Consider the following 115343-nt stretch of genomic DNA (forward strand, 5'->3'; position numbering starts at 1 on the left):
AGGCAAGTGCAGGTCCGTTTACACCTTATTCAGGTGCCTATATCGGCGGTGTCCACCTCTTCCCATTCCGAACAGAGAAGTTAAGCCCGCCAGAGCCGATGGTACTGCAGTAAAATGTGGGAGAGTAGGTCGGTGCCAAATTTTATAATCAGCCCGGTAGTTTCAGTACTACCGGGCTTTTTTGTGTGCCTATATCTGGCACTTTTTGTATTTTTGAACTATGGAGGAGAGCGTTGTGAAGTGGGAACTGCAGGGGCAGCATCTTTTACTTCTTCCGGAGAAGGCTATATTTTGGACAGAGCAGCATGCACTCATTGTATCTGATCTGCACATCGGAAAGGTGGGACATTTCAGAAAAGCCGGAATTGCCATTCCACGGCTGATGGAGCAGGAAGAACTGGCTGTGTTATCCGACTTAATAGACCGGTATCAACCCTCTCAGCTCATCTTTCTCGGGGACCTTTTTCATAGCGAGCATAATAACGACTGGAATTGGCTGTCTCTCTGGGCAGAACTCTTTCCTAACATCACCATGATCCTGGTAAAAGGGAACCACGATATACTTCATCCCGATTATTATATAAACGCAGGTTTCCGGGTATATAACGAACTCGTAATGGCACCATTCAAGTTCACTCATGAACCGCAAGACGCCGATTGCAAGGGGGAGCTCTACTGTATCAGCGGCCATATACATCCCGCTGTTAAGCTCCGCGGTGCGGGACGACAGTCGACCGTGCTCTCTTGTTTCTATTTTAAGCGCGATCAGGCCATTCTGCCCGCCTTTGGGAAGTTCACCGGTAAATACTGCCTGCAGGCGGACGACAGCGTGGATATATTCGGAGTGCTCGGAAACAAAGTCCTTCAGTTAAGTACTTAGATTGTTTCTAAATTAGGCAAATAGGCCCTTTATTAACTAAATACGTTATATTATTGTTCTAGTATTAAATACTTTTGCACTTCTATATACAAATTCAAGAAAGGAAAATGGGCAGTTTAAGTAAAGGTTTCTCCTCGACCCTGGGGCGGAAGTTAATAATGGGATTGACAGGTTTATTTCTTAGCCTGTTTCTCGTGATCCACCTGATTGGTAATCTCCAGCTTTTTAATGATGATGGAGGAAAGGCGTTCAATGAATATTCGTATTTCATGACTCACTTCCTGCCAATCAAGATCGTGTCGTATGTCTTGTATCTTTCAATCATACTACACGCCGTATATGCGCTCATTATTACTGCGCGGAATAAGAAAGCAAGACCTGTTGGGTATGCTCAATATAACGGAGCTGCTAACAGCACCTGGAGTTCAAGGAACATGGGAATCTTAGGTACGGTTATCCTGGTTTTCATTGTGATCCACATGAAGACATTTTGGTGGGAGTACCATAATGGAGAACTTCCTTATGTTCAGTATGAGACAAACCTGCAGAACCCAGACGTAGTTCGTGTGACGCAGCTGCCTTTTGAAGGCCATGACTTAGCACATACGAAATTTGTTGATGTACAGAATCAGACAGAAGTCGTAGTGGCTAAAGATCTTTATCTGGTGGTACAGGAAGCTTTTCAGCAGGAGTGGTACGTAATCCTTTACGTTATCTCCATGATTGTTCTTGGATTCCATCTTTACCATGGCTTTCAGAGTGGTTTCCAGACACTCGGCTTTGATCACGTGAAGTATAAGCCTATCATCGATTTTGTGGGACTATGGGTGTTTAGTGTCATTATTCCTGCGGTGTTTGCTCTAATGCCGATTTACATGTATTTCACTCATTAAGATGAATCCTTCCCTACCGGGATAAATATAATTTTGAAATGATATTAGATTCAAAAATACCTCAGGGTCCATTAGCTGAAAAGTGGACCAAGCATAAATTCAACCTGAAGCTGGTTAACCCGGCAAATAAAAGAAAGTACACAGTTATCGTAGTAGGTACAGGTCTGGCGGGTGCGTCAGCTGCTGCTACTTTAGCCGAACTGGGATATAACGTAAAAGCGTTTTGTTTCCAGGATAGCCCCCGTCGTGCACACTCTATTGCTGCACAGGGCGGGATCAACGCTGCTAAAAACTATCAGAATGATGGTGACAGCGTTTATCGTTTATTTTATGATACCATTAAAGGTGGGGACTACAGAGCACGTGAGGCGAACGTTCATCGTTTAGCAGAAGAATCTGTCAACATCATCGATCAGTGCGTTGCACAGGGCGTGCCTTTTGCACGTGAGTACGGTGGTTTGCTGGATAACCGTTCTTTCGGTGGTGCGCAGGTATCCCGGACATTCTATGCGAGGGGACAAACGGGACAGCAGCTGCTATTGGGTGCGTTCTCTGCTTTAAACCGTCAGATCAATGCTGGGAAAGTGGAGATGTATAACCGTCATGAGATGCTTGATCTGGTAACTGTTGATGGCAAAGCCAAGGGTATCATCACCCGTGATCTCTTAACCGGAAAGATCGAGTCTTTCGCAGGTCATGCAGTATTGCTTTGTACAGGTGGTTACGGTAACGTATTTTATCTTTCAACCAACGCGATGGGAAGTAATACCACCGCGATCTGGAGAGCATATAAGAAGGGAGCTTTATTCGCTAACCCATGCTATACGCAGATTCACCCTACCTGTATTCCGGTGACCGGCGATCATCAGTCGAAATTGACGCTGATGTCTGAGTCGCTCCGTAATGACGGACGTGTATGGGTTCCGAAGACGCAGGAAATGGCGGAGCGTGTTCGTAAAGGACAGCTGAAGCCACAGGATATAAAAGAAGAGGATCGCGATTACTTCCTGGAGAGAAAGTATCCATCTTTCGGAAACCTGGTTCCACGCGATGTGGCATCACGTAATGCTAAAGAGGCGTGTGATGACGGCCGTGGTGTAGGGTCAACAGGTAAGTCTGTTTATCTTGATTTCGGTGAAGCTATACAGCGTTTGGGTAAACAGGCGGTCGAGGCCAAATACGGTAACCTCTTCGATATGTATTACCAGATCACTAACGAGAACCCTTATGAGATGCCGATGCGTATTTATCCGGCTGTGCATTATACAATGGGTGGTCTATGGGTCGATTATAATCTGATGACTACTATCCCTGGTCTTTATGCACTGGGTGAGTGTAACTTCTCAGACCATGGCGCGAACAGATTGGGAGCCTCTGCACTGATGCAGGGACTTGCCGACGGTTATTTCGTTATTCCTTACACTTTAGGTGATTATCTGGCTACTACAGGACCGGCTCCTGTAGATACATCGCATCCTGCGTTTGCAGAGGCGAAGAAAAAAGTTGAAGAACAGATCAATACGTTCTTGTCAATGAAGGGTACCAAGACTCTCGATGAGTATCACCGGGATTTAGGTCTGATCATGTGGGAGTACTGCGGTATGGCTCGTAACGAAGAAGGACTGAAGAAAGCTAAGGCTTTAATTCAGGAACTGAAAGCTGACTTCTGGAAGAACGCAATTGTATTGGGAGAGAATGAAGAGATGAATATGTCTCTTGAGAAAGCGGGAAGAGTTGCCGACTTTATCGAACTGGGTGAGCTTATGGTTGATGACGCTTTAAACCGTAAAGAGTCTTGCGGTGGCCACTTCAGAGAAGAGAGTCAGACAGAAGAAGGAGAGGCAAAACGTGATGACGAAAACTTTGCGTACGTAGGCGCCTGGGAATTCAGAGGTGATAATGTCCCTGCTGAATTACACAAAGAGGAGCTTGTATTTGAAAACGTAAAGCTGACCCAACGTAGTTATAAATAGTTTAAAGAAATCTAGAGAAGCCATGAGCGGAAACATGAATTTAACCCTTAAGGTCTGGAGACAGAAAAGTGCTACAGAGAAGGGCAAATTTGTAACATATAAAGCAGATGATATATCCCCGGATATGTCGTTCCTGGAAATGCTCGACGTTGTAAATGAGCGTTTAGTTAAAAAGAAAGAGGATCCTATTCATTTTGATCACGATTGCCGCGAAGGTATCTGCGGAATGTGTTCACTGTATATTAACGGAAGACCTCACGGGCCTAAGCGGGCCATCACAACATGCCAGTTGCACATGCGTAGCTTTCATGATGGCGAGACGATTACGATTGAACCGTGGAGAGCTACTGCGTTTCCTGTGATTAAGGATCTTGCAGTTGATAGATCTGCATTTGACCGCATTCAACAAGCTGGTGGATACGTTTCAGTAAACACCGGCGGTGTACCTGATGCAAACGAGATCGCTATTCCCAAGGTTGTTGCTGATGAGGCCTTCAATTCGGCAACTTGTATTCAGTGCGGAGCTTGTGTAGCGGCGTGTAAAAATGCATCGGCTTCATTGTTCGTGTCGGCAAAAATTTCACAGCTCGCTTTATTGCCGCAGGGACAACCTGAGCGTTATCGCAGGGTTCAGGCGATGGTTGCCCAGATGGATGCAGAAGGTTTTGGTAACTGTACAAATACAGGAGCCTGCGAGATTGAATGTCCGAAGGAGATTTCTTTAACGAATATCAACAGAATGCGTCGCGATTTTTATAACGCTAAGTTTTTTAAAGAAGAAGAAATTAATTAATTATTTTTGTGCCACGAGGCAAGGAGATATTGTGAAAAAAGCCCAGTTGCGAAAGCACTGGGCTTTTTTATTTTATGGCAGACAGAAACTTAAGTTGAAACGTGTTGTTGTTTGTGAAATTTCAGATCACATACATGACCATAACATTTCACGGAGCTGCAGGTACTGTCACCGGTAGCAAACATCTAATAGAGCTCAATAATGGCACCCAGATACTTCTTGATTGTGGAATGTTCCAGGGCCTGGGCGAAGAAACAGAAGAACTAAACGGACATTTCGGTTTTAATCCTGCTAAGATTGACTACCTGATCCTATCCCACGCGCATATTGATCATTGCGGATTGATTCCCCGTATGGTTGCTGAAGGCTTTAAAGGGACCATCTTTTCTACTGCACCGACTATGGACCTGGCGCGGGTGCTTCTCAACGACTCTGCAGGAATTCAGGAAAGTGATGTTGCATATATCAACCGTAAAAGAGAGAAGAGGGGGCAAGCCCCTGTCAAGCCTCTTTATACAGAGGATGACGTGATGGAAGCTATGCGACTTTTTAAAATTGTTGAATACAATGAGGATTTTGAAATTGATCCAAGGATAACCTTGTGCTTCACCGATGCGGGGCACATTATCGGAAGCGCTGCAGTGCATCTTTCTATCCTGGAGGACGGGAAGTACAAGCAGGTGTCTTTCAGTGGCGACGTTGGTAGCTATGGTGACATGTTGCTTAAAAATCCACAGACATTCCCGCAGGCCGATTATATCATTCTGGAATCAACTTATGGAGATTCTTATCATAAAGATCTGGAGCCTATAGAACGTCAGCTCCAAGAGATTATTCATCAGACCTGTATTCTCAAGAACGGCAAAGTGATCATTCCGGCTTTTAGTGTCGGTAGAACACAGGAGTTGCTGTTTGCTCTGAATGCGCTCGAACTCAAAGGGATTTTGCCGGATGTAGCGTATTATGTGGACAGTCCTCTCTCTGAGAAGGCGACTATGGTTTTGAAAGATCATACAGAGGTATATAATAATCGTGTTCAGCAGATATTGAAATACGATGACGACGTGTTTCAATTCAAGGGATTGAAGTTTATCCAGTCTGTTGAAGAATCTGTATCCCTCAACGACGATCCTCGTCCCTGCGTTATCATATCCTCGTCGGGAATGGCAGAGGCCGGACGGGTGAAGCATCATATTAAGAACAGTCTTTCCAATGAGAAGAACACCATTTTGCTCGTGGGATATTGTGAGCCCAGATCGCTGGGAGGACAATTGATGGCGGGAAAGAAAGTCGTGCATATATTCGGTGATGAATATGATGTAAGATCAGAGGTAAAGGTGATCAGGTCAATGAGTGCCCATGGTGATGCGGATGACCTGCTGAAGTTTCTGTCCTGTCAGGATCCTGAACAGGTAAAGAAGATCTTCCTGGTACACGGCGAAGAGCATGTGCAGAAGATATTCAGAGGAAAGCTACAGGATGCAGGATTCGCGGACATTATGATCCCCGAGCAGCATCAAACTGTGGATATCTGAGTTACCAGAATCTGCAGTTGAAGCCTCCTTCTACAAGCCCCTTGAAAGCAGGTACGCTTAAAAAGCTAAAGGCTTTTGGCTGTTGAGGTTCGCTCTGCTTTGTCTGACTGAGTGCAAATAGCATTGCAAGAAGAGCGGGCACCAGTAGCATAATAAAAGGAGAGATAGTGTTTGATTTAGTTTTCATGTCTTTAATGCTTAACCAAATCAACACTATCTTTTTTACTAAGGGAAATTAATTAGACTAATGCCCTGAATTAATAGATGAACGGGCTATACGCCGTTTGAATTCCCCAGACTATTTACGATAAGTTCCGTTTGCAGGATACGTGTCTGGAATTCAGTAACCGGCTTCTTGCTCTCGATTAACTCGATGAGAAGTTGCATCGCCGCCTGACCCATCTCAAATGCGGGTTGCCTTACAGCTGTTATAGGCGGGTTAAAAAGATCGACGACGTTGGAATTGGTAAAGCCTGCAATCTTGATCTCCGAAAAATAATCAGGTGCCAGCTTTTTAATCGCGTGAAGGCATCCGGTGCTTAGCTTGTCTTGAGCAATGAAGATTGAATCAGGACGCTGATCCAGGGCCAATACTTCGTTCGTTGCCTCATCTATTTCTTCCTGATTAATCCCTCCGTGCCCACAAAACTTAACATATTTTTCGTCGAACGGGATGTTATTATCTATTAAAGCAGCCTTGTATCCCTCTAACCGCTCTCCGGTAACGGAGAGGTGTGCAGAACTGGTGAAGTGTGCGATGCGCTTATGACCAAGTTTGATAAGATAGTCCGTAGCATCGTAAGCACCCTTGAAGTTATCAGCGATCACCTTGTGTGTGTCGATTTCAGAAGTGATCCGATCGAAAAGAACGATGGGAAGACCTTTCTGATGAAGCTCTTTCAGATAGGAGACATCAGCACTCTCCGACGAAAGCGAGATCAGCAAACCGTCTACAGACCTGGATGCAAGGTGTTCCACATTCATCACCTCACGGTCAAAGCGCTCGTGACTTTGAGTAATGGTCACATTGTAACCCGCTGTATATGCCACAGACTCCATTCCGTTAATGGCCTGGGAGAAGAAATTGTTAGCGATTTCGCATACGACGATCCCGATGGAATAGCTCCTGCGTTCTTTGAGGCTGAGAGCAATGGGATTGGGGCGGTAGTTGATCTTTTCTGCATACTCAGTGACAATCTTTTTAGTCTCCTCACTGATCTCATAACCTCCGCGCAGTGCCCTCGAAACGGTCGATGTTGACAGTCCCAGTGCTTTAGCTATATCCTTAATTGTTACTGTATTAAATCTCATTTCTTACCCGATTAGGACGAAGATATTGTATGGAGCGAAGATACTTAATTAAATCGCTTCTTTGAGCTTGCAACAAAGATGATAATGAAGAGCTGCTTGGTCTATCTCTGGAGGATGACCGGGAACGTTTGCACAAAAATATGAGAAGCATGCCGGATTTTTGAAGTGGAGTGTTCTTATATTGCGCACAAATCCAATAAACTTAAAAATCAGACAGGCGTCACAGCTGCAGATCAGGTTCACATTTATTTATTCGAGTGTATCCACCTGCGTTTTGTTCCTGTCTTCTAGCCCAATAACCAACTTAAATTATGAAGAATAGCATTTTATGGATCCTTAGACTGCTGTGTGCAGGGGTGTTTTCCGTAGCAGATAGCTATGGTCAGAGCATCGCATTTCCGGGTGCCGAAGGCTTTGGTAAATTCACTACAGGCGGACGGGGAGGTAGAATTATTAAAGTTACGAATCTGCAAGATTCCGGAGAAGGATCACTGAGAAAAGCCATACAGGCGAAGGGTCCGAGGATCATATTGTTTGATGTATCAGGAAACATCTCGCTGGAGTCGCCGCTTGATGTCAACAACGGAGATGTCACCATCGCTGGCCAGTCTGCACCAGGCGAGGGTATTTGCATAAAGAACTACCCGGTAACTATCAAGAGTGATAATGTGATTGTCCGCTATCTGCGCTTCAGAATGGGAGACGAGAGGAACGTACAAGGTGATGCCCTTGGAGGAACAAAAGGGAATAATAACGTCATCATCGATCATTGTTCAATCAGCTGGGCTACTGACGAGTGCGCATCGTTTTATAACAATTCTGCTTTTACCCTTCAGTGGTGTATCATATCAGAAAGCTTGAACGCTTCTGTGCATGAGAAGGGACAACATGGCTATGGAGGGATCTGGGGTGGCAGAGGTGCATCGTTTCATCATAACCTGATAGCAAGTCACCATAGCCGAATGCCTCGCTTCAGCGGCTCCTCAACCACTCCGAATACGGAGATGGAGCTCGTTGATTTCAGGAATAACGTCATCTATAACTGGGAGATCAACAATATTTACGGAGGAGAGAAAGGGAAATACAACGTGGTAGGCAACTACTTCAAACCAGGTCCGGCCACACAAGCAAAAGTCAAAAACAGAATTCTAAACCCGTCAGAGCCCTATGGTAAGTTCTATGTTACCGGCAATGTAATGGAGAACAATAAGCAGATCTCTTCAGATAACTGGTCGGGTGGAGTACAGTGTACACAGCCCGACTCGGCTAAGGCGGCTACTGCATTCACTGCTCCTATGATGAAAGCTGTCAGTGCTGATGAAGCCTACGCTGCGGTACTTAGCGATGGGGGAGCCTCCCTATGCAGGGATGCGGTAGACAAACGTCTGATCGAAGAGATAAAACACGGGAAGAAGTATATGGGTAGCCGTAAGAATGGTATTATCGACTCACAAAAGGATGTGGGGGGATGGCCGGAGCTTAAGTCGGGCGCAGTATCCCCGGATTCAGACGGAGATGGTATTCCGGATAGTTGGGAAGTACGCAACAAACTGAATCCGGCAGATTCGAAGGATGGTAATGCCTGTACCTTGTCCAAAGAGTTCAGTAACGTGGAAGTATATTTAAACAGTTTAGTAGCAAAGCAATCATAAGTTCATCATGAGGAATATTTTTAAGTTCAGGTTATGGGTACTCACACTGGCATTCATGTCTTTTACATGGCCTGGCGAAAAAGCGATTACCGTATATCTTGTCGGTGATTCAACCATGTCGCAAAAGGCCATTAAAGCTTATCCCGAGGCGGGTTGGGGTATGCCCTTCTCCTTCTTTTTCAATCCAGAGGTGCGCGTTGATAACCGCGGGCAAAATGGGCGCAGCACCAAGTCTTTCCTGAAGGAGGGCCGCTGGTCTGCTGTAATGGACAGCATGAATGCCGGAGATTACGTGTTGATACAGTTTGGACATAATGATGAGATCCAAACAAAGAAGAATGCGACAACAGAGGTCGAATTCAGAACCAACCTGAAGCGATTCGTGTCTGAGACCAAAAGCAAGAAAGCTTTTCCTGTATTAATCACAGCAGTGGCAAGAAGGAAATTCGATGCTGCTGGAAAGCTGGAAGATACCCATGCAGTTTACTCGGAGATCATCAGGCAGGTTGCCAAAGAAACGAAAGTTCCCTTAATTGATCTTGACCGTAAGAGCCAGGCTCTCTTGACAGCTTTCGGACCTGAACAATCAAAATTCCTTTACAACCATCTGGAACCGGGCGAACATCCCAATTATCCGAATGGAGTTCAGGATGATACCCACTTCAACGAATTTGGAGCCAGGAAGATGGCTCAGCTTGTACTGGCAGAAATACGGGCGCTCAAGCTTGGATTAGCCGATCATATCGTTTCAAAAGATAAGTAGACCAACGTGATGAAGAGGATCATATTTACGCTTTGTTGGATCATTTGCTATCTCGGTGTAAGTGGCGCCGGTAAAAAGGCTGATTTCATTGTGGCCGCAGACGGAAGCGGCGACTTTAAAACCGTCCAGCAAGCGATAGACGCCGTACCGGACTTCCGCAAGAACACTACCGTGATATTCATTAAAAACGGTGTCTACAAGGAGAAACTGGTTCTTCCCGGATCGAAAACTAAGGTCAGGTTTGTTGGGGAGAGTGTCGAAAAGACCATCCTGACCTACGATGATTACAATGCCAAAAAGAACATTTTCGGTGAGGATATAGGTACTTCCGGTTCTTCAAGCTTCTTTATCTACGGGGATGAATTCTTCGCAGAAAACATCACTTTCCAGAATTCATCAGGTCCCGTCGGTCAGGCTGTAGCTGTATGGGTTGCAGGAGATAAGGTTCAGTTCAGAAACTGCCGCTTTCTCGGGTTTCAGGATACGCTATACACTTACGGATACAAGAGCAGGCAGTATTACAAAGACTGCTATATTGAAGGAACGGTCGACTTTATCTTTGGATCATCTACGGCGCTCTTCGAGAACTGTGATATTTTCTGTAAGACCGGAGGGTACATTACGGCTGCTTCAACTCACGACAGTACCAGATACGGGTATGTATTCAAAGATTGCCGCATCAAAGGAAGCGCCTCTGCCGGAAGCTTTTACCTCGGAAGGCCATGGCGGCCATATGCCAAGACGGTATTTATAAATTGCGAGATGAGTGAGGTCATCAAGCCTGCCGGATGGAACAACTGGGGAAAGGAATCAAATGAAAGAACCGCTTACTACGCGGAGTATAAAAATACCGGTAAGGGTTTTAAGCCGGGTCAACGCGTCGCCTGGTCACACCAGCTGACAGATGATGAAGTGAAAGAATACGAGATCGGGAAGATCTTCGATGGCTGGCTGCCTGAAAAGTAAAAAGGTCGGCACTGGCCGACCTTTTGATAAGGGAAAGATGCCCAAATGAACAATTACTCGTTCGCGGCTTTTCCCAGGGATGCAAGTATTCCGCCATCTACATACAGAATATGTCCGCTGACAAAGTCTGATGCTTTAGATGAAAGAAATATAGCGGCTCCCTGCAAATCATCTGTTTCTCCCCAACGAGCTGCCGGAGTACGACTGATGATAAAGTCATTAAAAGGGTGTCCGTCTACGCGGATTGGCGCAGTTTGTGAAGTTGCAAAGTAGCCCGGCCCAATACCATTAACCTGGATATTAAACGAAGCCCATTCAGTTGCCAGGTTTTTAGTAAACATCTTCAGACCACCTTTAGCGGCAGCATACGCACTTACAGTATTTCTGCCAACTTCGCTCATCATGGAGCACATGTTGATGATCTTACCTGAACGACGTTTGATCATGTGCTTTCCGATATGTTTCGCCATGATGAACGGACCAGTGAGATCAATCTTCAGTACCTGCTCCCAGTCTGCCACTTCCATGTCTACTACAGGAATCCGCTTGATGATTCCGGCATTATTGATCAGGATATCGATTGGACCTACCTCTGCTTCGATTTTATCGACATTGGCAATTACTGCAGCTTCGTCAGTTACATCGAAGAGGTATCCTTTAGCATCAATTCCGATCGCTTTATAATCGTTAATGGCCTGATCTAGTTTTTCTTGTGAGATATCATTGATAATGATTTGTGCGCCAGCATTTGCCAGGCCGACAGCCATAGACATGCCTAAGCCATGTGTAGCTCCCGTGACCAGGGCCCTTTTACCTGTAAGATCGAATAAAGAAAGAGACATTATAATTGAATTTATCGTGTGAAATGATATGTTAGCTGAAGTCCTGCAAGGTTGCAAAATATTGCGGTCTAAAAAATGATCTTAGTCATCAGCTGAGCTTTTTTATAGGATGTCGAATTGGCGTTCTTTAAAAATGCTTTTCTTTGTGCGGGTGTACTCATATTTCAAATAAGCCTTGAAGTAGTTAGTTAATTTGTGTATAAACAGTAGTTTTGCAGCACATTTTTATCTAAAAAGTAATGGGCAACAATTATTTATTTGATTTATCAGGCAAGACTGCTTTGGTAACAGGTTGCAACCGTGGCATTGGGAAAGCCATGGCTGAAGCGCTTGCAGAGGCAGGTGCAGATATCATCGGGGTATCGGCGACGCTTGAGCTTAGCGGAAGCGAAACAGAACAAGCTGTACGCGCACTTGGAAGAAATTTCAAGGCATATCAGTGCGATTTCAGCAACCGTAATGCCGTGAAAGACTTCTCTAAAAAGGTGTTAGAGGAGAACCCTGTGATCGACATCCTTGTGAATAATGCGGGCACGATCTTGAGACAACCTGCGGCTGAGCACTCTGATGAGTTCTGGGACAAGGTAATTGAGATAAATCTGAATAGCCAGTTTCTCATCAGCAGGGAAGTAGGCGCAAGAATGATTGAAAACGGATCCGGAAAGATCATTTTCACGGCTTCTTTGCTCACTTTCCAGGGCGGGATCAATGTTCCCGGTTATGCAGCCAGCAAAGGTGCTATAGGAAGCCTGATCAAAGCATTCTCGAATGAATGGGCAGGTAAAGGCATCAACGTAAATGGTATCGCTCCGGGATATATCTCAACCGATAACACAGAGGCGCTGAGGAATGATGAAGAACGGAGCAAATCCATACTCAGCAGAATTCCTGCTGGCAAATGGGGCGAACCGGAAGATTTTAAAGGACCTGTAGTATTCCTGGCGTCACAAGCGGCAGCATACGTACACGGAACAATCCTGACAGTCGACGGTGGCTGGATGGGACGATAAGTTTAAACTAATAATTCTGAATTATGATAATGAATCAACGGTATGCACAAGGACCTAAAGAAGTTGCTACTTTAGGTACTGCTGAACTTCGTGCGAACTTTTTGTTAGAAGACCTCATGCAGGCAGGTCAGTTCAATTTTACTTATTCTCATTATGACCGGGCGATCACCGGAAGTGTGGTTCCTGTGAATGAAGCGATGGAACTCCCGGTATACGAGAACCTGCGCGCCGATTACTTTCTTGAAAGACGTGAGTTAGGAATCATCAACGTTGGTGGAGATGGCAAAGTATCAGTTGACGGAACAGAGTATGAAGTGAACAGACTGGATGCCGTGTATGTTGGTAAGGGCTCTAAGTCTGTTGTTTTCTCCAGTGTTTCTGCAGAAAACCCTGCTAAATTCTTCCTTTACTCAGTTCCTGCTCATAAGGAATATCCGCATCAATTAGTAAAGAAAGAAAATGCGTTCCCAACAACTGTTGGAAGCAAAGACACCGCTAATGAGCGTACTATATACAAATATATCCACCTGGAAGGTGCAAGAAGCTGCCAGATGGTTATGGGACTTACCATCCTGAGTACAGGATCTGTGTGGAATACCATGCCGTCTCACGTACATGACCGCCGGATGGAATCTTATTTTTACTTTGATGTTCCTGAAGATCAGGTTGTATTCCACTTCATGGGTCAGCCTCAGGAAACACGCCACTTAGTGGTTCAGAATCATCAGGCGATCATTTCGCCGCCATGGTCGATCCACTCCGGAGGAGGTACCTCTAACTATGGTTTCATATGGGCAATGGCCGGCGAGAACCTGGTATATTCCGATATGGACGCCGTAGCGATCAAGGATCTCAGATAATAAGTCCATTCAAAATACTCTTAAAAAACGCCATCCGTACGGATGGCTTTTTTTTATTTCCGACAGAATTTACACCTTTCCACAGCGCTCGGCATTTTACCACTCATCATCCGGTAAGGAAACTGAATTTAAGGCCTTTGAGCGCACTAATTCGGCTGCTCCGGGATACCTTCCCCGGTATATAACGAAATGGTTACCTCCGATAACGTTTGCGTAAATTTATATTCCTATTTCATCTTTATTTTAGGCTAAAGTCTGTAATCTTGCTTCAATACTAATAAATCGTTTATACTAACCATATAAAGATTAGATAATTGTAGTAATGACTGAATGAGTTGAGGGATGACCTGATATCGCCGGAACGGAGACTCTATTCAGTACTTAAAAGGAAACATGAACAATACACACAAATTAAAAGCGGCAATTTTTGCCGTGGTTTTACAGTTCACTGGGTTTCAATCGTTTTCCCAGTCTGATTCTCCCTCCTGGCCGATTAGCGTGCTTCCAACTGTTGAAAGGCCCGTTTTTAAAGCAGACACATTTAACATCGTCAAATATGGAGCTGTAAGTGATGGCTTAACCCTGAACACCAGGAGTATTAACCAGGCGATCGATGCATGCAGCAAGAACGGCGGCGGAGTGGTGCTTGTGCCTACAGGACTTTGGTCTACCGGACCAGTTGAACTCAAAAGCAATGTGAACCTCCATCTTCAGGGTGGTGCTGTATTGAGCTTTACCAGAGATATGTCGCAGTACAAACTGGTTGAAACAAACTGGGAAGGTCTGGCTGCCGTAAGGAACCAGTCCCCTATTTCCGGTACCGGCCTGAACAATGTTGCCATTACAGGTAAAGGAGTAGTAGATGGAAACGGCGACGCCTGGAGAATGGTTAAAAAAGAGAAGCTGACAGCCAACCAGTGGGAAAAGTTAGTTGCCTCAGGTGGTGTGGTCGATCAGAAAGGTCGTATCTGGTATCCATCCGAAGGATCGCTGAAAGGATCGCAAGTGAAGAACGCGGGCGTTATAGCTCCAGGTAAGACTGTTAAAGATTATGAGGATATCAAAGACTTTCTGAGACCTAATTTATTGGTGATCAGTCAGAGCAAGAATATACTACTCGAAGGTGTAACCTTTCAAAACTCACCTGCATGGAACGTTCATCCGCTTATGTGTGAGAATATTACCATCAGCAACATCGTGGTACGGAATCCATGGTACGGACAGAATGGAGATGGTCTGGATTTAGAGTCCTGCAAGAATGTCGTGGTTGAAAACAGCGTATTTGATGTGGGCGATGACGGAATTTGTATCAAGTCAGGAAGAGATGAGCAGGGACGTAAACGCGCTATGCCAACAGAGAACGTTCTCGTTAAGAATTGCACCGTTTACCATGCACATGGAGGTTTTGTAGTGGGTAGTGAAATGTCAGGTGGCGCAAAGAACCTCTTTGTAACTGACTGTACATTTATTGGCACCGACATAGGCCTTCGATTCAAAACTACCCGTGGCAGGGGAGGTGTAGTTGAAAAGGTTTACATCAAGAATATCACAATGAAAGATATTCCGGGTGATGCCATCTTGTTTGATATGTACTATGCTGCGGTTGATCCTGTTCCATTGAAGGGCGAAGCACGCGAACTTCCCAAAGTTGTTGTGCTTCCGGTAACTGAAGAAACTCCTCAGTTTAAAGACATACACGTGAAAAACGTTGTGTGTGATGGTGCTGAAAGAGGCATCTTCGTAAGGGGCTTGCCGGAGATGAATATCCATGATATCTACCTGGAAGATGTAACGATTCAGGCAGACAAGGGAATTCAGACACAGGATGCAAAATCTATCTTCTTTAAAAACGTTAATGTAATTGTAAAGGACAGTAAGCCGGTAGTGGACATCGTCAACAGTAGCGCAATGACGTTTGACGGTCTTCGATATAATGAGGGAGCGGAGCTCCTATTTCAGATCAAGGGTGATAAGAGCTCTGGCATTACCGTACAGAATTCAAACCTGAAAAGCGCAAAGAACAGCGTCGAGTTTAGTTATGGAGCTTCTAAGAAAGCCCTTAAGATTAAATAACAACCTGGATGAAAAGATTAGCATCGATAATAGCTTTCGCAGTAGTATTCTGTTTCTTCGGACACGAGGTGAAAGCACAGTCGGCCCCACTCTCTGAACGCATGACGGCGACCGTGATGGACATATGGAGTGATTCATTATGGACAGGCAGACCGTTTAAATGGACCTACGATCAGGGCGTTGTTCTGGAGGGCGTATCAGCAGTATGGCAGCGTACGGCCGACAAACGTTACTTTGAATATATCAAGAAAAGCATGGACTTCTTTGTCGGTGATGATGGCAACATCCGCACCTATGACAAGAATTCGCATAATATCGACAATGTCAAGAACGGCCGGTCCCTGCTTCTGCTGTACAATGTTACCGGTCAGCAGAAGTATCTGAAGGCAGCGCAGCTCTTACGCCATCAGCTGGATCAACATCCCCGCACTAAAGAGGGGGGATTTTGGCATAAGAAGATTTATCCCAACCAAATGTGGCTGGATGGCCTCTATATGGCACAGCCGTTCTATGCTGAGTATTCAGCAATCACCAACGACACGAAAGCCTTTGATGATATCACCAATCAGTTCGTGTATATGGAAAATCATTCCAGAGATGCTAAAACTGGTTTACTCTACCATGGATGGGATGAATCCAAAGAACAAAAGTGGGCAGATAAGACAAGCGGACGCTCGCCTCACGTATGGGCAAGAGCGATGGGTTGGTACGGTATGGCCCTGGTCGATGCTCTCGAGTATTTCCCCGCAGAACATGCCGGTAGAAAGAAGCTGATCGACATTCTGAACCGCTATGCGGAAGCTGTGTCGAAAGTGCAACAGCCATCGGGTCTTTGGTACGACATTATCGATGTGCCCAATGGCAAGGGTAACTACTTTGAATCATCCGCAGCCAGCATGTTTGTCTATTCTCTTGCAAAGGGCGTGAGACAAGGATATCTTCCTCAGCGTTACCTTGCAGTAGCGAAGAAAGCCTTTGAGGGAATGAAGAAGGAGTTTGTAGAGGAAGTCAATGGGGATAAGATCAACCTCAAAGGTACGGTATCTGTATCCGGCCTTGGTGGGAAGCCATACCGCGATGGAAGCTTTGAGTACTACATGAGCGAAAAGGTGATCACGAATGATCCTAAGGGAGTAGGTTCCTTCATCAGCGCGGCCAATGAAATGGAAATAGCTGCTTTGGCAAAGGCAGGCGCTGGAAAGACTGTTACCCTCGACTATTATTTCAATAACGAACGCAAGAAGGATGCCCTGGGTAGGGAAGTCAGACATCATTATACCTGGGAAGATCAGAGTAACGGAGGTTTCTGGTTCTGGAAAAACGCCTTCAACTTTGAAGGAGCTAAAACAGGTCGCCTGGAAGTAGCGCCGTCCGCTACTAATCTGAAGCACTCCTCTGTCTATATCATTGTCGATCCAGACACAGAGAAGGAGGCAGCGTACCCAAATTTCGTATCTGACAAGGATGTTACAGCCATATCGAGCTGGGTTAAAGCAGGTGGTGTGCTTGTCCTGATGTCAAATGACGTGGGCAACTGCGAGTTCAAGAACTTCAACAAGCTGGCTCAGGCCTTCGGTATTACCTTCAATGAAGATCAGAAGAATACGGTTACAGGCAAGCAGTTTGAAATGGCTGCAGTAATGGTCCCCGCCGGGAATCCCATTTTCAGAACCGCGAAAAAGCTTTATATTAAGGAGTTAAGTACACTGAAGTTATCTGGTACTGCCAGGCCTGTCATCACACATAAAGGAGACGTAGTCATTGCCACTGCTAAAGTGGGCAAAGGAACGGTCTTCGCCATTGGTGATCCCTGGCTGTATAATGAATATGTAGATGGCCGTAAGTTGCCGGCTGACTTTGATAACTTTGCCGCGGCGAAGGATTTGTCAAAATGGCTCCTGCAACAAGCAGTAACTAAATAGAACATGCACTCCTTAGGGAGTTTAATATATCGAGAACATGAAACAGTTTTTAGACGAAAATTTTTTATTAACCAATCGTACTGCTGAGCGCCTTTATCATGAATATGCTAAAGAGATGCCTATTATAGATTACCATAATCACCTGATCCCGGAGCAAATTGCTAATGACGTCAGCTTTGAAAACCTTACCCAGGTATGGTTATACGGCGACCATTACAAATGGCGTGCAATGCGCACCAACGGTGTGAATGAAGATTATATTACCGGTGGTAAAAGCGATTTTGAGAAGTTCGAAAAGTGGGCTGAAACGGTTCCTTACACCATGAGAAACCCTCTTTATCACTGGACTCACCTCGAGTTGCGCCGTTATTTCGACGTCAATGATATCTTATCAGGTAGCACTGCAAAAAAGGTTTATGATGCTTGTAACGCGAAGCTTGTCACACCGGAATTTTCGGTACGTGGTCTCCTGAGCAGGATGAACGTAGAGGCTGTCTGCACTACAGACGACCCGATCGATTCTCTTGAGCATCATCAAAAGATTGCAGCTGAAGGCATCGCTCTTCAGGTGAGACCAACTTTCCGCCCTGATAAAGCAATGGCTGCAGATGACGTAGCTGGCTTGAACGACTATATCGCAAAGGTGGAGCAGGTAACTAACCTGAGCATCTCCGACTTCGATACTTATCTGAAAGCGCTGAAGCTTAGACACGACTACTTCGATCAGAATGGTTGCCGCGTTTCAGATCATGGATTGGAGCAGATCTATGCTGAAGATTATACCGATGAGGAGATCAGCAAAATTTTCCTTAAAATAAGAAACAACGAGACAATCACTGAGTCAGAAGTCCTGAAGTTCAAGTCTGCGATGCTGGTACACTTTGCAAAGTGGGATCATGAAAAAGGATGGGTTCAGCAGTTCCACTTAGGTGCACTTAGAAACAACAACCGTCGTATGCTTTCTATCCTCGGACCAGACACCGGATGGGATTCTATTGGCGACTTCAGCCAGGGAAGACAATTGTCTAAATTCCTGAATGGTCTTGATACAAGCGATCAGCTTGCCAAAACAGTGATCTACAACCTGAACCCTGCCGACAATGAACTGATTGCTACCATGATTGGTAACTTCAACGACGGGTCTGTTGCCGGAAAGGTACAGTTTGGCTCTGGATGGTGGTTCCTCGATCAAAAGGATGGCATGATCAAGCAAATGAATGCGCTTTCTAACATGGGACTGATCAGCCGCTTTATCGGAATGCTAACCGATTCAAGAAGCTTCCTTTCTTATCCACGTCACGAGTATTTCAGAAGAATTCTGTGTAATCTGTTTGGCGAGGAAGTAGAGAACGGTGAGTTGCCAAATGACATTGAGTGGATCGGAAAAGTTGTTAAAGATATTTGTTATTACAACGCTAAAAACTATATAAGCTGGTGATAAGTAAGGTATTGTGCTTTGGAGAGTTGTTATTGAGGGTGTCCCCTTCTTCTGGAGAAGAGGCTGATAAACACCCGTTTTTACTGTATGTTGGAGGAGCGGAAGCCAATACGGCTACCGCTTTGGCAGGCTGGAACATTCCAGTCAAGTATTGTACAGTCTTGCCCGACAATTTCATGTCAAAGTACGTGACAGATTATCTCGAGTATAAAGGTATCTATACATCTTCGGTCATCCTGGGTGGAGACCGCATCGGGGTATATTACCTCGACAGAGGAGCCGATCTCAAAAGCAGTGTCGTGTACGATCGCGAACATTCTTCTTTTGCAAATCTAAAGAGAGGTGTAATTGACTGGGATAAAGTCCTTCGGGATGTGTCATGGTTCAATTTCACAGCCATCAGTCCCGCATTAAATGCCAACGTAGCCGATGTATGTCTGGAGGCACTTGAAGCAGCTTCCCGGAAGAACATCCGGATATCAGTAGATCTGAACTACCGTTCACGCTTGTGGAAGTATGGTAAAGAGCCTATAGAAGTGATGCCTCAGTTGGTTGAATATTGTGACGTTGTCATGGGAAATATATGGTCTGCCAACAGTTTGCTTGGCACATCTATTGATGAAAATATCCATGAGAAAGGCACTAAACAAGCCTATCTGGATCATGCAAAAAGCACCTCCCTGGAGATCATGGATCGTTTCCCTAAATGCAAGAGCGTGGCGAATACATTCCGCTTCGACAGTAATAAAAAAGATCTTCTGTACTATACCACGCTCTACACCAATGGAGAGCAGTATAACTCCCCGGAATATAAAACGGTGGGCGTCGTAGACAGATCAGGAAGCGGAGATTGTTTCATGGGCGGTCTGATCTACGGATCTTACCTGCAACATGATCCCCAGGAAACACTAAATTATGCCACTGCGGCAGCCTTCGGCAAGCTTCAGGAACAGGGTGATGCAACAGGTCAGGATATCCTGCGGGTATCAAAAATTAATAAAGAAAGTCAAAAAGATTAGTCATTTTAAAGATAGAACAGAATATGCAATTAAATAAAAAAGTCTACAGCGGGTATGTTAACCGCCCCGAAAAAGTACTTCAGTTTGGAGAAGGTAACTTCCTGCGTTGTTTCGTAGACTGGATGTTTCACGAGTTAAACAAGAAGGCAGATTTCAACGGATCTGTGATCGCTGTTCAGCCTATCGACAAAGGAATGGTGGATATGTTGAACGAGCAGGATGGTCTGTATACTTTATACCTGAGAGGTCTAAAGAACGGAAAGCCTGAAAGCATTCATGAAACTATCGATGTAATCAGCCGTGGTATCAACCCATATACCGATTTCCAGGAATATCTGAAAACAGCTGAACTTCCTGAAATGCGTTATATTATTTCAAACACTACAGAAGCAGGTATTGCGTATGATGAGCAGGACGAAGCTACTTCTACTCCTCCGAACTCATACCCGGCAAAGCTGGCTGTATGGTTGAAACACAGATTTGAGACTTTTGGCGGCGATCAGGAAAAAGGCGTGCATGTTATTCCATGCGAGCTTATTGAAAAGAACGCTGATAACCTGAAACGCATTCTTGTTCAACTGGCACAGAAATGGAACTTCGGTACAGACTTTATCAACTGGTTAGAATCTGCATGTACTTTCAGCAATACGCTGGTTGACCGCATCGTTCCTGGATATCCAAGAGAGCGTATCGCTGAGATCACAGAAGAGCTGGGCTATGAAGACAAACAGGTAGTAGAAGGAGAACACTTCCACCTATGGGTAATTGAAGCACCTGAGTCTCTTCAGAAAGAACTTCCTTTCCCATCAATCGGTCTGGATGTCCTTTATGTAAAAGACATCACTCCATATCGCACACGTAAAGTGAGAATCTTAAACGGTGCTCATACTACCCTTGTTCCTGTTGCTTATCTGTACGGAATTGATACCGTAAGAGAAGCAGTAGAACATCCGGTTGTAGGTAAGTTCATCAAAGAAGCGATTTTCGACGAAATTATCCCTACGCTTGATCTTTCAAAAGAAGAGCTTGAGAAATTTGCCGGCGAGGTAATCGACAGGTTCAGAAATCCTTACATCAAGCATTTGCTGATGAGTATTTCCCTGAACTCCTTCCCTAAATTCGAAACACGCGTACTTCCATCTGTACTGGAATATATCAAGAGAAAAGGCGAAGTTCCACAGAAACTGGCTTTCTCTCTGGCTGCAACCATCGCGTTCTACAGAGGTAAGAGGGGAGAGGAAGAAATTTCTCTTAACGATGACGCTGCTGTTATCGTATTGCTTAAAAATGCTTGGGCTAAATACGACGGAACTGATGAGTCAATCGAAGATGTTGTAAGAGAAGTATTGGGATACGAGAAGAACTGGAAATTAGATTTGAACTCAGTAGAAGGCCTGACTAAATCAGTTACCGCGCATCTGGTGAATATCACTAAGAACGGTATGGAAAAGGCAATAGAAACGGTATAATAAGGTAAGGGCACATTATGAAAGAACTAATTAAGATACATTCCCGCGATAATGTTGTTATCGCTTTAAGGAATTTCAGCAAAGGAGAGACAATAGAGGTAGAAGGCACAACTATCACGCTGCTCAATGACATCGAAAGAGGGCATAAGATAGCGATCGTTGACATTCCTGAAGGAGGAGACGTCTTGAAATACGGCTACCCGATCGGAAAAGCTACAGCTGCTATTCAGACAGGAGAGCACGTTCACGTTCAGAATGTAAGAACAAAGCTGGGTGAGGTATTTGATTATTCCTATAACCCTACACTGCACGAATTAGCTCACCCGCAGCGTAACATGACTTTTGATGGTTACAGACGCAAGAATGGTGATGTTGGGATCCGTAACGAAATCTGGATCGTTCCAACCGTTGGTTGTGTGAACGGTATCGCCGAGCAGATCATCCGCGAATTCAAAGCGGAAGTGAACCCGACAGATATTGAAGGTATCGAAGTGTTTAAACATAGCTACGGCTGTTCCCAGTTAGGCGACGACCACGAGAATACTCGTGCCATCCTGTCTGACATCGCTTTGCACCCAAATGCGGGCGGGGTACTTGTACTCGGCTTAGGCTGCGAGAACAACCGCATTGACGAATTTGAAACAGGTCTTGGAGATTATGACAAGAGCCGCATTAAATTCCTTTCCAGCCAGAAAGTGGGTGATGAGGTAGAAGCTGCGATTGAACTGCTTAAAGAGATCTACGAGCAAGTACGTCAGGACAGAAGAGAGCCGATCCCTATTTCAGAACTTAAAGTTGGATTGAAGTGCGGAGGATCAGACGGTCTTTCAGGTATCACTGCCAATCCACTGGTAGGATACTTCTCCGACTTCCTGATCAGCCAAGGCGGAACAACCATCCTGACCGAAGTTCCTGAGATGTTCGGTGCAGAAACCATCCTGATGGACCGTTGTGTGAACCAGAGTGTTTTCGAGAAAACTGTTCACCTGATCAACGATTTCAAACAATACTTCATCGATCAGAAACAGCCTATTTACGAGAACCCTTCACCAGGTAACAAGGCTGGAGGTATATCCACACTGGAAGACAAGTCACTCGGCTGTACCCAAAAAGGTGGTATTGCAAACGTAGTAGACGTATTGAAATATGGTGAGCGTCTAAAAGAAAAAGGACTGAACCTGCTGAGTGCTCCTGGTAATGACCTGGTTGCTACTACAGCATTAGGTGCTTCCGGATGTCATATCGTACTGTTCACAACAGGTCGCGGTACACCATTCGGTAGCTTCATCCCTACACTGAAGATCGCTACTAACTCCGATCTGGCATCCAGAAAACCACACTGGATTGACTACAATGCCGGACCGCTTGCAGAAGATAAAACTTTTGATGAAGCGCTTGAAGAGTTCGTAGATAAGATCGTTCGTGTTGCGAGTGGCGAAAAAGCACATCATGAGAAGTCTGGCTTCCGCGAAATCGCTATTTTCAAAACCGGCGTAACGCTATAAGCAACAGGTATATATAAACAAAGAAGCCCGACTCATTGAGCCGGGCTTCTTTGTTTATATACGTTTGAGACCTGATTAGTCTTTTCTTACTTTGATAACCAGTTTCTTGATGACGCCCTCGCCGATCATTGGCGCATGAACATCCTCAGGGAAGAAGATAGCAAACTGACCTGCTTTCAACTCGAAATACATACCCGGCTCATCATTGAAAAAGATCACATCTTTTTCTGCATTGTATGGATCTTTCGGATCAGTACACTGGCTGCGTGTGCTCCAGCCCATTTTCTCTCTTTCTGAGATACATACCTGGATATCGATGAAGTTGTTGTGCGCTTCAAACTTAGCAGCCTCAACAGCTACACCTTCCTTAGCTGACACTGCAGCATGCAGGTCTGCTCCGTCAATCTGGAACTTGCTTACTTCCAGGGCATCAAGATCCTGAGATTTCAGGAATTCAAAAGCCTTTTCAAAACGAGGGTGAACGCTGTAGTATTTCGCTGCGTTCTCTAATGAATCTATGATCATATAAATTGGTGTTTAAACGAAAAATCCGCCGTTAACTAAATTAAGGCGGATTTTTCTATTGTTGATTAATCTTATCTCTGTACGCGGCCTGAAGCATCACCCTTCATCAAGGTGCTAACTTCCGACAAAGTAGCGTGGTTAAGGTCACCAGGGATGGTGTGTTTCAAGGCAGAAGCCGCAACACCAAACTCAGCAGCTTCACCCATTGGTAAGCCAGTTACTAATCCGTAGATGAAACCACTTGCGAAAGAGTCACCGCTACCTACGCGGTCAACGATACGAACTTCGTATTGTTTAGTGTGGTAGAATTCGTTTCCGTCATATACCAATGCAGACCATCCGTTATCAGAAGCACTGTGGCTTTCGCGAAGGGTAGATGCGATATATTTGAAACCGAATTTCTCTTTCATCTGCTGAAATACATCTTTGTATCCGTCCAGGTTCAATTCACCTTTTGTGATATCTGTTCCAGCGCTCTTGAAGCCTAAAGTAGTCTCAGCATCTTCTTCGTTTCCGATGCAAACATCTACATACTGGCAAAGCTCAGTCATTACTTCTTTCGCTTTTTCTTTGCTCCAAAGTTTTTTACGGTAGTTCAGGTCGATACTCGTAGTAACTCCTCTTTCTTTAGCAGCTTTTAAGGCAGCAAGAGTCAAAGCAGCAGCCTTGTCGCTCAACGCAGGAGTTATACCAGTAGTGTGGAACCAGTCAGCACCTTCGAAAATAGCATCGAAATCCAATTCAGAAGCATCAAGCTCTGCGATTGAAGCGTCAGCGCGATCGTAGATAACCTGAGACGCACGTGCAGATGCACCAGTTTCAAGGAAATAGATACCTAATCTTTTACCACCACGAGCGATATATTTAGTATCAACACCGTAACGACGGATATGATTGATAGCAGCCTGTCCTAATGCGTTATCAGGTACCTTGCTCACGAAAACACCATTAAGACCATAGTTTGACACAGCCACAGCTACGTTTGCCTCACCACCGCCATAAGTAACATCGAAAGAATCACTTTGAACAAAACGTTCAAATCCTGGAGTGGAAAGACGCATCATGATCTCTCCTAGGGTTACAACTTTTTTTGACATCTTAATACTGTAAATTAATATTATAAAGGTTTGATAATAGAATGACCAAAAATACTTTAATAAAGTCAGACCGTACCCACCTTTCGAGCTTCTTTTATGAAAATATTACGCAATCGTTTCCGACCCTACTGAAAAGATTAAAGAATTGTATTTTTTACGAACTATTCAACAGAACGTCCATTTTGTTGAAGAAAGTGCAAAATTTAGGCCGATTATAATATATGATCCTTGTCATCTTTAAAATAAACGTAGCATAAAATTTATACATTTATGCTAAATATATTTCCTAGAAAATTTAAAAAAATGAGCAAGAAAGAAGAAGTTTTAAAAGTAATTCCAGAGCAAGGAATTTTACCACTTTATTTCAACAAAGACGCACAGGTAAGTATCGATTTACTAAAAGCATTATATAGCGCTGGTATCAGGGCAGTAGAATATACAAACCGTGGTGAGGCAGCATTAGAGAACTTCAAGAAGATGCGCGAAGTAATCGACGCTGAAATGCCAGGCATGTACCTGGGTGTTGGTACCATTAAAGATGCGGCTTCAGCGCAGGCTTTCATCGATGCAGGTGCAGATTACATCATCAGCCCGGGATTGGTTGACGACGTAGCAGAGGTATCTGACAAAAACGGTATGCTTTGGGTACCTGGTTGTATGACTCCTACAGAGATCATCAAGGCTGAGAAAATGGGTGCTAAGTTTGTTAAACTTTTCCCTGGAAATATCTTAGGTCCTTCATTCCTGTCAGGAATTAAAGAATTGTTCCCTAACTTGTTGTTCATGCCTACAGGTGGTGTAGACCTGGGCCGCGACAATATCCAGGGCTGGTTCAAAGCTGGTGTTTGTGCAGTAGGTATGGGAAGCAAGCTCGTTACCAAAGACATCATGGAAAATAAAAAATATGATGAGCTGGTTACGCTAACCAAAGAAGTAATGGAAACAATCAAGTCTGTTCGATAAGCAGACAACCAATAAACACTAAATTAAACTAAATGGGTACTCAGAAAGTAAGTAATTACAGATGGACGATTTGTTCTATGCTGTTTTTTGCTACCACAATTAACTATCTGGACAGACAGGTCCTTTCTCTAACGTGGAAAGACTTCATCGTTCCGGAGTTCCATTGGACGAATAACGATTACGGAAACATAACCGCACTATTCTCCATCTTTTATGCAGTAAGTATGTTGTTCGCCGGTCGCTTTGTCGATTGGATGGACACGAAGAAAGGTTTCCTTTGGGCTATCGGAATATGGTCTCTCGGAGCTTGTCTGCACGCTTATTGTGGAATTGCAACCTCAGGTATCCTCACAGGAAACTGGTTCGTTGGTTTTGAAGGTGCAAAGGAAGCGATCTCCATGGTTGATGACACAGCAATGGTTGTCAGCACCAGTGTTACTTTATTCATCTTTGCCCGTTTCGTTTTGGCAGTTGGAGAGGCCGGGAACTTCCCCGCAGCTATCAAAGCTACTGCGGAGTACTTTCCAAAGAAAGACAGAGCGCTTTCGACCAGCATCTTCAATGCCGGTGCTACTGTTGGTGCACTAGCTGCTCCGATCACGATCCCTTTTATCGCTAAAGCATGGGGATGGGAGATGTCGTTTATCATCATCGGAGCTCTGGGCTTCGTATGGATGGGAGGATGGATATTCCTGTATAAGAAACCGGAACTCAATCCAAGAGTTAATGCGGAAGAGCTTGCGTACATTCAGCAGGACATTGAAGTAAGCACAGTTACGCTTGCTGACCCTGCCGAAGAAGCCGCCAGGAAGATCTCTTTCAAGGATTGCTTCAAATACAAGCAGACATGGGCATTTGCCTTCGGTAAATTCATGACTGACGGAGTATGGTGGTTCTTCCTGTTCTGGACGCCGGCTTATCTGAGCTCTGTGTACGGAATGGATACAACCGAAAGTGCACTTCCTCTTTTCGTGCTGTACATGATCACCCTGCTTTCGATTATCGGAGGATGGCTTCCATCTTACTTTGTTGACAAGAAGGGAATGAATCCATATGACGGACGAATGAGAGCGATGTTGATCTTCGCGTTTTTCCCTCTGCTTGCATTGCTTGCACAGCCTTTAGGCCAGGTTACTTACTGGGTGCCTGTTATCATCATTGGTATCGCGGGTGCGGCTCACCAGGCATGGTCTGCCAATATTTTCTCCACAGTTGGTGATATGTTCCCTAAAAAGGCGATCGCAACCATCACTGGTATTGGTGGTATGGCGGGTGGTATCGGATCATTCATCATCAATAAAGGCTCTGGTGTTCTTTTTGATCATGCGGGTCAAACCCAGATGGTTTTCATGGGCTTTAAAGGAGAGGAAGCCGGATATTTCATTATCTTTTCGATCTGTGCCGTATCCTATCTGATCGGATGGGCCGTGATGAAGTCTCTGGTTCCTGTTTATAAGCCGATCACCGATCTGTAATAACAGTAAATCACAAGTCGTCAATAACCAAATAAGCAGCCCCCCGGTCACAAGCCGAGGGGCTGCTTGTTGATAAGGGGCCACATGCCTCTGATCTGGCTGCCCCCAGCGTCACCGTATGCTGTATACCTTTTTCACTCCACCTTCTGGCTTTTAATCTTTTGCTATACCAATGTCCGCTATACGCCGTCTAGCGATATGAATTTTTATGCCAGACAGCCTGCGAATGGCATAATAAATAACTATCTTCGAATGAAAGAAGATCTCTTTTAACTAACCATTTTCCATGTTTACGAGAGCCTATACGCTTATTGTTATATTGCTGGCAACAGCGCATGCCTATGCGCAGCCCAACAAGTACCAGTTCTCGCAACTGCACATCTCTTCGGGATTGTCGCACAACCAGATCAACAGCATCTTAAAAGATCGTCAGGGCTTCATGTGGTTCGGCACTTTGTCGGGACTCAACCGCTATGATGGTTACAAATTCAAGGTTTTTAAGCATTCAGCAAAAGATTCCACCACGCTGAACGATGATAACATCCTCAACATCCAATCGGGCCCTGAAAATAAGCTCTGGATAAATACCCGTGCCGGATATGTGATCTATGATCCGGCCAAAGAAAGCTTCGACAGGAATCCCGAACGATACCTGAAGTCCAAAGGTATCCACGGATCCCTGACGGATGTTCGCGGCAACGACCATGGCTTGTTCTATATCATCACCTCAGCGGGACTGTATCAGCTGGCAGAACAGGGTGGCCGGGCAAAGATTGTCGCCTCAGCAGGAAGATCACCTTTCACGGGACTGGCCATTGCCGATAACGGGTCTATCTGGGTTGCCAATGCATCCGGGCAGGTAGAGCAGTACCGGGCGGGCAATCATGAGCGATTATTTAGCAGGAAGATTGCTGACGAGGCCATCTATAAGCTTTTTGTTGATCAGGATGAAGATGTCTGGCTCTATTCGGGAGATAAACCCAAGGGCGCCTATCTCATTGAAACGGCAAACAAGTCGGTTAAGCACTATTCAACCTCAGGCAATCCACGCCTGAACACCAACAATATCTACAGCATCAGTCAGGACGATAATGGCACTATCTGGCTGGGTACAGACCACGGAGGCATCAATCTTCTCAACAAAAAACAGAATACTCTGAGTTTCCTCATCAGCCGGGAAGCAGATGAAAAGAGCATCGCGCAGAATAGTACGCCGATGATCTATAAAGACAATGCGGGCATCATGTGGGTAGGCACCTTTAAAAAGGGCCTCAGCTATTACCACGAGAGCATTATTAAGTTCCCGCACTACAGGCACAGGCCCTTTGAACCCAACAGTCTCCCGTACGATGATGTAAACCGCTTTGTTGAAGACAAGCAGGGCAACCTGTGGATCGGTACAAATGGAGGAGGGCTTATTTACTTTGACCGGCAAAGAAATACTTTTAAAACGTACAGGCATAATCCCGCCGACAAGAACAGTCTCAGTAACGATGTAGTGGTGAGCCTCTGGATCGACCGGGAGGAGAAGCTCTGGGTCGGCACCTACTTCGGAGGGCTCGACTGCTTCGACGGCAAGAAATTTAGTAATTATTGTCATAGCGAGGCGGACGAGTCCAGCCTTTCAGATGACCGTGTGTGGGAGATCATGGAAGACTCCGCAGGCAGATTATGGGTAGGAACGCTTCACGGAGGCCTCGATCTGTTCGACAGAAAAACGAAGAGCTTCAGGCACTTCCGCCTGGGCGACCGAAACTCAGTAAAATCGAACTATATCAATGCTCTGCTGGAAGACAAAGCCGGTAATATCTGGATTGGAACAGACTCTGGTGTGGATGTGTTGCAGAAGAAGACCGGCCGGTTTACGCACTACTCCGCTTCCGCGAAAACAGATGGTGGCCTGAGCAATAATAACATCCTTTCCCTCATAGAAGACCGCCGGGGATTGATCTGGATCGGTACGCAAGATGGGGTTACGGTTTATGATCCGGCCAAAGCTCAGTTTAAGGTCTTGAGAACCCAAAACGGCCTGCCAGACAATACCGTATTGACGATCCTGGAAGATCGCGGCGGACATGTCTGGCTGAGTACCACAAAGGGGATCTCTGAATTGATATTAAGCAAACGCGGCGATGATTTCCAGTTCCGCTTCCGGAATTATGATGATCTGGATGGCTTGCAGGGTTTGGAATTCAACGAAAATGCAGCTTTAAGAACCAGCCGGGGTGAACTGATCTTCGGAGGGGCAAATGGGTTTAACCTCTTTCATCCGCAAACGATCAAGACAAACAAGCAGTCGCCCACTGTGGTCTTCACCGACTTCCAGTTGTTCAACAAGAGCGTAGGGCCGGGGCAGCTGATCGAGGGTAATCCCATTTTGAAAGAATCAATTGCGCTGACGCGGAATATCCAGCTGAATTACGACCAGAACTTCTTTTCCGTTGAGTTTGCTGCCCTCAACTTCGCTAATGCCGCTAAGAACAAGTACGCGTACATGCTGGAGGGCTTCAATGACCGCTGGTTCAGTACCGATAGCCGCGATCGTAAGGCCACCTTCACCAACCTGGATCCGGGAGAGTACACATTCAAGGTCCGTGCCTTAAATGATAACGGGGTTTGGAGTTCAGAAGAGCGCCTTAAAATAAAGATCCTGCCTCCGTTCTGGAAGACCACGCCCGCATATATCCTGTACATTCTGGCTGTTGCCGGATTCCTGTATTACCTCCGGCAGAGGGGGATCAGGAAGCTCAAAGCACAATTTGCGCTGGAGCAGGAACGCAAGTCGGCTCAGCAGATGCATGAGCTGGATATGATGAAGATTAAGTTCTTCACCAATGTGAGTCACGAGTTCCGCACTCCGCTGGCGCTGATCCTGGCTCCCCTCGACAGGCTACTGAAGGAGAATCCGGAAGAGAATGCGCGGATGCACCTGACTCTCATACAGCGCAATGCACGCCGCCTGCTCAACCTGGTGAACCAGCTGATGGATTTCCGGAAGATGGAGGTCAAAGAGCTGAAGCTGCAGCCTTTGGAAGATGATATCATCCGGTTTGCCTACGAGAGTTTCCAGTCGTTCAGCGATCTGGCAGAGAAGAAGAATATCAAGTATACCTTCCGTTCGGAGCTAGGTTCTTTCGTGACCAATTTCGATCACGATAAGCTGGAGCGGATCTTCTTCAACCTGCTCTCCAATGCCTTTAAGTTTACTTCAGAAGGCGGGCAGATCAGCATGAGCATGCAATGTGAGCTGAACGAAGATCAGACATCGAATGTGGAGATCCGTATAGAAGATAGCGGCATAGGCATTCCTGTCGACAAGCAGGAAAAGATTTTTGAACGCTTTTTCCAGCATGATGTACCGGGATCGATGGTTAATCAGGGTAGCGGGATCGGGCTTTCTATTACCCGGGAGTTTGTTCAGCTGCATCAGGGTACGATCAGAGTGGAGAGTGAACCCGGAAAGGGCAGCTGCTTTGTGATCGATCTTCCGCTGGAGGCCATATCCGTTAATAGCAACGAAGTGCTGTTTGAAGAGTCGTTCACCAGCCCCAAGCTGGTTTCGCATTTCGAGAACCATGCCGAAGAGCCGGTAAAGCTGAACCATAAAAAGCCGACGATCCTGCTGATTGAGGACAATGACGATTTTCGCTTTTATCTTAAAGACAATCTCCGGCAGTTTTATAATATTCTGGAGTCTTCTAACGGTAAGACGGGCTGGAACAAAGCCCTGTCTATGCATCCCGACCTGATTGTCTCAGATGTCAGCATGCCCGAGCTCAATGGCATTGACCTCTGTGCGAAGCTCAGGGCAGATAGCCGCACGAGCCATATTCCGATTATCCTGCTGACCGCCCTGATGGGTGAGGAGCAGGTGCTCCGGGGAATAGAAACCGGCGCCAACGACTATATGACCAAGCCTTTCAACTTCGAAATTCTGCTATCCAAGATCAAGAACCTCCTGATTCGTCAGGAGTCTATGCGTAAAACATACCAAAAGCAAGTAGAAGTACTGCCGAGCGATGTCGAAGTGCAGTCGGCCGACGAACGTTTCATCCAACAGGCATTGCGCATCATCGAAAAGAACATTTCCAACTCAGATTTTTCAGTCGAGGAGTTCGCAAAGGAAATGTTCATGAGCCGGGTTGCGCTTTATAAGAAACTATTGCAGCTTACACGGCAGACACCTATCGAATTCATCCGCAGCATTCGCTTGAAGCGGGCAGCTAAGCTGCTGGAGAAGTCGCAGCTCACGGTGGCGGAGATCGCCTATGAGGCAGGCTTTACTAATCCCAAAACATTTGCCAAATATTTCAAGGCTGAGTTCGGCCTGCTTCCCTCATCCTACCTGAAAGCGCACTGTGCCTTGAACAGCTCATCTGAAGCCACAGTAAGTGAAAAATAGCCGTTTTGGGGCTCTGGAGGGCCGTGTTAACATATTTATACCCAAACGTTAACATTTTCATACCCTCCCAGGCCTAGCCATCCGCTAGTTTTACGTCTGCATTTAACCAGTATAAACCATAACCAATTACCATGCACAAGAATATTCTAGTTGCTATCTTATTCTGTCTGTCATTCTCTGTTCCTGTTCTCGCCCAGCCGGGCAATGTGAAGAAGCTGAGTAACGGAGTAGCCATCACACTGAACGATCAAACAGCAGGTGTGGCGCAAACGCTCACCCTTCAGGTGGTATCCGACAAGATCATACGGGTCACATCGGCACCTTCAGGAGCCGCTGCCCCACATAAGAGTCTGATGATATCTGAAGGGTTTTCTGCGGGAAGTCCTTCCTGGGATATGTCTCAGGAGTCCGGGCAGCTGACCGTCAAAACGGCTTCCCTGCAAGCTCATGTCGATCTTTCGAACGGGCAGGTGCGCTTTACGGATCCTGCCGGAAAGCCCATCGCCTCGGAACTGAAACGCGATGCCTCGTCTTTTGTGGCCGACGCTTATACAGGAGATACATTCTATAAAATCAAACAGGGCTTTGAAGTTGGAGCTTCCGACGGCTTCTATGGTTTGGGCCAGCACCAAAATGGTGTGATGAACTACCGGGGGCACCAGGTGGACTTGTCGCAGTACAATACCGACGTAGCCATCCCCTTTGTCGTGTCGAATAAAAATTATGGCATCCTGTGGGACAATTACTCCATCACCAAGGTGGGCGATGTACGCACGATGCAGCCTTTATCCCGGTTGAAGCTTTATTCCAAAAACGGTAACGCGGGATGGCTCACTGCCATCTACGCGGACCGTAAAACCGGCAAGGAAATTACAAGCCGCGCAGAGTCTGATATCGACTACTCCTTCCTGAAAGATATGAAGAATTTTCCCGACAGCTTCAAGCTAGGCGATGGAAAGGTTCGTTGGGAGGGTGCTATTGAATCTCCCTATTCCGGCTTGCATACTTTTCTGTTTAAGTATGCGGGGTATATCAAGATCTGGATAGACGGAAAGCTGCAGGCCGACAGGTGGCGTCAGCCCTGGAATGCAGGGGCTATTGAACTCCAGGTAGCACTTCAGGGGAAGCGTAAGTATCCGGTGGTTATTGAATGGGTTCCTGATGGTGGAGAATCTTACTTGTCGCTGAAGTGGCAGAGTCCTGTTCCGGAAAAGGAGAAGAACCATTTTTCATTTGCTTCTGAGGCAGGTGATCACATCGACTACTATTTTGTATCGGGAAAAGATCTTGATGAGGTAATTGCCGGCTATCGCCTGCTTACCGGTTCCGCTTCCATCGTACCGAAGTGGGCTATGGGATTCTGGCAGAGTCGCGAGCGTTATAAGACGCAGGACGAAATTCTGAGTACGGTGAAGACCTTCCGCGATAAGAAGATACCGCTGGATAATATCGTGCTAGACTGGTCATACTGGAAGGAAGATCAGTGGGGAAGTCAGGAATTTGATGAGCAGCGTTTCCCTTCGGCCGGGAAGATGATTTCTGAGCTTCATGACCAGTATAATACCAGGCTGATGATCTCAGTATGGCCCAAGTTTTACAAAGGCACCGATGCGTACAATGATTTTGCTAAAAAAGGCTGGCTGTATACCCGCAATGTGGAAGATGCCAGGAGAGACTGGATAGGGAAGGGATACTTGTCTACATTCTACGATCCGTTTGATGCAGATGCACGGGTAGGTTTTTGGAACCTCCTGAATAATAAATTATATAAAAAGGGTATCGATGCCTGGTGGTTGGATGCGACGGAGCCTGATATCCACTCCAATCTGGATATAGAAACGCGCAAGACCATTTACAGTCCTTCCATAGGATCAGGAACGCGGTATTTTAATGCCTTTCCTTTGATGAATGCAAAGGGCATATACGAAGGGCAACGTAAGACGAATCCAGAAGACCGGGTGTTCATTCTAACACGCTCTGCTTATGCAGGTCTGCAGCGTTTCGCTACCGTTACCTGGAGCGGCGATATATCATCCCGCTGGCACGATATGCGTGATCAGATTTCTGCAGGTATCAACTTTTCTCTGTCTGGCTTGCCTTACTGGACCATGGATATCGGCGGTTTCTCTGTAGAGCGCCGTTTTGAGAATGCCAAAGGTGAAGACCTGAATGAGTGGAGGGAGATGAACACCCGCTGGTACCAGTTCGGTGCATTTACTCCCATCTTCCGCGTACATGGTCAGTTCCCTTACCGCGAGATCTATAATATTGCTCCGGAGGGTCATCCGGCCTATAACAGCATGTTGTATTATAACAAGCTTCGTTACCGCCTCATGCCTTATATCTATTCACTTGCAGGACAGGCTTACCATCAGCACTATACCATCATGAGGGGACTGGTCATGGATTTTGGGCAGGATGATGCGGTGAAAAACATCGACGATCAGTTTATGTTCGGCCCATCGCTGCTGGTGAATCCGGTTTCTGCATACAAGGCAAAGAACAGGGAACTGTATCTGCCAAAAGGAACGGGCTGGTATGATCTTTACTCGGGTGCTTACCTGAAGGGTGGGCAGAAGATCACCGCGGATGCTCCTTATGAGCGAATGCCTCTTTTTGTGAAAGAGGGATCGATACTGCCTTTCGGACCGGAGCTGCAATACACTTCTGAGAAGCCGGCAGACCCAATCCGTCTGTACGTGTACGCCGGAAAAGATGCGTCTTTTACTTTGTACGAAGATGAGGGAACGAACTACAACTATGAGAAGAAGGCGTTTTCCAATATTCCAATCAGCTATAACGAGAGCAGCAAAACCCTTACCATCGGGCAACGGGAAGGCAGCTTTAAGGGAATGCTTCCGAACAGAACCTTCGAGATCGTAGTCGTGAGTCCCCGTTCCAAACGGCCACTTTCATTCAACTCGCCCGTGAAGCAGAAGCTGAGCTATAGCGGACAGAAAATCAGCATGAAAATCAAAAACTACTAACCTATAAACTCAATGGAACGAATAATTACAAAAACGGAAAGGAAGGTTCTCTTATGGGCTTTCATTTCCCTGATGTTTTGCAGCATACAGGGATATACGCAGGTCCGTACCATTACCGGGAAGGTAACCGGGGTGTCTGACGGGCAGCCTGTTCCTTCGGCAGCGGTTAAGGTAAAAGGAAAGGCGGGGGGTACAAGCACCAATATGCAGGGAGCTTTCAGCATCAGTGCGGCTACGGGCGACGTGCTCGAAGTCACTTCGATAGGCTACCAGCGCAAGGAAGTACGGGTAGGCACGGGCAATGTGCTGAACGTGCAGCTGCAAGATGACGTAAAAGCCCTGGAAGAGGTGGTCGTAGTCGGCTACGGTGTTCAGAAGAAGAAACTGGTAACCGGTGCAACGGCCCAGGTGCGGGGAGAAGATCTGCAGAAGCAGAGTACCACCAATGCGCTGCAGGCCCTGCAAGGGCAAGCGCCTGGTATTCAGATTGCTTCTACATCGGGACAGCCGGGAGAAAGCATGCGTGTGATCATCAGAGGTGTGGGTACGATCGGCAACTCTGGTCCGCTCTACATTGTAGATGGGGTGCAGACTCCGAATATTAATTACCTCAACCCATCTGATATTGAGTCGATCGATGTGTTAAAGGATGCGGCCTCTGCTGCCATCTACGGATCGCAGGCAGCGAATGGTGTGGTGCTGGTCACCACGAGGGCCGGAAAGAAAGGTCAGTCGGCATCTATCACCATCGATACCTATACCGGAGTTCAGGATGTGGCCCGCAAGGCTGAGCTGTTAAATTCACAGCAATATGCCTCTATTATGAACGAGGCAGCGGTGAACGTAGGCAAGTTACCCCGGTTTACCACTCAGCAGATTGCAGCAATGGGCTCCGGCACCAACTGGATGGACGAGATGTTTGTAAACGATGCCCTCACGCAGAATCACGTTATCGGTGCGCAGGGTGGTGGCGAATCCTCAACCTATTCGACTTCCTTATCTTATACCGGCCAGGAAGGTATTGTGGGAGGGAAGGATCTTTCCAATTATGATCGTTACAATTTCCGGATCAATTCAGAGCATAATCTGTATAATAATATTCTGAAGGTTGGTCAGCACCTGACGTTCAACTACATCAACAGCAATGGTGTGGGTGTGGGCAATCAGTACAACAACTCCCTGCGCGGAGCCTTCAACACCAGCCCCTTCGTGCCGATGTATGATGAGGCCGGGAATTTCTTTAACAACAAGAACTCTACATGGTATAATGGAGAAGCGAATCCTTATGCCACGATGGTGTACAGCAATCAGAATGACCGTAATAACCAGCGTCTGATCGGTGATCTGTACCTGGAAGTGGAACCGATCAAAAATCTGAAGTTTCGCACCAGTCTGGGAATTGATTATTTTAACGAGGAGAGCAGGTCTTTTACTCCAGAATATGAACTCTCTATCTATACTTTCAACAATCTGACCAGGGTAGACCAGTCCATGGGCAAGGGTAAGACCCTTTTGTTCGACAATTTGCTGAGTTATAATTTCCGTGTGAATACCGACCATAATATCGAGTTGCTGGCAGGATCTTCAACTTTTCAGTCAGACCGCTCCGTTATCTGGGGAGTAAATACTGATCTGATCTTCAACGATCTGCAGCATGCCTGGTTGTCAAACGCGCTGAATACCAATGGTGCGACCATCACAATTGGCGGCGGACCTACAAACCGCCCGGGTAATCAGGGTCCTACTGTGTTTGAGGAGAAGCGGCTTTCCTACTTCGGACGTTTGAACTACAACTACAAAGAGAAGTACCTTCTAAACATGACCTTCCGTGCTGATGGATCATCGAAGTTCTCTAAAGAAAACAGATGGGGGTATTTTCCATCTGTGTCTGCAGGCTGGGTAGTGAGCAACGAGTCGTTCCTGGATCCTGCGAACAACTGGCTCAGCTTCCTGAAGCTGAGAGGAAGCTGGGGACAGGTAGGTAATCAGAACATTATCGCCTTCCAGTACCTTGCGCCGGTTACCTTCGATAATACCAATTATGTTTTCGGAAATACGGAAGGCGAGCTTACCCCCGGAGCTTATCCGAGCAGGCTGGGTAATCCGAATCTGAAATGGGAAACATCCGAGCAGCTCAATCTGGGTTTCGACTCGCGCTTATTTCAGGATAAGATCAACCTGACATTCGACTGGTACAAGAAGACCACCAAAGACTGGCTGATCGCTGCTCCTATTCTCGCTACTGCGGGAGCGGATGCGCCATACATCAATGGAGGTAACGTAGAGAACAAAGGTGTGGAGTTGGGGCTCTCTTACGATGGAGTGGCCGGAGATTTCAGGTACACCATCGGCGTGAACGGGGCATACAACAAGAACAAGGTTGCTGAGATCCCTACATCCGACGGAATTATTCATGGTGCGAACGGACAGCTGTTTGATAACTCCCTTGAATTTTACCGCGCTCAAACTGGATTTCCTATAGGGTATTTCTGGGGTCTGAGCACTGCGGGAATCTTCCAGTCGGAAGCTGAGGTGAATGCCCACCGTTCCTCGAACAATACCTTGATTCAGCCTTCCGCACAGCCGGGAGACGTACGTTATGTGGATCAGAATGATGACGGCATCATTAATGATCTGGATCGCGGGATGATCGGTAATCCGAACCCGGATTATACGTTCGGTATCAACCTGTCTGCGAACTACAAGGGCTTTGACTTTTCGCTGCTGGCATCAGGAGTTATCGGTAACGAAATTGTGCAGTCGTACCGCAACCATGCTAACCAGTATGCCAATTATACCACTTCCATTTTAGGGAGATGGCATGGACCGGGTTCGTCCAATACGATGCCCCGGGTAACGGAGAACTCAGCGAACTGGATCAACTTTTCAGATCTCTATATCCACGAAGGCGATTACCTGCGATTGAGCAATATCACGGTGGGCTACGATTTCGGCCGGATATTCAAGAAGAGCTATTTGCGTCAGGTGAGGATCTACGCTTCAGCGCAAAACCTCTATACGTTCACCAAGTACAGCGGTATGGACCCTGAGATCGGCTATGGAATTGATAATGGAGAGCGCGACAGATTTTCATCAGGGATAGACCTGGGCTATTACCCTCGTCCGCGGACATTCCTTTTAGGCGCTAATATCCGTTTCTAACCACTAAACTGAATTAAAAATGAAAACTCTGAAAATATATTTGCTTGCCATGGCGCTTGTTTCGGCGGGAGGCTGTAAGGACTTCCTCGATGTAGAGCCCATTACATCAGTGACTGAAACCAATTATTATAAGACCCCGGCAGACGCCTATAAGGCACTTGTGGGCTGCTATGACGGCCTCCAGACCGTTTGGGCCGAGGGTATGAGCTTCCCGGTAGCATCGGAAGTGATGTCTGACAACTGTTTCGGTGGAGGAGGAGCATCTGACAGTTATAACTATCAGATGATTGATGAATTTGACAAGCTGCGTTCGCCTTCAGACCAGAATAACTTCGGTCCGAACTGGGTGGCCTATTACAAAGCGATATACCGCTGTAATGTGCTGATCAGTAAGATGGAACAGATAGAATGGGGCGCCGACCCTACATTGAGAAATACCTATGAATCAGAAGCACGGTTCCTGCGCGCCTATCTCTATTTCGACCTGGTAAGGCTTTTTGGCAATATTCCGCTGCTGACAGCACCTTCGGCCGACAATTTGCCGCAGGCTGCTCCGGAAGAAGTATATAAGGTGATTGCAGAAGATCTGAAGTTTGCTTCGGAGAATCTTCCTGCTACAGCCTACAGTGCACAAGCGGTGGCTAATCATGGCCGGGTAACCAAGTTTGCTGCTGAGGCGCTGTTGGGGCGCGTGTTTCTGTACTACACCGGCTATTACGGAAAGTCAGACCTGGCAGGAGTGGTCAGCAAGGCGGAAGTGCTTGCCTATCTTGAAAATGTGATCTCTGCAGGAGGGTACAGCCTGGTGAGCAATTTCGCCAATTTGTGGCCATCTTCCCTGACCGCCTATGAGGGTGAGGATAATAAGGAGACCGTCTTTGCGATAAAGTACACCTACACCAGTGACTACAACGGAAATACAGACGGAAACCACTGGATGGTCATGTTCGGGATGCGTGAGCAGTTTGTTTATCCCTATGGTAACGGCTGGGGATTCGGAACTGTCAATCCGAAGCTTTATAACGCTTATGCAGCTACGGATACGCGCCGGGCAGCTTCCATTATTGCCGTGGTACCGGAAAATGTTGGTTTCACCAGTCAGGCTAAACAAAGAGAATATTCGGGCTTTTACGTGGAGAAATATGCGCCGCTGGTGGATGAAGCAGGAAATAGTGTCGCTGTAAGCAAAGGTGCGGTGAACTTCATGATCGGGCAGTTCCAGGATTATGTCTCCATTCGCTATTCCGATGTGCTGCTGATGGCAGCAGAACTGGGCAGTCCGAATGCGCAGACTTATTTTGATGAAGTGAGAAGGAGAGCCTACCAGGATGCATTCACACCGCTTCCGGTTACGCAGGACAATATTATGAAGGAACGCAGGCTGGAGTTTGCTTTCGAAGGCATCCGCTACTGGGATCTGCTTCGCCGGGGAGTGAATGCGGCCGCGCAGGAAATTGCCGAGAACACCACCTTGCTGAGCGGCGGGCAGAACGGTCAGAAAGTGATCCTGGCATCAAAGATTGTGGAAACTGCGGGATTGCAGCAGATCCCGTATACGCAGATCACGCTGTCAAACGGTGTATTGAAGCAGAATGCAGGCTGGTAAGTGGAAATGGATATAATAAAAAATATAGATATGATACGCTTTAGTAAAATATTGACAGCTCTTTTCTTGCCGCTCATCGTGATGATGGCCTGCCAGAAGGAGAACTATAATCTGGAATCTGCGATCGATAAGTCGAGCGTCAAGTTTACAGTCGTTCAGGATCTCACAGTAGATCCGGGCGGTAATACCGTGGTTTTAACGAATGAAACACAGGGCGTCCTGCCGATGTGGGATTATGGAACGGGTCGTTCTACGCGGATGAAGGATACCGTGAGGTTTGCGTTTAAAGGGACTTATATGGTGAAGTTTTCTGTCCTTTCAGGAGGTACAGAGGTGAAACTGGATTCAGTTCCGGTGGTGGTTACTGCCGATAATCTGAGTTATGTGCAGGATAAGGAGTGGATTGATCTAACCGGCGGCCCGGGAAATGAGAAAGTATGGCTGCTGGATACAGAAGGTAAGAAGGGCGCGGGACCCATCACGTTCCTGGATCCGGCGAACTTCAGCAATGTATGGTGGTGGCCAGGCACAGCGGATGTTTATCCGGGGGTAATGGCAGCGGGCAATTATGGATCTATGACCTTTAGCCTCAAAGGCGGACCATTCTTCCGGAATGAAAAGCTGATTGAAGGAGGAGTGAAAGAGAACGGTACGTTCTCCCTGGATCTGAATGCCAAGACCCTGACGCTGAATGGTGCTACTATTCTTCGTTCGTATAAGCCGTCTAAGAACGGGATCACTGGTATCAGCAACTGGTCGAAATATAACATCATTGAGCTAACTGAGAGCAGCCTCCGCCTGGGCGTGTTGCGGGATAAGGATGTTGATGGTGAAGGACCGGCCATATTGGTTTATAACTTCATTTCGAAAGAGTACTCAGATAACTGGGTGCCCGTGGAAACCGGTCCGGATGAGGGCTTCAATCCTTCTTTCAAAAAAGGGGAGTTGTTAAGTATGCTGGCAGGAAGCAGCACCTCGGGACGTATATGGCTGCTGGATGCTGCGGGTAACGCAGTAGACTGGATTGGCAAGGGCAAGGGCTGGACTAAGTCTTCTAATGATTCAAGAGACTGGGGCTGGAATAAGTCGTGGGACGATGTTGCCGGAAAATCCTGGATCTTGTTTGACCGGATAGGCGGCCAGAACTACACCCGTAACCAGAATGGTGTTTATAGCCGGGGGCAGTTTACTATCAATGAGGAAACGAATGAAGTGACGCTGGTGGGGAATACCTTGATTCAGAACCCCGACAGCTGGATGAACCCGGCGAATAATGTGTTCAAGGTGGTGAAAGCCTTCCCCGGTAAGGAAGGTACAAAAGGTATCTGGTTCGGAACCTCTTACACGGCAGAGAAGGATGAGTGGTTCGCCTTCCACTATGTATTGGGTTCTAAATAAATTGGGTTTTTGGTTAGTGAAAGATCCCCGCGCTATGTGGGGGTCTTTTTTAATGTGATATGTATGCGTAAATATTTACTGATCCTGCTGTGTTTTGTTCAGGCAGGCGCTTGGGCGGCGGGCGGCGAACGCGAGGTTATCGACTTCAGTGCATCCTGGAAGTTTCATCTGGGTGATGTCCCGGAAGCTAAGGACCCCCTGTTTAAAGATGCAGGTTGGCGCTCACTGGATGTGCCGCATGACTGGAGCATAGAGGGTGATTTCAGCAAAGATCACCCGGCCACTCCGGGAGGGGGAGCCTTGCCGGGAGGCACTGGCTGGTACCGGAAGACCTTTGACGTGCCCGCAGAAGACAGAGGGCGACTGATTTACATTGATTTCGATGGTGTGTATCATCAGAGTGAAGTATGGATAAACGGCCATTATCTCGGAAAACGGCCTAATGGGTATATCTCTTTCCGGTATGAGCTGTCGAAGTTCCTCCGGTTTGGGGAGAAGAACGTGCTCTCTGTGAAGGTAGATAATGCTAAACAGCCCAATTCGCGCTGGTATTCGGGATCAGGCATTTACCGGAAGGTGTCTTTGGTGAAGGTTGACCCTGTGCATGTCCCTCAATATGGCACCTTTGTGACTACGCCGCAGGTTTCTGCGGAGCGGGCGGAGGTGGCTGTGCGGACCACGGTATTGAATGCTTCAGCAAAAAGGGCTTCTGTGAGATTAAATACTATTGTGAGGGATGCCGGAGGAGTGGAAGTGGCGTCTATATGGCAGAACCAGGCAATCTTGCCAGGGAAAACGTTTCAGTTCAATCAGCGGGGTGGTGTGACCAAACCAAGGATGTGGTCGGTTGGCGACCCGGCGCTGTATACCGCCGTCAGCCGGGTTTATATAGGGAAGAAGCTTGTCGACACCTACGAGACCACGTTTGGTATCCGTACGTTTCGCTTCGATGCCGATAAAGGATTCAGCTTAAACGGTGTGCCGATGAAGATACAGGGGGTATGCAATCATCATGATCTTGGGGCTCTCGGGGCGGCGTTTAACAGGCGTGCTGCAGAGCGGCAGCTGGAAATTCTGAAGGGCATGGGCTGCAATGGAATCCGGACCTCGCATAATCCGCCTGCACCGGAGCTTCTGGAGCTTTGCGACCGCATGGGATTTATTGTGATGGATGAGGCTTTCGACATGTGGAAGAAGCAAAAGAATCCTTTCGATTATCATCAGGACTGGGATCAATGGCACCGGAGGGATCTGGAAGACCTGGTGAAACGGGACCGTAATCATCCGAGTGTTTTCATCTGGAGTGTGGGAAATGAGATCCAGGAACAATGGGGGGATGAAGCGAAGGGTGATACCACAGGAAGGGTTATTGCCCGTGAGCTGGTGTCTATTGTCCGCAGTCTCGATACGACGCGGGCGATTACGACAGCGAATAATGAAGTAAACACATACAACAACCTGTTGAAGTCGGGGGCCTTTGACCTGATTGGCTATAACTATAATCACCGGCTTTGGGCAAACTTCCATGAGCGCTGGCCGGGTAAGAAGTTTATTGTAACGGAGAGCACTTCGGCCTTGCAGACCAGAGGGCATTATGATCTGGTGCCTTTTGATACGATCCGCAGATGGCCGGAGGCCTGGGACAAGCCCATTAAGGGAGGAGGGAATGCGGATTTTACGGTTTCGGCCTATGATCATGTGAGTGCACCCTGGGGGTCTACGCATGAGGAAAGCCTGAAGGCTTTGCATGCAAATGCACATGTTTCGGGCATGTATGTCTGGACGGGGTTTGATTATCTGGGGGAACCTACGCCTTATCCATGGCCGGCAAGGAGCTCCTATTTCGGGATTGTGGACCTTGCAGGCTTTCCGAAGGATGTGTATTGGCTGTATAAGAGTGTGTGGACGAATCAGCCTGTGCTGCATTTGTATCCTCACTGGAATTGGAAAGTGGGCGATACGGTGGATGTTGTAGCATATTACAGTCAGGCGGACGAGGTGGAGTTGTTTCTGAACGGGAAGTCGCTGGGCGGGAAAAAGAAGACCGCTGATGAGCTTCATGTGAAATGGCGCGTGCCTTTTGCTGAGGGGCATCTTCATGCTGTTTCGCGGAAAGGTGGCGTAGAGGTTTTGTCGGAAGATGTGTATACGGCCGGGAAGCCTGCGAAGATTGAACTGCTGGCCGACAGGAGCAACCTGACCGCTGACGGGCGGGATCTGTCTTTTGTGACGGTGCGTGTGCTGGATGAAGCAGGGCATGTGGTGCCGGGGGCCGACAACCTCGTACGGTTCCATGTTAGCGGAGCAGGGGTGTTGAATGCGGTGGATAATGGCAGTCCGACCAGTCATGAGCGGTTTAAGGCAGATAAGAGGAAAGCGTTTAACGGTATGGCACTGGCGATTATCCAGTCGGGCAAGGCCGCTGGTGAGATACGGGTGGAAGCCGTGTCGGAAGGATTGCAGGGGTCAGAGATTGTATTGACGGTGAAGTAGAACTTGTGTAGTTAATCCCCCGCCCGGGTGTGATAATTATTAAAAATCTGATATCTTGCCCTTTCTTTTAGACCGAATGATAAAAACCACATGAAAGGATTCTGTTCGCTGCTGTTATTGTTTTTGAGTATTTCCTCTTTGGCTCAAGATGCCAAAGTGTATATGTTTTCGTATTTTAAAGGGAATGGGGAGGATGGTTTACACCTCGCCTATTCTAAGGATGGATATGAATGGAAAGCATTAAAAGATGATCAATCCTTTCTTACGCCTCAGGTTGGAAAGGATAAGCTGATGCGCGATCCCTGCATCATCAGAGGGGGAGACGGGAAATTTCATATGGTGTGGACGGTTAGCTGGACAGACAAAGGGATTGGATATGCGAGTTCTGAAGATCTCGTGAACTGGTCAGAGCAGCAATTTATTCCGGTAATGCAACATGAGGAGGGTGCCAGAAATACCTGGGCCCCGGAGCTGACCTATGACGCGAAGACCAAAACGTATATGATATATTGGGCGAGCACCATCCGGGGACGCTTTCCGGAAACGCAGGTAGCAGCTGATGATGGTTACAACCACCGGATGTACTATGTGACGACGCAGGACTTCAAGGCCTTTAGTGAGACGAAGCTTTTATATGATCCGGGTTTCAATGTCATCGACGCCTCTATTGTGCAGGACGGTAAACGCTGGGTGATGTTCCTGAAGGATGAGACACGTGAACCTGCGCAAAAGAATTTGAAGATGGCTTTTTCTAAAAAGCTGACGGGACCCTATACCAAGGCAGGCGAGCCAATTACGGGCAAGTACTGGGCAGAAGGTCCGACAGTACTTCGGCAGGGCAAGGAGTGGATGGTGTTTTTCGATAAATACCGGGATCATCGGTACGGGGCTGTTTCATCAACGGACCTGAAGAACTGGAAGGATATTTCGGATAAGATCAGCATGCCTCGGGGTATCAGGCATGGAAGTATTTTTACGGTTAGCGAAGCTGAATTTCAGAAGCTCAGGTAGGCCTGGTTAACAAAACTATGCCTGATCGGTAACATTCTGGTACCCTTCAGTTAGATGAGTGTCTTTAGTTTTGCTATCGTTCGCCACAGATCCTAACCTGTCTGCTGGCAAGGTATATTAATCACTAATCATTATGAAATCTAAAGTACTACCTATCTTCTGTTCGGTGACCTTGTGTCTGGCTCTGAGCATTCAGTCGCTCAGCGCTCAGTGGGCTGCTGATCCATCTGTGGAAGGAAAAATCGCTGAGCTCGTCAAAAAAATGACTCTTGAGGAAAAGATCAGCATGATCCATGCGAACTCTTCCTTCACTTCTGCCGGCGTTCCGCGTCTTGGGATTCCGGAGCTCACTACATCTGACGGCCCTCATGGCGTTCGTCCGGAACATGGGCGCGACTGGGTGCTCGACAATAAGGGTGGGGATTCATCCACCTATCTGCCTGTGGGTATTACACTGGCATCGACCTGGAATACTCAATTGGGTTATGCTTTTGGCGCGGTGCTGGGTCAGGAAGCCAATTTCCGGGGGAAGGACGTGATCCTTGGCCCGGGCATCAACATCATCCGCACACCCCTGAATGGAAGGAACTTTGAATACATGAGTGAAGATCCCTACCTCATTTCGAAAATGGCGGTCGGTTACATCAAGGGAGTGCAGGATCAGGGCGTGTCTGCCAGTTTGAAGCACTTCATAGCCAATAATCAGGAGATTATGCGCTCGGGGATAAATGTGGAGATGAGTGACCGGGCCCTGCGGGAGATTTACCTTCCGGGATTTCGTGCCGCCGTGGTAGAAGGCGGGGTGAATACCGTAATGGGTGCATATAACAGGTTCAGAGGGGAATATTGTACATATAGCAATCTGCTGGTTAACCAGATCCTGAAAGGGGAGTGGGGATTCAGAGGATTGGTGATGAGCGACTGGGGTGCCATTCATGATACGAAGGAAGCTTTGTTGGGAGGAGCGGACCTGGAGATGGGCACGGATCTTTCTATGCTGCCTAATCCGGACTTCAGTAAGTTTTATTTTGCTGATGCGGCCTTGAAGCTCGTTAGAAATGGAGAGGTTTCCGAGTCTGTTATCGATGATAAGGTACGTCGTATTTTGAGAGTGATGTTCAAGACGCACATGTTTGCTAATCGCCCGAAGGCCACTCATGCCACAAAAGAACACGCTGAGCTGGCGCGGAAGGTTGCAGAAGAGGGAATCACTCTTCTGAAAAATAAGGGGGTTCTGCCTTTTAACAAAAGCGCTCTGAAGACGATAGCGGTTATTGGTGCGAATGCAAACCGCGAAAATGCAATGGGCGGGGGAAGCTCACAGGTGCGGCCCCGTTATGAGATTACGCCATTGAAGGGCTTGCAAAATGCGGCAGGCAATAGTATTGGAGTTGTTTTTGAGCAGGGATATACCATTACGAAGAACGCTACTGCCGATAAAGAGCTGATCAGAAAGGCTGTTGAGGCTGCAAAGAAGGCGGATGTAGCCGTTGTTGTGGGTGGATGGATCCACGGATACGACTATAGCAAGTGGGATGAAAACGCATATGACACCGAGGGATTTGATAAAGCCAGCCTGAAGATGCCTTTTGGTCAGGATGAACTTATCCAGGCAGTAGTGAAGGCGAATCCAAATACCGTGGTTGTTCTTTACGGAGGAGGTGCTATTGATATGATGGCCTGGGAGAAGAATGCCAAAGCGATTATCCAGGCCGGATATCCGGGCATGGAGGGAGGAAATGCCTTGGCATCTATCCTGTTTGGTGATGTAAATCCATCCGGAAAATTGACGGTAACTTTCCCGAAAACGTTGAAGGATATTCCGGCGCATAAGCTAGGTGAGTATCCCGGCGACAGTGTGACCGTTCGTTATAACGAAGACATCTTTGTAGGCTACCGCTATTTCGACACCTATAGGGTGAAGCCGCTATTTAGTTTCGGCCATGGATTGTCGTACACAAGCTACCAGTATACGAAGCCGCTTGTTGCCACAACTGATAGCTCGGCTGTACTGAAGTTTACGCTTGAGAATACGGGCGCAAGAGGCGGGGCAGAGGTTGTGCAGGTCTATGTGGCCGACAGGAAGTCATCGTTGAAGCGCCCTGCAAAAGAGTTAAAGGCTTTTCAGAAGGTGTTTTTGCAGCCCGGCGAGTCCAGGGAAGTGGAAATGACGCTGGATAGGTCTGCCTTCAGTTATTTCAACGATCAGCAGGGTAAATGGGTCCTTGAGCCTGGTGAATTCGACATACTCATCGGTAGTTCGTCATCGGACCTCCGGCTAAAAAAGAGAATAAAGCTCTGATAATCGGGCCTGGACATAAATAATAAATATTTATGCGTTAATTACAGAAATATTCCTACTTTGAGGCGCAGAATTTTAGGGTGTTTAATCGACACTTACTAAGTATCACCAGGCTTTGTCTCCGGTCCATATTGAAAGGAAATCAGGATCAAGACAGAGTACGAATAGTGTAAATATTAAACAGATATATAAACCAAATGAATACGCTTGACACGAAGGATTACATTGTTTTTCTTATCTATTTTGTGATAGTAGCAGGTTATGGATTGTGGATCTATAATCGTAAGAAAGCTGAGAGCATGGGCTCGAAAGACTACTTTCTCGCAGAAGGATCTTTAACCTGGTGGGCTATCGGTGCCTCACTGATCGCCTCTAATATTTCTGCCGAGCAGTTCGTTGGAATGAGTGGATCCGGTTTCCAGATTGGTCTGGCCATTTCTGCTTATGAATGGATGGCTGCGCTGACGCTGATTATCGTTGCGGTGTTTTTCATTCCGGTATATCTGAAGAACAAGATCTTCACCATGCCACAGTTCCTCCATCAGCGATACAATGGAACGGTAGCGATGGTAATGGCCATTTTCTGGTTGTTGCTATACGTTGTGGTTAACCTGACGTCTATCCTGTACCTGGGTGCTATTGCGGTAAGTGCAATTTCTGGTATCAGTTTAACGGTCTGTATGTATTTCCTTGCGTTCTTCGCCATTATCATTACGCTGGGTGGAATGAAAGTTATTGGTTATACCGACGTTATTCAGGTATTCTTCCTGATTCTCGGAGGTTTAGCGACGACCTATCTGGCGCTGAATCTGGTAGCTGAACACTATGGCAGCTCAGGTGTAATAAGTGGTTTTAGCCATATGATGGACAAAGCTCCTGAGCACTTTGAGATGATCCTTCATCAGGATAACGAAAATTTCCTGGATCTACCGGGTTTAACAGTATTGCTGGGTGGTCTTTGGATCGTGAATCTGAACTACTGGGGATGTAACCAATACATCGTTCAGCGCGCTCTAGGTGCGGATTTGAAAACTGCACGTGAAGGTATCTTATTCGCAGCATTCCTGAAATTACTTATGCCGGTTATCGTGGTTCTTCCAGGTATAGCTGCATATATCTTATACAAAGAAGGTTCAGGTACATTCCCTACAGATATGACAATGAATGGGGAACTTAACCAGGATAGAGCTTATCCTGTGTTGTTAAACTTGCTTCCTGCAGGTCTTAAAGGATTATCATTCGCTGCGTTAACTGCTGCGGTTGTTGCATCGCTGGCTGGTAAGGCAAACAGTATCGCTACAATCTTTACTCTTGATATCTACAAAAAGGTTTTCAATACGGGAGCCAGCGAAAAGAAATTGGTAAATGTAGGTAAGCTGAGCGTTATCGTATCAATGATCTTGGGTGTAATCATTGCTCCACACCTGGGTATTGATAAGAAGGGTGGATTCCAATACATTCAGGAATATACAGGGTTTGTTTCCCCAGGTATCTTTGCTATGTTTATACTTGGATTCTTTTGGAAGAAAGCGACTTCTAATGCTGCTTTATTCGCAACAGTAGGAGGTTTCTTATTCTCCCTGGTGTTTAAATTCATGCCGGAATGGGTGGACTTAAGCTTCCTTATTCCATCTGGATTTGCTGTGAAGAGCGCTGCCTCTGGTCTGGTTGAAATACCTTTCCTTGACAGAATGGGATTTGTATTCGTCATCTGTATGGTGGGTATGTATCTGATCAGTATGTATGAAAGCAGACATGGTGTGAAACCTGTTTCTCTGGAAGTAGATACTAAGATGTTTAAGGCTCATCCTGCCTTTATCGCTGGATCTATCATCGTTATCGGTATTCTTACTGCATTATACACGATCTTCTGGTAATCAGAATAGGTCGACAAATAGCTTGAATAAAGGGCTGCTTCAGACAATGAAGCAGCCCTTTTTATTTATTGGGGTCACCATCGTCAGGTTTGCAGGCCTGACCGGCCTTGAATGAGATTCAGGAAGTTTCCTCTGCAGGTGAGACAGAGTACAGCCTCAGTGTGGGCGGGGATCTCATACTCGACTTTGGACTTATACGGCCCCGTAGCGGCTCAGATCCTTTGTTGCAAGTAGGGATGATTGCTTTATAATAAAAAAACGGCTGTATCACAGGTTCGTGATACAGCCGCTTTCTTTTCTATTGTATTCAGGTGCCCGATGGAGGTGATTCCTGCACAGGATTTCTCTAACGGGCGACTCCTAATCAGTCTCTCTTTATTTAAACGCCAGAGAAGCCTACATTTCGATCATGGCTTTTATTACGCCGTTCTTAGGATCTAACCAGGATTCAAATTCATCCTTTACCTCATCAAAGTTCACGCGGTGAGTGATGTAGGTAGCTGGATTAACCAATCCGTCTTTCATGGATTTGATGACATGTTGAAAGTCTGACCGGTGAGCATTTCTACTGCTCATCAAAGTGCCTTCCCTCTTGTGGAACTCAGGATGGCTGACGATTAATTCGCCTTTCTGTAGTCCCACTAAGACATAGCGGGCCCCGTGCGCCATATACATGAAGCCATTATTTATAGCTCTTTGATTTCCGGTTGCGTCAATAACTACTGTTGGATAATCTCCATTGGTGATTTCCTTTAGCTTTGCATCAACATCGTCCGTCATTGGATTGATAGTGAAGTCAACCTTGAGTTTTTCTTTGCAGAAAGAAAGCCTGTTATCATTGATGTCCATCGCAATTACTTTACCCCCGGCTATTCGTGCGAATTCCATAATGCCCAGACCGATAGGGCCGGCACCAATTACTAAGACAAACTCTCCAGGTTTTACGTCGGCTCTGCTTACACCATGTGCACCTATTGCCAGGGGCTCCACAAGAGCGAGTTCGTCGTAGCTAAGGCCCTCACCATGAATAAGCGAGTAAGACGGGACGGATAGATATTCAGCCATACCACCATCGATATGCACTCCGCAAACCTTGATACTCGTACAGCAATTGCCTTTTCCCGATCGGCATGCGATGCATTCTCCGCAGTTGAAGTATGGAATAAACGTAACTCTTTCTCCCGGACTGAACCCTTCAGCATTATCCCCTTCGATAAATTCGGCAGCAAGTTCATGTCCCAGTACTCTTGGATATTCAAAAAATGGTTGGGAGCCTTCAAAGGCATGCAGGTCTGTTCCACAAATTCCGATACGTTTGATCTTTAGAATGGAGTGGTTTTTCTGCTTTGCCGGATATTCGCCCTCCTGATAGCTAAAGCTTCCAGGGGTCGTACAAACTAGTTTTTTCATCAATAAAATTTGAGCAGCAAATCTAAAATAAATTAATCTATCCTATAAAAAGTCGATGCGTTCTGACCCCAGAATAGTGCTTGTTGGTCTTCCGGAAACTGTGATAGGTAGCTTTTTACAATGTCAATCATTGCAGCGTAGCCTCCGGCAACGTTACACACAGGCCAGTCGGACCCAAACATAAGTCGTTCAATGCCGAACGACTCAAACACAACATCCAGGTAGGGAGTAAAGTCTTCTGACTTCCAATTCTGCCAGCTTGCTTCGGTAACCATACCTGATACCTTGCAACAAACGTTTGGATTTTTAGCAAGGTCGCGGATTCCGGGAGCCCAGTCATTAATCACCTGATTCCGGATATCCGGTTTGGCGATATGATCCAGTACAAATTGTTGCTCCGGGAAAAGGGTACATAGCTCGGCCGCATATTGCAGTTGATCTCTGAAAATCAAAATGTCGTACGTGAAACCGAACTGTTTTAAATGTCCTATTCCTCTTTTAAAGGCTGGCTCCAGCATTAGCGCACGATTAGCTTCACCTTGCAAAACATGTCTGAAGCCTTTAACAATCTTATACTGGCTATAAAATTGTAACGTTTCTTCGATGTTATCTGCCTGTAGGTCCACCCAGCCAACGATCCCTTTTATGAAAGGATGCATTGCCGCAAGCTCTATCAAAAATGCATTATCAGCTTCTGATTGATCAGCCTGTACTGCAATACAGCCATTTATCGACTGCTGGTCGAGTTCCTTCTTCAGGTCTTCGGGCAAAAAATCTTTTTGGATAGCACGCATATCCTCGTTTATCCAGGCATCCCTTACTGGATCGAACCTCCAGAAATGCTGGTGGGAATCTATTTTAAACATGGCTATTTGTTTTCAGATGAGATCTTATGTCCTTTTATCCCGAAGAATAAAATCACGATAAAACAAAGGATTGGAACCGTGTAGGCAACCTGTATGCTTCCTGTCTTATCTGATATGTATCCCATTATTGTTGGTATAATAGCTCCACCGATAATGGCCATAACCAGGAAAGATGAGGCGATCTTTGTTTCTTCGCCCAGTCCTTTGATCCCCAGGGCGAATATTGTTGGAAACATGATCGACATAAAGAACGGTACTAACGCAAGTGCGTACAAGGCGATGTTGCCTTGCAATGCCACTGATATAATTAACAGCAAGATGCTTATAACAGAGTAGATACTTAACAGCTTAGCAGGTTTGATGTAGCGCATCAGGAAAGTACCAACAAAACGTCCGACCATGAAGCCCACCATCGCTAAAGACCCCCATATGAAGGCAGCATTCTTTTCATTTACGTCCGCAACAAACTTCGCATATCGTATAAAAAAGCTACCAATTCCTACCTGTGCACCCACGTAGAGTAACTGCGCAATGACAGCCCATGAAAGATGGCTGTGACGAAGTACTTTCGCCGAGAAGCTTGATGGAGCGCCATGTAGTTCGCTGTCGTCTGCTTTTACTTCAGGCAGTTTAACGGCAAGAAAGAGAAATATCAGAAGGGTCACCACAACTGCGATGATGATGTAGGGTATTTTGACGCTGTCTACTTCATATTGAAGATATTCGTTTAACTGCGTAGCTGTCATTGCTTTTAACTCCTCTGGAGTGTGTTCAATGCCCGACAAGATAAACTGACCACCAATAATTGGAGCGAGGAATGCACCTACGCCATTGAATGATTGCGCGAAGTTAAGTCGCTGTTCAGACGTGTCTTTATCTCCAAGAACGGATATATAAGGGTTAGCAACTGTTTCCAGGAAAGTAGCTCCACTGGCGATAATAAAGAACGCCGTAAGGAAGAAGACATAGTCTCTTGATGCCGCCGCTGGGATAACGAGGAGTGAGCCTACAGCATATAGCACTAGTCCGGTGATGATACCTTTCTTATACCCAAACTTGTGCATAAATAATCCGGCCGGAATAGCAATAACAAAGTATGCAACTGCGACAGCCACGTCAATGTAAGACGACTGTGTGTCATTTAACTGAAGCGCCTTCCGAAGGTGAGGGATTAAGATGGGATTGATATTGTGTAACAATGCCCACAAGAAAAATAAGGACGTGACAAGGATGATAGGAAACAGGTATTGGTTTTTCTTAGCCATCTAACAATAATTGAATTTACAAGAAAGTTTATTGTTCCAAATGTATGCAATATACTGGCTAAAATTCTTCCCCGGAAGAATCATTTTGAGGTTCTTCCCTCTTTCTGTTCCGTTGCTGGCTGTCAGCATTGCCAAATCTATAACTAAAAGTGAGCGTGCTCATCCTACCCTGCATCCGTCTTCTGAATTCCCGGTTGAACTCGGCTGTTTGGGTTACCGCACCCCATTTTCTGCTGTTGAAAATATCTCTCATATTGAAGGACAGACTGCCCTTCCTCTTCAGGAGGTCCAGCTTTAGTGCGGCATCAGTACCAAATATCTCTCTTCCGCGACCCTGTGCCGTTACCCTACGGGCCATATACTCCATGTTTATCTGTGCAGACAGAGCTGGAAGTATTTGAGCATTTGCCATTAGCTTAGCATTCCAATTGAATCCTTCATTTCCCGGTATGTTAAACTCTTCGCTTCCTGAAAAGTTATTGTAGAACATATTCACGTTTCCTGTCAGATTGAAGCCTTTGAAGAGGTCTGCCTTGGAAATCAATTCCAGCCCTGTGGCTCTGTTACGAGCCAGATTCGCGAATTGTGTAAGAGTGGTTGTGCTATCAAGGCGCTGCTGAATACCCTCTACAACGTCATTTACCTGCCTGAAATAGAGCGAAGATGTGAACGTCACGGCCTTCCAATATTTCATGTGGCTAAATTCAAAGGAGTGAATGTCTTCAGGCTTTAAACCGGGGTTTCCTACACGTACATTATTTGGGTCTGAGATGTCTCTGAAGGGGTTGATCTGCCATCCCCGCGGTCGGTTCACGCGTCTGGTATAGCTCAGCTGAAGCTGATTGTCATTCTTGAGCTTCTGTGTCAGGAAAATACTCGGATAGACACGAAAATAATCCAGCTTTCCCTCCGCTGAGACAGGGTCAAGAGAGGTCGGATCTAAGCTTCTGTACACCGTATTTAGATTGGCTTGTTCCGCGCGTAACCCAAATTGAAAGCCGAACTTCTCTGTGATCTGATTCTGATAACTTCCATATAAGGCATGAACCTGATCCTCCATATCGAAGTCATTCGTCAGGAAATAGTCGCGCTCAAATACCTGAGTCAGGCGATTGAATCTTTCTGATAGCTGTGAGTCAGCATTCTTCCTGAGCGTTCCGCGATAACCGGCTTCCAGCTTTTGATTTTTGTTAAAAGGAAGGATGTAGTCTACCTGAAGGTTGAAATTATCACGATTCTGCCCATTTGTGGTATTCCTGCGATCTAAGGTGTCTTTCATGACCCCACTAAATGTGTAGAAGTCCTGGTTAAAGAACTGACCTTCATCTTCACTACTGTTTCCGTAGGACAGGTTGGCCGACAGCTCTTCACCCTGCCTGGTAAACTTCCTTACAAAGTCCAGACTAAGGTCATACCCTTTATCTTCCTCCGACTCATCAGCTCTTCTATAACTGACGCCATCCAGTGCGGCTGAGTAATTTTGATACAGATAATCGATATCCTCAGTATCGTCACCGGAGCGGAAGCTCACATTTCCCGATATTCCTAGCGTGGTTTTACTATTAAGATAATAATCCAGGCCCACTTTCGCTGTATTGCCCTCATTGTGGCGCTTAGAAATTGTAGTATTATTCAGAAGGCTGTTATTGTCCAGGAAGAAAGTGTTATTAAAACCAGAGCCTTCACGATTAGAATACCGGTAGCTGTAATTTCCGTATACATTTATCTTGCCATCGCGGTAGCTCAGATTACCATTCAGATTATAATTGTCCAGCGTTCCCGCGGAAACAGAGACGCCACCATTGAAGCCAATGCGCTGGTTTTTCTTCAGGATGATATTGATGATACCGGTTTGCCCTTCTGCGTCGTACTTTGACGATGGATTGGTAATCAGTTCAACCGTTTCGATTGAACTGGCGGGAAGCGACTGTAATAAACTCGCTATATCTCCGCCACCAATAGCGGATGGACGTCCATCAATCAGGATACGCACGTTACTTGTACCGCGGAGACTCACATTGCCGTCAATGTCCACCGAAACGGTCGGGACATTTTCCAGAATATCTGTAGCAGATCCTCCGGCGCTGACCAGGTTTTGCTCAACGCTGAACACCTTGCGGTCTACACCCAACTGTATAGTGCTTTTTTTAGCCTCAACAACAACCTCTTTCAGCACGCTGGCTTTGCCCATGCTGAGTTTTACCGAGCCCAGATTTATCGAAGGTGTTTGTTGCGAGAGGGTGATATCAGCCTTCGTATATGGCTGGTACCCTATGAATGAGATTTTAAGTGAGTACGTACCAAAAGGCACCGCCTTGATTGAAAAGCTTCCATCACCAGCCGTCTGACCTCCCTTTACTGTCCGTCCGCTTGCTGCTTCAACAACAGCCAGGGACGCAAAGTCCACCGGTTTTCCCGTCGTGGCGTCAATCACTTTTCCGCTAATTGCACCACCAGTTCCTGCCTGAGCAAAAAGAAAATTCGAAACAGAGAGAAAAAAAATAAGAAAACCTAAAGATCTCATAAATAGCCTATTCATACCAAACGCAGGATGCAAAGAAAGGTGATTTGAATAGGAATAACTTCCGGTAACTATTTTATTACTCTACGCTTACAGTGAGCCCTTCCTGTTGAAGAATCTTTCTGTAAACCTCAACTTCCGTGAATGATCCTTCCAAAATGGCGCATTTTCCGTCGTTGTGTACAGTCCATGCTATCCTCTCGGCCTGTTTATCCGAGTAGTCCAGATATTTGATCAGGCAAAAAATGACGTGTTCAAAGGTGTTGACTTCGTCATTCCAGAGTATCAGTTTATGGCTGGATTTCAATCCAGCTAATACTTCTTCCAGAGTAAAACTCTCCACTTCCGTCTCTGTTCCGGCAAAACGAATTTCCATAAGAGCCAAATTTAGTGAAATTAAGGGTGTTTTGGAAGAATCAATACCCTTAAAATGCACTACTTTCGAAACGGGAATATAAATAAAAGCGGAATGCCTCCTGACTAAGCAGGTGATTTTAAGAATCTCCGTACTAATTACCAAAATTCGCAGATATCAGAAATAGGAAACGTTATTTTACCGTAAACCTCAAAATTTTCCTGAACATTCCACCTTTGCTATCCAGCCCTTCTGCCACCACTTTATAGGTCCCCGGATTGTCGGAGGTAAAGTACTTCATCTGAGCTTTCCCCGAAGAATCGGTCACCGCGTGTGGTACCCACAATACGGTAGTGCGCAGGTCAGGAAGAGACTTGTTAACTTTCGGATCATCGTAATTCGGCGAATAGAATTCACGCGCAACATGATATCCAACAGGATTATACGTAACGATCCCCGGTGCATATGTATAGGCATAATTGCTCTCTCCGCGTTTGGTATTGATGATCAGCAGTCCACCTCCTCCCCGCATACCGTAAATAGCAGTATTGCCGATAGTTCTGAGTACTTCGACAGATTCCACATCGAAAGGTTGGATCATGGTAAGGTAGTCCGGTTCTACATACATGCCGTCAACGATGATCTGCATAGGGGTATCCATGCTCCTGGTCGAATAAGCAATGCCGTTCCTGAAAACGACTCCTGCAACGAGGCCCTGCAGGCACTGTTCTATAGTGACACAGTTCTGCAACTTGTCTCCCATTATGACAGCGTCTGCGCGTCCCGCACCGTTTAGGTTGCTCGAGTTTTTAACGGCGGGCTTCTTCTCTGAAACTCTCACCTCATTCAATACGATATTCCGTCTCAACATGCCTCGTCTACGGAGCTCATCATACTCATCCTGCCTTGTCCGGAGATAGGGGAGCATAGAGGCGTTCACATTCAGGATGATCTCAGGACTGTTTTTACTCTTGGTTACCAATTGGGCAGGAACCCGGTCAAGTTCAATTTCAACATTCTTCTTGTCCTTTGCATTACGTGCCTGGATAACAAAACGTGTGCTGTCTGTAAACCTCAGATTATCAAAACTAAAGCGTCCTTCCGCATTCGTCAGCGTGTCCAGCAACAGGCCATTACCTTTCGAGGCAAGGATCATCACCTTACCACTCGCAACAGGCTTCCCTCCAAGCGTCTTCACAGTCCCGCTGATGGAGATTCCTGTTTCAGGTTTAAAAGCCAGGTTCGGAAATATGCCGGCTAAGGTGTTCTTCCAGGTAAATCGGCTCCAGCCCTGCGTCATCAATAGCAAATCGAGGTGATGATCTTTCGCTTCACTCACACTCGAAAAGTAATAATTTGGCTTCTCGATGTAGCCCTTCAGGTCAGAACTCAGAAGGAGGTTAGAGAAAATCGTTGTCTCATCGTCCTCATCCGAAGGTATTTTTGTTTCATTGATCACCCCTAGGGAAAAAGCACTTGTAGCAGGCACGCCCGCAGCACTCTTAACCATGAGCGACATCTCCACCTTTTCACGCAATCCGTATTCCTGCTTGTTATTTGAAATGCTCAGCTCAATCGTGGGAGCATGACGAACAAACACCAGCCTCTCCGCTACGGGAACCATACTTCCGGAGAATAGGGTCAGCCTCACAATCCCAGTTTGGAACCTCTCTTTTGGAATCGAGGCAGTAAGATTAGACTTGTTCAGGGTATTGCGACCTGCAAACTTGACTACGCCGTTTGACTCAGCAATCAACGTTACAGGTGTAGGCCCTACAAGGTCGGCGCTGGCAGAGATACTGACCTTGATGTCGGTGTCATCCTGATTATTGACAAAAAGAGCGTAGCCCGACGGAAGAGCCTTTGGAAGATCAAAGGTTTTTTGAGACCCATCCTCAAAGGTAACAGTGGCAGTATAAGTGCCACCCGCTGCCGGAGTGAAAACGAAAGCGCCCATTCCTGCGTGCTCTGCCTTGAATTCTTTTACAACCGCCCCGCTATTGTCCTTGACTACCCCTGAAATAGCACGGCTTAAGCCGTCTGGACCAACAGCCTTGAAAGCAACCCTTCCACGCATGCCCGCTATCAGTTGGCCACCTTCAGGGAAGAACTGCACATCCACCTCCGAGTTCGTTGCCTTGATCAGGAAAGACTTATTCTGAAAAACCTTTTCGGCGGTCTGCACTTGCGTGAAGATCCTACCCGATTTTAAAAGAAAAGACTGCTTGTTAACAAACTCCACAGTCAGCCGTCCCGCCTCGTCAGTCACGCCTTTTCCGCGCGAAACTACTCTATTATCCAGCTCGATGCTGTAATTAACCTGTCTGGAGCTGAGCGGCTTTCCTTCGCTGTCTGTATATTGCATCTCAGCGCGCACTTGCTCACCTGAGGCTGTCTTGCTAAAAACATAGTTCACTGAGGCATTGATCTGATTAGGGAAAGACCGCCCAATCCTGATTACCTTATCGAAATAATATTCCTCACCGAAGTTGCGCATCCAGTTGGTGTATGCCCGCAAACGGTAATTTCCCTCTGCAAGTGAATCACTGAGCACCATATCACCCCAGGCAAGTCCCAGGACTACAGGAATCCGCAGCGATTTTTTTACAGAGTCCCGTTCATTGATCAGGTCAACATACAAAATCTTGCTTAATCCCGACAGCTCATTTTTCTCTGCATTTACGATATAACCCTTAAACCAGAGACTGTCTCCCACAACATAATAGGGCTTGTCCGTATGGAGATGAACCTTCTCCTGGGGATAATTGTCAAGTACCTGTTGAAGCTTACTGATCAGGCCCGCAAGCGGATCCTCCTGTGCAGTCAGTTTTAAGCAGAGCGAAGAGCAGAGAATAAGGGCACCGGCGATAAGGAGAAGGCGTTTCATAGCGGGGTCAAAATATGGCCACAATTTACTAATAAAAATGCCTGATCATGCAAGAAAAGAGCTACTTAGAAAGTATTTTTCCACATCATGCTTTCCACAGGTCTGGTAGTCTTCCTGCTATATTTTGCGTTGTCTTTAGTGTTGTAAAGCGTCTCAATTTCTCCTTCCACAACAAAGTAGATGAGTTGGCCGATGGGCATGCCCGGGTAGATCTTTACAGGTTGAGTCACCGAGATCTCAAGCGTCCATGTATTACAAAATCCAACATCTCCCTTTCCGGCCGTAGCGTGAATGTCGATCCCCAACCTGCCTGTGCTCGACTTTCCTTCCAGGAAAGGAACATGACTGTGCGTCTCGGTATATTCCACAGTAACACCCAGATAGAGGGTGTTCGGTTGCAATACAAAACCATCCTTAGGAATTTCAAAATGGACAATTTCATTGTGCTCCCTGGCATCCAGTACCCTTTTGCTATAGGTTGCCAGGTACTTTCCCAGATGAACGTCATACGAATTCGTTCCCAGGCACTCTCTCCTGAACGGCTCAATGATGATACTTCCCTTCTCTATTTCTTCTAAAATACGCTTGTCCGACAGGATCATAATGTTGAAACTTTGGCCGAAATTAGCCATAATTTAGAAATTTTACGCCGTGGCCTGAATATTGAAACGCTTTTGTCTTAATATTGTATATCCTGCATGGGGGAGCGATAGGAAGCCTGCCGATCGTCAAAAACGGGTTTAGCTAAAGCTATTGCGGCGAATGCATCAATGAAAATAAGATCATAGAATGGGACTAGCTTATCAAAAGCAAATTGACTCCAAGACCAGCTTTGCCGTTTGGAAAATAGAGGAGTCTGCCGAAGATTTATATTCACGTCTGCAGCTTAACGACCGGGAGAATGCTTATCTCGACAGCCTCAACAATGGCAAACGCAACCTGCACTGGCTCAGTACCCGTAACTTGCTTCGCAAAATGCTGAACACTAGTCAATATATTGACTGTCGCGTAGATGATCACGGAAAGCCCTACCTGGTTAATTTTCCGCATCATATCTCCTTTAGCCATTCGTTTGACTATGCAGCCGTAATGATCAGTGAAGATAAGCCGGTAGGTATTGACATCGAGCTCGTTAAGAGTAAGATTGTGCGGGTAGCAAAGAAGTTTATGTCAGCAGAAGAGCTTACATTCATGGATCCTCAACAAACCATTCCGCACCTTTATACCTGCTGGTGTGCAAAAGAAGCCATCTATAAGCTTCACGGTAAGCCAAACGTGTCTTTTAAAGACCATATTCACCTCCGCCCCTTTAACTATAAGGGCGAAGGCTGTTTCGAAGCAAGCCTGCAGGCAGACGAAAAGATGCAGTTCGATGTCTATTATGAAAGCTTTGCTGATTATATGATCGGATACGTTGCCGGATTCAGGGAAATGGCCGATGAGCATGATTAAAAAAATATTCTCATGAAAAATAATAAAGTAAACTTCCAGGATTGGGGTCTCGTTGATTATCAGGAAGCGTGGGACAGGCAGGAGAGTATCTTTTCGTCAATCGTCAATTCCAAAACTGCTAACAGGGATAATCAGACGACTGTCCCTACCGACAATTACCTCGTTTTTGTTGAACATCCTCATGTGTACACCCTGGGCAAGAGCGGTAAGCCTGAGAATCTTCTTCTCGATGAGAAAGGACTGGCAGAAAAGTCAGCCTCTTACTATAAGATCAACAGGGGAGGAGATATTACTTATCATGGTCCCGGCCAGATTGTAGGTTATCCCATCCTTGATCTTGATAATTTCTTCACGGATATCCACCTCTATCTGCGTACTCTCGAGGAAGCAATTATTCAAACCCTTGCGCACTATGGCATTACGGCTGGTCGCTATCCAGGCTATACAGGCGTATGGATAGATCCCGACAACGAAAAAGCACGTAAGATCTGCGCAATGGGCGTCAGATGCAGCAGATGGGTAACCATGCACGGCTTTGCATTCAATGTCAACTCTGATCTGGGCTACTTCAAGAATATTGTACCCTGCGGGATCGACGACAAAGACGTTACATCCATGGCCAGGGAGCTCGGGCATCCTGTAGATCCCGCGGAGGTGAAAGCCGTTCTGAAGCAAAAGATCGCAGCGCTCTTCAATATGGAGCTTATCGATCAGGAAGCGGTGTCCTAAAGTTTCTGGAGCTTCTCCGCCGCCCTTTCCAATGTCTCGTTCTTCTTGGCAAAGCAAAAGCGGATGATCCCGAAGTCCGTTCCTTTCGTGTAGAAGGCCGAAACGGGTACAGTAGCTACACCCACTTCCGTGGTGAGTCGTTTGCTAAAGTCAGTATCCTTTTCATTTGATATCCGGTCAAAACGGGCCGTTTGAAAGTACGATCCCTCACAAGGAAGCAACTTAAACCGGCTGCCCTGCATCAACTCAGAAAAGAAATCCCGCTTGTCCTGGTAAAAAGCCGTCAAGCCCAGATAATGCGACTTGTCTGCCAGATAATCTGCCAGTGCATGCTGAACCGGGGTATTCACGCTGAATACCTCAAACTGATGAACCTTCCTAAATTCGTCCATCAGCAAAGCAGGAGCTATGCAATAGCCTACTTTCCAGCCTGTATTATGAAAGAGCTTGCCGAATGAAGCGCAGACCACACTTCGCTCCCGTAATTCCGGATACCGCGCCATACTCAGGTGCTGCTGACCGTCGTACACCAGATGCTCATAAACCTCGTCACTTAGAATGAGGATGTCTGTCTTCCTGGTAATGGCGATAAGTTCCTCCATATCTTCCTCCTTCAGGGTTGTTCCCGTCGGGTTTTGCGGTGTATTCAGGATGATCATCCGCGTATGGGCAGAGATCAGCTTCCGTACCGCCTTCCAGTCAATTTTATAGTTAGGCGGACTCAGCTCGTACGATTTTACGAAGCCACCCATCAGCTTAACCGCCGGAGCATAGGCGTCATAAGCCGGATCAAAGATGATCACCTCGTCATTCGGGTGAACCAGGGCCGCTATAGCCGTAAAAATAGCCTGCGTACCTCCTGCAGTTACCGTCACTTCGCTCTCCGGATGATAGTCGGCTCCATACAGCCTATTTGCCTTTTCGGCAATGCGCTCGCGCAGCAAAGCCACGCCAGCCATCGGCGCATACTGATTGTGCCCGGCTCTCATATGTTTGTTTACCAGCTCGATCAGTTCAGGATCGCAGTCGTAATCAGGGAATCCCTGCGACAGGTTTATCGCTCCGCTTTCCTTGGCAAGCCTCGACATGACAGTGAATATAGTAGTACCCGAAGAAGGTAGCTTAGAGGTAAGATGTATCATCAGGACTAAATTAGCAGTAAAAGGCCTTTTCTTCAAGAAATATCAGCACATCTGCCCGCTAAATTTTGCACAATTTCACACCTTACAAAATCATCAAACCTGCATGTTAATATATTTAAAAAGTTAAATTTGATGCTGAACTACAAATTAAAAATCACTTTATACGAAATGAAAATCCAACTAAACAAACCCTGGCTTTATGCGGCCTGCCTACTGGCTTTCGCCGCCTGCACAAGTTCCACCAATCAAAACAAAACCACCGATATGACTGATAGTACAGCAGCGGTACTTCCCGCTAAAGAATCTTTTCAATCCACCATTGACGGAAAGAAAACGGATCTATTCATCTTAAAAAACAAGAATAACGTACAGGCTGCTATAACAAACTATGGCGGACGCCTCGTCAGCCTGCTCATACCCGACAAAGATGGTAAATTCCTGGATGTGGTAGCCGGATTTGACAACGTACAGGATTACACCAAAGGACCCGACACCTACTTCGGTGCAACGATCGGTCGCTACGGTAATCGTATCGCTAAAGGAAAGTTCAGTATCGATGGTAAGGAGTACAGCCTGGCAACTAACAATGGCGCTAATCACCTTCATGGCGGACCTAAGGGATTTTCAAGAGTAATCTGGGATGCTAAGCAGACTGCCGACAATCAGCTGGAGCTAAGCTATCTGTCAAAAGATGGTGATGAAGGCTATCCTGGTAACCTGAGCGTTAAAGTGACCTATACCCTGACAGACGATAACGAAGTGAAGATCGACTATCTGGCAACTACCGACAAGAAAACGGTTGTTAACCTGACTAACCACTCTTTCTTCAACCTCAACGGTATTGCAAGTGGTTCAATCAACAATCACTTACTGCAAATCAATGCTGAAGAGTTTACTCCGGTAGATTCTACTCTTATCCCAACAGGAAAGAACGAAAAGGTGGAAGGTACTCCATTCGATTTCAGAAAACCAACCGCTATCGGTTCTAGGATCGATGCTGACCATATCCAATTGAAATACGGCAACGGATATGACCACAACTTTGTACACGCAAACAAGAAATCTGCTAACCTGGAAACACTTGCTATTGCTACAGGCGACAAGTCTGGTATCGTGATGGAAGTACTGAGCAATGAACCAGGAGTACAGTTTTACGGTGGTAACTTCCTTGAAGGCACTCACACCCTGAAGCAGGGAATCAAAGATGAGTTCAGAACATCATTCTGCCTGGAAACACAACATTTCCCTGACTCACCAAATCAACCGTCATTTCCTTCAACCCAGTTAAACCCTGGCGACACGTATAAAACAACAACCATCTACAAGTTTACAGCAAAGTAAACATCGCTGGTTCAAACCAAAAAGAAAGCCCTGATGCATATCGCATCAGGGCTTTTTATATTTCATGTCTGTAAAGAATACAGGTTAGAATGATCTTACATCATTCCGCCCATACCGCCACCCATTGGAGGCATACCAGCACCGCCTTTTTCCTCTTCAGGATCATCAGCAAGTACAACCTCTGTAGTTAACAGCATCGCTGCAATTGAAGCAGCATTCTCTAATGCAACACGGCTTACCTTAGTAGGGTCAATTACACCCGCACCGATCAGGTTTTCGTAAACATCAGTACGTGCGTTATAACCGAAGTCTGCACTACCTTCTTTTACTTTCTGAACAACGATAGAACCTTCGATTCCAGCGTTCTCACAAATCTGACGAAGAGGTTCTTCGATAGCGCGACGGATGATCTGGATACCAGTGTTCTCATCTTCGTTTGAACCTTTAAGTTCAGCTAAAGCAGCAACAGAACGGATGAAAGCTACACCACCACCTGCAACGATACCTTCTTCAACAGCCGCACGGGTTGCATGTAAAGCATCATCAACACGGTCTTTTTTCTCTTTCATCTCTACTTCAGTAGCAGCACCTACGTAAAGAACAGCAACACCACCAGCTAATTTAGCCAGACGCTCCTGTAACTTCTCACGATCGTAATCAGAAGTAGTCGCTTCGATCTGAGACTTGATCTGAGCTACACGTGCTTTGATATCTTCAGAACCACCTGCACCGTTGATCACAGTAGTATTGTCTTTGTCGATAACTACTTTCTCTGCCTGTCCTAAGTAAGTAAGGTCAGCATTCTCAAGTTTGTAACCTCTTTCTTCAGAAATAACAGTACCACCAGTTAAGATCGCGATGTCTTCCAGCATAGCTTTACGACGATCACCAAATCCAGGAGCTTTAACAGCAGCAACTTTCAGAGATCCGCGGATCTTGTTCACTACAAGAGTAGCAAGTGCTTCGCCATCCAGATCTTCAGCGATGATCAATAACGGCTTGCCAGTCTGAACTTGTTTTTCTAATACCGGAAGCAATTCCTTCATGCTGCTGATTTTCTTGTCGTAGATCAGGATGTAAGGATTCTCCAGTTCTACTTCCATTTTATCAGAGTTGGTTACGAAGTAAGGAGAAAGGTAACCACGGTCAAACTGCATACCTTCTACAGTCTTCACTTCAGTTTCAGTACCCTTAGCTTCTTCAACAGTGATTACACCGTCTTTACCAACTTTGCCCATTGCCTCAGCAATCAGAGAACCGATAACCTCGTCATTGTTTGCAGAGATAGAAGCAACCTGTTTGATCTTATTATTGTCTTCACCAACAGCCTGTGACTGTTCTTTCAGATTAGCAACAACAGCAGCAACAGCTTTGTCAATACCACGTTTTAAATCCATTGGATTTGCGCCTGCAGCAACGTTTTTAACACCTGCAGTCACGATAGCCTGAGCCAACACAGTAGCAGTAGTAGTTCCGTCACCTGCAATATCGGCAGTCTTAGAAGCTACTTCCTTTACCATCTGAGCACCCATGTTTTCAAGAGGGTCTTTCAGATCAATTTCTTTTGCTACAGTTACACCGTCTTTAGTGATAGCAGGTGAACCGAATTTTTTATCAATGATTACGTTGCGGCCTTTTGGTCCCAAAGTAACTTTTACTGCGTTAGCTAATGTGTCAACTCCTCTTTTCAGGGCGTCGCGCGCTTCAACATTGTATTTAACTTGTTTTGCCATTTCTATTGAATGTTTTTAATAAATAATTGGGAGATTATAAAATTGCGTAGATGTCAGACTCACGCATAATCAAATATTCTTTACCTTCATAGGTAATCTCTGTACCGGCATATTTGCCATATAAAACTTCGTCTCCAATTTTGACAGTTAAAGGCTCGTCTACTTTGCCATCACCAACTGCAACTACAGTGCCTCTTTGAGGTTTTTCCTTCGCGGTATCCGGAATGTAGATACCAGATGCTGTTTTTTCTTCAGCAGGAGCAGCTTCAACTACTACTCTATCTGCGATTGGTTTAATATTTAATGCCATTTTTAATGAATATTAGTTTTGACCCTTAGCAGTCAGAATCTGTGCCAAAGGGCTAAACGGTGTCATGCTGTCAGTGTTGTCATGGAAGCCCTGCAAAAATGTGCTTAAACGAAAAAAGGCTGCATCCTCTGGATGCAGCCTTTTAATATCTATATAGCCGATTTACTTCTTAGTCGTATCGGTAAGCCCTGGAAGAGGTGCAGGCGCAGGTGCAGCAGGAGCACTGGTGCCCTTGTTAATCTGGTTCTGAATCTCCTGAGCTTCTCTGCTCTGTGATGCTCCTTTAGGAACAACCACGTTTGCAAATAATACCAAAACCATCAGGGAAATAGTCAGGATCCAGGTTCCTTTTTCCAGGAAATCTCCGGTTCTCTGAACGCCCATAATATTATTCGAACCAGCAAAGCCTGAAGTCAGACCTCCGCCTTTTGGCTCCTGAATTAAAATGATCAGTCCCAAAAGGACGCAAATGATAATGGCAACGACAATAATAACGTAAAACATATCTTATAATTAGCTGATTCTCTTTTCTAAATTTTCAATTTGGCTTGCAAAGTAAATACTTTTCTCCGGATATTTCAAACTTAATTTCTTGTACGTTTCAATTGCTTTATCAAAAAGCATCTGATCGGTATAAATCCTGGCCAAAGTTTCCGAAACGAGCTCAAGATTGTCTTCCGAGCTTTTCCGGGCTTTGTTCTCCGTATCTACTTTAGCCGTGCTGGGCGGTTTGATCTGAGGCTCCTCTTTGATAAACTTCTCAATGATGATATCCTCCTTGCGCTTCAGCTCAAACTCCACTGTTGCATTTGCAGCAATGGTGTTCAGCTCTGGCTGTATGTGAAAGATATTTTCAATGATCTGCTGATTCAGCAGGGGTGAAGCTGCCGCAGCGGTATTCCGCTTTGCCGGTGCCGTCGGAGCATAAGGCTGATAAGTAGGCTCAAATTCCTTCCGGGTCTTATGAAGCCACCACAAAAAAGTATATGGCATCGTGTCGTCGTCATATTTGGAAACTTCTTCCTTCTCATTCGACGCTTCCTTCATTACCGGGGGCTCTGCCACCTTAATCTCACCTTTTAGTGGGTCTAGAGGCGATGCGCTGAAGGCAAAATAGTCTGAAGAGGCGATACTTTCCAGTGCAACCCCACTTTTCTTCTCTTCTTCTTCAGAAACCGCTTCGTTGGTTTGCTCCGGCAGCTCAGCTTCCGGAATTACGGTTTCAATGAGCTCCACAGGCTCTTCTTCAACAGTTACCGCACCGGCTATCTCTTCCTTCTGCGGTTCATCTGCTCCCGACTCCTCATCCGGCTCTGCAGTAAGCTCAATATTCTCCGCAGCAATATCTTCCTCAACAATATCTTCGTCAGACTCCGCTGCTTCTTCAGGTTCCAGCTCTGTATATTCTTCTATTAAAATAACTTCCTTTTCTTGGATGCTCTCAGCTTCAACAAGCACATCTGTATTCGCTTCGATGGATATGTTCAGCTCCTCCGCTTCCTCAAACGCAAGTGACTCCGTCTCTGGTGTTACAGTTTCGATGTCCTGGTGCATAACATCCCGCGCAGCAGTGCTCATAACAGGGGCTGTAAGCTCCGGCATGTTGATCTCTTCTCCTTCATCCGAAAGATCGATCTCTGGCTGAAAATATTGAGGTTCATTCATGAACCGGTACAGGACGTCCCTTCGTGGTGCGTATACGGATGCTTTCTTCAAATAGCTCTCATAGGTAGCCTGATCCTCCGTGCGGAGCGCAGATGCATGCGCAAAATGCAGCGGCTGGCAGTACGGAAACTTGAGAACAAGGTATTTCAATGCAGCCCGGTCTGCATCTGTCCATTTTTCAGAAGGCGACAAAAATTTAAGAAATTCCCTGTTTCCTGATGCCTGAAGTTTTTCCACGTTATCTCTTTAATGAATGAATGCCTTGATTACCAGTTCGCGAAAGCTTTGTTGAAAATGTCTTCCGTAAGCAGCTTGTTGATCTCCTGTATGGCCGACTGCTCCTGCGACTGTACGTTGCTTCCCGGCAGCTCTTTGAAACGTGTAAATGACTGCTCAAAGCTATATTCATTATCCACAGCATTCACAAACTTGACCTGTACCGTGATACTGATCCGCGTTGCTTCGGCAATCTCGTTGCCTGTTACAGCAACCGGACGGATGCTGTAATCGGTGATCCGGCCTTCAAAATTTCCGTCCGCATTATCCCGCGTTATGCTCAGGCTCGACTGGTTCCTGATCCTTTCTTTAAGTGCTTCAGTAAACTGCTGGCTTAAGCCAGGCACGACCAGTGGCGCACTGTTCTCAAAGAACTGTACAGACACGGTTTTCATAGCGTCAGGTATGGAAGCCCCCGTAAAGCTGTAGATGCCGCATGATTGCGACAGAAACAGCAAGGGTATAAAGAAGAAAAAGGTTCTTTTCAGTAATACGTTCATGAACTATGCTTAATTCAGGTTTAACTCTTTGATTTTCCGGTACAGGGTTCGTTCTGAGATCCCCAGCTCATTGGCCGCAAGCTTGCGCTTTCCTTTGTGCTTTTTGAGTGCCTTCTTGATCAGGTCCGATTCCTTTTCCACAAGCGAAAGCGACTCTTCTACTTCCTCCGAATGAGGTACATAGTTAAACTCGTTCTTCTTATCTGTTTCAGGTTTATGAAGTACCAATGGCACCGCCGGAGCGATAGCAGGAAAATCGACATCCTGATAGAGCTGTTGCACAATATGGTGATTCTCTGCAATGGAAGCAGAGTTTCCTCCGTTCTTGATGATCTCCGCAACAAGCTTCTTCAACTCCAGCATGTCCCGCTTCATGTCAAAGAGTACCTTATAGAGAATATCCCTTTCAGAAAAATCTTCTTTCGCATCTTGCTTGATGCGCATGGGCAGATTGCTGGCGCCTGCCTCCTGAGGAATATACTGCAGAATGCTTTCAGCCGTCAGGTTCCTGTCTTTCTCCAGAACAGCAATCTGTTCGGCCACATTCTTCAGCTGACGCACGTTACCCGGCCAGCTGTAATTGGTCAGGATGTTTCGCGCACCCGGATCAAGCTGAACGGACGGGCTTCTGTATTTATGTGTAAAATCAGCAATGAACTTGCGGAACAGCAGGTAAATATCTTCTTTTCGTTCTCTTAACGGTGGAATCTTCAAAGGTACCGTGCTCAGCCGGTAATACAGGTCTTCTCTGAACTTGCCGTTCTTCACCGCATCATAAACATCCACATTGGTGGCTGCGACGACACGTACATCTGTTTTTTGTACCTTGGATGAACCTACACGGAGGTACTCCCCCGACTCCAGGATACGAAGCAAACGAGCCTGCGTCCCGATAGGGAGCTCAGCCACCTCATCCAGGAATATCGTTCCTCCATTTACCACTTCAAAGTATCCCTTCCGGGCCTCGTGTGCACCGGTAAAAGAGCCTTTTTCATGTCCAAACAACTCGGAGTCGATGGTACCTTCAGGTATAGCACCACAGTTCACCGCAATGAACGGTCCATGCTTACGCGCACTCATCTGATGGATGATATGCGAAAATACTTCCTTTCCGCTACCGCTCTCTCCTGTGATCAACACAGAAATATCAGTAGGGGCAACCTGATTGGCAATATCTATAGCGCGGTTCAGCAATGGCGAATTGCCAATAATGCCAAACCGGTTTTTTATATCCTGTGTATCCATGTAATAACCTAACTTTCAACAATTCTGCCGATCAATGTGGCAGGGGTACAACGTTCAATTAATACCTGAACATACTGCCCCGGTTTGAAACGTTCGTCAACCGGAAAGACAACAGTTGCATTCTTATCATTCCGGCCTGAATAGTCAAGAGCCGATTTCTTGGAGAGGTTTTCGATCAGGACCGTCTGCGTTTCTCCAATTTGTTCCAAAAGGCGCTCATGAGAGTGCTTCTGCTGCAGCTTGATGATTTCATTGAAACGGCGGTTCTTCACATCCTCAGGAATATCATCCTTGTACCGCTTGGCGGCAAGGGTTCCCGGACGCTCAGAATACATGAACATATAGGCAAAATCGTATTTTACGAACTGCATCATGCTCAGCGTGTCTTCATGTTCCTCTTCTGTTTCTGTACAGAAACCGGTGATGACGTCCGTTGAGATCGCACAACCTGGCAATATTCTCCGGATCGCTTCTACACGCTCCATGTACCAGCCGCGGTCGTAAGTACGGTTCATAATATCCAGAACGCGGGAGTTGCCCGACTGTACCGGAAGATGAATATACTTACAGATATTATCATATTTGGCCATCGTATGCAGTACCTCGTCAGTAATGTCTTTCGGGTGCGAAGTGGAAAAGCGAACTCTCAGGTCAGGTCCTACCAGAGCAACCATCTCAAGCAGATTAGCGAAGTTGACCTTCTCAGTCTGATCTTCAGAAGCCCATTTGTATGAATCCACGTTCTGACCCAATAAGGTGACTTCCTTATATCCCTGAGCATAAAGGTCCCGTGCCTCTTTCAGGATCGAATGAGCATCCCGGCTACGCTCGCGGCCTCTTGTAAAAGGTACCACACAGAACGAGCACATGTTATCGCAGCCTCTCATGATCGAGATAAATGCGGTAATGCCATTGCTGTTCAGCCTTACCGGATTGATATCCGCATATGTCTCCTCGCGTGATAGCAATACGTTCACTGCACGCTGTCCCTCGTCCACCTGATCAATCAGGTTAGGCAGGTCGCGATAAGCATCAGGACCGATCACAACATCAACCAGCTTTTCTTCTTCCAGGAACTTTGACTTCAGGCGTTCGGCCATACAGCCCAGAACACCTACCATCATTCCCGGATTCTTGCTTTTTACAGCTTTGAATTCCTTCAGACGGTTCCTTACCCTTTGCTCTGCGTTTTCACGGATCGAGCATGTATTTATAAATATTACGTCGGCTTCTTTATAGTCTGATGTGGTCTTAAAACCCATATCAGTCATGATGGAGGCCACGATCTCGCTATCAGAAAAGTTCATAGCACAGCCGTAGCTTTCAATATATAGCTTTCTGCCATTGTCAAGCTCAGATGTAGGTTCCAGCAATAAAGCCTCACCCTGTCTCGCCTCGTCATGATCTTTCACGCCTGTCTCCAAATTATACATATCAGTCTTCTATAAGAACTGCAAAGGTAGCAACAATTTGTTTTACTTATGACATGTTGGCATGCTTAATTCAATCTGAACGATCTTATTTACAGGCACCCTCAAACAAGCTGAGCGTGAAGTAGGTTAATGAGATATATGGCGGCAGTGTGGCGGTTCTTTGTATCATTCTGGAAATGGATACTCATTATTTTACTGATTCTGCTGATGATTCTGGCGGGTGGCGCCTGGTATCTCAGCAGTCGCTGGAAACCTCTGCTCGACACTCAGCTGAAACAGCTGGTGCTGAACTCTTCCGATAGCCTTTACCGGGTTGAATACACAGATCTGAAGATCAATCTCATCAGCGGAAAAGCATCTCTCAAGAACCTGAAGCTGATCCCCAACGAAGACCGCTACAAGGAGCTTGAACGATTGAAAAGGGCACCCGACAATATGTACAACCTGCAGGTGGAAAGCTTTGACCTGGTCAACTTTCATCCAAAGAGATTGTACGACAGCAGAAAATTGAACGTCGACAAGATCGTGATCGATCACCCTAAGATGATCATCACCAACAAGCGTCAGCCCTATAACCGCAAGGCCGACACAGTATCAAAGAAGTCGTTGTATCAGATGATCTCAAAGTCACTCAGGGAAGTTCGCATTAACGATATTCAACTGAAAGATATCGACTTCGTGCTGATTAACAGAAGCACGCCGAAGGAGAAAAAGACCGCCATCCGCAACCTTAATCTGACGGTGACCGACTTCCTTCTCGACTCGCTTTCGGAAAAAGACAAGAATCGCTTCTATCATACCCGGAACGTAGACGTCGAGTTGAAAGACTATAAGATCGCCACTGCTGACAGTCTGTACTTCCTCCGCTTCAAGTCGGTTAAGTTCTCCACAAAAGCCAGGAGCCTGGTCATGGACGACGCGCGCATGCAGCCCCGCTATAACATCCCCGGTTTCTATCGTAAGGTGAAGATGTCAAAAGACCGTTTTGATATCCGCTTTAATCAGATTGTGCTGAAAGGCATAGATCTGGAAGAGCTTAAAACCGACCAGCGCTTCTTTGCCAGCCGGATGGTACTGGCCGACGGAAAAGTGGGCATCTATAATACCAACGCGTTGCCAAAAAAAGTGGAGAGCAAAAGCGGGAAATTCCCTCATCAGCAACTGCAAAAGCTCGCTCTTGATCTTCGCATCGACACATTGCAGCTTCGCCGCATTCAGATAGCCTACCAGGAGTTCAACAAAAAGACAGGAAAGACCGGAACCGTTTTCTTTGCCAATACACGTGGCGCCATATACAACATCACCAATGACCCTGGCTCGCTGAAAAAGAACAGGTTCATGCGCGCCGAACTCTCCACCTTGTTCCTGAAAAAGGCCAACCTGCATGTAACCTTCAACTTCAACCTGACAGACAAGGCAGGCGCATTCACTTCCACCGGAACACTCGGAGCCATGAATGGAACCGCCCTGAACCAGGTCACAAACCCGCTCGCCATGATCAATGTGAACTCGCTCAACGTGCGCAAGCTGCAATTCAATATCAGAGCAAACGAAAGGCTGGCAAGGGGCACCGTCAGGTTTTACTACTCCAACCTGAATATTCAACTCCTCAAGATCAACGATGAAACCGGACGCGTTGAAAAACAGGGGCTTGTTTCCGGTATAGCAAACACCTTTGTATTGAATGAAGGGAATCCTGATCCCAAGAACAACAATGTATTTACCGTAGGCACAATCTACCTGCGGCGACCTCCCTCATTTGCCTTTTTTAAGTTCTACTGGAAAAGCTTACTCGAAGGGGTAAAGGAAAGTGTAGGCGTGAGCCGCGAGAAAGAGAACCGTATCAAGACCGTGGTCTCGAAAGTGGGCGAAGTAGTTAGCGGGGTTAAATCAGATTTTGAAGCCCTGAAAGATAAAATGCGAGAGAATAAGCAGGAGAGGATTAAAAAGCGCGAACTGAAAAAGAAGGAAAAGGCCTTGAAGAAAGCTCAGGAGGAAAAGGAAGAAGCAGAAGAGAAAAAGCAGGAGGCTAAAAAGGACAGCGTCGCTTCTTAAGCCTCGTTTGATTTTGATGTGTTGTGACTAAACACAGCCACCTCCAATAGGGGATCTCGTTGTAGGAACTTCATTAAGTTCGCCTCCATAACTGTCCATTATTTTGAAATTTTCGTATTTATCTTTAAAGTGCTGGGAACCATTAAAGGTGAACACTAAATTTAAAGCCTGCTTGCATTGGAGGTGTGATGGCCTGATGCAGCTTTCCATTCTTTAGACGTATCGGTAATACTTTTCCTGTCCGGTATTTATTTCCGGTGCAGGAAAAGTGTTATCGTGATCGAAATGTTTTTCAGTTAACTGAAGGCTAGCTTGAATTACAAGCACATTTACCTAATAATGAGATTGACTTACATTCTTTATTTTCCACTCTCCAGATTCATAAAACATTTCGATCTCTCGACCTATATTATAACCGTTAATAGTCACCTCGCCCGAAGCTGCTTTTGTATCAATTTTAAAAACCCGAAGCCACATTATCTGCTGGGTAGTGGAATTCATATAACTATAGGGCCGTCTATCAGGTGGCAAAAAAGCAATTTTTTTTTCTGGTACTTTCACTGCTGATAAGATACTGTCGCTGAGGCCATCTTTAACTATATATAGAGAATCACGATAGCTGCGCTTTGTATCCGCGTTATATAACATATCTTTTACGGTAGAGTCTTGGAGCATGGTATGTATGACACTTAATGTGTCATACTCTATAGTATCCTGCACCGGCATATTGCTCCCGGTGCAGGATACTAAGGAAAGTACTCCCCATACATAGAGTTTCTTTATTTCCTTAAAAATCAATCCCATAAGTTCATGTCTATATATACGAGCTGGTTGTTTTGAAATTCGACGCGCCAGCCGAAGCCTAAGATCTCAAACATCTGTCCATATTCCGGATTATTGTTGTCGACAAGGCCATTTTGAAATCTACCATAGTGAACTGTCTCATGCAAGAGAGTAGCAGCGATAGCAAATGCATACGCATTTTGATGATGTAGATTAGTTGAATTTTCCATAGTAGTAAGTGATTCTCTTGACAAGTAAATAGTATTTGGATCAGTTTTGTTCCACTTTCCATCTACGTTATTGCCCAGCTCTCTATCTGAGACCAGCTTGATCGTCGGTCCGTTATTGTTTTTTACTAATTGCAATACTGTGTTCTGATCAAATCCGGAATATTTTATCAATGCAGCTAACACACGGGGGTTTTGTAGCAACCAAGTATCCATTTTAGTCAACATTTCAGCAAACTTCGGATAGTAGTATCTAATCTGCCAATCGATCTGAAACCTATTTCCAATACTACTTAAACCTGAGTATCCTCCAGAATATCCTCCCCCGCCGCTACCGCCGCCATTGTCTCCACCACCTCCGTCTCCGCTGCTACCTCCGCCTCCCGTACTTGGTCCAGTAGGAAGCCCACCTCCCCAACCATCACCACCGCCGGAGCTACCACCTGAACCGCCTCCGCCTCCATATACCGGAACTTCATTCAGTTCACCCCCGTAGATGTCTAGCGTTTTGAAATTTCCATACTTCCCTGCAGGAGTAGACTGTGTAGCGAAATTATACTCTATTGTTGTAAGTAGACGACCACTCCCGGAGAGGTATTGCAGTTTGTTAACGGTTTTTAGGTACCTCTTGATTATACCATAAGTATTTTCGCCAATAATGGTAACGTTAAGCTCAATAAGCTACTTTTCGGTATTCTCGAGCTGTACAGCAATATAGTCAAGGTTATCGCTTGTTTTCCCAAAAGCTACTGTACTCCAGTCTGGAGAGTACCTTGTAATATTGAGGTCGTTAAGGTCTTTTGACACCTTTACCTTTAATTGACTTTTGAAGTACTTAGCCGCCTCTTCTTAGGCTGAGTTCCAAGAAATAACTGATAAGGTCTGTATCTCGGTTTATTGGTTATCTGGCACTTTTCGCTTTAGGTAATACGCTTCAAATGTAAATGGTTTGCTTTATATTTCACAGTACTTTCTCATTTTTTCATAAGAAAATAAATAAGATTTCACAAGAACTTTTCCTCACCACAAGTATAGTTAAATTACAACCAGATTTGGACTTAGGATGTCGCGTGGGCCTTTTCAACAAAAACACTGAGGGCGGTGTCGAAAAATAAAATACTCAATACGCTTTAAGGTTGACTCGATATAAAGAACATCTTTACGCGATAGGACGATGTTAATCACCTTCCCATCGCTTCAGCAACGTTCATCGGTCGATGTATTGTGGAGTGAAGATTTACGATTTGTTAGAAAAATCGTAAGGGTATTGTCTTCAAGTGAATAATCAATAGCAGATATCAACTTGTAAGTAACTATTAGCTAATGGTAAGTAACGCGCTAATTCAACTGCCGGCTTTGCTTGCTAAAGTGGTGAGCTCGCCGATTTACTTCTTAACGTCTGTAATGATCTTGTTCGTACATGCTCTCGCTGAAAGTACTAGCCCTAAGCTTCAAGCCTTGTTAATGAGACTTGAGGCTTAGGACTAGAGATTATTATACAATATAATTCCACTCAAACGTATCCGGCTGAACCCCATAACGGATCTCATCCAGAGTCTTCAATGCCTTCGCTGAGAAAGTCTCCCCTGAAGCCACCGGCAGTTCATAACGTGCACCGTCCAGTGAAATCGCTGCGATAGGGGTGATCGTTGCTGCAGTACCTACACCAAATGCTTCGGTCATGTGGCCTTCTTTCAATGCCTGAATAACTTCCTCAACAGAAACACGACGCTCCTCAACCGGTACTTCCCAGTGGCGTGCCAGTGTAAGCAGTGTGTCCCGTGTGATACCTTCGAGGATGGTGTCACGTGTAGACGGTGTTACGATTTTGCCGTCAATCACAAATACCACGTTTGCTGTTCCCAGTTCCTCGATATATGCGTGCTCCTTACCATCTGTCCAGATCAACTGGTCATAGCCTTCTTTCATTGCTTCCAAGGCAGGAAGCAATGATCCAGCATAGTTTCCGGCAGCTTTAGCAAAACCAAATCCACCTTCTGCTGAGCGGGAGAACTTCGTTTCGATCTTTACATTCAGCGGTTTAGAGTAGTATGCACCCACAGGGCAGGTTAAAACCACGAACTTATATGATTTTGACGGCTGAACGCCCAGGTAAGGATCCGTAGAGAACATAAACGGACGGATATACAGCGAATTGCCGCTTCCTTCAGGAATCCACTCGCGGTCAAGATCTACCAATGCAGCGATACTCTGAACAAAGATATCTCTGGGGAACTCTGGTGCGCATAGTCTGGCAGCTGACTTGTTGAAGCGGTCTGCGTTCTTGTATGGGCGGAAGATAACCGCTTTGCCATCCGCATGCTTGTACGCTTTCAAGCCTTCGAAGAATGCCTGACCATAATGAAGTACAGACATAGCAGGACTAAAAGACATATCGCCGTAAGGGACAAGCTGAAAGTTCTTCCATTCACCATCCTCATAATCCGCCAAGAACATGTGGTCTGTAAATACCTTCCCAAAAGGAAGATCTGTGAAATCTGTATCCTTTAAACGGGAAGCAGAAGTCCTGGTAATTTTTATATCTAACGTATCAGTCACGACTGTATGTATTATTGTTGTTATTTCAAAGTTAAGGATTAATCACATATTCAGGGGCTTACGACTTGCGAAAAATCAGAAAGCTGCGTTAAAACAGAATCCTGAACTTAATCGTCTGGTCGATTTCCTTTAATTCCTTGAGTACCTGCTTGTCATACCGGATGCTCACATCCGTAATGGCATAACCGATCTGTTCATTCGTCATCAGGAACTGCCCGGAAATATTGATATTGTGATTGGCGTAAACCTTGTTGATCTGCGCCATGATACCCGGAATATTCTTGTGGATGTGGATTAGCCGGTGAGCATTACCTACTTTAGGAAGCTGCAGGTTCGGGAAGTTGGAGCTCATATACGTATCGCCCTTGTTGATGAAGTCGGCCATCCGTTTCGGGATAAACTTCACGTTTCTCGGGTTCTGCTTATGATCGTCAAAGATCACAATGCCCATCTCCGTAGCAATGTCGTGCGAGATCTTGTTCTTGCTGTTACCCAGGTAACCGATCGTTTTCAGTTTGACTGCTTTTAACAGCTTGGCATCGCTTACCGTTTCGCCATCTGCCAGCAGGACCATGCCTACATCACCAATATACTTTTCCTCGAAGGTCTCTTTATGGCGGATAGAAAATCCATCCTTCTTCAGTACCTGTATGGCCTCTTCCGGCACATCGCCAACGATCAGGCACAGGATCCTGTTCTTGGGATAGGAGATCGCCTGCGGGAGCTTGTTTACATAAAGAAACTCATCAAAGCTTGGCGTAATGTGATCAGCCTTCTCCAGGATGCTCTTACGCGCAATGTTTTCCGTGAAGGCGTAAAACTTCTGGATCAAACCGGATTCTTTCAATTGGAAATCGGAATAACCATCGCCGATCCCGTAGATGTTGCCCTCAAGTTGCAGTTGTTTCAGCAGCTTTACCTTGCCACCTTCCTGAGACAGGGGGTTATCCTGGTCGTATCCGGTGATATTCCCTTCTTCATCAAAGGTGAAGGTGTTTGCGTAGATATTTTCGATTTTGATGTCAAACGGAAGCACTACGGGAGTGATAAATTCCTTAAATCCTCCGGAAACGATTAAAACCTCGTCTGCATGTTGTTTGAAGAATTCCCGGTTACGCGAAAAGGATGCGGATACCTTCTTCTTTAGGCGGCTTACCAACTGTTTTAAATGGTCTTGATTGGCATGAAGCAGCTGAACTCTCTTGGTGAGGCTCTCTCTGAAGGACAATCTGCCTTCCATCGCTGCATTCGTCAGGTCTTCAATCTTTTTATAAATCTCCTCCCGCTCAGGATGATCACTTAATGAAATTCGTACCAGTTCATCTAATGCCTCTACCTGTGTAAAAGTGCTGTCAAAGTCAATGATGTAAAAATTCTTCATTAGAATATTTGTATTTAAAAAAGACACGCAAAAATCAGTCCCGAAGCAGGTATCATTCCTTTTGCAGACGATCGCGTGTATATGAATTCCTCAGATGCTCCGTAATCTCCTTGATAGAACGGGAAATGGGTTTGAAGCTGATCTCAGGAAAGAATTTTGCAAGTTTGGCCGACGAGTATGCCGATTTCTTAAAAGCACTTTTGGCGGTATCTCTCGTCAGGCTATATTTTTTGCCGGTTAATATGGAAGCTATTTTTGCCCCTAACAAGCCCAGGAACATATATCCCTTGCTGAGCTCCGTTTTCGGAACCGGTAGTTCGAAGTGTCTGGCTGTTTCGGAGAATAGCTGCTGATAACTTATGTTTTCTCCGTTAACGATAAAGCGCTCGGCGGTGATATCGCTTTCCATGAGCTGGATCATCACCCTGGCCACATCTTCCACATCAACAACGCCGATGGATCCCGGTGTATAATAGCGAAGGCCTTTGCGAACCAGCTCGAATAGCTTGCCGCTGCCCTTATTGCCGGCATTCTTGCCAATAATCACCGAAGGATTGACGATCACTGCATTCAGGCCCTCTGCGATACCGCGCCAAACCTCCATTTCACTTTCATACTTCGATATGGAATACCCTTGCTGGGTGCCGTTGAATTCCCATTGGTCTTTTTCGGTTACCGGTCCGCCGGCCTTGGAGTCTCCAAGCGAAGCGACGGAGCTTACATGAACCAGCTTTTCGACCTGATACAGGAGGCAAAGATCTACCACGTGGGCAGTGCCTTCCTTATTCACCCGCAGCATGGTGGCTTTATCGGCACTGTCAAATGAGATCATGGCAGAGCAATGATATACATGTGTGACCCCTTCAAAAGCCCGTTCCAGTGCGAAGTAGTCCAGTATGTCGGCAGTAAACCACTCAATATTAGATAAGTCCTCGAGAATGTTGGGGATAACGGAGTTCAGACGCTTCAATGCCCTTACCGGCATGCCTCTGTCAAGCAGCTGTTTAACTAATTCTGAACCTAAAAAGCCTGTCGCCCCAGTAACTAAGATCATCCGGCAAAAATTGAATTTGCTTTCAAAAGTAACTGAATTAAATGGATATTTGGAGCGAATATGTCTTTAGTTGATTTTTTCGCGCCGGTTGACGACCGTAAATTCGGTCAGGATGCAGGGTTCTATAGCAGCCAGTTGGGTAGCCAGGTAAGCGTGTTTACGCATGATTTTCCTGAGATTGAGGAGGGTACAGTGGATATTGCGCTGTTCGGAGTGTTGGACGACCGTCATGCGGTGAATAACCAGGGGTGCGCGCTTGCGCCCGACTATATCCGGGAGAAACTCTATAGTCTCCATGCCGGGCCCTTCAAGCCCAGGATCGCAGATCTCGGTAATATCAAAGCCGGGCATACTGTTGCCGATACGTATATCGCGGTCAAGACGGTAGTAAGTGCGCTGGTCAAAGCGAACATCGTTCCGGTGATCCTCGGTGGTGGACAGGATCTCACCTATGCCCAGTACATGGCCTATGAAGATCTGGAGCAGAAGGTAGATCTGGTCGTGATCGATAACAAATTCGATCTCGACGATATCGCCGACGATCCATCGATCGAAGCGTATTCCAACTCCTATCTGAACAAAATCTTTCTGCATCAGCCTAATTACCTGTTTAACTTCAGCAACATCGGGTATCAAACTTATTTCGTCAATCAGGATAGTCTCCGCGTGATGGAGAAGCTCTTGTTTGACGTAAATCGCCTGGGTGATTTCTACAATAAGATCAATGTGGCGGAACCGGTTATCCGCAACGCCAATGTGCTTAGCTTCGATATCTCTGCTATCCGCTCGTCGGACGCGAAGGCGAATGGTAACGCCAGTCCCAACGGCTTTTATGGCGAAGAAGCCTGCCAGTTGTGCCGGTATGCCGGGATGAATGATAAACTCAGCTCTATCGGATTCTATGAATTTAATCCGGCGTACGACAGCGAAGGACAAAGTGCGATGCTGCTGGGACAAATGATCTGGTATTTCATCGAAGGATTTTACCAGCGTAAGCGCGATTTTCCGCTACAGCCTAAGTCGCAGTACATGATCTACCGGGCCACCCTAAAAGATGATTCGCATGAACTGGTGTTCGTAAAGAGCAAAAAAACCGACCGCTGGTGGATGCAGGTGCCTTATCCGTCGGGACACTCCGGAAATGAGCGCTACCACCTGGTTCCATGCCAGTACGATGATTACCAGAATGCCGTAGCGGGGGAGATGCCTGACCTGTGGTGGCGAACCTACCAGAAGCTGGTTTAGCTTCTATCGCTCCTTGAACGAAATCTTTCCGCCGGGAAGCCTGTCTGCCGTACCTGGAGCAGGCTTAACATCCGATGCTGTCACCTGCGGTTTTAGAGGGAGCTGCTTAGCCAGCTTTCTAAGCAAGCGGTTACCCTCGTAGCCCATTACCTGGATGTTGTGGCAACGCTCAGGGTAGGCCTCTTCGCTGAGGATTATGCAACTTACGTCTGCCGGAGAAGCTTCATCTGCCGGATAGGCAGCAATGATCGCACAGGGACTGAAGGCCTTGCTGTTTAGAAGCACGTATTCACCCGTACGGCCCACTTCAGCATACAGCAATAAGGACATGCTGACCAGCACCATGCATGCGGGATCAGCCTGAGCTTTGAGCATGATGCTTGTCTCCGGCATTTTCTCCCCACCCTCGATATCCACATCCTGCATGTCCAGGTACTCGAAGTATTCTTTTCTGAAATCGAAAGCTATGGCCATCAGCCGGATGCGATACCTGTAAGCAGATTTAGGGAAGCCCGTAATTTTCCTCAGGTCGGTTCGGGGGCAGAAGGCAGGGAGGTTAACGGTGATATCTCCCTGTTCATTTCGGGTTGCCGCCGTACTGACCGGCAGCACCTCTGCGAGCTTGCTGTTGCCGTTGAAGTCCATGCCCGCAAGTTGCTGAAGATCGGCATCGTGGAGGTCGCGCTCTCCGGCAGTAGCCGCCAGGCTGCTTCTCAGCGCCCGGTAGACCTGCGCCGTTGTGCGGCTGACCGCTTCCCCGTCCCGGTAAAAGAAGGCCGGTTCAAAGGCCTTGCGAATGACGGCGGCTGCCGAGCTGCTCAGGCCAAACTCCGTTGAAGCGCGTACGCTCTCCTGTGTCTGTTTGAATTTGCGGGGTTTCCCCTGAATGATGTTCTTGTTGCGATACGTGCGATACACTACGGAACCTGCTGTTCCGCGTACTGCTCCTTTGTGATCAATGATAGCCATGTGGTTATTTTTTTTGTCAAGGTAGGCCCGCCAGGGAATAAGTACGATTTTTAGGCGGAAATTTCCCGATTCTTCTCAAAAACGTCGCAAAACAGCACGATTTTCCCTAATTGGTAGAATGAAGATCTTTGCCCGAACAGCTGATTTTTTTGTCTGAGATGAGGCTCTGCTCATCTCTTTCAGGCGAGGTTTTCAGCTTTTTCATCTGTATTTTGCCCAGAAAAAATGATCAGGTAGACCAGCCTTGAGTCCGACTTTTATCAAAGAAGGCGGACTCATCAGAGACGTATCGCCGGCTTTTAGCGCGAACACAGATGTGGGTTGGATACCGGTTTAAAACTGTAAGTTTTAAGGTTAATTGTCTAATTTTAGTCTCTTATCGTATAACAAGGATCCGCTTACGGTAATTACTGCTATCCCTTAACAGACCACTAAAGAACTAAATTGAAAAATCTACTGCTGTCCGCTTTTCTGCTATTGTCTGCAACTCTTTTCGCCGTCCCTGTCCAGAATGTTGATTCGATTTACGCGCGTCTGGATAAGGTAATGGAGAACCGGACTTTATATATGACCAACAAGGAAGAGAAGATCCAGGCTATAAAGCAGCTACTAAATATTGGGAATTTATCCTCCGAACAGGCCTACGATATCAATCTGAAGCTATGCTATGAATATAAGAAGTATAAATCTGACTCTGCGGTATTCTATGTCCTCAAAAATATTGAGATAGCGAAACAGCTGGGTGACCCATATCTCCGCAACAAGGCGGAGATCGAGCTGGCATGGTTGTATTCCACCGAGGGATTATATATCGAGTCGAAGGAACTGCTCGACAATATAAACCGGGCAAGCCTGAGTCCGAAGCTCCTGCCCGGCTATTATGAATGTTATAATGAGTTTTGCAGTCACTATGGACAGAGCAATGGCAACAGTGTCTACTACACGAAAAGCGATCATTATCGTGATTCTTTGTTGATGGTGCTGAATCCCGGATCCCTGAAGTTCCAGATTGCGCAGGCTGAAAACATGCTTTACAAGGGAAAACGTAAAGAAGCGGAGAAGGCCCTGCTTGCGCTGCTGGAGAAAACCACGGATAAGAATCCGGAACGTGCCGTAATAGCCTATTTACTTGGGCGGATGTATCTGAATGAAGGGAATAGCGAACTGCAGAAGAAGTACTTCGCTATTTCGGCCATTACAGATATGGAAAACTCGATCAAGGACAATGCTTCGATGCAAAGTCTGGCGCTTACCTTTTATAAAAACGGGGATGTTGACCGGGCGTTCCGGTTTATAGAAGCCGCTATCAATGACGCCTTGTTTTGTAACGTCAGGTACAGAACGATAGAAGGATCCTCTTTTTACCCCATTATCAATGCTTCGTTTCAAGAAAAGGAGAATAGGCAGAAGGTCGAGCTGCGCCTTTATCTAACCCTGATCAGTATTTTGTCCTTGTTTCTCATAGCGGGTATCATCTATACCTATAAGCAGATGAAAAGGATCTCGAAAATCAGAAAAGAGCTATTCCGTACAAATGAACAGCTGAGCAAGCTCAACACTGAATTGCAGCAGACCAATGGAAGTCTATCGGAAGCAAACCATATCAAGGAAGAATATATCGCCCATTTCTTTGATCTGTGCTCCACCTATATCGATAAACTTGAAAACTATCGGAAGTCCCTGCATAAGAAGGCGACCAATAGCCAGCTGGATGAACTGTTTAAAACACTGAAGTCGACCAGCATTGTAGAGACCGAGCTCGAAGAGCTTTATAAAAGCTTTGATACGATCTTCCTGAACCTTTATCCCAGCTTTGTGCGCGACTTTAATGTTCTTCTGATACCTCAGGAGCAGATCAATCCACGCCACGGGGAACTCCTTAATACTGAACTCCGGATCTTTGCGCTGATACGTCTTGGTATCACCGACAGCGTCAAGATCGCCAGCTTTCTAAGGTACTCACTTCGTACGGTATATAATTACCGGACCAAGGTGCGGAACAAAGCGATTTCCCGCGATAGCTTCGAAGAGATGGTCAAGGAAATCGGGACATTAAAACGCGATTAAGCCCTTCAATCCCGCCCGAACAGGTACTTTTTTCATGTGTTTATTGTTTTTAACATCTTGTAAATCAGATTGTAGTCTTTTTTACCAGGTACTTTTTTCGTGCAATGAAAATCAAGCGTCATTTCTGTATTTACATTTGAGGAAACAACCAATAAGCGACATCTACATCTGCTTCGCTTTCTGAGACCAGTTATTTAGCTAACCATTAAATCATCAATTATGAGGCTTTTATTTACCAAAAGACTTGCTTTGCTCTTCTTTTTTTTAGGATGTGCAATGCCCATGCGCACACTCGCCCAAAATTTCCGGGTAGAGGGTAGCGTAACTGACGCTGCTACCGGCGAAACGCTGATAGGAGTATCGATCACGTTGAAGGGAACAAAGACCGGAACGCTCTCGGGCGTAGATGGGCGCTATTCCCTGCCGAATGTTCCCCCTGGCGCCGTGCTGGTCGTTTCCTATCTCGGGTACGAGCCACTAAATGTTCCGGCAAATGCCGGAAGGATGGACATCCGGCTGAAAGCTTCCAATAATGTGTTGGAAGACGTGGTGGTGATCGGCTACGGATCTGTAAAACGTAGAGATGTCACCACGGCGATTTCCAGTATTTCGACAAAAGACCTTGATCAAAGGCCTATTGTCTCTGCTGCACAGGCCATACAGGGCCGGGCGGCCGGTGTATCGGTGATTCAGCCGAACGGAACACCTGGTGCGGAGATGTCTATACGGGTGCGGGGTACCACCTCCTTCAATGGCAGCAACGATCCGCTGTATGTAGTTGATGGGGTGCCGGTCGACAATATCCGGTTTCTGTCGCCTACCGATATAGAAAGTATGCAAATCTTAAAAGATGCTTCTTCCGCGGCTATCTATGGTTCCAGGGCTGCCAATGGTGTAATTCTGATCTCCACAAAGGCCGGTAAAAGTGGAGAGGCCAAGATTGCCCTGAACGCACAGTTCACCCAAAACAAAGTGACCAACGAAATTGACGTACTCAATTTATCTCAATACAGGCAGCTTCAAAATGAAATCGGCCTTATTGCTCTTCCGGATGGATTGACAGATCAAACCGACTGGTTCGATGAGACCTATAAAACAGGCCAGCTGCAGAACTATCAGGTATCGATATCCGACGGAACGGAGAAGCTGAAATACTATCTGTCTGCAGGATACCTGGATGAAACAGGTGTGCTGAACACTTCCTTTTTCAAACGCTACAATGTGCGGGCGAATATTGATAATAAGGTGCGTAAATGGCTGACCATCGGAGCTAACGTAAATTATGCCGATTATTCAAATAACGGCGTCACGACCGGACTTGGCGCGAACCGGGGAGGTGTGATCCTTTCTGTTATCAATACCCCCACTTATGCACCTGTATGGAATCCGGAAAATACCAACCAGTATTACAATAACTTCTATGGCGCCAGCAATATCACCAGTCCGATAGAAAATATGGCGCGCAGCAGGAACAACCGCGAGAGGGAAAACCGGCTGATTGCTTCCGGAAACGCCTTGTTTACGTTCCTTCCGGAGCTTAACTTCAAAACTTCATTTACCCTCGACAGGAGGAATGCCCTGAACACGACCTTCCTCGACCCTATTTCTACCACATGGGGCCGTAACCAATACGGTGAGGCTTCAGATAACCGGAACATGAATACCGTGCTAACCTTTGACAACGTGCTTACCTATAACCGCACGTTCAGCGAGCACGGGGTTGAGGTGATGGCAGGTTCCTCCTATACAGACTCTGATTATTCTAACAGCTATATCAATGGTTCACATTTCAGAGACGATCAGATTCAGACGCTTAATGCTGCCAACAGGATCGGTTGGAACAATACCGGCTCCGGTGCTTCCCAGTGGGCCATCATGTCCTACTTCGGACGAGTAGCCTATAACTTTGAAAGCAAATACCTCTTAACTGCAAATATCCGTGCTGATGGGTCTTCGCGCTTGCATCCGGATCATCGCTGGGGATATTTCCCGTCGCTATCTGCTGCCTGGAGAATATCTTCCGAAGATTTTATGGACGGAGCAGAATGGCTTAACGACCTGAAGATCCGCGGAGGCTGGGGACAGACAGGGAATCAGTCGGGACTTAACGACTACGCTTACCTGCAGCGCTATAGCATTGGCCGCATCGAGTGGTTTAAGGAAGGACAGGAAAATGCCCTCCCGACGATAAGTAAATCGAACATCCGCACCAAAGACCTGACCTGGGAGACGACTACACAATCAAACGTCGGCCTTGATTTCACGGCATTCAGGAACCGCTTGACGGTGAATCTGGACTATTATTACAAGAGAACCACCGATATGCTGATGTCCATTGACCTGCCGGCAGGCTCTGCCGCTGCAAATACCATGCAGAGGAATGAAGGAGTGATGGTGAACAAAGGATTTGAAGTGCTTGTAAATTCGCAGAATGTAAAGGGACCTTTCACGTGGAACACGGATTTTAATATCTCATTCAACAAGAACAACCTGGAGGATCTGGCAACAAGGAAGATCTATTCGACAGCCACAACCAGCGACGTCATTAATGAGGCTGTTGTGAGGAACGAGCCGGGACGGCCCATGAGCGGGTTCTTCGGATACATCAGCGATGGTGTGGATCCGGAAACCGGGGAGCTGATGTACAGGGACCTGAATGGTGACAGCAAGATATCCTCAACTGACCGGACTTATATAGGTGATCCGAATCCGGACTTCATATTCGGGTTGACCAACTCATTCTCTTATAAGAACCTAAACCTGAGTGTTTTCCTTCAGGGCTCCTACGGGAACGACATCTTCAATGCTTCACGTATCGAAACAGAAGGGATGTATGATGGCAAAAACCAGTCTACAAGGGTGCTTGACAGATGGAGAGTGCCGGGGCAGATCACAGATGTTCCCAGAGCCGGTTTTGAGCTGAGGAACTCCAGCTACTTCATTGAAGACGGAAGCTATCTGCGGGTCAAAAACGTGTCGCTCTCGTACAATGTGCAGGGGCAGCTTCTGAAGAAGTTGAAAATAGCCCGTCTGCAACCTTACATCTCTGCAAGCAACCTGCTGACCTGGACCAACTATTCAGGGATGGATCCGGAGGTGAATCAATGGGGGAACAACGGAGCGGTACAGGGAATCGACTGGGGTACCTATCCGCAGAGTAAGTCTTTCGTGTTTGGGCTTAATGTTGAATTTTAAAAGCTAAGCAAATGAAAATCAGATATATTTATCACAGCGTAATCCTGGCTGGATTATTAGCCGTCACCTCATGCTCATTAGTCAAAGATCCGGTAGACACATATTCAGATGTCACCGAAGGAGAAGAGGAACCGGGAGTAACGGTTGTATTTAAAGACAAGGCTGCGGTTTTAAGCCATCTCACAACCCTCTACAATCAGATGCGCGACCGCCAGGAACACTGGTACCTGGATATGCTGCTGGTTGCAGAAGCACATTCGGACAATGCTTACGCCGGAACAACCGGAGCAGAGGTTGTGCCTTATGAAAATAACTCCATTGAAGGGTCTAACTCAGTTATTAACCGCGACTGGAACCGTTATATGGAGGATGTTGCCCGTGCGAACCGGCTGATCAATAATGTCGATTCGGTTGCGGATAACTCGTTTACCACGGCGGAGCGGGAGGAGATCAAATCGCAGGGGAAGATTTTCAGGGCGATGGTGCTTTTCGATATGGTGCGCCTTTGGGGATCCATTCCGGTTGTAACCAAAGAGGGAGGAAACATTACGGCCGAGAACCTGGAAGAGGTTTATGACGACTATTTTCCCGCTCAGAATACGGAAGAAGAGGCATACAAGCAGATAGAAAAAGATCTTACGGAGGCACTTGTTTCCGCACCGAACAACAGCGCGGCTAACAAGACGCTTTTTACCAAGTCGGTCGCACGGACCTTGCTGGCCAAGGTGTATGCGGAAAAGCCGCTCAGAGATTATGCGAAGGTCATCCGCTATGCGGACGAACTTGCTGCAGACGGCTTTGATCTGGTGGCTGATTTCAGTGATCTGTTTGGGATGAATGCGGCAAAAACGGATGCCAAGGCAAGGAATACAAGAGAAAGCATCCTGGAAGCTCAGTTTGTTTCAGGAAGCGGAAACTGGGTAACCTGGATGTTTGGGCGCGATCTGACGAACTATAACAACAACTTCACCTGGGCTAAATGGATCACGCCATCCAGGAGCCTGATCAAGGCCTATCAGGATGAAGGAGACCAGAAACGTTTTTCCGAGTCGATAGTCTATTACCAGACAACATGGAGTAATTACTATCCTTCAAGTAATTACCCCTTCATGTATAAGACACGATCGGCTTTCAACAGCATTATCAAATACCGCTATGCCGACGTGCTCCTGTTGAAAGCAGAGGCCTTGATCATGGGCAATAACAGCAACCTGTCTGCGGCTGCCGACATCATCGACAGAATAAGAGAGCGTGCCGGCCTTGGAAAGCTTCCAAATGCGGTGCGCAGCAACAAGGATGCTATCTTGAACGCACTGCTGAAAGAGCGCAGGCTGGAGCTCGCATTCGAGGGGCAACGCTGGTTTGACCTGGTGCGGCTGAACAAGGTTGAAGAAGTCATGAACGCCGTCTTTGCGAAAGATCCCGGAAGAAAGGCGCTGATCTATCCTTTCAACCAGAGCTCCTACCGCTTGCCAATACCTCAGGCGGTGATTGATCAAAATCCTAAACTGATACAAAATCCTGGTTACTAATACGATGAAGATGAAGAAATACATGCAGAATTTAAAATGCGTAGCGTTAGCGCTTTGCCTCCTGGGCTCTATCGTCACAGCTTGCGGCACAGATAAAAGCGAACCGGAGAAACCTGTAGATCCGGAAGTACCCACAAGCGGCGATGTTACCCTTTTTGTAACCACCGCTACCAGGTCGCAGGACTTTGCAAAGAAGTTTATTGATTTCAGCAGCAAATCCAATATGTCACCGAATACCATCACCTTGAATCCCACTCAAACCTTCCAGTCTATGGATGGTTTCGGTGCTGCCATCACCGGGTCGACCTGCTTTAACCTGATGAAGATGTCGCAGGCCGACAGGACCAGGTTCCTGAAGGAAACTTTCTCAGAAACGGAGGGAATGGGACAAAGTTATGTGCGGATAGCCATCGGGTGTTCTGATTTTTCATTAAGTGAGTACACCTGTTGGGATACCCCCGGAATCGAGAATTTCGGACTTCAAAATGAGGAGAAGAGCTATATCATTCCCGTTTTGAAGGAGATCCTGGCGATCAATCCGCAGCTCAAGATCCTGGGTTCGCCCTGGACACCTCCGCGCTGGATGAAAGTTAACAACCTCAAGGATCTGCAGCCGTTCAACTCATGGACAAGCGGGCAGCTTAATCCGGCTCACTATCAGGATTACGGGACCTACTTTGTGAAGTGGATACAAGCTATGTCTGGGAACGGGATTAAGATATATGCCATTACGCCACAGAATGAGCCATTGAACCGGGCAAACTCCGCGTCGCTGTACATGAGCTGGGAGGAGCAGCAGGCATTTGTGAAGACGGCGCTTGGACCGAAGCTTAAGACTGCCGGGCTGGACACGAAGATTTACGTTTTCGATCATAATTACAACTATGATGATATTGCCTCTCAAAACGACTATCCGGCAAGGATCTATGAAGACCCTGCTGCGGCAGCCTATATAGCGGGAGCTGCATTTCATAACTATGGAGGAGACAAGGCGGAGCTTGCGGATATTCATAACAAGCGCCCTGAGAAGGAGCTAATCTTCACTGAAACATCCATCGGCACGTGGAACGACGGGCAGAACCTTGCAACCCGCCTGATGGAAGATATGAAAGAGGTGGGCCTGGGAACGATTAATAACTGGAGCCGTGCGGTGATCGTATGGAACCTGATGCTGGATACTGAACGCGGTCCGAACAGGGCAGGAGGGTGCCAGACCTGTTATGGTGCTGTAGACCTCGCGAAGTCTGATTACAAGACCATCAAGAAGAACTCCCATTACTACGTGATCGGACATTTGTCGGCAGTGGTTAAACCGGGTGCCGTCCGCATAGGCACAAGCGGGTATTCAGCAGAAGGCGTTACCTATTCCGCATTTAAAAACCCGGATAATACCTATGCATTGGTATTGCTTAATAATACCAATGATATTAAGAAAATAACATTGAGCGACGGATCGAAGCACTTCAGCTATGATGTGCCGTCCAAATCTATTGTGTCATATCGTTGGAAGTAACAAGAAAGACTATGAAAATACATATAGGAATCGTAATGCTTGCTCTGGGAGTAATGCTTTTCGGCTCATGTACGAAAGAAGATACGACGGCTCCCGGCAATCCGCTTATAACACCAAAGACAGAGTTCAGCACTGCGCATTTCGGCGACAGCCTGGAGTTTAAAGTAGACGTATCCGACGAAGAGGTGCCTCTGTCAACCCTGAAGGCGCAGCTCTTCTATAGCGAGGAGATGGTCTCTGAAGTGGTTATCCGCACCAAGGCCAATGGCGAGTACAGCGGGAAGATCTACGTTCCCTATCTGGCCAATGTTCCTAACGGAACAGCGACGCTGAAGCTGGTGCTGCAGAATATCCGCCTGACGGTCTCTGAAAAGGAGATCGATCTGCCGTTGACCCGCCCTGATTTTCCGTATCTGACGCTGGTCACTGCAACGGGTGAACATCGGATGAACAGGCTGAATATGTATGAATATTCGGCAAATGAAGTGTTTCCATTCTCCGTGAAGGGCTACATTAAAGCACCAAAGGTGGGGAGTGCCGGTAACGAGATGACCTTTGGCTGGGAAGATAATGCTGTGGCATTGGGATCTGTGAGTGAGATCCCTTTTTCTAACTCATCTTCCGGAAGATATTCCATTTCATTTAATACGTTCAATTATCAGGCCTCTCCTTTCATCATCGCTTATGCGGTAAATGGAACAGTAATGGACAGGATTGATGATAACAGGTTCAAGGCTGAGCTGAATTTTACGAAGGGACAGGACGTTGTAGTGGATGGTATAGAGGACTTTAGCAGCTGGTTTATTGATCCGGATTACGTCAGCAAAGATGCGAACGGTAAGCTGAGCTTCCTGCCGATGACCGGGAAGTACCGTGTGACCGCAAATTTCACGCTTAAGTATCTTGTTGTGGAAGCCATGAATGGTGCGGGTCTGGCTACCTTGCAGCCTGACGGAACAGGAGCAGTCTGGATCATTGGAGAGGGTATTGGTAAGCCTGATATTGCCACGAATCAGGTGGGTTGGAATACGGATAACGCACTTTGTATGGCACCGATGGGAAATAAGAAGTACCAGATCAGCGGAGTTGCCGGAACTACCTTCAGAGCCGACAATATCAACTTTAAATTTTTCCATCAGAAAGGCTGGGGCGGTGAGTTTAAAGACGCCAATATTAGTACGACAAGTGATCTGATCTTCATCGGTAATGGCAGCAACGGCAGAGACTCAGGGAACCTGGGCATTGTTGCCGGCAAAACGCTGGAGACAGGTGCAACCTATGTGTTAACTGTTGATTTAAGTGCCGGGAATGATAAGGCGGTATTGACCGTAACTAAGAAGTAGAATAAGGTGTTTATCTTGCGGCGTGAGTTCGGGCGACGAGAGCCCGGCTCACGCTATTGCTAACCCGTTAACCTGGATAAATTTTATGAAAAAGTATCGTCTTATTCTTCTCTTATTGCTGTTTACAATTCGGATAAACGCTCAAACTTCCGATGAGGCCCGTTATTCTACAAAGAAAGATGTGTCTTACATCGGAAATAAGGAAACAGATGCTTACAGGAAAGAGCGTTGTAATCTGGATGTCTACTATCCCTTGAACAAAACGGGATTCCGGACGGTGGTCTGGTTTCACGGCGGAGGTTTAGAGGGCTCCCAAAAAGAGATTCCCACTCAACTACAGAACAAGGGAATCGCAGTAGTGGGTGTCAACTATCGCCTCAGTCCGCGGGCGAAAAACCCGGCCTACACAGAAGATGCTGCTGAAGCCGTTGCCTGGGTGTTCAAACACATTGAGCAATTTGGCGGAGATCCAGCGCAGATCTATGTTGCCGGTCATTCTGCAGGGGCATACCTCGCGCTGATGGTAGGAATGGACAAATCTTATCTTCAGAAACACGGTATTGATGCGGACAAGATAAAAGGGCTCATACCAATAAGTGCCCAAACAGCAACGCATTACACTATTCGAAAGGAGCGGGGACTGGATATGAAGGTTCCAGTGATAGACAGGTACGCTCCATTAGCTCTGGTCAGAGCTAATCTTCCACCGACGTTTTTAATCACGGGCGACAGAGCACTTGAGCTCACGTCCCGCTACGAAGAAAATGTTTACTTGCTTGCGCTTCTAAAAAATGCCGGCAATGAAAACATTAAGCTCTATGAACTTCCGGGCTTTGACCACGGAAGTGTTATGTCTCCAGGCTGCAGTCTTCTGCTGGAATGGATCAAACAATTTAAATAATAAAGAAAGTTATGTTTAAGCCTATTAAGCCGTTTTTTACTCTTCTGTTAATGGTGAGCCTGGCTGCCAAAGTTTCAGCGCAGGAAGATTTACCCGTTTACTTGAATGAAGCGAAACCTATAGAAGAGCGTATTGAAGATGCCTTGTCGCGCATGACGCTTGAAGAGAAAGTGAAAATGGTTCATGCACAATCCAAGTTTAGTTCTGCGGGGGTACCCCGTTTGGGAATTCCGGAGAACTGGATGACCGACGGCCCACATGGGATCCGGGCTGAGGTGTTTTGGGACGAGTGGGATCAGGCAGGATGGACGAATGATTCCTGTATTGCATTCCCTGCCCTGACCTGTCTTGCCGCCACCTGGAATAAAGAGATGTCTGCTCTTTACGGGAAGGTGATAGGAGAGGAAGCGCGCTACCGCAATAAAAATGTGCTCTTAGGGCCAGGGGTGAATATCTACAGAACCCCTCTCAACGGGCGAAATTTTGAATATATGGGAGAGGATCCCTTCCTCGCGTCGAGAATGGTAGTTCCGTATATTCAGGGCGTTCAGTCGAATGGGGTCGCAGCTTGTGTCAAGCACTTCGCCTTAAATAATCAGGAGACTGATCGTCACACCGTGAATGTCAACGTGGATGATCGCACGCTATATGAGATCTACCTGCCGGCGTTTAAGGCTGCAGTGCAGGAAGGGAAGGCCTGGGCTATAATGGGCGCATACAATAAGTATAAAGGGCAGTGGGCAGGACAGAATCAATTCCTGCTGAATGACATCCTTCGTGGGGAATGGAAATTCGATGGGGTAGTCGTATCTGACTGGGGTGGTATCAACGATACGAAGCAAGCCATCTACCATGGTTTGGATATGGAATTCGGGTCCTGGACAAACGGGCTTTCAGAGGGAGCATCCAACGCTTATGACAACTACTACCTGGCAAATCCTTTTCTTAAATTGTTGAAATCAGGGGAAGTGAAAGAAGAGGAGGTCGATAAGAAGGTACGTAATATCCTCAGACTGGTGTTCCGTACGAACATGAATACGAAAAGGCCGTACGGATCATTTGGCTCGCCGGAGCATGGCCTGGCAGGGAAGAAGATTGCACAGGAAGGAATTGTGCTGTTGAAGAATGCCAATAACAAGCTTCCTATTCAGCTATCGAAAGTAAAACGCGTGGCGGTGATCGGGGAGAACGCGGTTAAGGTAATGACTGTAGGCGGCGGAAGTTCTTCGTTGAAGGCCAAGTATGAGATCTCCCCACTGGAGGGACTCAGAAACCGGATCGGTAAAGAGGCAGAGCTTGTTTTTGCAAGAGGCTATGTTGGCGAGAAGCCTAAAGCGCAGGATGGTTTGAATACAGGGGATGTAGTAGAAACCCGTTCTTCAGAAGAGTTGAGTAAGGAAGCCCTTGATGCGGCGAGGAATGCAGATTTCGTCATCTTCGTAGGCGGTTTGAATAAAAATGACGGACAGGATAGTGAAGGGAACGACCGGAAATCTCTGGGACTACCTTATAATCAGGATAAGCTTATCAGCGCTTTAGCAAAGGTGAACAAGAATCTGGCGGTAGTGATCATCTCAGGGAATGCTGTAGCCATGCCATGGGTGAACGAGGTTTCGTCTATCGTTCAGGGCTGGTACCTGGGTTCTGAAGCCGGTAGTGCCCTCGCATCTGTATTGGTCGGTGATGTAAATCCATCAGGTAAGCTTCCGTTTACCTTTCCTGTAAAGCTGGAGGACAATGGAGCACATAAGTTGGGAGATTATCCCGGAAAAGGCGAGCAAACATACAATGAAGGCCTGTTTGTGGGCTATCGCTGGGCGGACAAGCATCAGATCAAGCCTCTTTTCAGTTTTGGTCATGGTTTAAGCTATACCAGTTTCGCGTATGGAAAAGCTTCCGCAGACGGGCGAGATTTGAATGCCGATGGGAAGATCACATTCTCTGTCCCTGTTAAAAATACAGGCAAGCGGGAAGGCCAGGAGGTTGTGCAGCTGTACATTCATGATGTACAGTCATCTGTCCCCCGCCCGCTTAAGGAATTGAAGGCTTTTGAGAAAGTCAGTTTGAAAGCAGGGGAAACGAAGATTGTTAAGTTTACGATAGATAAGAGTGCCCTGAGCTTCTTTGACGCCGGCAAGCACGACTGGGTTGCCGAGCCTGGTGAATTCAAGGCACTGATCGGTGCTTCTTCTACAGATATCCGGCAAACGGTTGGATTCAATTTACGATAAGGGATCTTCCGGGGGCGTGAGCACCCATAAAATAAAACAGGGCGGATAATCTTAGTAGAGATTATCCGCCCTGTTTGCGTTGAGGCTCTGCCGGTGTCAGGGTTTCACCAGATCAAATCCCCAGTTCTTTCCCTTTTCTGTTGCGGGAACACCTTTATCCATCCAAACAGGAATAGGAGCACCTTTAAGATAGTGATCGAAGAACTGTTGTTCGCGCTTCTGGATATCCTTTCGGTTTTGACGTTGTACCAGATTATGGGCTTCGTTATTATAGTTCAGCATCCAAACCGGTTTGTTCAGGCGTCTTAAAGCGGTGAACATCTCGATTCCCTGGTACCATGGCACGGCGCCGTCGGCATCATTAGCCATGATCGCCACAGGGGTGTTAACCCGATCAAGGAAGAACAAGGGGGAGTTTTCCTTGTATAGCTCCGGCTTTTCCCAAATGGTAGCACCTATGCGGCTTTGTGTTTTTTCGTACTGAAACTGTCTGCTCATCCCTGTCTCCCAGCGGATTCCACCGTAAGCGGAGAACATGTTGACGACGGGAGCTCCTGCCCATGCCGCTGCATACATGTTGGTGCGGGTGATCAGATGCGCTACCTGGTATCCACCCCAGCTTTGGCCTTGTATACCGATCCTGGATCCGTCAACCCAGCTGTTTTTCTTCAGCTCGTTTACGCCTGAATTGATGTATTCTTCGGCAGATCGTCCCGGGTAACCCGTTTCATACGAGATGTCCGGAGTAAATACCAGATAGCCATTGCTGACGAAGAAGGAGATATTCAATCTGGAGGGTGTTGGTGCCGGTGGAATATAGCGATTCAGATTGTCGGTAACCTTCTCATAAAAGTAAACGATCATCGGGTACTTCCGGTTGGGATCGAAGTTCTCAGGTTTGTATAATACGCCCTCGGCTGAATGGCTGGCAGGCGTATTCCATTTGACGAGTTCGGCGGTGCCCCAGGTATAGTCCTTCTGCCATGGATTGATGCTGCTTAGCTGACGTTCGGAAGAGAATGCCCGTGACACATATAGATCAGGTGACTGGGTATAGCTTTCTTTACGATAGATCATCAGGGAGCTTCCAGAAAGCAGGAACGGACGTGAATATCCTACCGGACCCATAGCTAACTTTCGCGGAGCGTTGTTAGCTGTAAGGGTGGTGCTGTACCATCCTGCTTCCTTTGTTATGTTGTTAAAGGCATCGAGGTATAAGGTTTTACCAGATTTTACGATATCGACATCCGGTTTCAATCTGTCTGTGCGACTTTTCTCCAGATCGTAGTAACGGAAGGTGATCTTGTTTTTTCTGCCGTATCCTGCGGTAACATTGTATGCGCCGGTGTTCTCGAGAGGAAACTTCCAGATATCGTACCGGTCATAGATCAGCACACTCTTGTCCTCCGCTTCAAATGCACAGAGGCCATAAGGAGAAGCTTGGTCTGGAACGTCGTTTTGCTCGTCGTAAAATGCCTGTTTCAGGTGGCCTGTGAGGGATTTCCGACTTTTAGTGTGCACATTGTAGGAATACCAGTTATTGTCATGGCGGTTGTACCATACGACATGCTTCCCAAGAGGTGAGAAGTCGGGTTTATCTTTAATCCCTTCGGCAATTTTGATTTTGCTTCCATCTTTCAGGGAGATCAGGTAGATGTCGCGATAGCCTGAACCTTCCCACTGGGTAGATATGCGATGTCCGGCATTGCTGTAGCCGAGAGCATAGTCTGCGTTCCCTTCATTGCCGGGTTGCAGCTCTGTTATATCTTCATCGGCAAGCTGCACGATGCGGGTGGGCTGATCCAGGTGGATAACTGCCCTGAAGCTGCGTTTCAATTCTTTTTCGAGGTTCTTCAGCTGCATCGGTTGCAGGTAGTCGTCCTTATAATTCCAGATGTCCAGCTTTGCATTTTCAAATTCGATCAGGCTGGTATCTTTAGGTGTGGCTATCCTGGAGGTGCCAAAGAATAGTTTTTTGCCGTTGGCGCTGAACGTCGTTTTTCCGTTCGGACTTACTTCCCAGTCTTTCGGTATGCCTGGGGTGGCACTGCCGGCAAGGACTTTTACGCTGTCCATTTTCAAGGTAAAGTATCCGAGTTCCTGTTTCTTCACATCCGGCTTTTTGACGCGCGTTTCCATGGTGAAGGCGAGTTGTGTTCCGGCTTCGTCGAAAGCAAGATTGCCGTAGTCGCTCCGGCCCTCAGACACACGGTGTGTGGTTGCGCGTGGGGTATCATAGACGTATAGGCCACTGCGGGATGTAGAATCTTTTTTAGAAGCTGCAGTAATATAGGCCAGCAGTTTTCCATTGTTACTCCAGATGAACTCTTTCACATTGGTGATCCGCTTTTCCGCTTTGGTGATCAGCTGGTAGATGATCAGGTCAGCTCCGGCCTTTTTAGTACTGTCTGTTGGGTGCAGCTGGATCGCTACAGCCTGTGAAGATCGTTCGGGTAGTGAAAAGGACTTTACGTTTGAAAATTTTTTTACTCCGGGCTTTCCATTTTCCACTATGCCGAGGGAGTCTTTGGGCATATCGAAAGGCTTCTTTTTCTTTATCCGGGCTGTACGGACTTCCTGAAAAAAGGGGTTGATCAGAAAGATAGTAAATTGAGAGTTGGCGCTAAATGTAGCCTCTTTTACACGTGGAACATGCACAACATGATTTCCGCTCAGGGAATGAATCCTGAGTTCAGCATCTCCCTCCTGGGGTACAACTGAGTAGGCTACCCATTTCCCGTTTTTAGATATTTCTTCAGACGAGACGGACTGCCAGCGGTCATAGACGCCATGATCAAGAGGTTTTTTGGGAGTTTGCGCTACCGCAAGCATGCCGGAGAAGCAAAGGCTTAAGAGCAGACCTAATTTCATATGATTTGCTTTGATTATAAAAAACAGAAGGCCGGGAGCCTTGGTGGTCCCGACCTTCTGTAAAATTGGAAATTATTATTTTATTTCGCTATTGAAGTCAGTTTCTTTCAACGGAATTTTCCATGTCCACCGGTTATTTTCTTCAGGCCTGGTGGTAATAGCCAAGGCTGCGATGAAGTTTCCACCATTAGTAGTAGATTTGCGGACGATCGGGTCTCCCCAGCGTTTCATATCGAACCAATCGAATCCTTCGCCCCAAAGCTCAATAGCTCTGTAAGTTTTGATTTCATCAAGTAAAGCCGTTCCAGTCTTTGTGCAGGTATACTGAGGATCGCGACCACTTGATTTGTTTAATCCCTCCAATACCGCCTGAATTTCGGCCGCAGGCTTGTTCTGAAAATATTTAGCTTCTGCTTCGATGAGATACATTTCAGCAGAACGGAAATGGTTCAGGTGACCTACACCCGGAAGATCCTGGGCCTTGATCTTGAACTGCATGTAGGCGTAGACTGCCGCATCAGATTGTAACGCAGGATAGTCCTTGCGTGCCTTCGCCGCCAATGCCCCATCAGCCAGTCCGGAAGAGATCGTGTAGGTGTACCCTTCAGGATTCAGGAAAAGAGACTTACGAATGTCTGTCGACGGTATTTTGGTATACAGATCTTTGCTGATGATCTTAGGGAATGTTCTTACAGCACTTGCACTGGAATTGTACCCGATATAAGAGAAGAATGAAAAGAAATAGAGGGATTCATCAGATGCTCCGTAACTGCTCCAGATCCATTCCTTTGTTGGTAAAGAGAATCCTGATGTGTATTCTGCATTGCTCATCAGCGGGTAGCCGGCACGTGCCTTCACTGCATTGGATTCAGCAGCGGCGTAATCCTGACGGTTCAGTGCAGCTCTTGCGTAGGTTGCGTATGCCACGCTGATATCCGGGCTAAAGTTATTATTTCTCTTTAAGCCAGATGAGGTGTACAGGGAAATTGCCTGATTAAGGTCTTCGTAGATCCGGGAATAGGTTTCGCCTAAAGTAGAGGTCGGCATGTCGCCAGTAGATTCATCCAGTCGCAGTACCAGACCCTGTGAAGCTCCGTTGTTTGAATCGCTCCATCTGTTTCCATATAATTGAGCCAGCATCATATAGCTGTAGGCACGGAAGGTTAAAGCTTGAGCCTTAATGAATTCTTTCTCTGCTTGAGGACCCTGAGCGGCATCTACGCGGGCTACGATCGCATTCGCATTAGCTATAATCTTATAGTAGTAATACCATGGATAATAGTTGTAGATACTGGCAGTAGACTCATTATATGTGTTGTTTATAATGGGCGCCCAGCCCGGAAGGTTAACAAAGAAATGATTACCAGGGTAGTTACCATAGTACATCTTGATTGTTCCTTCTCCGTTGAAGCCCTGGCTATCCAGGTATTGCTGGGTCATCATTTTCGCCAAGCCGTTTACTGCCAGAGCAGCATTCTTTGTTGTTGAGAAAACGGTACTTGTGGCAGTGGCATCCGTCGGTTTGGTATCCAGATACTCTTTCGAACAAGAGGAAAGAGCCAGTGCCGCCAGTAAAATGTAAACTTTAAATATTTTCTTCATCACTTTAAATTCTTATAGTTTGATATTCAATCCCAGTGAAAATACGCGAGGTGTAACGAAAGCGTTGTCAGCCACTCCATTGAATGCCTGCTGCGGGTTCATTCCCTGTAGTTTGGTGAAAGTTGCCAGGTTTTCGACTCCGGCATTTACGGTCATTCCGTTTACATCCAATCTCGACATCCAAGTCTTTGGAAGATTATAGCTCAATGAAATATTCTTCACGACCAGATAGGACGCATCCTGCAGGAAGCGGGTTGAAAGCGCCTGGTTATTTCTGTTGCTTCTGGCGAAGTCAACCACCGGGATACCATCCGGATTAATACGGTTTGCAGATGTTGCGGTCATCCCTTCTGGGACGCCATCCCATGCTTTCAATAGGTCTTTATGCAGCGCACTAACGGTCCCCGACATAGACATCAGCGAGTTATACGAGTAATCCAATGTTTTGCCCCCTAAAGAATACGTAAATAGGGCCGACAGTGTTAGATTCTTAACCGATAAAGAGGTATTGAAGCTACCGAACACATCAGGAATTGCGCTTCCGCTCCAGTCTCTGACTCCATAAGTGCTGAAGTTGGTGTAGTACTGGTCTCCAATCTGCACGAGGTTTGCTGCCGGGATAGCCGCAGCTTTCGGGTTTGACTCACTTACGTTGTAGGCCTTGGTATCTGGTAAGTATAAGGCATCTCCGGTCATCTGGTCAACCCCAACGAATTGGTATGCCCAGAAGTCGTAAACGCTGTGTCCTTCCATGTATTTCTTGGTACCGCTGATAATACCATTTGCCCTGTTTTGCTCAGGAAGCTCAATGATCTTGTTCTTGATGAAAGTTGCATTTATACCAAAATTCCAACGAAGGTCCTGGGCCTTCAGGATATCGACATCTGCAGTAACTTCAATACCTTTGTTTGATACCACTCCTATATTCTGCAGGATAGTTGATTCTGGTTTCGTGGTTGACGTAGCTCCGGCTGAAAGCGCCAGGTTAACATCGAATAGCAGATCTTTTGATCTTTTGTCGAAGTACTCCACATTGAAGTTTACCTTATTAAACAGGCGACCTTCAATGGCGGTACTTAGTGAGCCGAGAGACTCCCATTTTGCATTTTCTGCTGCATTTTGAGATTTATAGAGTGCTGCCAGGTTTGCATTTTGATCTATACGGTATAAGGCATAATGTGCATAATATTTAGCACTTGCATCGTTACCGACCTGACCGTAAGACGCCCTGAATTTCAGGTCATCCACTTTTCCATCCAAAGATTGCATGAAATCTTCCTTCGAGATGATCCAGCTTCCTCCCAGGGACCAGAATTGACCCCATCTGGTATTTCTGCTGAATCGCGCTGTTCCATCACGGCGGAATGAAGCTTCAGCGAAGTATTTGGAGGCATAGTTGTATTTCGCACGGCTTAAGAAACTTTCCAGTCTGTAATTATCCTGATAATCGTAAAGGTCGGTAATGTTTGTAAAGTTAATCAGTTCGGGAGCACCTGCAAAAGTCTCTTTGGTCTTGAAACCGAACATGTAGTTCTGGTTGAAATAGTAATTTTCATGACCTGCCAAGATGTCGACACGGTGATCTCCGAAATTTTTTCCGTAGTTCAATAACTGCTGTACGGTATAATTCTTATTGCGGTAGATCTCGCGGGTTGCGCGGCCTGCGTTTCCTGCTCCGTCACCAATGATCGCATTGTCGTAGCTTTGGTTTTCGCTGGTCCTAACATTCAAATCCCCTTTCAGTGTAAGGGTGAAGTCCTTCAGGAAATTGATGTCTACATAAGCCTGTCCATTCAGCGTATTTCTGAATGTGCGGTCCTTGTTGAGTTCGTTTTCCCAGATCACGTGGCGGCTGGTGTATTGAGGGCGTGCGAATCGCGATCCGCCGTCATACTGCTTTTCGCCATTTTCGTCGAGAATATACTCACCTGTCGCAGGATCATGCAAGTGCACTGGGTAAATAGGGGCAATCTGGCGTGCATACATGAACGGATTCGCGTATGACGCAGCATCTTCGGCCTTTCCTGTTACCTGATTGGATTGTTGGTGTGATCCAGCAAGGGATAAACCCGTCTTGATCCAATCTTTCGGAGTAATATCGCCATTGACCCTTCCTGAGAAACGGTTGAAGTCAGACCTCTTAACAAAGCCTTTTTCGTCCAGATAGCCTCCAGAGAAATAGAGATTACTTTTTTCAGTAGCTGTAGCACCACTTATATTATAGTCCTGCCGGGTTCCCTTTCTTTCGATCGGTGCAAACCAGTCCAGATCGTCCTTGTATCCGTCAAGAATAGCAGCATCTGCCACCAGCTTGCCATTTTCATCAAAAAGCTTGTTAGCCGGTTTGTTGTAGATGTTGTATTTCAGATAGTCAGATACGAGTGATCTGGAAGCCTCTGTATTTGCAGATGCAACAGTAGGATATGTTTTAGAATTGGATGTCAGCAATGAATTCCGGTAGCCTTTCCACATCGTTTCCATGTATTCGTTCGCATTCAGACGCTCATATTCAGGAATCCCCCTGGTATAAACACCCTGGTTGATGATGGCATTCAGGCTTCCACGTTTGTTAGATCCTTTCTTTGAAGTGATGATCACAACACCGTTAGAGGCACGGTTACCATAAAGAGCAGCAGATGTTGCATCTTTTAGAACAGAAATACTCTCGATATCGTTAGGATTGATGTCAGAGATATTTCCGCCATACGGAACCCCGTCCAACACTATAAGAGGATCGTTGCTTCCATTCACGGATGAAAAACCTCTGATACGGATCGTTGCATCTGATCCGGGTTGTCCGAAGGTGTTGTTTACCTGAATTCCGGGTGAAGATCCTTCAAGAACTCCTGTGACGCTGGACACAGGTCTTTTCTCAATGTCTTTGGCCGAGACCGAGGAAACTGCTCCGGTTAAGGATTCTTTAGTGGCAGTTCCGTAGGCTACAACGACTACTTCATTAAGGCTCTGATCAGCAGTTTTCAGGCTGATTTTTACAGCTTTGCCAGGCGTCGCAGTAACTTCTGCGGATTCGTAGCCGATGTAAGTGAATACAACGACCGACTGGGTTCCTTTAATAGGCAGGTTGAACTGTCCGTTTGCTGCTGTTTGTGTGCCGTTAGTAGTTCCTTTTTGTTTCACGCTCACTCCTGGAAGTGGCATGCCATCTGCAGCATCAATTACCGTCCCGGTAATTGTTTTCGTCTGCGCCTGAGCCGTGCCCAGTAGCAATAGTGCAATAAATAATGTGTGTAAAAGTTTTTTCATTTACTTTTTGTTTCGCTTAATCGGGCGAAAGTATCAAATTTTTAATGTCTACAATAAAAGATTGCAATTTTGAAAATATAAGTAACCAAATAATTTTTTTCTCGTAAAAGCCGCCCGTTTGGTCTGTGGTATTGTAGTAATCTGTAAACCAGTACATATCTGAGGTCTTTGCATTGCTCTTAGGCGACTTGTGCCTGTTTATTCCGGCAATGTACCTGTGGCTTCCCCGAGAGCAGGCTCTTGTACAGCTAGCTTTTAGGTGAGTTCGAGATGAACAGATGTTGAGAGTGGTTTTCGCGTTCAGGTTGTGCTGTTTCAAAATAAATTTTTTCACTTTTTCCTGGGAAATCATACGGATTCATACATTCGGACTCACCTAAATTTTTGTCATGAAGACAACTTTATCTAAACTTTTAATCGCAGCAGTATTATGCTGTACGTTCAGTTCATGTGCCACTGTCTTTGGCGGCAGAGTTACGCAGGTGCAAAGAACAAAACCTGCTCCGGGAGAGCCATCCCGTCCGATCAGAGCGGTCGCCTTAATCGCAGACATTCTTTTATTCTGGCCGGGTGCTGTAGTGGATTTTGCTACAGGGGCCATCTACAAGCCAGAGGGCTCTGCCAAGCTGGAGAAAAAGGACGACAGGCGGGAAAACTCAGCGAGTATCGTTTCGGAAACAGAAGTAACATCAAACTAGTCAAAAGAGCCGGGTAATTCCGGCTCTTTTTGTATCAGATGTAGAATGATTGTCTGATTTCTGCATGCTGCTGATCCTGAAGTCTGAAAAAGTTTCGATCTTCGGAAAACACTAATCGGGAGATTGAAACGTTTTCCGTGTATATTTATTAGAATGAAGAAATTATTATTGACGGCACTTGCCTTATCACCACTGGTGATCTTTGCACAAGGTTCGCCATACAAGATCAAAGGGAAAATTGGCTCATTTAACACGCCAGCTAAAGTATTTCTGCTTTACCAGGACGGAGGGACTTCGGTTACTGACTCGGCAGCTGTCGTTAACGGTAACTTCTCTTTCGAGGGAAGTATTTCAGAACCAAGTTCAGGCTTGATCGTTATGGATGCTAAAGGCGTGGGATTTGATTCTCTCAAGTCCACTTCGAAGCCCGACATGCTGAGGTTCTACGTGCATAAAGGGGAATATTCCATTGAAGGCAAGGATTCGCTTGCGACAGCTTCGATCAAGGGAAGTAAAGTCAATACAGAGAATAAGATCCTGAGCGGCAGACTTAAAGATTTATCCGCACAGTTTACTGCATTAGATGCTGAGTACCAGGCGGCATCTGCGGAAAAGAAAGCTTCACAGGAATTTGTAGGAGAATTGCAGAGCAGGTTGGAGAAGCTGCAGGAAAAACAAAAGGAGATTTTAACTCAGTTTGTTAAGGAAAACCCAACGAGCTATGTGAGTGTGAATTCCATCCTTTCTATTGCTGGCCGGGATCCTCAGGCATCAGAGCTTGATCCGCTGATCAAGTCTTTAAGCCCGGAATTGCAGAAGTCAGCCGCCCTTCAGTCTCTCATAACGGCTATGGAAGCCGGTAAGAAAACCGCAATTGGTGCGATTGCGATGGATTTTACGCAAAATGACCCGGATGGAAAGCCGGTTAAGTTGTCGGATTTTAAAGGTAAGTATGTGCTGCTTGATTTCTGGGCATCATGGTGCGGACCCTGCAGACAGGAGAATCCGAATGTTGTACAGGCATACAACAAATACAAGGACAAAAACTTTACCGTACTGGGTGTGTCGCTCGATCGTCAGAATCAGCGGGACGCATGGCTGAAAGCTGTTAAGGATGACGGCCTGACATGGACCCAGGTATCGGATCTGAAGTTCTGGAATAATGAGGTTGCGAAGATGTATGGTATCCGTTCGATTCCTCAGAACTATCTGATTGATCCGACCGGGAAGATTGTTGCGGTAAATCTCAGGGGAGCTGACCTGGAGAAGAAGTTAGCGGAACTGCTATAAAGGAAAAGTAGGTTATGCAAAAACGGGGATCTAATATTAGCTCCCCGTTTTTGTTTTATCTCTTTGAGATCTCAGGTTATCAGATCAGGTCGAAGCCAATGTCTGCACGGAAATATCGCCCGTCGAAATAGATCCTGCCTGCATCCGCAACAGCTTGCTGCACGGCATCAAAAAGGTTGTCCTGTAACGATGTTACAGCCAGAACCCGTCCGCCGGCAGTTTTTACGAGGTTATCTTCCAATATGGTGCCGGCATGAAATGCAAGAGAATCTCTGAGGTTTTCGATGCCGGAAATGGTTTTCCCTTTCATGTATTCTCCGGGATACCCACCTGCTACAAGCATGACCGTCGCCGCGGTCTTGTCGGATATGATCAATTCTTTTTCTGCCAGGTTTTCGTTTGCAACCCCTAAAAGAAGGTCGAGGAAATCGCTTTCTATGCGAGGAATCACGCTTTCTGTTTCAGGGTCTCCCATGCGAACATTGTATTCGATCACGAAAGGCTCGCCATCCTTGTTCATTAGTCCGATGAAAATAAAACCCTTGTATGGAATCTGGTCGATTTTTAATCCGTTGATTGTAGGACGAATGATATCGTTCTCGACCTTCTCCATAAATGCCTTGTCTGCAAATGGAACTGGGGAGATGGAACCCATTCCGCCAGTGTTCAGGCCTGTATCTCCTTCGCCGATGCGCTTATAGTCTTTCGCTTCCGGCAGGATTTTATAGGAATGTCCGTCAGTAAGAACGAATACAGAAAGTTCTATTCCTGTTAGAAATTCCTCTATGACAACTTTGCTGCTTGCTTCTCCGAATTTGGCATCCTGAAGCATGGCAATCAATTCAGATTGTGCTTCTTCAGTCGTTTGGCAGATCAGCACCCCTTTTCCTGCAGCCAAGCCATCTGCTTTCAGTACAACGGGAAGTCTGTGAGTTTCCAGATACGCCAGTCCTTCATTGAGTGTATGAATGGTGAAGGACGCAGAAGCGGCTGTTGGAATAAAGTGACGGCGCATGAAAGCTTTAGAATATTCTTTGCTGCCTTCCAGCTTGGCTCCCTCCTCGCGCGGACCAATCACGGGGATGGTCTTCAGGTCTTCATCTGCGAGAAAATAGTCATGAATTCCCTTTACAAGAGGCTCTTCCGGACCAACGACCACCAGGCTGATATTGTTTTCGAGGACAAAGCTACGAATACCTTTGAAGTCGGTCACTTTCAGGTTTACATTCTGGCCGTATGCGGCAGTTCCGGCATTTCCCGGAGCAATGAATAGTTCATCACAGAGGGGGCTTTGAGTTATTTTCCAGGCAAAAGCACTTTCCCTTCCGCCTGAACCAAGTAAAAGAATGTTCATTTAGCAAAGATATAGGAATTGAGGAAAGGAGAAAGGAGTTTATTTCAGGATGGTTAGGAGTGTGCTGTACGGCATCCAGATTACTGTTGATATTTCCGCTTGGGTATATACTCGGTATATTCGAGCTAACTAACAGGAGCATTGATCTTCTGATCAGTGAAATCGCCACGATGACGGAAACACAGTTTGTCGGCCACTTATAACATGTTCAAAACTGCTGTAAGGAAATCGCTGGGAAGCGCTGCGGGTGGCCTCTTTTCCACGTGCCTGTAAAAACATCTGCCGGTTGCTATTAAATGCAATATCCCTCTTCTAAATCGATCGAAATCATTAATTTCGCTCATTATTATGTCAAATTGGCCGATGTGCTTTACGATGGCGCAGTTGTTGGTCAAATGACACCATTATCAAATTACACATGTTAGGATTTTTAAATAAACTATTCGGAAGTAAATCTGATCGCGATATAAAACAGATTCAACCTATCGTTGAAAAGATCAAAGCGGTTTACCCTACTCTGGCGATCTTATCGGATGATGAGCTTCGGGGAAAGACATTCACATTCAAGAACATTATTAAAGAGGCGCTTGCTGAAATTGATAGTGAAATATCCAGCCTGAAGGAACAGGCGGAAGCTCCCGAGCTTTCAATGGATGCGAAAACTGATCTCTACGAGTCAATCGATAGATTAATTAAAGATCGTGACAAAGAGCTTGAGCGTGTACTGATGGATATCCTTCCGGAAGGTTTCGCTGTTGTTAAGGAGACTGCACGAAGGCTGACAGAAAATAAAAAGCTGGTTGTAACGGCTAATGACTTTGACAGGGATCTGGCGGCACGTAAGCCAAATGTTGTTATTGAAGGCGACAAGGCCATTCACCATAATACCTGGATCGCTGCAGGAACGGAAGTGACCTGGAATATGATCCATTACGACGTTCAGCTGATCGGTGGTATTGTTCTTCACCAGGGTAAAATCGCCGAGATGGCAACGGGTGAGGGTAAAACCTTAGTGGGTACATTGCCTGCTTACCTGAATGCATTAGCTGGTAACGGTGTACATATTGTGACGGTGAATGATTATCTCGCCCGACGTGACTCGGAGTGGAACGGTCCATTATTCGAGTTCCACGGCATGACGGTGGATTGTATCGACAAGCACCAGCCAAATTCAGCAGAACGCCGCAGGGCATATCTTGCTGATATCACCTTTGGTACAAATAACGAATTCGGCTTTGACTATCTGAGGGATAATATGACTCAGAATAAGGAGAGCCAGGTGCAACGTAAGTTGCATTTTGCCATGGTCGATGAGGTTGACTCCGTATTGATTGATGATGCGCGTACACCTTTGATCATCTCCGGACCTATTCCAAAGGGTGATGAGCATGAATTTTATGATTTAAAACCAAGGATCGAGCGACTGGTAAATGTTCAGAAGAACTATATCACCGGCGTTTTGAACGAGGCTAAAAAGCTTATTGCAGAAGGCAAAACAGGCCCGACAGAAGGTGGTCTGGCTTTATTACGTGCACACCGTGGTTTACCGAAGAATAAGGCGCTGATCAAATTCCTGAGTGAACCAGGAATTAAGCAGATCCTGATGAAGAGCGAAAACTATCACATGCAGGATCAGAGCAAGGAAATGCCAAAGGCAGATGCTGAGCTTTTCTTTGTGATTGATGAGAAACATAATCAGGTTGAGCTGACAGAAAAGGGAATTGAGCTGATCACTACATCAGGAGAGGATGCTCACTTTTTCGTAATGCCTGACGTGGGTACAGAGATCGCTGAAATTGAGAAGTCTACTTTAAGCAATGAGGAAAAGATTGCGAAGAAAGACGAGCTTATGCGTGATTTCTCCATTAAATCGGAGCGTATTCACTCGGTTAACCAGCTGCTAAAAGCATACACTTTATTTGAACGTGATGTTGAGTACATCATTGACGAAGGTAAGATCAAGATCGTAGACGAGCAGACCGGCCGTATCATGGATGGTCGTCGCTACTCAGACGGTTTGCACCAGGCTATTGAGGCGAAGGAAAATGTGAAGGTTGAAGATGCGACGCAGACCTATGCTACGATTACCCTGCAGAACTACTTCAGAATGTATCACAAGCTTTGTGGTATGACCGGTACTGCGGTAACTGAGGCAGGTGAGCTTTGGCAGATCTATAAGCTGGACGTTGTGGAAATTCCTACCAACGTGAAGACTCAGCGCAAGGACATGGAGGATAAGGTTTATCGTACCATGCGCGAAAAATATAACGCAGTTGCAGATGAGATCACTGCCTTGACACAGGCGGGCAGACCGGTACTCGTAGGTACTACGTCTGTTGAAATATCGGAGCTGTTAAGCCGTATGCTGAAATTAAGAGGCATCAAGCACAACGTACTGAATGCGAAGCTGCACCAGAGAGAAGCTGATATCGTAGCTGAAGCAGGTACGGCGGGTACTGTTACCATTGCTACCAACATGGCAGGTCGTGGTACGGATATCAAGCTCGGCCCAGGCGTGAAAGACGCGGGAGGTTTAGCTATCGTTGGTACTGAACGACATGAGTCAAGACGTGTTGACCGTCAGCTACGTGGTCGTGCGGGACGTCAGGGAGACCCGGGCTCATCTCAGTTCTTCGTTTCACTGGAAGATAACCTGATGCGTTTGTTCGGTTCTGAGAGGATCGCGAATATCATGCTTCGCATGGGTATCGAAGAGGGAGAAGTGATCCAGCATTCGATGATCACCCGTTCTATCGAAAGAGCACAGAGAAAAGTAGAAGAGAACAATTACGGTATACGTAAGCGTTTGCTGGAGTATGATGACGTAATGAACTCACAGCGTACTGTTGTGTATACCAAGCGCCGGAATGCTTTGTATGGTGAGCGTCTGGAAGTGGATTTGAGTAATACCTTCTATGATACCGTTGAAGATATTGTAACAGAATACAAGGAGACAGCGAATTACGAGGGATTTCAGATGGAGATCATCCGCGTGTTCTCCCTTGATCCGGAAGTTGACCACAGGGAGTTCACTGAAACTTCTATTCCGAAATTAGCGGAGCGTGTGTTTAACAAAGTTTCTGATTTTTACGCACGTAAGAAAGAGGCAATAGCCGGCCAGGCTCTGCCGGTGTTACAGCAGGTATATCAGGAGCGCGGTGATATGATTGAGAATATTATTGTGCCGTTTACTGATGGTATCCGGGGACTTCAGGTTACCGCTAACTTAAAGAAGGCAGTAGAGACTGAGGGACGTGAGGTGTTCAGAGTGTTTGAAAAGACAGTTGTTCTGGCTCTGATCGACGATGCCTGGAAAGAGCATTTGCGTGAAATGGATGAGTTGAAGCAATCTGTACAGAACGCTGTTTACGAGCAGAAAGATCCGTTGGTGATTTATAAGATGGAGGCGTTCAACCTCTTTAAGCAAATGCTGATCTCTGTCAATAAGGATGTAGTTAGTTTCTTGTACAAAGGCGGAATTCCGATGCAGGAATCAGAGGAGGTACGCGAGGCGAGACCTCAGCCTAAGCAGGATATGTCGAAGCTGACGGTTTCGAAGCCTGAACTTGCTGCAGTAGCAAATGATGGCGGTGCTATTCCGGGAATGGAAGATACACGTGAACCTCAGAAGCAAATGCCTGTACGTGCAGAGCAAAAAATTGGAAGGAATGATCCATGTCCTTGCGGAAGTGGCAGAAAATATAAGAACTGTCATGGTGCAGGCTTAGAATAAATTATTAAGATGTTAAAAGATAAAATCCGACAATTGGCGGAGAATATTTACGGCGATGTAGTAACACATCGCCGTTTTCTGCATTCTAACCCTGAACTATCGTTTCAGGAGTTTAATACGGCAGCCTTTGTAAAGTCCTGTCTGGACGAACTGGGCATCAGCTGGCATCCTTTAGCTGGAACCGGAGTAGTGGGTATTATCAAGGGGGACAAACCCTCTGATGAAGTAATCGCTCTTCGGGCAGACATGGATGCGCTACCCATCACGGAGCAGAATGACGTGCCTTATAAGTCGCAGAATGAGGGCGTGATGCATGCTTGCGGACATGATGTTCACACATCGTCATTGCTGGGAACTGCACGTATCCTGCAGAGCCTGAAAGCCGAATTTGGAGGAACCGTAAAGCTGATATTTCAGCCGGGTGAAGAGAAACTTCCCGGAGGAGCCAATATGATGATCCAAGAAGGCGTGCTGACGAATCCGGAGCCACAGGCAATTATCGGGCAGCATGTGATGCCGCTTATCGACGCGGGAAAAATCGGAATCCGGCCAGGCAAGTATATGGCCTCTACAGATGAAATCTATGTTACTGTAAAGGGTAAAGGAGGTCATGGTGCACAACCACAGGAGAATATTGATCCTGTAGTGATAGCGGCCAATATTATTGTCTCCCTGCAGCAGATCGTCAGTCGTATAGCCGACCCGCGGCTTCCCACAGTACTGTCTTTTGGGAAGGTGATTGCTAATGGTGCAACTAATGTTATTCCTAATGAGGTTTACCTGGAGGGGACTTTCAGGACCCTCGATGAGAAGTGGCGTGCTGAGGCTCATACACGAATGAAGAAGATGGCGGAGTCCATCGCTGAGGGAATGGGCGGAAGCTGCGAGTTCAATATCGTAAACGGATATCCTTTTCTTATTAATGAGGAGAAACTGACTGCAGAGATCCGTCTTTATGCTGAAGACTATCTGGGGAAAGAGAACGTTGAAGATTTGAACATCTGGATGGCTGCCGAAGATTTTGCGTATTACTCGCAAGTGACGGATGCATGTTTTTACCGTCTAGGAACGCGGAACGAAGAGCGGGGTATTACATCCTCTGTACATACGCCAACCTTTGATATTGATGAGACCGCACTGGCATGTAGCACCGGCTTGATGGCGTATATGGCTGTTAAGCGTTTGGGGAATTAATATGATGAATCGACTGATCCTGTTTTTATTGCTTTTCGCCGGTACAGCGGGTGCGCAGGAGTACAAGCGCTTTAACCCGGACACGGTTCTTACGGTGCAACTGGACTCAGCAGTGAGTGTTGTGGGTGAACGTATCAACGTACAGATGTTCATCAATAAGGTGACATCTGATACAAGCTTTTATGAGGCGTTCAGAAATATGAAGCGTTATAGCTTTACGGCAGAAAACCGGGTGTTTACGTTCGATAAGAAGAACAGAACAGAAGGTAAGATCTACCGTAAAATCTTTCATAATAACGCCGGCAAGTACAAGCAGGAGATCCTGGCGAAACAGGATAGCGGCAAGCTTTTAAAAAAGAATGGCAAATACCAGTTATATACCGTTGAGATGTTTGATTACATCTTTATGAATGCATACAATTCGGACTTTGTAAAAAGCGAGTCGGCATCTGATGCAAAGAAGAAGGGAAATGAGTCTTATAAGGATAAGTTAAAGACACTTCTTTTTACGCCGGGGAAGCCTGTTAAAGGGGTGCCCATTATCGGAGATAAGACACAGATTTTCAGTGCCAACATGAGGCAGTATTATGATTATACCTTCTTTAACGGAACTTATCTCGACTCTATTCCTATTTATACATTTCGTGTGAAGGTAAAGGATGACCTGTCGGGCTGGACCAAAAGCGGACTGATGATTAAGGAGCTGAATACGATATTCGATAAACGGAATATGCAGATATTGGGACGTTCTGTGGATATGAAGTACGGGAACCTGGCATTTGACTTTGACGTGAAGATGAATATAGAGATGGGATATTTTGACAAGGGAGAATCCATCCTTCCTACTAAAATATCATACCAGGGAAACTGGGATATTCCATTTAAGAAGGAGGAGCGGGCAAGCTTTCTCATCCTCCATAAGGGCTACAAAAGAGAAAAATAGCAGGTTTTTCTATGATTCCAAAAGAGACAGTCGATAAGATCCTGGAAGCAGCGAGGATTGAAGAGGTGGTGGGAGACTTTGTGCATCTCAAGAAAAGAGGTACCAGTCTGATCGGCTTATGTCCCTTTCATAATGAGGCGACTCCGTCCTTCCATGTCTCTGTAAGCAAAGGTATATACAAGTGTTTTGGCTGCGGCAAGGGAGGTGATTCGACCCGGTTCATCATGGACCATGAGAAATATTCATACCCCGAAGCGCTCCGATATATTGCGAATAAATACAATATTGCAGTAGAAGAGGTTGTTCAATCTCCTGAGAGGCAGGAGGCTGACCAGCGTCGTGAAAGTCTATATGTAATATCCGCACGCGCAGGAAAGTTCTTTCAGGACACCATGTGGAACACCGATGAGGGTAAAACCATCGGGTTGGGTTATTTCAAGGAGCGTGGTTTTCGGGATGATATCCTCAAGAAGTTTGAGCTTGGATATTCACCGGATTCCTGGGATGCGTTTATAGAGACGGCTCTCCGCGAAGGGTATAAAGAAAATTTTATAGAGGATGCCGGCCTTGCTATCCGAAACGATAAGGGACGGCTGTATGACCGGTTCAGGGCGAGGGTATTATTTCCCATACATAGCTTCACCGGCAGGATCATTGGATTTGGCGGAAGAACACTGAAGACCGATAAAAAGGTCCCCAAATATGTCAACTCTCCCGAGAGTGAAATCTATCACAAATCCGACGTTCTATATGGTCTTTATTTCGCGAAGAAGGCTATCCGGGATGCAGATAACTGCTATTTAGTTGAAGGGTACGCCGACGTGCTTTCTGTGCACCAGGCGGGTATTGAAAATGTGGTGGCCTCATCGGGTACATCGCTGACTTCGGGGCAGGTTCGCCTGATCGGGCGTTTTACGAAGAATATTACCATTCTGTATGATGGTGATGCCGCGGGTATCAAAGCATCATTACGCGGGCTCGACATGATCCTGGAGGAAGGGCTGAACGTGCGTGTTGTGCTGTTCCCTGACGGGCATGATCCCGACTCGTACGTACATAAGCTCGGCAGTTCAGCTTTCAAGAGCTATATCGAGAAGAATCAAAAAGATTTCATTCTGTTTAAGACCTCCATTCTTTTGCGGGATGCGGGTAATGACCCTATCAAGAAGGCAGGTGTTATCAGGGAGGTGGTGGAAAGCATTGCCAAAATTCCCGATAGTATCAAGGCTTCGGTTTTCGTGAGGGAATGCAGCTCCCTGATGCAGATTGATGAGCGTTCATTGATTACGGAGCTGAACAAGCTGCGTCAAGGTAAGATGAGGACTCCGCGGCAGGAAGAGCCGGTGCCATTGCCTCCGCCGGATGAAATGGATTTCGGTGCAGAGACACGCGTGGCGGAGCAGCTGCAAGAAAGGGAGATCGTCCGGTTGCTCTTAAACTACGGTCATGAACTGGTGCACTGGGATGGAATAACGGACACCTATATTGCGCCCTATGTGATCTCGAATATGGCGGATGTCTCATTTGATGATCCGGTATGTAAGGCGATTATTGCCGAATATGCCGCCCGTATTGAGCAGGGAGAACTGCCGACCGTTCAGGATTTTATCCAGAGCCAGGATCAGCAAATTGCCGACCTTACGGTTTCGCTGATGTCTTCCCCTTATGTGCTGAGTGACAATTGGTACGATAAGCGGAAGATCTATGTGAAAAATGAAACGGAGAATATGCGCGCCACTATTCTGGGGGGGATATTTCATCTGAAGAAGAGAAAGGTCGACGATATTTTGAAAAGCATCCGGGATGAGATACAGAACGAAAAGGATGAGGATAATCAAATGATCCTGATGCAGCGCTACTTACGTGTCAAGGAAGTCGAGAAGGGGATCAATAGCTTTCTGGGTTCTGTAGTTGTAAAATAATGGCGGAACATAATCAGCTTGGTCAATATGGAGAAGGGCTTGCTGCTGATTATCTGCAGGAGCTGGGTTTCCGGATTATCGCCAGGAACTGGACCTTTGGAAAAGCAGAAGTAGACATAATAGCGTCTTTTGACCGTTATATTGTTTTTGTTGAAGTTAAAACCCGGTCGGGTACCGAGTTCGGGTTACCGGAAGATTTCGTGTCGCCATCCAAACAGAAACGTTTGCAGTGGGCTGCGGAAGGCTATATTTATCAGCATGATTACAGGGGAGAGATTCGTTTTGATATTGTATCTGTGTTGTTTGATTCGAGAGGAAAATATAAGATTAACCATATCGAAGATGCGTTCTGGGGATAATTACTAAAGTTTAAATGAAAAAGACTGCTATTATATTTTGTTTGTTCGTTTCTGTGTTTGCATCCTGCAAGCGAGAGTTGACCCAATCGGCGTATTTTGTTTCGCCGGAGGAGGGGAACCGCATCAAACGGGGTAGTACCCTTACCTTGCGCTTAGGTGACGTTGGTACATTCGATTCTGTACAATATCTGCTGGATACCACCTATGTAGGAAGTAAGCAGGATACCGGAGCACTGAGTGTTTCCTCAGCCAATCTGGGTTTGGGGATCAGGATAGTGACAGCGAAGATTTTTCACGGCGATGATGTGAAGGAGACAAGCACAAACGTAGTTGTATTGCCTGAAAACGCTCCTCTGCGTTATACCTATCAGGTTGTAAATTCCTTTCCACATGATTCTTCTGCTTACACACAAGGGCTCGAATATCACGAGGGCATCTTTTATGAAAGTGATGGAGGATATGCGTCGCAAGGGGACATAGGAGGGTCAAGTCTGAGAAAGGTGGAACCAACAACAGGAAAGGTGCTGAAGAAACTGGATATGCCGGAGAACGTTTTCGCAGAAGGAATTACGCTGGTTGGGGACAAGCTGATTCAGCTAACCTGGCAGAACCGGATCGGCTTTGTTTACAACAAGTCGACTTTCGAGAAGCTGGCAGAGTTTCCGTACCAGGCGAGTGCTGAAGGCTGGGGACTGTGTTTTGACGGCACCAAGATCTATAAGTCGGATGGGTCGAACAGGATCTACACACTTAATAAAGACAGCTATCTTGAAGAGGGCTATGTAGAGGTTTATGATCAGAATGGACCAGTTGAGATGCTGAATGAGCTTGAATGGATAGACGGGCAGATCTACGCCAACGTATATGAGACAGATCGGATCGTCAGGATCGATCCGCGTAGCGGAGCGGTGACCGGTGATATCAATATGGCGGGTTTACTTCCTGCGAAGGATCGCTTCGAGAATACGAATGTGCTGAACGGCATTGCCTGGGACGCTCAAGGAAAGCGGTTGTTTGTAACCGGGAAGAAATGGAATACCTTATTTGAAATCAAACTCAAGGAAGTCCAATAAAGAAACTGTTGAATAACAAAAAGGGCCGGATTCTATTTCCGGCCCTTTTCTGTTATTATGATCTCCACTCTTTGTATTGGTTGATTAAGCCATTTGTTGATGAGTCATGGGAGCTGATCGATTGGTCGTCTTTCAACTCCGGAAGAATTTTGTTTGCCAGCTGCTTGCCGAGCTCTACGCCCCACTGGTCGAAGCTAAAGACATTCCAGATGATTCCCTGTACGAAGATCTTGTGCTCGTACATCGCAATCATAGCACCCAGGGTTTCAGGAGTGATCTTCCTGAGGAGGATGGAGTTTGTAGGTCTGTTACCAAGAAATACTTTGAATGGCGCGAGGGTAGCGATTTCGCTCTCAGATTTTCCGGCAGCTTTTAGTTCTGCAATAACTTCTTCCTCTGTTTTTCCATTCATCAGCGCTTCTGTTTGGGCGAAGAAGTTGGATAGCAAAAGGGTATGATGCTCGCCAATTGGATTATGCGACTGCGCGGGAGCGATGAAGTCACAAGGAATCATTTTTGTCCCCTGATGGATCAGCTGGTAAAAGGCATGCTGGCCATTTGTGCCTGGTTCTCCCCAAATGATGGGGCCGGTTTCATAGCTCACTGCATTACCGTTGCGGTCGACATATTTACCGTTACTTTCCATATCACCTTGCTGGAAATATGCAGCAAAACGATGCATGTACTGGTCGTACGGAAGAATTGCGTGGCTTTCAGCTTCGAAGAAGTTGTTGTACCAGATCCCTAAAAGGGCGAGTATGACTGGAATATTCTGTTCAAACTCAGTTTCCTGGAAGTGCTTGTCCATGGCGTGTGCGCCGGAGAGCAGTGCCTTAAAGTTCTGGAACCCGATGCCGAGGGCTATGGATGTGCCGATTGCACTCCAGAGCGAATAGCGGCCACCTACCCAGTCCCAGAAGCCGAACATATTGTTTGTGTCGATTCCGAATGCTGTAACTGCCTGCGCATTGGTAGACAAGGCTGCGAAATGCTTGGCAACATCAGCTTCTGTTGCACCTGATTGGAGGAACCAGTTGCGGGCAGAATGTGCGTTTGCCATTGTTTCCTGTGTAGTGAACGTTTTTGACGCGATCAGAAACAAGGTTGTTTCAGGATCTATGGTTTTCAGCGTTTCCGCGATGTGGGTTCCGTCAACATTAGAAACGAAGTGCAGGTTCAGGTGATTTTTGTAGGCTTTAAGAGCTTCGGTTACCATTACAGGACCCAGGTCAGAACCCCCGATACCGATATTGACTACGTCAGTGATCGGTTTGCCCGTATAACCCTTCCATGAACCACTGATAACAGATTCGGTAAAGGTCTCCATTTTGCCGAGGACCTCGTTAATATCCGGCATTACATCTTCCCCATCCACTAATACAGGAGTGTTGCTCTGGTTGCGCAATGCGGTGTGAAGAACCGCGCGGCCTTCCGTCTCGTTAATCTCTTCTCCGTTAAACATCGCATTGATCGCATCCTTCAACCCGCATTCATGTGCCAGCTGAATAAGCAGGGCCATGGTCTTGTCGGTAATGCGGTTTTTTGAATAATCAAGAAGGATATCGCTAAACTGGATGGAGAACTTTTCGAAGCGAAGAGGGTCCTCGCTGAAGAGATCTTTCAAGTGTTTTTCGCTTATATCAATCAGGTGATCAGATAAATATTGGTAAGATTTTGTGTCTGTAAAGTTTACTCTAGGAAGCATATGCTTTTATTTTAAGCGAATATAAAACTCCTTTTTTAATTTCTACCTTTGTTCCATGACTAAAGAACAATTGCAGGATTTGAGGGATAGAGCAGCTTCCCTGAGGAGGCATCTTTGACATTGACCGGAAGCTTGATGAATTACATCAGGAACAGGAGCTGTCATTAACTCCTGATTTCTGGGACAACCCTAAGAATGCAGAGAAGGTTTTGCATTCCATACAATCAAAAAAAGTTTGGACAGATGGTATCGTCAAGGTTGAAACAGCCATTGAGGATACGGCGGTAATGCTGGAATTTTTTCAGGCGGGCGAAGCCGATGAAGCCGAGTTGAAAGAGCAGTATTCGAATACGCTTGAGCTCTTAGCAGAGCTGGAGTTTAAGAATATGCTCAGCTCTGAGGAAGATCAGCTGAATGCGGTATTACAGATTACCGCAGGAGCAGGAGGAACGGAGAGCTGTGACTGGGCCTATATGCTGATGCGTATGTACATTATGTGGGCTGAGAAAAATGGCTATAAGGTATCGGAGCAGGATTTGCAGGAGGGTGAGGTTGCAGGAATTAAGTCTGTAACGCTGCAGATTGACGGCGAATTTGCCTATGGCTACTTAAAAGGCGAGACGGGAGTACATCGTTTGGTGCGCATTTCTCCATTCGATTCAAATGCCAAGAGGCATACCTCTTTTGCATCTGTGTATGTATACCCCTTAGTTGACGATACGATTCAGATCGACGTTAATCCCGCAGATATCGAATTTGAAACGTTTCGATCAGGCGGAGCAGGTGGTCAGAACGTGAACAAGGTAGAAACTGCGGTTCGCCTGTACCATAAGCCATCTGGTATTATTATCAAGAACCAGGAGTCCCGCTCTCAGCTACAGAACAAAGAAAATGCGATACGCTTACTGAAGTCGCAGTTGTATGAAGCTGAATTGCGTAAGCGCATGG

At 46.4% G+C, this 115343-nt stretch carries 80 protein-coding genes and 1 rRNA gene (1 of these 81 running past the window's edge); 49 read left to right on the plus strand and 32 right to left on the minus strand.

Going from position 1 to position 115343, the window contains the following annotated elements; all coding sequences use genetic code 11:
* Positions 1–29: 29 nt before the first annotated feature.
* From rrf to ACO1NU_RS05515, 6 genes are all read left to right on the plus strand, one after another.
* A 5S ribosomal RNA gene (rrf, locus tag ACO1NU_RS05490) occupies positions 30–141 on the plus strand.
* 79 nt (positions 142–220) lie between these two features.
* The gene (pdeM, locus tag ACO1NU_RS05495; RefSeq protein WP_448817463.1) at positions 221–880 is read left to right on the plus strand and encodes a ligase-associated DNA damage response endonuclease PdeM; all 660 of its coding nucleotides are present in this window, start codon (positions 221–223) and stop codon (positions 878–880) included.
* 107 nt (positions 881–987) lie between these two features.
* Complete coding sequence (locus ACO1NU_RS05500) at positions 988–1773, plus strand: succinate dehydrogenase cytochrome b subunit (RefSeq protein WP_448817464.1); 786 nt, start codon at positions 988–990, stop codon at positions 1771–1773.
* Between the two features lie 38 nt (positions 1774–1811).
* Positions 1812–3746 carry a fumarate reductase/succinate dehydrogenase flavoprotein subunit gene (locus ACO1NU_RS05505; RefSeq protein WP_448817465.1) on the plus strand — a complete coding sequence of 645 codons (1935 nt, stop codon included), beginning with the start codon at positions 1812–1814 and terminating at the stop codon, positions 3744–3746.
* A 22-nt stretch (positions 3747–3768) separates the two neighbouring features.
* Complete coding sequence (locus ACO1NU_RS05510) at positions 3769–4539, plus strand: succinate dehydrogenase/fumarate reductase iron-sulfur subunit (RefSeq protein WP_448817466.1); 771 nt, start codon at positions 3769–3771, stop codon at positions 4537–4539.
* Between the two features lie 134 nt (positions 4540–4673).
* Complete coding sequence (locus tag ACO1NU_RS05515) at positions 4674–6074, plus strand: MBL fold metallo-hydrolase RNA specificity domain-containing protein (protein ID WP_448817467.1); 1401 nt, start codon at positions 4674–4676, stop codon at positions 6072–6074.
* Between the two features lies 1 nt (position 6075).
* Here the strand turns inward: ACO1NU_RS05515 and ACO1NU_RS05520 are convergent, their stop codons facing one another.
* Together ACO1NU_RS05520 and ACO1NU_RS05525 are read right to left on the minus strand one after the other, a co-directional pair.
* Positions 6076–6261, minus strand: coding sequence for a hypothetical protein (locus ACO1NU_RS05520; protein ID WP_448817468.1), 186 nt, complete (start codon positions 6259–6261; stop codon positions 6076–6078).
* A gap of 86 nt (positions 6262–6347) precedes the next feature.
* Complete coding sequence (locus ACO1NU_RS05525; protein WP_448817469.1) at positions 6348–7385, minus strand: LacI family DNA-binding transcriptional regulator; 1038 nt, start codon at positions 7383–7385, stop codon at positions 6348–6350.
* Positions 7386–7696: 311 nt separating this feature from the next.
* Here ACO1NU_RS05525 and ACO1NU_RS05530 point away from each other — a divergent pair, with 311 nt between their 5' ends.
* The 3 genes from ACO1NU_RS05530 to ACO1NU_RS05540 are packed head-to-tail and all read left to right on the plus strand — an operon-like array spanning position 7697 to position 10766.
* Entirely contained in the window at positions 7697–9037 is a 1341-nt protein-coding gene (locus ACO1NU_RS05530; protein ID WP_448817470.1) for a pectate lyase, read from the plus strand.
* A 7-nt stretch (positions 9038–9044) separates the two neighbouring features.
* Entirely contained in the window at positions 9045–9800 is a 756-nt protein-coding gene (locus ACO1NU_RS05535) for a rhamnogalacturonan acetylesterase (RefSeq protein ID WP_448817471.1), read from the plus strand.
* Positions 9801–9809: 9 nt separating this feature from the next.
* Positions 9810–10766, plus strand: coding sequence for a pectinesterase family protein (locus ACO1NU_RS05540; RefSeq protein ID WP_448817472.1), 957 nt, complete (start codon positions 9810–9812; stop codon positions 10764–10766).
* A gap of 53 nt (positions 10767–10819) precedes the next feature.
* Here the strand turns inward: ACO1NU_RS05540 and ACO1NU_RS05545 are convergent, their stop codons facing one another.
* Positions 10820–11608 carry a gluconate 5-dehydrogenase gene (locus tag ACO1NU_RS05545; protein ID WP_448817473.1) on the minus strand — a complete coding sequence of 263 codons (789 nt, stop codon included), beginning with the start codon at positions 11606–11608 and terminating at the stop codon, positions 10820–10822.
* A gap of 239 nt (positions 11609–11847) precedes the next feature.
* Between ACO1NU_RS05545 and ACO1NU_RS05550 the strand changes: the two genes are divergently transcribed.
* The 8 genes from ACO1NU_RS05550 to ACO1NU_RS05585 all read left to right on the plus strand — a co-directional run bounded on the left by ACO1NU_RS05550 (position 11848) and on the right by ACO1NU_RS05585 (position 22904).
* Positions 11848–12618 (plus strand): SDR family oxidoreductase, encoded by a 771-nt coding sequence (locus ACO1NU_RS05550; RefSeq protein ID WP_448817474.1) that lies wholly within the window; start codon positions 11848–11850, stop codon positions 12616–12618.
* Positions 12619–12647: 29 nt separating this feature from the next.
* Complete coding sequence (kduI, locus tag ACO1NU_RS05555) at positions 12648–13478, plus strand: 5-dehydro-4-deoxy-D-glucuronate isomerase (RefSeq protein WP_448817475.1); 831 nt, start codon at positions 12648–12650, stop codon at positions 13476–13478.
* Positions 13479–13871: 393 nt separating this feature from the next.
* On the plus strand, positions 13872–15551 hold the full coding sequence (locus ACO1NU_RS05560) for a glycoside hydrolase family 28 protein (RefSeq protein ID WP_448817476.1): 1680 nt from the start codon (positions 13872–13874) through the stop codon (positions 15549–15551).
* A gap of 8 nt (positions 15552–15559) precedes the next feature.
* The gene (locus ACO1NU_RS05565) at positions 15560–17473 is read left to right on the plus strand and encodes a glycoside hydrolase family 88 protein (protein WP_448817477.1); all 1914 of its coding nucleotides are present in this window, start codon (positions 15560–15562) and stop codon (positions 17471–17473) included.
* A 37-nt stretch (positions 17474–17510) separates the two neighbouring features.
* On the plus strand, positions 17511–18911 hold the full coding sequence (uxaC, locus tag ACO1NU_RS05570; protein WP_448817478.1) for a glucuronate isomerase: 1401 nt from the start codon (positions 17511–17513) through the stop codon (positions 18909–18911).
* Positions 18908–19930: a sugar kinase gene (locus tag ACO1NU_RS05575; RefSeq protein WP_448817479.1), complete on the plus strand. Its 1023-nt coding sequence runs from the start codon at positions 18908–18910 to the stop codon at positions 19928–19930. The genes uxaC and ACO1NU_RS05575 overlap by 4 nt, the downstream gene beginning before the upstream one ends.
* A gap of 23 nt (positions 19931–19953) precedes the next feature.
* Complete coding sequence (locus ACO1NU_RS05580; RefSeq protein WP_448817480.1) at positions 19954–21399, plus strand: tagaturonate reductase; 1446 nt, start codon at positions 19954–19956, stop codon at positions 21397–21399.
* A gap of 17 nt (positions 21400–21416) precedes the next feature.
* Positions 21417–22904, plus strand: coding sequence for a UxaA family hydrolase (locus tag ACO1NU_RS05585; protein ID WP_448817481.1), 1488 nt, complete (start codon positions 21417–21419; stop codon positions 22902–22904).
* A 75-nt stretch (positions 22905–22979) separates the two neighbouring features.
* Here ACO1NU_RS05585 and ACO1NU_RS05590 read toward each other — a convergent pair whose 3' ends face one another.
* Positions 22980–23429, minus strand: coding sequence for a YhcH/YjgK/YiaL family protein (locus ACO1NU_RS05590; RefSeq protein ID WP_448817482.1), 450 nt, complete (start codon positions 23427–23429; stop codon positions 22980–22982).
* Positions 23430–23500: 71 nt separating this feature from the next.
* Positions 23501–24526, minus strand: coding sequence for a PfkB family carbohydrate kinase (locus ACO1NU_RS05595; RefSeq protein WP_448817483.1), 1026 nt, complete (start codon positions 24524–24526; stop codon positions 23501–23503).
* A 303-nt stretch (positions 24527–24829) separates the two neighbouring features.
* On the opposite strand from ACO1NU_RS05595, the gene ACO1NU_RS05600 reads away from it, so the two are divergent.
* The 11 genes from ACO1NU_RS05600 to ACO1NU_RS05650 all read left to right on the plus strand — a co-directional run bounded on the left by ACO1NU_RS05600 (position 24830) and on the right by ACO1NU_RS05650 (position 48202).
* Positions 24830–25489, plus strand: coding sequence for a bifunctional 4-hydroxy-2-oxoglutarate aldolase/2-dehydro-3-deoxy-phosphogluconate aldolase (locus ACO1NU_RS05600; RefSeq protein ID WP_448817484.1), 660 nt, complete (start codon positions 24830–24832; stop codon positions 25487–25489).
* Positions 25490–25521: 32 nt separating this feature from the next.
* A complete protein-coding gene (locus tag ACO1NU_RS05605) occupies positions 25522–26964 on the plus strand; it encodes an MFS transporter (protein ID WP_448817485.1) in 1443 nt (480 codons plus the stop codon).
* Between the two features lie 286 nt (positions 26965–27250).
* Positions 27251–31366: a two-component regulator propeller domain-containing protein gene (locus tag ACO1NU_RS05610; RefSeq protein ID WP_448817486.1), complete on the plus strand. Its 4116-nt coding sequence runs from the start codon at positions 27251–27253 to the stop codon at positions 31364–31366.
* A 131-nt stretch (positions 31367–31497) separates the two neighbouring features.
* A complete protein-coding gene (locus ACO1NU_RS05615; RefSeq protein ID WP_448817487.1) occupies positions 31498–34353 on the plus strand; it encodes a TIM-barrel domain-containing protein in 2856 nt (951 codons plus the stop codon).
* A gap of 12 nt (positions 34354–34365) precedes the next feature.
* Positions 34366–37515, plus strand: coding sequence for a SusC/RagA family TonB-linked outer membrane protein (locus ACO1NU_RS05620; RefSeq protein WP_448817488.1), 3150 nt, complete (start codon positions 34366–34368; stop codon positions 37513–37515).
* 19 nt (positions 37516–37534) lie between these two features.
* A complete protein-coding gene (locus tag ACO1NU_RS05625) occupies positions 37535–39121 on the plus strand; it encodes a RagB/SusD family nutrient uptake outer membrane protein (RefSeq protein WP_448817489.1) in 1587 nt (528 codons plus the stop codon).
* A gap of 30 nt (positions 39122–39151) precedes the next feature.
* Positions 39152–40519, plus strand: coding sequence for a hypothetical protein (locus ACO1NU_RS05630; protein WP_448817490.1), 1368 nt, complete (start codon positions 39152–39154; stop codon positions 40517–40519).
* A 63-nt stretch (positions 40520–40582) separates the two neighbouring features.
* Positions 40583–43012, plus strand: a complete 2430-nt coding sequence (gene galB / locus ACO1NU_RS05635; protein ID WP_448817491.1) for a beta-galactosidase GalB — start codon at positions 40583–40585, stop codon at positions 43010–43012.
* Between the two features lie 90 nt (positions 43013–43102).
* A complete protein-coding gene (locus ACO1NU_RS05640) occupies positions 43103–44023 on the plus strand; it encodes a glycoside hydrolase family 43 protein (RefSeq protein ID WP_448817492.1) in 921 nt (306 codons plus the stop codon).
* 133 nt (positions 44024–44156) lie between these two features.
* The gene (locus tag ACO1NU_RS05645) at positions 44157–46325 is read left to right on the plus strand and encodes a glycoside hydrolase family 3 C-terminal domain-containing protein (RefSeq protein ID WP_448817493.1); all 2169 of its coding nucleotides are present in this window, start codon (positions 44157–44159) and stop codon (positions 46323–46325) included.
* Between the two features lie 197 nt (positions 46326–46522).
* Entirely contained in the window at positions 46523–48202 is a 1680-nt protein-coding gene (locus ACO1NU_RS05650) for a sodium/sugar symporter (RefSeq protein ID WP_448817494.1), read from the plus strand.
* A gap of 396 nt (positions 48203–48598) precedes the next feature.
* On the opposite strand, the gene ACO1NU_RS05655 is transcribed toward ACO1NU_RS05650, so the two are convergent.
* From ACO1NU_RS05655 to dcd, 7 genes are all read right to left on the minus strand, one after another.
* A complete protein-coding gene (locus tag ACO1NU_RS05655; protein ID WP_448817495.1) occupies positions 48599–49612 on the minus strand; it encodes a zinc-binding alcohol dehydrogenase family protein in 1014 nt (337 codons plus the stop codon).
* Positions 49613–49644: 32 nt separating this feature from the next.
* Entirely contained in the window at positions 49645–50478 is an 834-nt protein-coding gene (locus ACO1NU_RS05660; RefSeq protein ID WP_448817496.1) for an amidohydrolase family protein, read from the minus strand.
* Positions 50479–50480: 2 nt separating this feature from the next.
* The gene (gene fucP, locus ACO1NU_RS05665; protein ID WP_448817497.1) at positions 50481–51743 is read right to left on the minus strand and encodes an L-fucose:H+ symporter permease; all 1263 of its coding nucleotides are present in this window, start codon (positions 51741–51743) and stop codon (positions 50481–50483) included.
* A gap of 58 nt (positions 51744–51801) precedes the next feature.
* On the minus strand, positions 51802–54267 hold the full coding sequence (locus ACO1NU_RS05670; RefSeq protein ID WP_448817498.1) for a TonB-dependent receptor domain-containing protein: 2466 nt from the start codon (positions 54265–54267) through the stop codon (positions 51802–51804).
* A gap of 76 nt (positions 54268–54343) precedes the next feature.
* Positions 54344–54640, minus strand: coding sequence for an ATP-dependent Clp protease adaptor ClpS (locus ACO1NU_RS05675; protein ID WP_448817499.1), 297 nt, complete (start codon positions 54638–54640; stop codon positions 54344–54346).
* Between the two features lie 172 nt (positions 54641–54812).
* Positions 54813–57506, minus strand: a complete 2694-nt coding sequence (locus ACO1NU_RS05680; protein ID WP_448817500.1) for a TonB-dependent receptor plug domain-containing protein — start codon at positions 57504–57506, stop codon at positions 54813–54815.
* Positions 57507–57571: 65 nt separating this feature from the next.
* Positions 57572–58108: a dCTP deaminase gene (dcd, locus tag ACO1NU_RS05685; RefSeq protein ID WP_448817736.1), complete on the minus strand. Its 537-nt coding sequence runs from the start codon at positions 58106–58108 to the stop codon at positions 57572–57574.
* Between the two features lie 187 nt (positions 58109–58295).
* Here dcd and ACO1NU_RS05690 point away from each other — a divergent pair, with 187 nt between their 5' ends.
* The gene (locus ACO1NU_RS05690) at positions 58296–58958 is read left to right on the plus strand and encodes a 4'-phosphopantetheinyl transferase family protein (RefSeq protein WP_448817501.1); all 663 of its coding nucleotides are present in this window, start codon (positions 58296–58298) and stop codon (positions 58956–58958) included.
* Positions 58959–58970: 12 nt separating this feature from the next.
* Positions 58971–59687, plus strand: coding sequence for a lipoyl(octanoyl) transferase LipB (gene lipB / locus ACO1NU_RS05695; RefSeq protein WP_448817502.1), 717 nt, complete (start codon positions 58971–58973; stop codon positions 59685–59687).
* On the opposite strand, the gene ACO1NU_RS05700 is transcribed toward lipB, so the two are convergent.
* Positions 59684–60829, minus strand: a complete 1146-nt coding sequence (locus tag ACO1NU_RS05700; RefSeq protein ID WP_448817503.1) for a methionine aminotransferase — start codon at positions 60827–60829, stop codon at positions 59684–59686. The genes lipB and ACO1NU_RS05700 overlap by 4 nt on opposite strands.
* A 168-nt stretch (positions 60830–60997) precedes the next feature.
* Between ACO1NU_RS05700 and ACO1NU_RS05705 the strand changes: the two genes are divergently transcribed.
* Positions 60998–62170, plus strand: coding sequence for an aldose epimerase family protein (locus ACO1NU_RS05705; RefSeq protein ID WP_448817504.1), 1173 nt, complete (start codon positions 60998–61000; stop codon positions 62168–62170).
* 95 nt (positions 62171–62265) lie between these two features.
* Here the strand turns inward: ACO1NU_RS05705 and groL are convergent, their stop codons facing one another.
* The 7 genes from groL to miaB form a co-directional block, all read right to left on the minus strand.
* Positions 62266–63903 carry a chaperonin GroEL gene (gene groL / locus ACO1NU_RS05710; RefSeq protein WP_448817505.1) on the minus strand — a complete coding sequence of 546 codons (1638 nt, stop codon included), beginning with the start codon at positions 63901–63903 and terminating at the stop codon, positions 62266–62268.
* A gap of 34 nt (positions 63904–63937) precedes the next feature.
* On the minus strand, positions 63938–64213 hold the full coding sequence (locus ACO1NU_RS05715; protein WP_448817506.1) for a co-chaperone GroES: 276 nt from the start codon (positions 64211–64213) through the stop codon (positions 63938–63940).
* A 162-nt stretch (positions 64214–64375) separates the two neighbouring features.
* Positions 64376–64717 (minus strand): preprotein translocase subunit SecG, encoded by a 342-nt coding sequence (secG, locus tag ACO1NU_RS05720; protein ID WP_448817507.1) that lies wholly within the window; start codon positions 64715–64717, stop codon positions 64376–64378.
* A gap of 9 nt (positions 64718–64726) precedes the next feature.
* The gene (locus ACO1NU_RS05725; protein WP_448817508.1) at positions 64727–66115 is read right to left on the minus strand and encodes a hypothetical protein; all 1389 of its coding nucleotides are present in this window, start codon (positions 66113–66115) and stop codon (positions 64727–64729) included.
* 29 nt (positions 66116–66144) lie between these two features.
* Complete coding sequence (locus tag ACO1NU_RS05730) at positions 66145–66654, minus strand: LptE family protein (RefSeq protein WP_448817509.1); 510 nt, start codon at positions 66652–66654, stop codon at positions 66145–66147.
* 9 nt (positions 66655–66663) lie between these two features.
* Positions 66664–67899: a sigma-54 interaction domain-containing protein gene (locus ACO1NU_RS05735; RefSeq protein ID WP_448817510.1), complete on the minus strand. Its 1236-nt coding sequence runs from the start codon at positions 67897–67899 to the stop codon at positions 66664–66666.
* Positions 67900–67907: 8 nt separating this feature from the next.
* The gene (gene miaB, locus ACO1NU_RS05740) at positions 67908–69332 is read right to left on the minus strand and encodes a tRNA (N6-isopentenyl adenosine(37)-C2)-methylthiotransferase MiaB (RefSeq protein ID WP_448817511.1); all 1425 of its coding nucleotides are present in this window, start codon (positions 69330–69332) and stop codon (positions 67908–67910) included.
* Between the two features lie 138 nt (positions 69333–69470).
* Between miaB and ACO1NU_RS05745 the strand changes: the two genes are divergently transcribed.
* A complete protein-coding gene (locus ACO1NU_RS05745) occupies positions 69471–71387 on the plus strand; it encodes a hypothetical protein (protein ID WP_448817512.1) in 1917 nt (638 codons plus the stop codon).
* A gap of 333 nt (positions 71388–71720) precedes the next feature.
* Here the strand turns inward: ACO1NU_RS05745 and ACO1NU_RS05750 are convergent, their stop codons facing one another.
* The 6 genes from ACO1NU_RS05750 to ACO1NU_RS05775 form a co-directional block, all read right to left on the minus strand.
* On the minus strand, positions 71721–72191 hold the full coding sequence (locus ACO1NU_RS05750; protein ID WP_448817513.1) for a hypothetical protein: 471 nt from the start codon (positions 72189–72191) through the stop codon (positions 71721–71723).
* Complete coding sequence (locus ACO1NU_RS05755; protein WP_448817737.1) at positions 72182–72685, minus strand: hypothetical protein; 504 nt, start codon at positions 72683–72685, stop codon at positions 72182–72184. The genes ACO1NU_RS05750 and ACO1NU_RS05755 overlap by 10 nt, the downstream gene beginning before the upstream one ends.
* 5 nt (positions 72686–72690) lie before the next feature.
* A complete protein-coding gene (locus ACO1NU_RS05760) occupies positions 72691–72876 on the minus strand; it encodes a hypothetical protein (protein WP_448817514.1) in 186 nt (61 codons plus the stop codon).
* Positions 72877–73891: 1015 nt separating this feature from the next.
* Positions 73892–74956, minus strand: coding sequence for a branched-chain amino acid aminotransferase (locus ACO1NU_RS05765; protein WP_448817515.1), 1065 nt, complete (start codon positions 74954–74956; stop codon positions 73892–73894).
* An 88-nt stretch (positions 74957–75044) separates the two neighbouring features.
* Positions 75045–76337 carry an HAD-IB family phosphatase gene (locus ACO1NU_RS05770; protein WP_448817516.1) on the minus strand — a complete coding sequence of 431 codons (1293 nt, stop codon included), beginning with the start codon at positions 76335–76337 and terminating at the stop codon, positions 75045–75047.
* 52 nt (positions 76338–76389) lie between these two features.
* Positions 76390–77391: an NAD-dependent epimerase/dehydratase family protein gene (locus ACO1NU_RS05775; protein ID WP_448817517.1), complete on the minus strand. Its 1002-nt coding sequence runs from the start codon at positions 77389–77391 to the stop codon at positions 76390–76392.
* A 60-nt stretch (positions 77392–77451) separates the two neighbouring features.
* Here ACO1NU_RS05775 and ACO1NU_RS05780 point away from each other — a divergent pair, with 60 nt between their 5' ends.
* Positions 77452–78636, plus strand: coding sequence for a formimidoylglutamase (locus ACO1NU_RS05780; protein WP_448817518.1), 1185 nt, complete (start codon positions 77452–77454; stop codon positions 78634–78636).
* Between the two features lie 3 nt (positions 78637–78639).
* Here the strand turns inward: ACO1NU_RS05780 and ACO1NU_RS05785 are convergent, their stop codons facing one another.
* Positions 78640–79605, minus strand: coding sequence for a hypothetical protein (locus ACO1NU_RS05785; protein WP_448817519.1), 966 nt, complete (start codon positions 79603–79605; stop codon positions 78640–78642).
* A gap of 444 nt (positions 79606–80049) precedes the next feature.
* Between ACO1NU_RS05785 and ACO1NU_RS05790 the strand changes: the two genes are divergently transcribed.
* From ACO1NU_RS05790 to ACO1NU_RS05820, 7 genes are all read left to right on the plus strand, one after another.
* Entirely contained in the window at positions 80050–81672 is a 1623-nt protein-coding gene (locus ACO1NU_RS05790) for a DUF6377 domain-containing protein (protein WP_448817520.1), read from the plus strand.
* A gap of 219 nt (positions 81673–81891) precedes the next feature.
* Positions 81892–84867 carry a SusC/RagA family TonB-linked outer membrane protein gene (locus ACO1NU_RS05795; protein WP_448817521.1) on the plus strand — a complete coding sequence of 992 codons (2976 nt, stop codon included), beginning with the start codon at positions 81892–81894 and terminating at the stop codon, positions 84865–84867.
* An 11-nt stretch (positions 84868–84878) separates the two neighbouring features.
* Complete coding sequence (locus ACO1NU_RS05800) at positions 84879–86399, plus strand: RagB/SusD family nutrient uptake outer membrane protein (protein WP_448817522.1); 1521 nt, start codon at positions 84879–84881, stop codon at positions 86397–86399.
* A gap of 10 nt (positions 86400–86409) precedes the next feature.
* Entirely contained in the window at positions 86410–87912 is a 1503-nt protein-coding gene (locus tag ACO1NU_RS05805; RefSeq protein WP_448817523.1) for a glycoside hydrolase family 30 protein, read from the plus strand.
* A gap of 11 nt (positions 87913–87923) precedes the next feature.
* Complete coding sequence (locus ACO1NU_RS05810) at positions 87924–89255, plus strand: DUF5125 domain-containing protein (RefSeq protein ID WP_448817524.1); 1332 nt, start codon at positions 87924–87926, stop codon at positions 89253–89255.
* A gap of 85 nt (positions 89256–89340) precedes the next feature.
* Positions 89341–90156: an alpha/beta hydrolase gene (locus tag ACO1NU_RS05815; protein ID WP_448817525.1), complete on the plus strand. Its 816-nt coding sequence runs from the start codon at positions 89341–89343 to the stop codon at positions 90154–90156.
* 11 nt (positions 90157–90167) lie between these two features.
* Positions 90168–92387 (plus strand): glycoside hydrolase family 3 C-terminal domain-containing protein, encoded by a 2220-nt coding sequence (locus ACO1NU_RS05820; RefSeq protein WP_448817526.1) that lies wholly within the window; start codon positions 90168–90170, stop codon positions 92385–92387.
* Between the two features lie 96 nt (positions 92388–92483).
* On the opposite strand, the gene ACO1NU_RS05825 is transcribed toward ACO1NU_RS05820, so the two are convergent.
* From ACO1NU_RS05825 to ACO1NU_RS05835, 3 genes are all read right to left on the minus strand, one after another.
* A complete protein-coding gene (locus ACO1NU_RS05825) occupies positions 92484–95258 on the minus strand; it encodes a prolyl oligopeptidase family serine peptidase (protein ID WP_448817527.1) in 2775 nt (924 codons plus the stop codon).
* Between the two features lie 75 nt (positions 95259–95333).
* Positions 95334–96860, minus strand: coding sequence for a RagB/SusD family nutrient uptake outer membrane protein (locus ACO1NU_RS05830; RefSeq protein ID WP_448817528.1), 1527 nt, complete (start codon positions 96858–96860; stop codon positions 95334–95336).
* A gap of 12 nt (positions 96861–96872) precedes the next feature.
* A complete protein-coding gene (locus ACO1NU_RS05835; RefSeq protein WP_448817529.1) occupies positions 96873–100124 on the minus strand; it encodes a SusC/RagA family TonB-linked outer membrane protein in 3252 nt (1083 codons plus the stop codon).
* A 389-nt stretch (positions 100125–100513) separates the two neighbouring features.
* Between ACO1NU_RS05835 and ACO1NU_RS05840 the strand changes: the two genes are divergently transcribed.
* Together ACO1NU_RS05840 and ACO1NU_RS05845 are read left to right on the plus strand one after the other, a co-directional pair.
* Positions 100514–100822, plus strand: coding sequence for a hypothetical protein (locus ACO1NU_RS05840; RefSeq protein ID WP_448817530.1), 309 nt, complete (start codon positions 100514–100516; stop codon positions 100820–100822).
* 153 nt (positions 100823–100975) lie between these two features.
* Positions 100976–102112, plus strand: coding sequence for a redoxin domain-containing protein (locus tag ACO1NU_RS05845; RefSeq protein WP_448817531.1), 1137 nt, complete (start codon positions 100976–100978; stop codon positions 102110–102112).
* A 79-nt stretch (positions 102113–102191) separates the two neighbouring features.
* Here the strand turns inward: ACO1NU_RS05845 and purD are convergent, their stop codons facing one another.
* Complete coding sequence (purD, locus tag ACO1NU_RS05850) at positions 102192–103466, minus strand: phosphoribosylamine--glycine ligase (RefSeq protein ID WP_448817532.1); 1275 nt, start codon at positions 103464–103466, stop codon at positions 102192–102194.
* A gap of 418 nt (positions 103467–103884) precedes the next feature.
* Here purD and secA point away from each other — a divergent pair, with 418 nt between their 5' ends.
* The 6 genes from secA to ACO1NU_RS05880 are packed head-to-tail and all read left to right on the plus strand — an operon-like array spanning position 103885 to position 112690.
* Positions 103885–107199, plus strand: a complete 3315-nt coding sequence (gene secA, locus ACO1NU_RS05855) for a preprotein translocase subunit SecA (protein ID WP_448817533.1) — start codon at positions 103885–103887, stop codon at positions 107197–107199.
* A 9-nt stretch (positions 107200–107208) separates the two neighbouring features.
* A complete protein-coding gene (locus tag ACO1NU_RS05860; RefSeq protein ID WP_448817534.1) occupies positions 107209–108393 on the plus strand; it encodes a M20 metallopeptidase family protein in 1185 nt (394 codons plus the stop codon).
* Positions 108394–108397: 4 nt separating this feature from the next.
* Positions 108398–109336: a hypothetical protein gene (locus ACO1NU_RS05865; RefSeq protein WP_448817738.1), complete on the plus strand. Its 939-nt coding sequence runs from the start codon at positions 108398–108400 to the stop codon at positions 109334–109336.
* Between the two features lie 11 nt (positions 109337–109347).
* Positions 109348–111258, plus strand: a complete 1911-nt coding sequence (gene dnaG / locus ACO1NU_RS05870; RefSeq protein WP_448817535.1) for a DNA primase — start codon at positions 109348–109350, stop codon at positions 111256–111258.
* Positions 111258–111617 carry a YraN family protein gene (locus ACO1NU_RS05875; RefSeq protein WP_448817536.1) on the plus strand — a complete coding sequence of 120 codons (360 nt, stop codon included), beginning with the start codon at positions 111258–111260 and terminating at the stop codon, positions 111615–111617. Before dnaG ends, ACO1NU_RS05875 begins: the two co-directional genes overlap by 1 nt.
* A 14-nt stretch (positions 111618–111631) precedes the next feature.
* A complete protein-coding gene (locus ACO1NU_RS05880) occupies positions 111632–112690 on the plus strand; it encodes a glutaminyl-peptide cyclotransferase (RefSeq protein WP_448817537.1) in 1059 nt (352 codons plus the stop codon).
* 55 nt (positions 112691–112745) lie between these two features.
* Here ACO1NU_RS05880 and pgi read toward each other — a convergent pair whose 3' ends face one another.
* Entirely contained in the window at positions 112746–114395 is a 1650-nt protein-coding gene (pgi, locus tag ACO1NU_RS05885) for a glucose-6-phosphate isomerase (RefSeq protein ID WP_448817538.1), read from the minus strand.
* A gap of 55 nt (positions 114396–114450) precedes the next feature.
* Here pgi and prfB point away from each other — a divergent pair.
* Positions 114451–115343, plus strand: a protein-coding gene (gene prfB / locus ACO1NU_RS05890) for a peptide chain release factor 2 (protein WP_448817539.1) whose coding sequence is annotated in 2 segments (ribosomal slippage) — positions 114451–114510 and positions 114512–115343 — 1077 coding nt in all; it runs 185 nt beyond the window's last position. Because the reading frame shifts where the segments join, the coding sequence is not laid out codon by codon here.

Source organism: Arcticibacter sp., assembly GCF_053551015.1.

What these genes read in the sequence shown, in the direction of transcription:
- ACO1NU_RS05735 (WP_448817510.1), bottom strand. Translation starts at nt 67,899, where the DNA reads ATGGATACACAGGATATAAAAAACCGGTTTGGCATTATTGGCAATTCG.
- ACO1NU_RS05750 (WP_448817513.1), bottom strand. Translation starts at nt 72,191, where the DNA reads ATGGGATTGATTTTTAAGGAAATAAAGAAACTCTATGTATGGGGAGTA.
- ACO1NU_RS05650 (WP_448817494.1), top strand. Translation starts at nt 46,523, where the DNA reads ATGAATACGCTTGACACGAAGGATTACATTGTTTTTCTTATCTATTTT.
- ACO1NU_RS05795 (WP_448817521.1), top strand. Translation starts at nt 81,892, where the DNA reads ATGAGGCTTTTATTTACCAAAAGACTTGCTTTGCTCTTCTTTTTTTTA.
- galB (WP_448817491.1), top strand. Translation starts at nt 40,583, where the DNA reads ATGCGTAAATATTTACTGATCCTGCTGTGTTTTGTTCAGGCAGGCGCT.
- ACO1NU_RS05625 (WP_448817489.1), top strand. Translation starts at nt 37,535, where the DNA reads ATGAAAACTCTGAAAATATATTTGCTTGCCATGGCGCTTGTTTCGGCG.
- ACO1NU_RS05510 (WP_448817466.1), top strand. Translation starts at nt 3,769, where the DNA reads ATGAGCGGAAACATGAATTTAACCCTTAAGGTCTGGAGACAGAAAAGT.
- dcd (WP_448817736.1), bottom strand. Translation starts at nt 58,108, where the DNA reads ATGATCCTGTCGGACAAGCGTATTTTAGAAGAAATAGAGAAGGGAAGT.
- ACO1NU_RS05730 (WP_448817509.1), bottom strand. Translation starts at nt 66,654, where the DNA reads ATGAACGTATTACTGAAAAGAACCTTTTTCTTCTTTATACCCTTGCTG.
- ACO1NU_RS05775 (WP_448817517.1), bottom strand. Translation starts at nt 77,391, where the DNA reads ATGATCTTAGTTACTGGGGCGACAGGCTTTTTAGGTTCAGAATTAGTT.
- ACO1NU_RS05810 (WP_448817524.1), top strand. Translation starts at nt 87,924, where the DNA reads ATGAAAATACATATAGGAATCGTAATGCTTGCTCTGGGAGTAATGCTT.
- ACO1NU_RS05580 (WP_448817480.1), top strand. Translation starts at nt 19,954, where the DNA reads ATGCAATTAAATAAAAAAGTCTACAGCGGGTATGTTAACCGCCCCGAA.
- ACO1NU_RS05605 (WP_448817485.1), top strand. Translation starts at nt 25,522, where the DNA reads ATGGGTACTCAGAAAGTAAGTAATTACAGATGGACGATTTGTTCTATG.
- ACO1NU_RS05645 (WP_448817493.1), top strand. Translation starts at nt 44,157, where the DNA reads ATGAAATCTAAAGTACTACCTATCTTCTGTTCGGTGACCTTGTGTCTG.
- lipB (WP_448817502.1), top strand. Translation starts at nt 58,971, where the DNA reads ATGAAAAATAATAAAGTAAACTTCCAGGATTGGGGTCTCGTTGATTAT.
- pdeM (WP_448817463.1), top strand. Translation starts at nt 221, where the DNA reads ATGGAGGAGAGCGTTGTGAAGTGGGAACTGCAGGGGCAGCATCTTTTA.
- ACO1NU_RS05500 (WP_448817464.1), top strand. Translation starts at nt 988, where the DNA reads ATGGGCAGTTTAAGTAAAGGTTTCTCCTCGACCCTGGGGCGGAAGTTA.
- ACO1NU_RS05800 (WP_448817522.1), top strand. Translation starts at nt 84,879, where the DNA reads ATGAAAATCAGATATATTTATCACAGCGTAATCCTGGCTGGATTATTA.
- ACO1NU_RS05515 (WP_448817467.1), top strand. Translation starts at nt 4,674, where the DNA reads ATGACCATAACATTTCACGGAGCTGCAGGTACTGTCACCGGTAGCAAA.
- ACO1NU_RS05820 (WP_448817526.1), top strand. Translation starts at nt 90,168, where the DNA reads ATGTTTAAGCCTATTAAGCCGTTTTTTACTCTTCTGTTAATGGTGAGC.
- ACO1NU_RS05865 (WP_448817738.1), top strand. Translation starts at nt 108,398, where the DNA reads ATGAATCGACTGATCCTGTTTTTATTGCTTTTCGCCGGTACAGCGGGT.
- kduI (WP_448817475.1), top strand. Translation starts at nt 12,648, where the DNA reads ATGAATCAACGGTATGCACAAGGACCTAAAGAAGTTGCTACTTTAGGT.
- ACO1NU_RS05700 (WP_448817503.1), bottom strand. Translation starts at nt 60,829, where the DNA reads ATGATACATCTTACCTCTAAGCTACCTTCTTCGGGTACTACTATATTC.
- ACO1NU_RS05520 (WP_448817468.1), bottom strand. Translation starts at nt 6,261, where the DNA reads ATGAAAACTAAATCAAACACTATCTCTCCTTTTATTATGCTACTGGTG.
- ACO1NU_RS05675 (WP_448817499.1), bottom strand. Translation starts at nt 54,640, where the DNA reads ATGGAAATTCGTTTTGCCGGAACAGAGACGGAAGTGGAGAGTTTTACT.
- ACO1NU_RS05715 (WP_448817506.1), bottom strand. Translation starts at nt 64,213, where the DNA reads ATGGCATTAAATATTAAACCAATCGCAGATAGAGTAGTAGTTGAAGCT.
- groL (WP_448817505.1), bottom strand. Translation starts at nt 63,903, where the DNA reads ATGGCAAAACAAGTTAAATACAATGTTGAAGCGCGCGACGCCCTGAAA.
- ACO1NU_RS05805 (WP_448817523.1), top strand. Translation starts at nt 86,410, where the DNA reads ATGAAGAAATACATGCAGAATTTAAAATGCGTAGCGTTAGCGCTTTGC.
- dnaG (WP_448817535.1), top strand. Translation starts at nt 109,348, where the DNA reads ATGATTCCAAAAGAGACAGTCGATAAGATCCTGGAAGCAGCGAGGATT.
- ACO1NU_RS05770 (WP_448817516.1), bottom strand. Translation starts at nt 76,337, where the DNA reads ATGAAGAATTTTTACATCATTGACTTTGACAGCACTTTTACACAGGTA.
- ACO1NU_RS05565 (WP_448817477.1), top strand. Translation starts at nt 15,560, where the DNA reads ATGAAAAGATTAGCATCGATAATAGCTTTCGCAGTAGTATTCTGTTTC.
- ACO1NU_RS05835 (WP_448817529.1), bottom strand. Translation starts at nt 100,124, where the DNA reads ATGAAAAAACTTTTACACACATTATTTATTGCACTATTGCTACTGGGC.
- ACO1NU_RS05690 (WP_448817501.1), top strand. Translation starts at nt 58,296, where the DNA reads ATGGGACTAGCTTATCAAAAGCAAATTGACTCCAAGACCAGCTTTGCC.
- ACO1NU_RS05595 (WP_448817483.1), bottom strand. Translation starts at nt 24,526, where the DNA reads ATGTCAAAAAAAGTTGTAACCCTAGGAGAGATCATGATGCGTCTTTCC.
- fucP (WP_448817497.1), bottom strand. Translation starts at nt 51,743, where the DNA reads ATGGCTAAGAAAAACCAATACCTGTTTCCTATCATCCTTGTCACGTCC.
- ACO1NU_RS05600 (WP_448817484.1), top strand. Translation starts at nt 24,830, where the DNA reads ATGAGCAAGAAAGAAGAAGTTTTAAAAGTAATTCCAGAGCAAGGAATT.
- ACO1NU_RS05745 (WP_448817512.1), top strand. Translation starts at nt 69,471, where the DNA reads ATGGCGGCAGTGTGGCGGTTCTTTGTATCATTCTGGAAATGGATACTC.
- ACO1NU_RS05530 (WP_448817470.1), top strand. Translation starts at nt 7,697, where the DNA reads ATGAAGAATAGCATTTTATGGATCCTTAGACTGCTGTGTGCAGGGGTG.
- secA (WP_448817533.1), top strand. Translation starts at nt 103,885, where the DNA reads ATGTTAGGATTTTTAAATAAACTATTCGGAAGTAAATCTGATCGCGAT.
- secG (WP_448817507.1), bottom strand. Translation starts at nt 64,717, where the DNA reads ATGTTTTACGTTATTATTGTCGTTGCCATTATCATTTGCGTCCTTTTG.
- ACO1NU_RS05505 (WP_448817465.1), top strand. Translation starts at nt 1,812, where the DNA reads ATGATATTAGATTCAAAAATACCTCAGGGTCCATTAGCTGAAAAGTGG.
- ACO1NU_RS05655 (WP_448817495.1), bottom strand. Translation starts at nt 49,612, where the DNA reads ATGAAAAAACTAGTTTGTACGACCCCTGGAAGCTTTAGCTATCAGGAG.
- purD (WP_448817532.1), bottom strand. Translation starts at nt 103,466, where the DNA reads ATGAACATTCTTTTACTTGGTTCAGGCGGAAGGGAAAGTGCTTTTGCC.
- ACO1NU_RS05630 (WP_448817490.1), top strand. Translation starts at nt 39,152, where the DNA reads ATGATACGCTTTAGTAAAATATTGACAGCTCTTTTCTTGCCGCTCATC.
- ACO1NU_RS05830 (WP_448817528.1), bottom strand. Translation starts at nt 96,860, where the DNA reads ATGAAGAAAATATTTAAAGTTTACATTTTACTGGCGGCACTGGCTCTT.
- ACO1NU_RS05550 (WP_448817474.1), top strand. Translation starts at nt 11,848, where the DNA reads ATGGGCAACAATTATTTATTTGATTTATCAGGCAAGACTGCTTTGGTA.
- ACO1NU_RS05860 (WP_448817534.1), top strand. Translation starts at nt 107,209, where the DNA reads ATGTTAAAAGATAAAATCCGACAATTGGCGGAGAATATTTACGGCGAT.
- ACO1NU_RS05680 (WP_448817500.1), bottom strand. Translation starts at nt 57,506, where the DNA reads ATGAAACGCCTTCTCCTTATCGCCGGTGCCCTTATTCTCTGCTCTTCG.
- ACO1NU_RS05545 (WP_448817473.1), bottom strand. Translation starts at nt 11,608, where the DNA reads ATGTCTCTTTCTTTATTCGATCTTACAGGTAAAAGGGCCCTGGTCACG.
- ACO1NU_RS05815 (WP_448817525.1), top strand. Translation starts at nt 89,341, where the DNA reads ATGAAAAAGTATCGTCTTATTCTTCTCTTATTGCTGTTTACAATTCGG.
- ACO1NU_RS05780 (WP_448817518.1), top strand. Translation starts at nt 77,452, where the DNA reads ATGTCTTTAGTTGATTTTTTCGCGCCGGTTGACGACCGTAAATTCGGT.
- ACO1NU_RS05760 (WP_448817514.1), bottom strand. Translation starts at nt 72,876, where the DNA reads ATGAAGTTCCGGTATATGGAGGCGGAGGCGGTTCAGGTGGTAGCTCCG.
- ACO1NU_RS05670 (WP_448817498.1), bottom strand. Translation starts at nt 54,267, where the DNA reads ATGAGATCTTTAGGTTTTCTTATTTTTTTTCTCTCTGTTTCGAATTTT.
- ACO1NU_RS05540 (WP_448817472.1), top strand. Translation starts at nt 9,810, where the DNA reads ATGAAGAGGATCATATTTACGCTTTGTTGGATCATTTGCTATCTCGGT.
- ACO1NU_RS05660 (WP_448817496.1), bottom strand. Translation starts at nt 50,478, where the DNA reads ATGTTTAAAATAGATTCCCACCAGCATTTCTGGAGGTTCGATCCAGTA.
- ACO1NU_RS05525 (WP_448817469.1), bottom strand. Translation starts at nt 7,385, where the DNA reads ATGAGATTTAATACAGTAACAATTAAGGATATAGCTAAAGCACTGGGA.
- ACO1NU_RS05880 (WP_448817537.1), top strand. Translation starts at nt 111,632, where the DNA reads ATGAAAAAGACTGCTATTATATTTTGTTTGTTCGTTTCTGTGTTTGCA.
- ACO1NU_RS05615 (WP_448817487.1), top strand. Translation starts at nt 31,498, where the DNA reads ATGCACAAGAATATTCTAGTTGCTATCTTATTCTGTCTGTCATTCTCT.
- uxaC (WP_448817478.1), top strand. Translation starts at nt 17,511, where the DNA reads ATGAAACAGTTTTTAGACGAAAATTTTTTATTAACCAATCGTACTGCT.
- ACO1NU_RS05845 (WP_448817531.1), top strand. Translation starts at nt 100,976, where the DNA reads ATGAAGAAATTATTATTGACGGCACTTGCCTTATCACCACTGGTGATC.
- ACO1NU_RS05620 (WP_448817488.1), top strand. Translation starts at nt 34,366, where the DNA reads ATGGAACGAATAATTACAAAAACGGAAAGGAAGGTTCTCTTATGGGCT.
- ACO1NU_RS05825 (WP_448817527.1), bottom strand. Translation starts at nt 95,258, where the DNA reads ATGAAATTAGGTCTGCTCTTAAGCCTTTGCTTCTCCGGCATGCTTGCG.
- ACO1NU_RS05840 (WP_448817530.1), top strand. Translation starts at nt 100,514, where the DNA reads ATGAAGACAACTTTATCTAAACTTTTAATCGCAGCAGTATTATGCTGT.
- ACO1NU_RS05590 (WP_448817482.1), bottom strand. Translation starts at nt 23,429, where the DNA reads ATGATCATAGATTCATTAGAGAACGCAGCGAAATACTACAGCGTTCAC.
- ACO1NU_RS05640 (WP_448817492.1), top strand. Translation starts at nt 43,103, where the DNA reads ATGAAAGGATTCTGTTCGCTGCTGTTATTGTTTTTGAGTATTTCCTCT.
- ACO1NU_RS05585 (WP_448817481.1), top strand. Translation starts at nt 21,417, where the DNA reads ATGAAAGAACTAATTAAGATACATTCCCGCGATAATGTTGTTATCGCT.
- ACO1NU_RS05785 (WP_448817519.1), bottom strand. Translation starts at nt 79,605, where the DNA reads ATGGCTATCATTGATCACAAAGGAGCAGTACGCGGAACAGCAGGTTCC.
- ACO1NU_RS05705 (WP_448817504.1), top strand. Translation starts at nt 60,998, where the DNA reads ATGAAAATCCAACTAAACAAACCCTGGCTTTATGCGGCCTGCCTACTG.
- ACO1NU_RS05875 (WP_448817536.1), top strand. Translation starts at nt 111,258, where the DNA reads ATGGCGGAACATAATCAGCTTGGTCAATATGGAGAAGGGCTTGCTGCT.
- ACO1NU_RS05560 (WP_448817476.1), top strand. Translation starts at nt 13,872, where the DNA reads ATGAACAATACACACAAATTAAAAGCGGCAATTTTTGCCGTGGTTTTA.
- pgi (WP_448817538.1), bottom strand. Translation starts at nt 114,395, where the DNA reads ATGCTTCCTAGAGTAAACTTTACAGACACAAAATCTTACCAATATTTA.
- ACO1NU_RS05535 (WP_448817471.1), top strand. Translation starts at nt 9,045, where the DNA reads ATGAGGAATATTTTTAAGTTCAGGTTATGGGTACTCACACTGGCATTC.
- ACO1NU_RS05610 (WP_448817486.1), top strand. Translation starts at nt 27,251, where the DNA reads ATGTTTACGAGAGCCTATACGCTTATTGTTATATTGCTGGCAACAGCG.
- miaB (WP_448817511.1), bottom strand. Translation starts at nt 69,332, where the DNA reads ATGTATAATTTGGAGACAGGCGTGAAAGATCATGACGAGGCGAGACAG.